A 115,343-nucleotide genomic window follows, 5' to 3' on the forward strand; every position below is an offset into this window, starting at 1 on the left:
TCCACCAGCGTTTCCACCTGTTTGAGTAATCAGTGTATTGGCACCAGGCAGGAAGTCATCATTGTTTAGAATGTTTACCGTTCCTGTAGTTCCTTCTACCACGGTTAGATTATCATCCATGGTAGTTGGTACAAGTGGATTCGGATCAGTAGTATCAGGGTTTCCATCATTATCATCGTCGGTATCTGTTACATCTGGTGTTCCATCATCATCTGTATCAGTTTGTACAGTTATATTCACTGTAGCCTGTTCACACACATCATCAGAAGTTGTCGTTGGGCTATCACCGTTTACATCATTACATACTGTATATACGACAGTTACTGTAGTTCCTTCTTCACCAGGAGCAGGTGTATATTCCATTGTTCCAGTTAGTGGATCGAAAGTTACTGTTCCACCAGCGTTTCCACCTGTTTGAGTAATCAGTGTATTGGCACCAGGCAGGAAGTCATCATTGTTTAGAATGTTTACCGTTCCTGTAGTTCCTTCTACCACGGTTAGATTATCATTTTCTGTATTAGCGCCTAATGGATTCGGGTCTGTAGTATCTGGATTTCCGTCATTATCATCATCCGTATCACAAGCATCGGCTATATTATCAGAATCATTATCAGGTCCATTATTTACATAATCAGTATCTGGGGTTGTATATCCATCTGCTCCTCCAGTTACTAAACCTGTAGAACTAAATCCTGTACCTTCTAATTCTCCTGGTCTAGTACCACTTGGAGTAAAACCAGCCTCTATTACATCATTACAATTATCTCCATCCGCATCAATATCTAAATGATTAGCAATACCGTCTCCATCAATATCATAAATATCAGGTATTCCATTATTATTGGCATCGGTATAATTTGTGGTTGAACCGTCACCTCCATTTCCATTGTCAATGGTATCTGCAAAATTAATAACACCATCACCATCTTCATCACCGAAAGGGTCATTACCTAGATGCTCAACGGTATCCAAAATACCATCATTATCATCATCATCATCATCAATATCTAAAGTACCATCCCCATCTGAATCTAGTGTGTCTCTAAAATCAACATCTCCTCCTGAAAATACATTACCATCCGCATCTGGTAAAGAAGAAGGTGTATTTATTGTACCATTCGCATCAGAATAATCTCCTGAAGTATCAATGACGTTATCTAATCCGTCTCTATCTGTGTCAATTCCTGTTAGTGTTATCCCAGCTTCAAAAGTATCACTGAAACCATCGTTATCACTATCATTATCTAAATAATCTGGCACGGTATCGGATAATGCTAATGTACTATCACTATTTTCAAGAGTTGTAAAACCGCCTCCATAGTTATCCGGTACACCATTTCCATCTACTGTGTTACTTGGTGCAATATATCCAGTAGTAGATTGGGCTTCTACATTATCGGGAATACCATCATTATCACTATCTAAATCTAAATGGTTCGGAATACTATCGCCATCAGTATCATATACATCTGGAATTCCATCACTATTGACATCTGTATAATTTGTTGTTGATCCATCTCCTGCTGGAATGCCAGGTTGTCCCGCATTATCTTCAACATCTTGAAAATTTGGTAACCCATCTCCATCTGCATCTCCATCTGGACTATTTCCGTTAGCTTCGTCTACATCTAAGATACCATCGTTATCATCATCATCATCCAGAGAATCATCAAAGGAATCACCGTCTGTGTCCGCAGGGCAAATATCATATATAAAAGGAGGAGATAGAGTGAATTCAGAAAAATTAAAATCAATATTTTTAACAAAACCACTATTTCCTGTTAATAGAAGATTAAATATTCCAGTATCCTTAATTTCAAACATCACTGATCCAGCAGATCCATTTATTGTACCAGATGCTAATATGCCTGATGGTGTTGGAGTAATATTAACATCAGGGTCTCCTGTTACAAACCTAAAATTTGAATCACAAGTATATTCTACAGCTTCATTATTAGGCCCATCCAGATCATTAAAGGTTAACCTATAATCGTCTTGCACTGTATTTAAAGAACTATCTAAAAATTCAAATGTTGTGACAGCACTACCAGTGGTATTATTGGACCATCTTATATTATCTGGAGCCAAAAATGACCAGCTTCCAGCAGCACCACTAACACGGGTTGTTCTAACAAAAGCGATAGCTGGATTATCAGTAGAATTAGCAGAAAAAAGGACTACATCTGTTCCTGCACCACTAGAAATACCTGTTACAGAAACTCCACTAAAGTTTTGAGACCATCCTTTGATGGAAAACAGGAGTAGAACCAAAATAAGTTTAAAAATAGATAAGCAAATGTTTTTTTGGGGGAAGGAGTAGTTTTTTTCCATATTTTACATTTTAATAGTTTTATAGTGTAATCTATTCAACTCTATAATTAACGAATCTAAATTTTTTATAAATTTTTAAGAATTTAGAAATGTGAATATAAAAAAGAATATCGATAAAAAGCAATTATCTTCGATAAAACACGTTAATTACTGTTAAAACGTAAAAAAAAGACTGTTTTGACATTTTTTAATAATTAAAAAAGGTATACATATAAATGTACAAAAGTTATTAGCTAGTGATGCTCGTTTCTTACAATAAATGACGTGTTTACATCATTATAAATTAGGATAAAAAGTTTAGAATCTAGTTTTATCTAAAAAAGTCAAATAAAGGAAAATAAGATTATATAAAAGGAAACTATTTCCCAATACAATATTTAACTATCCTTATGTCTATTGACGTTAAGGCATTTGGGCAACAAATAGGGTACAAAAAATACATAAAAAGAATAAATAAAGAGTAAACATCAATAAATTGAGCTACTAATATAGCACAAAAAAAACCGCTCGATTAGAGCGGTTTCCAAATAAAAACACCAAGCATTAATTAGCTGTACCAGAGCCTAAATAAATACTGTTTGATACTTGACTACCATCAGCAGTAATAAACGCCATAAATAGCTCTACCGTATCTCCTGCATAAGTTGTTGGGATTGAAACAATTTGAGAACCTACTGTTCTGTCTGCTCCATCAAGTAAAGAAATAGATTCCTTTTTTGAGGGATTGTAAACCAACAACATCGCTTTATCAGTTGCATTTGCGTTACCTTCGGCAGAGTTATCATCCCACCCAAAAGTTACTTCTCCAGCAGTTGCTAAATCAGTCGTCGGGTTTAACGCACCAGATAAACCCCCGCGACTTACTAAAGCGTTTGGATAGTCAACAACAAAGTTAGGTTCTGTACCTGTAATCGCATTATTCAACACATACGACATTGCAGCATTAAATTCTGTTTTCTTAACTGCTAATCCTTTATACCCTAACTTAATAAAAGGCTTTACAGCCTGTAAAAATTCTAAAGTGGCAGTAAACTTTGTTCTTTGGTTTACTTGACCAACAGTTCTTGGATTGGCTACACTTGAGGGTTTAATTCTAATGTAATCAATTCCTTTCCAGCTTCCACCGATAACGTTTCCAACCTTACCTGAAAGCCCTCCTAAAATACCTTGGGAAATTTTACCCATAACATAAATAATTTAAATGAAACTTATTTTTCTTCGGACTTGATACGGACTTAACACGAAGTTGTACCTTCCGACTGAATATATGGCAAGTTTTATGCTATTCGTTAGATATGGATTTTGTTGCTTTAGATTGCTTCTTTTTGCATTTTAGAAAATAAACTTTGAATGTATGATACTTTCAAATCTGCCATTTTTGAAATGACTTTTTGAAGTTCGGCTTCTTTTTTACTAATCGCTGACACTATATTAATATGCTTTTGCAATTGAAATTCATTATTTATTAATGATATAAAACTATTTTTTAGAGTATTTCTGCAATCATCTATTGAAATAAACGGAATTACACTTCCTTTTAAATGGTAAGCGTAAAAACCGCCTATTTGTAACATCATAGATAAGTGAAAAAGTGTGTGTTTTACCTCTTCTGTTGTAGTAGTGACAACGAAACAGTTAGCACAGGATTTTAAGAGTGTTTTTCCGCTGTTTAGCCCTTTGTTTAGTATAAAAAAATGAGGGTTTGAGTAAGCTTTTCCGACTTGGTGTGTTTTTAGTTCAAAAGTTGACATAGCTATCCAATTTAAAATTGCTTCGCTACGCTTCGCGCCATTTTTTTTTTGAAAAGAAAAAAGATAGCCATAGTTGTTGTGGCGTGGGTTAGGCTGTCAAGGTTTTTGGATAAAAGTTTTTTTATTGAATGACTAAATCAAAAGAAAAAGGGTTTTGAAAAAAGTTTTATTCAAAACCCGTAGGGCTTGACCTTTATAGCCTTGTGCGGTTGGCAGAGGTAGCCACATATATTTGCCATCTTTTTTATTTTAAATTTTCAAATTAGTTAAACTTGATTGAAAATGCCTTTAACTTTTCTGGGGAATTAACACTTAAAAAAATAGGTTTTAGTACCGTACTGAGCGTTGGGTGAAGCGTTTGTATGGGTAGCATTTTAAATAGTTGTTTGATAAAACAGCATTTAAACAAGCTACTTATACAGGACTTTTAGACAATAGCTTTTTGTTTTTTTGAGGCACGAGAAAAAGCAATATGCTATGGCGTAGCACTACACTTTATAAACCTATTTTTTTATAACCGCTGACTTGGGTTGTGGGGAAAAGTGGACTTTAATATTTGTTAACGAAATGAAACAAACAAAGACTTGAGGTAAGGAATACTTGGACTTAACGATGGTTTTGTGCAGCTTGAATGAGATAACGAATATTATTATCAATTAACAGAAACCTTAAAATGTTTAAATGTTTAATGTTAGTTCAAAATGTGGTTAAATGTTCGGAATTGCGCGTTGGAATTGCGGATATTTTACATAATACCAGTTATAGCTACGAAAATATAAGAATGCTGCGATAGCAAACCCTTGAAAGGATTTTTGCTACTATAACTTGTATTATGTAACATAGCTTGGGTGAGTTTAGGGTTTTATGATATAATAATAACAGAATAGCTTATTGCAGTTTGGTTTGATTTTATGAAAACCAAAGCTGTAATATGCTATTACCTTAAAGACAAAAAAACGCTAAACTTGTTAGGTGAGCGGAACAACACAAAAGACAGAGGATTTTGAGGTACGAAAAAACTGGGTTTTGGGTTGTGGGGAATAAAAAAGAGCCTTCCGAAAAAGACTCTTTCATTATTGCTTAATGGTCGTGATTTGAATGGTCATCACTTTCTTCTTCACCAGATTGATTCATCATCATTTCGTGGTCGTATTTACAACAACCTGGTAAACCATCATATGCTTCTTCATCACCTGCTACTTTTTCGGTATCATATCCTGAAGCTGCGATTGCTTTATGGATTGCCATTGCATCGGTTTTTGTATCATCAAAAGACACATCAATCTTCTTTTTATCGACATCCCAATTAGCACTTGTAACACCTTCAACACCGTTAGCTGCTTTTTCGATAGTGTTTTTACACATTCCGCAATTTCCTCTTACACCAAAAGACAGGTCTGTCATTGCCATATCTTTTGACATTTCAGTAGTTGTGGTTTCTGTTTCTTTTTTGGTTTCGTTTTTACAACTTGTTAAACCTAATGCTGCTATTACAGCTACACTTAAAATTACTTTTTTACTCACGTCGATTACATTTTTGTTTTTGTGTTCGTGATTTTTCTTTGAAAAATTCATTGTTTAAAATTTAATTGTTATTACTTGATTTATTATTCTATTACTTGTTTTACTTCACCACAGGTTAGCATTGCTTCGCCAAAGTATGGATTGATTACTTTTTCTTCTTTGCTTAACCAATAAGCACCATTATTGTTATCTGCCATTGGACAAAATTCTACATAGACCTTTTCATTGATACCAAATAGTTGTACAGCATTGATTAGATGTGATGATAAATGTTTAAAATGGTCTCTTTGTGATTTTATATCGGACGTTTCAGAAATTGAAGTTGCAGAAGATTTTATTTCGCCTTCTAATGACATCCAATGGTTATGCGCCTTATTATCTGACAACAATTTCATATCTACTTTGTTCAATTTATTTAATAAAGTTGTTGCGTTTGCTGAAGTACTTATTGAATCTTCTTTTACTAAAGCATCTTTTAAATTGATATACGCATTGTAAACACTATTTAACTGTTGTTGAAATTTCTCTGATACTTCCAAACGCTCATTCATATTAGTGTGGTCACTTTCTTTGTTAGATGCATTGTTATCCATACCTAAATGACCTTCGTGTCCAGTCATTACTTTACCACCATCTTTATTCATCATAGACTTTTTGCCTTGTAATTGTGCTGCTGCATCAACCGTAAATGTTCCGTTAGTCACTATTTCATTTCCAACAAATAAACCTTCTACAACTTCATATTCATTACCAATTTGATTGCCTAATTTAATTTCACGCATTTCAAAAATAGGTTGGTCTGGATTTGTTTTAAGGTACACCACAGAACGTTCACCTGTCCATAATACAGAAGATGCAGGAATTGATATTACTTCATCATTTTTAGCTGTACTGCCTTCAATATTTGCGGTTACAAACATTCCTGGTTTAAATACATCGTCCTTATTGCTTAAAACAACACGTAAGGTTACAGTTCTTGTTTTCGTGTTTAAAACTGGGTCAATGAAATCAACTTTACCTTTAAACTCTTTATTAGGATAAGCATTGGTTGTTATCATCACTTCCTGTCCTTTTTTAAAGCGGTCAATCTGATTTTCATACACATCAAAGTTTCCCCAAACTGTGTTGAGATTGGCAATTTTTAATAAGGGTTGTCCTTGTTTGATGTAATCGCCTTGCTCTACCAATTTTTCTGTAACAGTACCCGAAACGGTTGCATAAACAGGAAAGTTTTCTTTTACTTTTCCTGTTTCTTCAATCTGGTTGATTTGATTTTCAGAGAGTTTCCATAATTTCAATTTATTACGGACTGCTTTGTATAAAGCAGGTTGAGATTCTTTTAAAGAAGCTGCTGTGATTAATTCTTGTTGTGCTGCATAGAGTTCTGGCGAATAAATGGTTGCCAATAATTGACCTTTACGAACTTCTTCGCCTGTAAAACTCACATTCAAACGTTCAATTCTTCCAGCGAAATAACTTACCTGTACTGCATTGGCTTCTTCGTTTTCGGCAATTTTTCCTGAAAGTTTTATGATTCCATTTTCTACTAAACCATTACCAACCACCGTGGTTTGAATGTTTGCTAAAGCCATAGCATTAGTGGTTAATTTAAACTGATCTGCTGTTAAACCATCTGCTCCACTTTCGGCAGGAATTAAGTCCATCCCACAAATAGGACAATCGCCTGGTTCAGGCTGCATAATTTGTGGATGCATAGAGCAAGTCCACATTTGATTGGTTTGTTCAACTTCATTGTGATTATGGTCTGCTTCTTCTTTTGATGAACCACCGAAAAGCAACCAACCCAATAATAGACCAACTGCTAATAATCCTAAATAGATTAATATTTTATTTGTTTTCATTTTCTAATCGTTTTATCATTGCTTTCATTTCTTCTATTTCCTTGCGTTGTGCTTCAATAATATCTTCTGCCAGTTTTTTTACTTCTGGGTCTTTTATATCTGCTCTTTCACTTGTTAAAATAGCGATAGAATGATGCGGTATCATTGCTTTCATCCAAAGGACATCACCAATTATTGGTGATTGTGCTCTTACTAACCCCAAAGCCCCTATAAACAGAATAAAACTACCTGCAAGAATTGCTATGTTTTTCTTTCTATCATTATACATTTTTCGCATAAAAAACCACATTATTACTGCCATTGTTGAAATCCCTAAACACGTCATATAGAATCGTGTTAGACTAAACCATACGTGGTCTATGGAATAGGTGTTTAAATACATTGTGATGTACATTGCTACAAATGAGCAAGCCAACATTATAAAGAAGGTTTTGTAATTTCCTTTGTTTGAGTGTTCTTTTGAATTTTCCATATTTTTTTATTTTATAGTTAAACTTTTTACTTACTTAATTTTAATATCCTGAATGCACCTTGTATCACCAATCCAAATACAATGATTCCTATAATTAAATCTGGAATACCAGAATGCAGCCAATTGACTAAAACGCCTGCTGTAATTACGCCAAGATTTATTATAATATCGTTAGAGGTAAAAATCATACTGGCACGCATATGTGCTTCTTGACTTTTAGATTTTTGTAAGAGGTACAAGCAAATGCCATTTGCAATCAAAGCAAATACTGAAACTATAATCATTGTTGAAAATACAGGTAAAGCTTCATAGCCTAAAAATCTACGTATTACCTCAACGATTCCGATAATTGCAAGTGTTATCTGAAAATAGCCTGCATATTTTGCAATCCGTTTCTTTTTTAAAACTGTACCACCAACCGCTATTAAACTCAATCCGTAAACAAATGAATCTGCCAACATATCTAAACTATCAGCAACTAATCCCATTGATTTTGAAATAAGTCCTGTACTCATTTCGATAATAAAAAATGCAAAATTGATGATTAGAACTGTCCACAACAGTTTGGATTGACTCCTTGTAGATTCAGTAATAATTGTGTCTGTATCTTCTGAACTGATTAAACTTTCATTTAATTTTAATTCATTTAAGGCATTACCAATTTCATTTACATTTGAATTATGATATAGTGTTAAGATTCTTTCTTCTAAATTAAAATCAAGTTGTTTGATACCATCTATATCAGATAGCTTCATCTTAATTAGATTTTCTTCAGAAGGACAATCCATTTTTGATATTTTGAAAACTGTTTTCTGCATATAATTAAATGTTTTTTGTTCTTAATCGTAATGCGTTACCTATTACCGAAACCGAACTAAAACTCATTGCTAAAGCTGCTATCATTGGCGAGAGTAGTATTCCGAAGAATGGAAACAACACACCTGCTGCAATAGGCACACCTAAAGTGTTGTAGATAAGTGCAAAAAATAGGTTTTGCTTAATGTTCTTCATTACAGCATTACTTAAATTTTTTGCTTTTACAATACCGTGTAAATCGCCTTTTACGAGTGTTATCATAGCACTTTCTATCGCTACGTCTGTTCCAGTTCCCATAGCAATACCGACATCACTTTTAGCCAATGCTGGTGCATCGTTAATACCATCACCTGCCATAGCAACTACTTTTCCGTTTTCTTGTAATTTTTCTACTTCTTTGAGTTTGTCCTCTGGTAACATACTGGCTTTAAAATCTGCAAGATTTAGTTCTGATGCTACTGCTTGTGCTGTATCGTGATTATCACCTGTAAGCATTATAACATCAATCCCTTTATCTTGAAGTGCTTTAATGGCTTTAGCACTTGTTTCTTTTATCTTATCGCCTATAACTACATATCCAACGACGGTTTCATCTATTGACAAATAAGAAACTGTTTTACCCTGTTTTTGGTAAGATTTAGCTTCGTCTTTCATTGTCGATGTAACATCTGCTTTAGCATATTCCATCATTTTAGGATTACCTAATGTTACTTTTTTATCTTTTATTGTCGCTTCAACACCTTTTCCTGTGACTGCACTAAAATCTTCGGACTTTAAAATTTCTGTGTTGTGTTCTTTGCCATATTTAACTGTCGCTTCTGCCAAAGGATGTTCGCTATTGGTATTTAATGAAACGATGTATTGTAACACTTCTTTTTCGCTTAAAGCAGCATTAAAAGCTCCAACGGTTTCAACTGTTGGTTTTCCTTCGGTAATTGTTCCTGTCTTGTCAACGATAAGCGTATTTACCTTATCCATTTTTTCAAGAGCTTCAGCATTTTTAATCAATACACCATTTTGAGCACCTTTACCCACACCAACCATTACAGACATTGGTGTTGCTAAACCTAAAGCACAAGGACAAGCAATGATTAGTACTGCAATTGCATTGACAAACGCATACACATAAACTGGTTCTGGTCCCCAAATAGACCATACAATAAATGTGATAATAGAAATAAGAACTACAACTGGCACAAAATAGCCTGAAACTTTATCTGCTAAATTTTGAATAGGTGCACGACTTCTACTGGCATCATTAACCATATGAATGATTTGTGATAATAAAGTGTCACTTCCTACCTTTTCTGCTTTCATTAAAAAGGATTGATTCCCATTAATGGTTCCGCTACTTACTTTATCTTCTTGAGATTTGTTTACAGGAATGGGTTCACCTGTAATCATAGATTCGTCAATGGTTGTTTCACCTTCGGTTATCATACCATCTACAGGAATTTTATCTCCTGGTTTTACTTTTAGAATATCATTAAGTTCTATCTCGTCAATACTGACTTCAACTTCTTCACCATCTACTATTTTTATGGCCTTATTAGGTGCTAATTTCAACAGTTCTTTTACTGCCGAATTGGTTTTACTATGGGCACGAGCTTCTAACAACTGACCTAAAAGCACTAACGTTAAAATCACAGTTGCTGCTTCAAAATAGACGTGAACTGCGCCTGATTCAGTTTTAAATTGTTCAGGAAATACATCTGGAAACAACATCCCAAATACACTAAATAACCAAGCCACACCTGCACCAATCCCAATAAGTGTAAACATATTGAGATTCCACGTTTTTATGCTTCTATAAGCACGCTCAAAGAACATCCACGTAGCGTAAAAGACAACTGGAATGGATAAAACAAACTGAATCCAGTTCCAATATTTCTGTTCCATTATATCGTACAACGGATTGTTATTGAGCATTTCGCTCATAGCCATTAAGAAAATGGGCAAGGTAAATGCTGTGGCAATCCAAAATTTCTTTAATAGCTTTTTATACGTTTTTTCTTCTGCTGAACTATCTGCTTCCATTGGGACTAAATCCATCCCACAAATAGGACACGAACCTGCTTCTTCTTTTACAATTTCTGGATGCATCGGACACGTCCATTGTTCCTTTGAAGTTGCTGATAGATTTTGTTCTTCCACCAAATCCATTCCGCAAACAGGACAATCGCCTGGTTTATCATAAGTTTTATCGCCTTCGCAATGCATAGGACAATAAAATGTGCCTGTGCCTTTCCCTTTTTGTTGCTTTTCCTTTTTACCTTTGGTATGATGATGATGATGTTCACCTTGATTATGGATAGTGTATCTATCACTATCTTTTTTTAAGGCTTCTTGAAATGTTTCTATAGGTATGTGTGATTCCATTTCTATGGTAGCTTCTGCCTTTTCTAAATCGACTGTTGCTTTTGAAACGCCTTCTACTTTAGAAAGTGTTTCCTCAACGTGACTGCGACAACCGTTGCAGGTCATTCCGTGTATGTGATATGTGTGTTTCATTGAATTTATTTTTTCTTTTCTTTAAAGAAAAATGAACTAATCCATTCTACTTATATCAGAATTTTAATTTAAACTATCTTTAATTTGTTTCATATAACCAATTATAAGTTCTTTTTCACCTGTCGATAAAAGGGCATTTTTGTGAATTAGCGTATAAGACCAAAGGGGCATTTCGCCATTTTCAATTTGATTGATGATGGATTTTAGTTTACTGTTTTTTCTTCTATTTGAATAATCATCCCATTCATTAAAATTTAATTCTGCCTTGCCTTCTTTGATATGGTCTTCAAGAAACCAGGCTACCGGTTGCACCTTATTGTACCAAGGATATATTGTATTGTTACTGTGGCAATCATAGCAAGAGACTTGTAATTTGTTCTTGATATCATTTGGGACATCATTTACCAACATAAAGTCGGTTTTTGGAACAACTTCACTTTGGTTGCGCGTTGTGGGGATAAATTGAATCCCCACAAACGCCACCAACAACACTATTGCTATGATTTTTAAAATCTTCATTTAGTTAATTTCCTTTTGGACTTTTCCACAGTTCAACATCTTGCTTCCATAATAGGGATTCTTAATATCCTTGCTCATACTTAACCAAGCTGAACCACCATCGTACATTGGACAAAATTGCTCATATAGTTTTACTTGTGTTCCTGTAATAGCTACCATATCAGTAATATCCTTACTTAAAACTTTAAAGTGCTCACGTTGATGTGCTATTGGACTTTCTGAAATATGTTCTGCGTGTTCCGTAGCATCTTCGATAATGTCCTTTAATTCTGATTGCTGGGCATCTGTAAATTTTGAAATGTCAAGCTTTCTTAATGACGTTGCGAGGGTTGCACCCAATTCTTTAGCTTTGGCATTATCATCTACCACTAAGGCATCCTTTAAATTGAAATAGTCATTTAATATTGTTTGAGAATTTGTATCTCCATTCATTGCCATTTTCTTTTTCTTACCATCGTGATGACCATCGCTATTGTCGTGATTCATTTCTGTATTATGACCTTCATCGTTGTTATGTTCTTTTTTTGCGTCTTTACAAGACATTGTTGTTAGGCTTATAAAAGCCATTACCATAATTGTTGTTACTAATTTTACTTTTTTCATTTTGACTTACTTTTAAGATTAATATTTGTTTATATAAAATTGTTATTTATTATTAAAATCGAACTAATAGTCCGCCACCCCAACCATATCGGTTATTATAATTCCCTTGAATTGAAAAATTTCGAGATAAGATGTATGATGCTCCAATTAACCATTGCGTTTCACCTTCATAAGATTTGTTGTTTTCTAACTCATTAACCCATCCAAAATCTGCTCTGTATTCGTATTCTCCTTCGAGAAAAATTCTAGGAAAAATCAATAGTTCTCTGTCTAAACGTATTCTTGGGCGCAGTTGATGGTCCATACTCACATCGACATTAAATCTGTAAGGCGTGAAATATTTAACTCCAACCAATCCCACAGTATTGAATGTATCATAAGAATCTGGTGTTGAAGTTTCAGTATTTACGCCTGCATATACGCGTACCCAATCATTGAGATATCTGTTATAATTTACTTCTATCTCGGCATTTTGGTTATAATCAAACTCGGCACGTAGTGCAAATTCGTTACGGATGCTGCTTGACATCAATAAAAGTTCATTAAAGTTTGAACCTCCACGAAGCATTCCCCACGAATAGTAATGGTCTGTCTCGTCAATTAGGTTTTGTACTGGATAAGGTTTCATCCTTTCATCTCGTGGTGTATCATAGCTAAATACTCTTGCCATACCACCCATCATATGATATAACACGTGACAATGAAAGAACCAATCACCATATTCTTCGTTATAAAATTCGATGACCACTTTTTGCATAGGTGGTACATTGACGGTATGTTTTAATGGGGAACGTTCGCCATTTTCATTGATGACCCTAAAGTAATGTCCGTGTAAGTGCATTGGATGATGCATCATTGTTAGGTTATTCAAAGTAATTCTAGTAACCTCTCCACCTTTAATTTTAATTTTGTCTGTTTCCGAAAGTGGTATGCCATTCAAACTCCAAACATAACGTTGCATATTACCTGTTAGATTAAGTAAAAGGTCGGTTACAGGTATGTCTGCCTTATAAGTCGTGTTTTCTTTTGCCTTTAAAAAATCATAATTGAAATAGGTTTTACGTGTGTCATAATTAAATGAAGTGGTGTCCTTTTGCATTGTAGACATCATATGATTCATTGGCGTCGCATCCTTTTTCATTTCCATATTCATATCATTATCCATCTTCATCTGTCCGTCTTTCATATCCATCTTCATCTTCATTCCATATGTCTGCATCAAAAACTCTGGTGTTTTTTTCTTGTGATTGCCCACCATTGCAGGTGCACCCATCTTCATATCCATTTTTGCCATTTGCTTCATCATAGCTACTTTATCTGGTCTGTCTATAACTGTTGCTGGATACAGTTTTCCGCTACCTAAACGAATGGACATATTACCAGAACCATCTTGTGCTGTTGCGGTAATTTCCAATGTGCCTTCTGGAATGGTTACAATCACATCATAGGTTTCGGCAATTACAAAAAGAAATCGGTTTTTATATTTTGGTGTTACATCCACACCATCACTCGCTACAATCATCGGGTTACCACCACCAAAATCCATCCAATAATAAGATGAAGCAGATGCATTAATAAAACGTAGTCGTACTTTTTCACCTGTTTTAAACTCTGGATATTCTGCAACTTTTTTACCATTGGCTAAAAACGCAGGATAGTAGATATCTGCAATATCTGCACCTTCCATTCTATCGCGCCAAAATTTGAATTGTGCGCCTAATGCATCTTCTTTTATAACTCTGCTTAATGGTACCGCTGTTCCTTTTTTAACCTGATACCACTCATTTCCTCGTTTAAGGTTTCGCAGTACATTTATTGGTTTTTCATTTGTCCAATCGGAAAGGACTACGACTAAATCCTTATCATAGTCCAAGGTCTTTTCTTTAGGATGAATGACTATTGAGCCATAAACTCCTTTTTGCTCTTGCAACATCGTGTGGGAATGATACCAATATGTGCCAGATTGGTTTATAGGTATTCTATATTGAAATGTAGTGTTTGGTTTTATAGGTGGCGTAGTTAAATAAGGTACACCATCATAAAAATTAGGAAGTATTAAACCGTGCCAATGTACAGAGGTTTCTTCATCCATTTTATTAGTTACGTTAATAATAGCGAGGTCACCTTCATTAAATTCTAATGTAGGACCTGGAATTCCACCATTAATTGTCATTCCTTTGGCGGTTACACCTGAAAGAGTTATTTCATTTTCTTCTATAGTAAGGTTATACTCTTGTATGTTTCGGCCTTCTTCTTTTCTATCTTCACCATTTGTACCAACTTGGGCAAATGCCATTGAAGTTAGAAACAAGAGAAATATTGTGTTAAATGTTTTCATTGTTTACTGAATTAAATAATTAATGATTGTACTTTGCACATAGTAGGTCTTCACAGATTCTATTTGGTTCATTTGAAACTTTAGCTGCAACTCTTGAATATCTAAAACATCATTAAAATCTATCGTTCCTGTTTCGTAGCTTTTGATTAAAATATCTTCTGCATCTTTAGCTTGCTTTAAGTTTTTTGTTTGAGTAGCATAACTTATTCTTGCAGAAATGCGTTCGTTATTTGCTTTGTCTAAAAGCGTTTCCAATGCATTTAAACGTTCCTGTTTTTGAGCAGTAATTTCCTGCTGTTGCAAATCATTTTGTTTGGTTTGGGATTTATATTTCTTATTGAAAATTGGGATAGATACCGAAACCATTGGCATTACAATATCCTTTCCGTTATCGCTGAAATCCATATTTGGTCTTTCAGCAACATTGATGTAATCTAATCCGAAACCAATCATTGGACTACTTTCTTTTTGATTCAATAATTCTGATTGCTCTATGGATTGATAGAGTTTATCATATTTTAGTAATTCAGGATGTACCGATAGATTTTCAGTATTGATTTCAAAATCTTCAATCGGAATTGTTAAGCTATCTACCACAGTAACTACAACATCATTTTTCCTATTCAAAAGGTTATTAAAATTAGTTTGTTCTGCTAAAAATTGTTGTTGCAACACATCTTTGAGTTGTTGCATTTCGTTTTGACGCATTTGTAAACGCAATACATCAACCGCTGATGCTTTACCAACCTCAACAGAAGTCAAAGCCATTGTTTCATATGTTTCTAACAGATTGATATTCTCTGTTAATACCTTTTGTTTTGCTTTATTAGCATATAGTCTATAATAAGATTGTGAAACTGAAGACATTAATTTTCGCTTCGCAATTACAATATCTTCATACTTAACATCTGCTAACGAACTAACGTAATTTTCTCTTGCCGAAATATTACCAAACCACGGTAACATTTGTTTTGCAGACACCTTAAAGCGTTGAGCACCTGTTCGAGTTTCTGGTTCACTTACAAAATAACCAACTCCAAATTCGGTATTAGGAATGGTGTTGACCTCGTTTACCTTTTCGGAAGCTCTTTTGTATTGTAACTCAAACTTTTGAATTTCTGGATTGTTTGTTAAGGCTTCATCGATAAGTATTTCTAATTGTTGAGCGTTCGCAAAAAGACTCAAGAAACAAGAGCCAAGAGCCAAGACGATTTTTATTTGTATTGATTTATATTTCATTTTGATGTTCTTTTAAGTTGAACTTCTGCTTTCCAGCTATACAATACTGGTACAACAAACAAAGTGATTAAGGCTATAAGCATTCCACCAAAACTTGGTATTGCCATAGGTATCATAATATCACTACCTCTTCCTGTAGATGTTAATACTGGTAATAATGCCAATATGGTAGTAGCAGTTGTCATTAAACAAGGTCTAATACGTTTTTCTCCTGCTTCTACTACTGATGCTCTGATTTCTTTTTTATTTTCTGGTGTATTTCTATCAAATGTTTGTGTTAAATAAGTTGCCATTACAACTCCATCATCGGTTGCGATACCAAATAGTGCAATAAACCCAACCCAAACCGCTACACTTAAATTAATGGGGTGCATTTGAAATAAATCGCGCAGATTTTCACCAAAGACATTGAAGTTTAAGAACCAATCTTGACCATAGAGCCATATCATTACAAAACCACCAGCAAAAGCAACTGCAATACCTGTGAATACCATTAGTGATGTCCCTACTGAACGAAATTGGAAATACAGAATTAAGAAAATGATTGCCAACGCTAAAGGCACAACAACCGACAAGGTTTTTTCTGCTCTTAATTGGTTTTCATACGTTCCCGTAAATTGGTAGTTGATACCTTTTGGGACTACCAATTCGCCACTATCTATCTTTTCTTGAATTAAGGTTTGTGCATTTTCTACCACATTGACTTCTGCAAAACCATCCATTTTATCAAATAACACATAGCCAACTAAAAAAGTGTCTTCACTTTTAATTACTTGTGGACCTTGTTCATATTTTATAGTCGCTAATTCACTTAAAGGAATAGGGCTTCCTTTTTCAACAGGCACATAGATTTGTTTTAAATCGGTTGGATTTGCTCTTAATTCTCTTGGGTAACGAACTCTAACACCATAACGCTCACGACCTTCTACTGTCTGTGTTAATACCATACCACCAACAGCCACTTTCAAAACATTTTGAACTTCCTCAATGGTTACGCCATAACGAGCAATTTTCTCTCTATCAATATCAATTAACAAATAGGGTTTACCTACAATACGGTCTGCAAAAACAGCTTCATCTTTTACACCTTCAGCTTGTTTTAAAATATCTTCTAATCGCATTCCAAACGCTTCAATCTGCTTTAAATCTTGCCCTTTTATTTTAATACCCATTGGTGCTCGCATTCCTGTTTGCAACATTACCAATCGGGTTTCAATAGGTTGTAGCTTTGGTGCAGACGTTACGCCTGGTAATTTGGTCACTTTTACAATTTCGTTCCAAATATCATCTGGTGATTGTATTTCAGGTCTCCAATTTCGATAGAACTCGCCATTATTGTCTGGAATGAGTTGAGACCTTTCGACTGTGCTCAAGGTGACATTTTCTGTATTATTTGGATTTGCGATAAATCGACCATCTTTTAATTCAAACAAGCCATCATTATTCACTTTGTAGCGTTGACGTTCTCGGTTTTCATTCAGCATATATTCTGACTTATACTGAATAACATTTTCATACATTGATAGTGGTGCTGGGTCTAATGCAGATTCTGTACGACCTGCTTTTCCAACTACAGTTTCGATTTCAGGAATACTGGCAACTGCCATATCTAACTGCTGTAAAACACGCTTATTTTCTTCTACACCAGAATGTGGCATAGAAGTAGGCATCAATAAAAAAGAACCTTCATTTAACGATGGCATAAATTCTTTGCCTGTGTTTTTCATAATGAAAAAACCAGCAATGACAATTGCAGTTGGAATTGAAAGAAATAGTAATTTATTATCTAAACACCATCTTAAAATTCGAGTATAATACCTGATAAACAATGAGAAAACACCCAATAAGCCAAAGCAAATGACACCAACAAAGATGAGGTTCCAGAAGATACTTTTATCAACTCCTAAAGGTCTCCAATATTCCGCTAACAGAAATACTATTGCAGTTGTACATATTATGATATTAATTAAGTTGGATTGTTTTTCTGTTATTTTATTTTGAGTACTTAACAATGCTGTGATACCAAAAGCTATCAATATTAATCCTAACCAATAACCATAGATTATTGCTATTATCCCTAATACTATTAAAACGCCATTTAAAGCATATTTAAAATGCGTTTTTATGCTTTTCTTTCTGAATAAAAACGCTGCAAAAGGTGGAATTAAAAACAATGCTACAATTATTGAAGCTGTTAATGCAAAGGTTTTTGTGAATGCTAATGGTCTGAACAATTTACCTTCAGCGCCAATCATTGTAAATACAGGAATGAAACTTATAATTGTAGTCATTACTGCGGTTACGATTGCACCAGAAACTTCGGCTGTTGCGTTGTAAACTACTGTATTAATGGATTGTGTTCCATCATCTTCATCTAAATGCCGAATGATATTTTCTGATAGTATAACACCAACATCGACCATTGTTCCGATAGCAATTGCAATACCAGATAATGCGACAATATTAGCATCGACGCCAAAGAGTTTCATCGCAATAAATACCATTAAGACTGCAACTGGTAATAATCCTGAAATCAAGACAGAAGCTCGAAGATTAAACACCATAATGATTATAACCAAAATGGTAATCAATATTTCAAGAGTTAAGGCTTCATTGAGTGTACCTAAAGTTTCTTGTATCAATTCTGTTCTGTCATAAAAAGGCACTATGGTAACTTGTGATGTTCTTCCATCTGCCAAAACTTTTGAAGGTAATCCTGCACTTAATTCATTAATTTTTTCCTTTACGTTATTAATGACTTCCATTGGGTTTGCTCCATAACGAGCCACCACAACAGCACCAACAACTTCAGCACCTTCTTTATCCAATAAACCTCGTCTTGTTGCTGGACCTAATGAAACTTTTCCAATGTCTTTAATTTTTATTGAAGTGAAATTTTCAGAATCAACTACAGCATTTTCAATATCTGCAATGGATTTTACATACCCCAAACCACGAACTAAATATTCAGCTTGGTTAATTTCCAAGGTTTGTGCGCCAATATCCTTATTACTTTCTTTTACAGCTTTAACAATATGATGTAACCCAATGTTATATTGACGCATTAGTTCTGGGTTTACATCCACTTGGTACTCTTGAACATAACCACCAATTGATGCAACTTCAGAAACACCGCTTGCAGAGGACAAGGCATATTTAACATAGTAATCTTGAATACTACGTAATTCGTGTAAATCCCAACCACCTGTTACATTACCGTTCTCATCACGACCTTCAAGTGTGTACCAAAATATTTGTCCTAATCCTGTGGCATCTGGACCTAACGCTGGATTAACACCTTCGGGTAATAAACCACTTGGTAAGGAATTAAGTTTTTCGAGAATACGACTTCTGCTCCAGTAAAATTCTATATCCTCTTCAAAAATGATATAGATGCTTGAAAACCCAAACATAGAGGAACTACGAATGGTTTTCACTCCAGGAATACCCAATAATGATGTGGTTAATGGATAGGTTATTTGGTCTTCTATATCTTGTGGGGAACGACCATCCCACTTGGTAAATACGATTTGTTGATTTTCACCTATATCGGGAATAGCATCTACTGCTACAGGGTTACTTGGCAAAAATCCTGTATCCCAATTAAAAGGTGCATTAACAGTTCCCCATCCAATAAAAAGGACAAGTAGTAAAACTGCAACGAGTTTGTTTTCTATTAAAAATTTGATGCTTTTATTTAGCATATGATTGATTTTAAACAATTAGACAATAGTGTTGTAAAAACACCGAATACAGTAAATTATCCTTACGACATTGCAGTCATAGGATAAAAGAGTCTATTGTTTAAAAATCAAATTAAGTATGTCTCGTCAATCTTGTAGAGTTGCCTTATGACGAGTGGTGGTTTGTATTCTTCGTAGGTAGATACATTACTGTCTAAACCTTCAAAAAGGTTAATGTAAGTATAAACAAATGAAGCGATGAATACTTGTTGCTCAAACGTGATTTTGTCAACTTGCAATTGTAATTCGTCTTGACCTTCAATTGCTAATTGTTTATCATCACAACAATTTTTCTTGGTAATAGAACATTCTTCGGTTGAAGGCTTTTCCATTTCCATTCCGCAACCTTTGGCTTTTTGAAAGATAGCAGATTCTACTAAAGTATCTCCACAATAATGCATATTCACAGTAAATGACATTGTAGAGAATAACACTACAAAAGTCATTGCTAAAGACATTATTTTATGGAAAATCTGCTTCATATTGATTGCGAAGTTACGAAATTTTAACAACTATTGATTTTGTTTAACAGAAGTTTAATTGATTAATCTGCTTAATCCCATTTCATTTTCTGCAATCGAACTGCATTTAAAATTGCTAATAATGCTACTCCTACATCTGCAAAAACAGCTTCCCACATTGTGGCTAAACCACCTGCTCCTAATATCAAGACAATAACTTTAACTCCAAACGCTAAAATGATATTCTGCCAAACTACTTTGCGTGTAGAACGACTAATTTTAATGGCTCTCACTACTTTTGATGGTTGGTCTGTTTGAATAATGACATCTGCTGTTTCAATAGCTACATCACTACCCAAACCACCCATTGCAATTCCAACGTTACTTGCTGCTAAAACAGGCGCATCGTTTATACCATCCCCTATAAATGCTACTTTATTTTCAGGATTCTTTTTTAATATTTCAACTTCGTTTAACTTATCTTCTGGAAGTAAATCACCTTTTGCATTTTCGATGTTCAACTCTTTAGCGACTTGTTGAGTAATGGAATCTTTGTCACCGGAAAGCATCATAATATTTTTGATACCAACTTTTTGTAATTTGACAATTGTTTCTTTGGCATCTTCTTTTAATTCGTCTGCTATTACCACATAACCAGCAAACTTGTTATCTATTGCAACTAATACAATAGATTCTACAATATTTTCCGTTTCCGCTGGGACTTCTATATTATTAGCAATCATTAATGCTTTATTACCTACTAAAACTGTTTTACTATTTACAATTCCTTTTAATCCTTTACCTGCAATTTCAGAAACGTCTTGAGCTTCAAAATCTTCTCCTTCTGATTTATACTCTAAAATTGCTTTAGCAATTGGATGCGTGGATTGTTCTTCCATCGCCATTAAATATTGCATAAATTCGGTTTCTTTCCAATCAATTGCTTTTACTTCTTTGATTTTAAAAACACCTTTAGTTACGGTTCCTGTTTTGTCCATTACCAAAGTATTTATCTTGGTCATTGCATCTAAAAATGAAGCACCTTTAAATAATATTCCATTTTTTGAAGCTGCTCCCAATCCACCGAAATATCCTAATGGAATTGAAATCACTAACGCACAAGGACAAGATATTACCAAGAATATTAATGCTCTGTATAACCAATCTCTAAATATATAATCATCTACAAAAAAGTAAGGTATAAAAGTAACACCAATAGCCAAGAACACTACAATTGGTGTGTAGATACGAGCAAACTGTCTAATGAATAATTCTGTTTTAGACTTACGAGCTGTAGCATTTTGAACCAAGTCTAATATTCTCGCAATAGAACTATCTTCAAACTTGTTGGTTACCTCAACTTCAATAACACTTTCTAAATTGATACTACCTGCGTAAACCTTTGCTTCTTTCTGAATGGAATCTGGTTTGCTTTCGCCTGTTAATGCTGCGGTGTTTAGAGATGCTTTTTCGGATAATAAAACACCATCCAATGGAATTTTTTCACCTACTCGAATTTGAATTTTTTCTCCAATGTTTACATCTTTTGGCGACACACTTTTATAATCTCCCTCACGAAATACATTGGCTTCTTTAGGTCTAACATCTAATAATGCTTTTATATTTCCTTTTGCACGATTTACAGCAGCACTTTGAAATAATTCGCCTACTGCATAAAATAGCATTACTGCAACACCTTCGGGATATTCACCAATAACAAATGCACCAATGGTTGCTATAGACATTAAAAAGAACTCTGTAAAAACATCACCTTTTTTAATACTATTCCAACCCTCTTTCACAACAGGAAGGCCTACAGGTAAATATGCAATACCATACCAAGCAATACGAATCCAATCCTTAAAGAAGGAAACATCAAAATAATCTAAACCTATACCAATGATAAGCATTGTAAAACTTATGATTGCAGGTACATAGGTTTTGAATGCACTACCATTACCGTGATTATGACCATCATCGTGAGAATGTTGTTCTTCTGAATTTGGTTTTAAATCTCTTAAATTGACTTTCTTTTTTTTCATTTAGTTTTGTTTTAGCAACAACTTTTGTTTTGTTGAATTGGTGGACAAGGAACTGTACCATAAGAACAATACACACAACAATCACCCTCGTTTGGTTTTAGAACCGTTTTACAATGCTCACACTCGTAAAAGAATTGACAAGCGTTAGTTGGCATATCTTCCACTTTTTTATGACCGCAGTTAGGGCAAGTGATTTCCGATTTTAATATGGTTTGCATCAATTTTCTTTTTTATCAGTTACTTTATAACCTGTAGCATTAATTGCTTTCTCAATCTCCAATTCATTGGTTTTAGTTTCGTCAAACTCAATGATTGAGTTACCATTTTCGTATGATGTTTTTGAGTTTACAATTCCGTTAAGTTTATTTACTTCGTGGTTTACGTGAGCTTCACAACTGGCACAGGTCATACCACTTATTTTATACTCTGTTGTTTTGATATTTGAGTTATTAACTATTATGATTTGTTTTTCGGTTTTTGGATATAACATACTTGAGTAGTATGGGAAAGCCAACATCACAATTGCAAATGCTGTTACCACTCCTAAAAAGGTTTTTGAATGCATAAATTTTGGTTTTTCATCCGTTTCACATTCGCCGCAGTCTATTTCTTTTTCTGGCTTGAATTTTTGATACCAAGCAAAGAGAAGAACTACTATTGTTAGCCCAATTAAGTAAGGTCTAAATGGTTCTATCCAAGAAAAAGTTGAAGCTACACCGCTTGTTCCTGCTATTAAAGCCAAAACAGGTGTTATACAACATAATGAAGCTGTAATTGCTGTAAGCAAACTTGTTATCGCTAATTTACTTTTCATAATTACTTAATTCTTTGATTACAAAAATGCAATTAAAAAGCGTGCAATGGAAGTGCATTTATTATCCACTACACTTATCACATATACCTTTTACAACCAAGTTTACATTTTCTGAAACAAATCCATCAGGCACTTTAATTTGTGGAATTTTATGTTCTGTTAAGCAAATGGTTTCATTACAATTATTACAATGGAAATGTAAGTGCAAATCGGTTTTTATATCACAATTACATCCCTTTTCGCATAAAGCATATTTTGTAATCCCTGTACCATCGTCAATTTGATGCACAATATCCTTTTCTTCAAAGGTTTTAATAGTTCTGTACAAGGTAGTTCTATCTGCTTTTTCAAAAGCATTTTCAATATCACTTAATGTTACCGCTATCTCTTTTTCTGCAAGAAACTTATAAATTAACATACGCATTGCTGTAACACGAATATTTTTTGACTCTAATACTTGTTCTATTGTTTCCATAATTAATCGTGGTCTTCCGCTTCTCCTTTTTTCATTTCTGCCATAAGATAATAAGCATTGTTATAAGCGAATTTTGTGTTTTCATCTATTTCTTCAGTAAATTTAATTGCTACCCATTTGCCATCTTTTTCTCCAACAATCACTTCAACAGGTTTAAAGCTCCAATCATCATTTTCTTTTTCTCCTGAAAATATATAATGTTTATCTCCTTCTTTAAAAATGGCACTTTCCGGTAATGCTTTAGTTTGGGTATTATTTACTTGAATTTTACCTTGAATATACATCCCAGGAATTAAATTACCTTTTTTGTTTTCTATTTCTGCGTGAACGTGAACTGCTTTCGGGCTGTCTTCAAACGTTTTACTCACGGAATAGATTTCTGCGGTAAGTTCTGTATCTGGTATAGATTGTACCGTAAAGTTTACTCTTTGACCCTTCTGTACTTTATGGACATCTTTTTCAAAGACCATAAAATCTGCGTGAGCGTGATGCGTATTTACTACCTCAAACAACTCTGTTTGTGGCTCTACATATTGTCCTGTTTTTACTTCAACTTTTTGTACGAAACCCTCTATTGGACTTCGCAATGCTATGCGCTGTGAAATTGTGCCATTACGAACAGAAGTTGTATTGACGTTCAATATTCTTAATTGTGCTTGCAGACCATTTACTATTGCTTTTGAAGCATCATATTCTGCTTCTGCCTTTTGAAAATTAGCACCAGAGCCAACGCCTGCTTCATACAGCTTTTGTTGACGTTCATAATTCTTTTTTAGAAAATTACTATTGCTATAAGCGTTTAAATAATCCGTTTGTAATTTTATAATATTTGGGTGCGATAGATAAGCCACTACTTGACCTTTATTAACCTTATCACCTTCAATCACTTCAATTGAAACGACATTTGCACCAACAACAGTAGTAATAGCTGCTTCGTTTTGTGGTGGTACTTCTAACGTTCCGTTTGCTTCTACATAGCCGCTCATATTACGTAATGCCAACGTATCTATTTTCATTTTTAAAGCATCGAATTGCTGTTGTGATAGCATTACTTCTTCGCTTTCATTATGTTCTTCATTAACTTCTGTTTTTTCTTCCTCATCGTGGGAATGGCCATCATTCTCGTTATGATTTTCTTTATTTCCGCAAGCTGAAACAAAAATGGTTAACACCATTACGGTAAGAATTTTATATATTTTATTTTTCATTGTCTTATTGATTAAAATATTGTAATTGAAATGTGCTTTCTAAATAGTTTACTAATGCAGTCTGTGCTTCAAGTTCCGATTGAATTGCTTCTTTTATCAACTGCGTAAATGCAGTATAATCAATTTCGCCTTCTCTATATGCCAGTAATGCACCTGTTTTTTGCTCTTTTGTTAATGGTAAAACTTGGTCTTTGTAAAACTCCCAAGACGTTTTCCATTTGAAATAATTTTCTTTAGCCTGAACAAACCTTGATTGTACTTCCTGTTTTTTGAACGCTACGTTGGTTTCTGCTATTTCTTTATCAATTCTGGCACTTCTAACTTGTGCTTTGTTAGAACCTGATAAAAACGGAATTGAAATTCCTGCTTGATAGGTGTAAAATCCTGAATTGCCATTGACACGCTGTAAGCCACCTTGAAGATTGAACTTCGGTAAATTATCTGCCTTTGCAGCTTTATATTTGGCTTCTGCTTCATCTACAATGTTCTGCGACATACTGTACAATGGATGATTTTCAATACTGAACGTTTCCATATCATTCTCCATCACTACGTCAAACTCATCTGAAACTGTAAAAACTTCTTCTGATACCAACCACAAATTGAATTGTTGTAAGGCAATAAGATAATTACTATAGGCTTGCGCTTTTTTATTCTGAATTTGAAACGCTTGATTTTTTGCTGCTGAATATTCTAATTTAGAAATGGCTTCGACTTCATAATTTAAAGCTACTGCTTGTTCAAATTTGGAATAAATGGAATCCAGTTCTTTATACAAGTTATAGTTCCGTTTCATTTGATAGCATTTAGACCACGCTTTTTTTACTTCCAATTCCAGTTCCAATTCGGAAAGTTGAAAGGCTTTTTGTGCTAACTGAATGCGTTGTTCTTGTAACTTCCTTTTTGAACCAATACCAAACACATCAATATTAGATTGACCAATACCTATGGTTGTATAAATACCATTGCCACTATTAACTTCTTCTCCACCTGTAAAAATTTGAGTCGTTCCGAAATCATAGGCAGTCGCTTTTAATTGTTCTTGTTTTGTAATTTCCAACTGCTTTTGCTTCAATAATGGATAATTACTTTTTGCGAGTTTAACAGCTTCCTGTAATGAAATTTCGGGAATTGTATCATTCAACTCTTGTGCATTACTTTGTGGTGAAAAGCCAAATAGTAATAATACAACTGCTGTTGCTGTTACTAACTTTTTATTTGGCTTAAACGTAAAAGATTTGTTTTCTACCCAATGATATAAAATTGGTAAAACAAATAAGGTAAGCAAAGTTGAAGTTAATAATCCACCAATAACTACAGTTGCCAAAGGACGCTGTACTTCTGCACCAGCTGATGATGAAATAGCCATTGGTAGAAAGCCTAATACATCTGTAAAAGCAGTTAGCATAATAGGTCTGATTCTTCGTTTAGTACCTTCAACTATTCTATCCTCTAAATTGGTTACACCTTCTTCTTTTAATTCGTTGAGTCCGCTTATCATTACCAATCCATTTAATACCGCAACACCAAACAACACAATAAAACCAACACCTGCCGAAATACTAAATGGCATATCACGCAACCATAAGGCTACTACACCACCAATAGTTGCCATTGGGATGGCTATATAAATCATTAAGGTTTGAGGTAGTGATTTTAATGCAAAGTATATTAGTATAAATATGAGTAATAAGGCGATAGGAACAACGGTTTGTAATCGGTTGCTGGCACGTTCCAGATTTTCAAATGCACCACCATAGCGAATAAAATAACCCGATGGTAGTTCCAATTGTGCATCTAATTTTGATTTTATTTCAGTTACCAACGATTTTACATCTCGACCTCTGACATTGATACCTACATAGGTTCTTCTGTTGGTATTGTCTCTACTTATTTGCATTGGTCCTGCTTTGTAACTTACATCAGCTACTTCGCGAAGTGGAATCTGTGCACCAGAAGGTAAGTTGATAAACAAATTTTGCACATCTGTTATGTCTTTACGATTATGAGAACTTAACCTAACCACCAAATCAAATCGCTTTTCTCCTTCAAATATAGTACCTGCTACTCCTCCTGCAAAAGCTGATTGCACAATTTGATTTAACGTGTTTATTTGAAGTCCGTATTGTGCCAATTTATTTCTATTGTAAGTAATGGTCATTTGTGGCAATCCTTTCGTAGCTTCTGCTCGCATATCACCTATACCTTCAGTACCTGCAATAATTTTTGATATTTCCTCTGCTTTTTGAGCGAGGATGTTTATATCTTCGCCATAAAGTTTAACAGCAATATCTTCTCTAATACCTTCAAGCAACTCGTTAAAACGCATTTCAATAGGTTGGGTAAACTCATAATTAACGCCAGGAATAATTTCGACTGCCTCTTTTATTTCTTCAATGAGTTCATCTTTTGAAGACACTGTTGTCCATTCGCTTTTAGGTTTTAGGATTACAAAAATATCCGCAAAATCCATCGGCATTGGGTCTGTAGGCACTTCGGCAACACCAATACGACTAACAATTTTTTCTACTTCTGGAAATTTTGCTTTTACTATTTGCTCTATTTTAGTGGTAGTTTCAATGGTTTCAGTAAGGGAACTACCTGGTTTTAAAATAGCGTGAAATGCAATATCACCTTCATCGAGTTGCGGGATAAATTCACCACCCATTCTTGAAAACATAAAAACGGTTATCCCAAACAACACAACTGCAATACCAATTACCCATTTACCTATTCGCAAGGCTCTAACCAATATAGGTTGATATTTGTCTTCAACCCAATGTACAAATCTATCTCCATAAGATTTTTTATCATTTTTTGGTGCTCTTAACACTAAAGCAGACATCATTGGCACATAGGTTAAACACAGTACCATTGCACCAATCATAGCAAAAATAAAGGTCAATGCCATTGGTTTAAACATCTTTCCTTCAATACCTTGTAAGGCTAAAATGGGTAGAAAAACGATAAGGATAATCAACTGACCGAAAAACGCAGCGTTCATCATCTTTTTTGAAGCATTAGACGCCACTTTATCTCGCTCTTTGGATGTAAGCTGTTTCTTTTTTAGTACTTGTGATGCAATGAGAAATACTGTACTTTCTACAATAATTACAGCGCCATCAACTATAATACCGAAATCTATTGCTCCCAAACTCATTAAGTTTACCCAAACATCGAACACGTTCATTAAAATAAAAGCGAATAATAAGGATAATGGTATTGTTGAAGCAACGATTAAACCACCTCGCCAATTACCCAATAAGAAGATAAGCACAAAAATAACTATCAATGCACCTTCAATAAGATTTGTGGTTACAGTAGAAGTTGTTTCTCCAATTAATTTACTTCGGTCTAATAAGGGTTCAATAATTACACCTTCAGGTAATGACTTTTCAATTTGAGTCATTCGCTCTTTTACATTGGCAATAACATCATTGGAATTTGCACCTTTTAGCATCATCACCAATCCACCTACAACTTCACCTTCACCATCTTGGGTTAATGCACCGTAACGTATGGCAGAACCGAATTGCACAGTTGCAATATCATTAATAGTTACAGGAATATTATTAACGGTTTTTACCGTAATTTTTTTAATGTCTTCTAAACTCCGTACCAAGCCTTCTCCACGAATAAAATTAGCCTGATGGTTCTTTTCAATATATGCACCACCTGTATTTTGATTATTGGCTTCAAGTGCATTAAAGACATCTGTAATGGTCAATCCAATTGCGTTTAAATCGTTTGGGTCAACCGCGACTTCGTATTGTTTAATTTTACCGCCTATGGCGTTAACCTCAACCACACCTTCTACCATTGCCATTTGACGTTGTACAATCCAATCCTGCATTGAGCGTAAATCTGCAATGTCGTATTTGTCTTTATACTCTGGTGCTACTTTTAAGGTGTATTGATAAATTTCCCCTAATCCTGTGGAAATAGGTCCCATAGTAGGTTCTCCAAAACCAGCTGGAATTTGTTCTTTGACTTCGTTTAGTTTTTCGGCTACTAATTGACGAGGTAGATAGGTTCCCATATCATCGTCGAATACGATGGTAACAACCGATAAGCCAAAACGAGAGATTGACCTAATTTCCTTTACATCAGGCAGGTTGCTCATTGCAACTTCCACAGGGTAGGTTACAAATTGTTCAATATCTTCTGTACCTAAATTAGGTGCTTGTGTAATAACCTGTACTTGGTTATTGGTAATGTCTGGAACAGCATCGATTGGCACTTTGGTCATACTCCAAATACCTGCTCCAATTATGGTAAGCGTAAGCAAAACAATAATGAATTTGTTATTGATTGAAAAATCAATGATTTTATTAATCATAGTAAAATTTTAATTCAGTTAAACATATCATTTTGCGCTTCGCGCAAAATAAAAGCGAAGCAATGCTTTTGTTAAAAAGCATTGCGTAAGGATATAGCTATCCTTTAAAAAACTGAATTATACTTTAGGTGGCTGGAAAAGTGATTCCAAATATCTGGAAGTGAAGTTTACTTTATGTAAATTATATTGTTTTTTCTTTTCAAACTTTAGTCGATTGGTTAAAGCCAAATTATTGTTAGCTATAATTAACACTAAAGGGTGACAACATTGATTATGGGAATGGACTGGTGTATTCTCCTTATCTGGGTTATGATGATGCTCTCCATTTTTAGAATCGCCGTCAATGTAGTCTTCAACTACATAATCAAGGAAAGAGTCTCCATAAATTTTATGGTCTTGATAATGGGTAATTACATTTGAAATTTCTTTAATTGGACCACAAAAGTCCATATCTATGCTTATCCCTTGAAAAAAGAATAAAATAGACATTGATATGGAAACAAATATTTTCATATAATTTATACAAATATACAAATTATTGAATGCAATGGTGTTGCAAATAAATTGATTGGTAAATTACAAAAACCATAGAGCATCTTTAGCATCGTCTGGAACACCATTATTAAATCGTGGTGCTATTTGTGCTACCATTTCTGGGTATTTTATGGTAATAGGTACATTTTGTTGTCGAAGTGATTTCCAATACAATCTGCTAAATTGATATACCTGTGTTAATAACTCTAAAACCACGTCTGCATCTTCAAAAGCATCTTCATCTGGACTGCTTATTTTTATCTTTATTGGAAATGGATAACCGTCTGTATCAGAATAAAAACGGTCGTTTGGATAGCGTGCATTATTGAAAAGTAAAAATTTATTTAAACCTATACGAATGTATGTACCACTTACGGGCATTAATTTATCTCCCCAATTTACATCGTAAGCAATCATGTCTTCTGCTTCGGTTTTATTGATATTCAAAATATATAAAGGCACTCCTAATTTTAGTTTGTTCATCCCATCAATAATTGGTTTTAGTTCTTCATAGCTCATTTCTTTATAAAAATGAATGACTACTTTATCTGCTTGACTTACGGACGTAAAATCTCTAATTGCCTTTAATATGCTGCCTGCTAATAGTTCTGTTTCGTTTTGGTTGAAGTATTCAAAATTTCTGAATAATCCATTATTTTGAAAACTAAAAGCACTTGCTATATACCTTCTGTTTTCGCCTTGATTGGTAAATGCTCCTACACCTATAACCAATTCTTTCTTATCGGTTACTGCCAGCTTCCAAGGTGCTCCGCCTAATTTGGCGTGAATAGCTAATGCCATATTTTGTAATGAAAACTGAAAATTGTATTGGTCTTGGATGTTTACAATCATTTTTTCGTAATCCACTACTTGGGTTACAATGCCTTCATTTAAAAACAATTCTTTAATGTGGATGTAAATTTCCCTATCGTCTGGATGTGGTGTAAATTTATCGAAAGGACTGATGTAAAATGCTGCATACTTTATATTGTCGTGGTCAAACGTTAAACTTTCGAGTTTTTGAACGATTTCTGGAATTGGGTCGTTTTCATTTGTGAATTCAATAAAGTGTTCTTTTGAAGCTGTAGCCTTGATATTTACATAGGCTTCCAATCCTTTATAATAGTTTTTTGCGGTATTTACACCTTCTTTTAGATTTTGATAGAAAGACAACACAGAATCTTTATGTGAGGTATGGCAAATGAAAAAAATCTTGATATTTTGATTGTTTGGCCGTCTGTAAGGATTTAGGATATTCATTGCCTTTTTAGGCACAAGATGGGTTTTCTTATTACCATATTGGTCTTTACCAAACTCTAATAAACCCAAGTTAGGATTTATATGGTTTATTCGGTTACCAGGAACATCTATAAAAGCATCTTCCTTAAAAGGAAATAAGGCTTTAAATTCTTCTGTAAACAAATATTTTTCTGCAAATTTGGAAATAAGTGCTATATACTTTTGGTATTTGTTGGCTGGTCTTACTGGTTCTTCAATAGGTATATCTAATGCTCGTGCTAATGGTAAACTAAAAATTGGGAATGCTTGGTCAAACTGAATAGCATTGTAAAATTCTTGTTTTTCCTCTGTGTCGAGGTCCATTTGGTAATTGAACGTTTTTTGACCATATACACAACGCCTTATTAACTCTGAATCCTCTATATCCTTAACCGACGTTGTAAGGACTTTTGATGTGCCATCATACGATACAATAAGTTCTGGTAAGTCGGTTAATTTTGCAAATTGTATTTTAAATGAAAACTTGTAATATAAATTATAATGTTCTGTATTCCCTTTAAGAGAAGGCATCCACACTTGCACATCACCAACAAAGTTTTTTACAACTACATAGTCTTTTGCTTTAAAATAGTTTCTTAATTGGTGTTTAAGGTATTGCTTATATATTCTTAATTCTCTACCATCTACTAAATTGAGTTTAATACTTGATGCATCTGGTACTTCTGTTGTAAATGTTGTAAATATTTGGTCTGTGTTAGATAAGTCTGCATCTGGAAACACCTCTTTAATCTGCCTTGAAAATTTAGATTTATGTATAGGATGACTACCTTCAATATCTTCTAAAGTTAAATAAATGGTAGGCGCACTATTAGGCCATTTAAAGTTAAGTATGTTCGTTTTGAGGTGTTCTTGCATTGGTATTATAATTTTCTACATAAAATGTTCTTATATATTAAAGTTTAGCGTCAATTTTTGCTTTTATTTCTTTAAGCTCATTTATACTATCATTATCAGGACTGAAATAATTATTAAATTGTTTTTCAATATCACCTGCGTATTGTAAACTATAAACCTCAACATCCCAAATTTTCTTTCTTATTGTAGAAGCTAATTCTATTATATCGCGACTTCCTAAATCATCATAACCTACATCTCTTCTAATATCCATTGCATTTTTAATAAATGGTAATAAAAGATTATCTGAAATATGTCTAAAATCTGGGACTTCACCAGCATCTTGGATTTCCTGTAAATAACCATAATGTGCCGGATTATACTCGTTAATTAGACTTGACCAAGGATGTGATAAATAATCTTGTGGACCAAATTTTATTCTATAATCATCTACCAATCTTGCGTTAGCGTTTAGTAGTTCCATCATATCAGCAGCAATTTGTTTTTGTTTTGACACCTTATCTTCAATATGAAACGTATATTTTTTCTTTAAATCTTTAAACGCTTCATTGTAAAAATCTGATATTTCATAAAGGTTAACGAATTGCTTTTGCCAATCTTCTGCATCTTCACTAAAAAATGCTTGAAAAACCTTGAAATTAGATAAAATATCCATTTCGATAACTCTTTCAAAATTCTTATTAGTATTGAAATACATCGTATTCATTGCTGAAGGTTTATCTTTTTCTGACTTATAAAAAACCGCCATTCTTTCACCGTGCTTAACAATGTCCTTTTCTAAAGTTTTCAGATAATTAGTTAATAATAACAAGCGGTCTTTTAAATCTTGCTGTTTATCGTTAGCAGCATCTTGCCTTTCTATAATTATTTGCTCTCTCTGTTCATAAACTTGATAAAGCACAAAAAGAATTGACAGGAAAGCTAATATTCCACCAATTAATGAGCCATAGGCAGATATTATATGGTCTCTTGTATTGAAATCTACATCAAAGAGTTTCCAATTATCTGTTTCATATATAGCTTGAAAAGTAAGAAATACAATTAATGCTAACGTTAACCAAAACACCCATTTGATTATTTTTTTATAGCGAGATAGCGATTCCATAATAACTACTTTTTAGGTTTGCTATCTTTTGGTTTAAGCGAATTAGATGGTTTAGTGGTAGTTCTTCCTAAATCAATTTTGACATTTTTCGATTTACTTGAATTTTTCTGTTTTGCCATAGCGTCTATTTTTTAGGTTTTGAGTCTTTTGGTTTTAAAAAAGTAGGTGGCTTTGTAGTTGTTCTACCAGCTCCTACATTATCCCATATTGTATTAGGGTTTGATTTTGGTAAATTTTTGTCCTTGTCTTTCATAATTATTTCTTTTTAGGCTTATTGCTTAATTGAGATGTTGGTAATGGTGTCGTTCTGCCTTTTTGATTCTGCCGATTTTGTGCAGGATTTTGTTTTGTATTCGTCTTGGGTTTCTGTTGTGATGTGATTTTTTTTGCCATTGTATGCGTTTATTGATGTATATATTAATATGCAGAATAGACCTATAGCCAAAGTGTAAATTGAAGCTAAATTTAATCTGTTCATTTTTTTATTTCTCGAATTTATGCCACTAACTATCTCATCATATTCTTTTTCATCATCAATATCTTGAACTGCTTTAGTATTATTTTTACTTGCTATATAGTGCGATAATAAATTGATAAATAATGTTGTAGTTAACAGAAACCAACCAATAGAAATAATCCAAATACAAATAGCGTTTTCTAAAGGACTTATTTTGTCTATAAATGTAATAGTAAGACCTAAAGCGCCAGACGCAATTATTGTAATGTATTTCTCGAAATGGTCATCACTTTTACTCTTCTCTAACAGTAATGATAGTCGATAGTCATCCCAAGCCTTTATTTGTTTTTTAGTTTTTTTCAAAATGTTACATCTATGTTCAGTAAACTTAATTCATCAATCTTACTAATTTTTTCTTCAGCTATTTTGAGGATTTCCGTACGCTCTTTTTCATTTTTTAGCATTAGTACAATTTGTTCCGACATCCATAGCTTAATTAATTCGTTCTCGTCTTCTTTTAATGTTTTGGCAAATGCGACTACTTGTTCGCGTCTTGCCATACGATTTCCTCGTTCTATTTTACTTAAATAAGCAACGTCCATATTTAGGTTTGCAGCCATTTCTCTTAATAGCAAATTGCGTTTTTCACGCAATGAGCGTATATACTCTCCAAACTCCATAATAGAATTATTTAGACTTGTCAAATTTTGTCTAATTTAAGAAAAGGAAAGAAAGAAGTAAGAAAAAGATATTAACAGTTATCAACAAGGTAATGAGGAAGTTAAGGATTTAAGGAAGCCCTATCAATTTTATCCTTAAATCCTCAAAATCCTTAACTATGTCTTTGCAGGATTTGAATAGTTGTTGTGCGCTTCTCTATGTATTAAACCTGCTTCTACAAATTTGGTAATATAGCCTTCTGCGGTTTTATGTGGGATGCTCTGTTTTGCGGCTAAATCTAAATAATCTTGCCTGATAAATTGCTTTGGTAAACTTTCTAAAAAGCGTTCTTTTCTATTTAAACGTTTTGTTACTTTTTTCTCTATTGGTAAGCCGTTAAATACTTTACTACTGTGTTTTACTAAAATTGAAATTATGGTTAATGCGTTTTCAAAATCTACATCCTCACATTCTTTAGTTGCATTTACATCACCATCTTCCATAATTCGGAATGCTGTGAATAGCATCATTATCCTAAACGCAATTAAGCCTAATCGCCTTATTGTTGCGATGTACTCTTCAGGTTGTAGGTTGATGTATTTGGTCTGTAAGGATTCAAAAAAGGTATTGAATTGCTGTTGTTGAGTTGTGGTTAATCGTATTTCAATCTCTGGATTGTTTTTTAGCGTTTTGTACAATTCTAAAAACTCACTACCTAATTGGTTATAGTAATCATCTAAACCTACTTTATTGCTATTTTGAAACACGTTTTTCCAAGTTGGTTTTATATTCATATAGTAAAACATAAAACGACTAAACAAACCATTTTCTGCGTTGGGTATTAAGGTTGCCACTTGTTTAGGTGTGCCTGATAATACTGTTGACAAACACGGTTTCTCAATATCTACATATTCTCTATCTGTTCTGCGATAATAGCTTATAGTTTCGTGATGAAAGGCTTTACGAAAACCATCGGAATAATTACCATAATCGCTTTTAAAGGCTTGTGCTAACGTATCGCCTTCGGTTTCAAAAATTAACCCTCTGCCTTTATTATCAGAAATTAATTGATATACGCCTGTTACACTATTGTTGGCAGGAATAAACAGCATTCTTTCTGGTGGTTTACTTGGTTTTTCCAAGTTTTCATCTTTACCCTTGTTCATATTATAAGTTGCCATTTCTGTATTAAATTGTTGCTTTAGAACTTTGGCTTGCTCACGTTTTAACTTGTGAACAGGTTCTACCAAATTTTTAATTTGATTAAGCCTGCCTTTACCTGCAGATGCAGGTGCAGTTACAAAAAGATATAAATTAGCAAACACCTTACGTTGGTCGTAGATACCAAAGAGTTTAGGAAAGCAGGCACTAAAAGCCGTTAAAGCTCCTAACAACAAAATGTCCTTTTCCTCTTGACTGCTCGCTGGATTTACAACTTGTTGTAAAAACTGCGGTAAGGTATTAAATACCTCATCCGGTATTGTTGGCATTGCTTGGTTGGGTGTATCAACAATAGTTGCAACGTTTGTTGCAACTTCGTTGTTGTACTGTTGTTTGGTCGGTTTGATACCTGATTGATGTGCGTTATGGTAAAAGGTAGCAATAGTAATTCCGTGTCCTTTTGCATTTAAGCATTTGTTGAATTGTTCATCACATTCTTTTGAATCATAGCCCGCATAGTTTTTGCTTATTCGGTGGAAATAATCTCTTCCTGTTTCTCCATATTCTTCAGCTAAAGCAAAACCTAAATCTCTCCAAGTTGCATAGTTTCCTGTTATGTCCAAACCTGATTGCTCGATTGCTGAAATGTAGGATTCAATGTCGTTATCAGCAACAGCAACAACATTAGTTGTTGCCGTGTTGCTTTTTGGTTGAGGTTGCTCTTTAGGAACTTCTAACCAATCTTTTGGGTTAAATATTTTTGTCATAATGCTTGATGTCTTTTATGTAGAAAGGCTGTTGGGTCATATGGTAAAAAACACGCTCTGGAAACGTCTTTACCTGACTGGTCAACCTCAATGTTATAATTGTGTTTAATGTAATTTGCTACTGCTGTGAAATATTCTGAATGTGATACTTCTGAAACATCTATTCTAATAATCCATTTTAAACCATCACCAGATGGTGATATGAATAGCATTTCGGTTTCAAAATATTCATCATTTAAGAGTTGTGTTCTTAACTCTTGTAAATTCTCTAAATGGTCAAAATCAATCGTTAATAGATTAGAATGCTTTAGCAAATTGTTATCACTTCGTTTTTCAAATGTTCCTGAAAGTGTTACGTAATCAAAGCGATTTGCTTTGAATTTACGTGCTTCTTTTACATTGGTAATTGCTCTTAATTCTTCAGTAATCCTTTTGTATTTATCACTTGTGATTAATGCAAATATTTGATGCAGTCGCAATGTTTCCGCAGGAAATACATTACGAACAGGTGCTTTGAAAAAGCTACAGTAAGCATACCAGGTATCGTCTGGTTCGTTTAACCATTCTAACTCGTCATTTTCTTTGATTTCTAAATTCAGATGTACTGCTTCATTTATTTTCTGCAATAAATCAGCTTCATCAATAGTTTTAAAATGATATTTGGCAAATTCAAATACATCACCGTTAAAGGTTTTTAGTTCGGTATCTCTATGGGTTGCAATCACTCCATCAATATGAATCCGTAAAGTTTCTTTTCCACCATTAAATGGGTTACGAGTTATCCCGCAGTCCCTTCCTTTTACGGAAAGGACTGTTGTATCAGGATAATACTGTCTTAACACATAGGCATAAATCTTTAAGCCATAATGTGTTTTGTCTAAAATTGCTTCTCTACTTATTTCCATCTTGCTTGAAATTATGGTTGTAGTAGTTATCTTGAAGCAATTGCTCTATGTCAGCAACTCTATAGTAAAATTTACCTTTTACTTTGCTGTAAGGCAAAGTGCCATTGGTTCTTAAAGTTTGCAACGTACGCTTACTAATATGTAAAGTCTGCAATACATCTTGATTGTCTATCCACGTATCCTTTAATACTTCTGCTCTCGATTGTCGCAACAATTCGATACGTGCTTTTAAGTCCTTGATATCTTGCGAGAGTGCCAAGATTAAATCGATTATTTCAGTCATAACTTCACCGCTCCTTTCTTAATTAGGTAATCGGCAGCTTGCTGTTCGATTTCATCTTGTGAATCAACACGGTTACTTAATAACCATTCTTCTAATTCGACTCTGTTAAAATAAATTTTCTTTCCATTCGGTTTATAATGTGGAATGGTTCCTGTACTTGTAAGTTTGTATAAATGGGATTGTGATAATTCCAAAAACTTACACGCTTCGTTGAAGCTCAATACGTTTTTTACAATAATGTTTCTGTCTAAAACGTGCTGTTCAATAATTTTGAGACGTTCTAATATTTCGTCCATAACTAATAAAATTTTAGTTTATAGTAAATGGACATCTGGCCAAATGTCATTCTTGGTTTTCAAGAACAGGACAAAGGTTCAAAATTGGCTTCTCGATTTTAGTAAGAGTGTAAAACAAGGGTAAGACAACAGTAAGGTTTCTTACTATTCTTACTGTTTTTTATTGCAGTTGTTGGATAATTTTATCTATTTCTTCCTTTTCTTTTGGGTTATGAACTTTGTTTTTGTGAAGATTATTAGCCTTTAATAGCGTACCTGTTTTGGTAACAAATTTTCCAGAACGTTCTATTGCCGTAGGATTGAAATAAATAAAAAATGGTTTAAGTTTTGTTACAAGGTAACTAAACTGTGTCGTCTCGCATTGAAGATAAATTTGCGATTCTGTATTTGTGAAATCTTTTGCTAATAAGAGTTCGTGCAACTGTTCTACAGTTGTACGGTTATCTAACAAATCTATTTTTAGATTTACCAGTTTGAGCACAGTTAGCAAAGTTGAAGTGTCATTACTTTTATATCCGAAAGAAGTCTTTGGTTTTGCTTTCGTTTTTGATGTTTTTTTGGTAGCAACTTTTTTAGTGGTGCTCTTTTCTATCACATTAACATCAAAAGTTTCATCATTAAAGTATTTTTCTGCAATTTCTGAAATAGAAAATGTTGTGTTTTCTGAAAACTGACCGTATTGCTCTTGTAGTTCAGCATACAATCTTATAGCAGACACTTTTAAGTAGTTTATGATATAATTATCATCATTATTTAAATCTGCTGTTATTCCTCTCTTATTGATATAAGTTGCAATGTCATTTAAGTACTTATCAAATTTATTAAGTAGAATAGTATAGCTATATTTATTTTCCGGTGTAGTTGCATTTACGGGAAATTCTTTTGAAAATGATGCTACTGTATTTTCTGTTTCAATAAAGATTAGCTTTTGGTAGTATTCTTTTTTCGCATTTAAAGGCTTTTTAAAGTTTACTTTAAAAACTGCATTATTGGCTTTTGGATTCAATTTAAAATCAGACAGTAGGTATTTAAAATCCTTTTTTTGTCTATTATCTCTATGTAAGCCATTGGTTATAGAAACCAAACTTGAAAATACACTTCCTTTCATTATAAATCCAGTTGAATACGGTTAGCAGCTTCTTTCTTTTTATCGTCAATTACTTTAGCATATATCTGTGTAGTGCGTAACTCTTTATGACCTAATAATTTTGATACTGTATATATGTCTGTACCCAATGTTAATTGTAAGGTAGCGTAGGTATGGCGCGCGCAATGGAAGGTTATATTTTTAGTAATACCTGCTTTCATCATCCATTGTTGTAGCTTTAAGTTAGACCAGGCACTATAATGTAAGCCATCAAACACTTTATCATCTGGATTACCTTTTTCTCCTAATAGATTTCTTGCTTGGTCTGATATTGGTAAGGTTTCTACACCTTTAGTTTTCTTTTGTCTAAATCGGATATAATATCCCATTTCTTTAGAGTGCTGGATTTCTGACCATATTAGTTTTTCAATATCTGACCAACGTAATCCGGTTAAAGCTGAAAAAATAAAAGCATTTTTTAAAATAGGTAGTTCACATTCTGTATTAACTGCCTTTTGTAATTCATCAAGCGTTAAAAATTCTCGTTGAGGTTCGCCTTGTTTAAAGTATTCAACACCATTTGCAGGATTTACTTTTAATATACCATCCTTTACAGCCTGTTTTAATGCTGCTGAAAATTTCCCGAAATATGAATATTTTGAATTTTGAGACAATTGCTTACCTGCTCTACCTATTGCATCTTTATCTAAATACTCTTTGAAACGCTCAACAAATGATTTGTCTATATCTTGAAAACTAACATCAGTTGGACAAAACTTTTTTAAATGTTTTAGCATACTATTCCAATTACCATAATTGCCAGAGCTTGTATTTTTCTTTTCTGCTAAAGCTGTGATGTAAGTAATAAAACTGCCTTTTAGCTTTTCAATATCTTGAAAACCATAAATACCATTTTGAATTTCTATTTGTCGCTGTGCACATATAGTTTCAGCCAATTGTTTGGTTTTCTTATTAACTTCTCTTTCAGTTTTGGTTTTAGGATTAGGTGTAAGGTATAAGCGTAAGTATTCTGTTTTACGTTTGCCTTTATGATAGTAATCTAAATACAGACTTATTTTGTAGTTCTTCTTGCGTTGTCTTAATGTTACTTTCATAATGGAATTAATTAAAGAGGTTTTCTATTTGCCATCTTGCCACAATACGCTTTCTACCAAAAGGAACTACTTTTAAACGTCCTTGTTGAATCATTCTTTGAATGGTCCATCTACTCACGCCAATAAGTTGTGAGGCTTCTGTTACGCTTAAAAAATCTTTGTTATTTACAGCATTAGGATTGTGAACTTCAACAACTTGTTTTTGCTGTTGCATATCTTTAGTAAGAGTAGCTTGGATTTTTTCTTGACGTTTGCGTGCCTTATAGGCTCTTTTTGCACAAGTATCGCCACAGTATTTAGTAACTGTTGTACGTGCTGTGAAGGCATTACCGCAATGCTTACAAGTTTTAGGAATGAATAAATTACTGCTCATAAATGGTGCTTTATGTAGCGTAATGGTGCAACGTGGTGCGTTATGGTGCATCATTTCGCCTTTATTTTGCCAACAGATTTGGGCAACAAATCCATATTTAAGGCAACAGATATACAACAAATTTAATCAAAAAAGAGTAAATAAGCAACAAATAAAAGAAGATAAAACACTATAAAATCAACAATAACAAGGGATTAACAAATAAAAGAAAGTAAGTTACTTCCCGATACAGAAATTAGCAAAAATGTTTCCTAGCAAATCATCAGAGGTGATTTCTCCAGTAATTTCTCCAAAATGATATAAAGCCTGGCGAATGTCGATAGCCATTAGATCTCCAGAAAGTCCAGTATCCAATCCATATTGTACTTTTTGTATTTCCTCTAATGCTTTTAATAAAGCATCATAATGTCGGGTATTCGTGACTATTGTTTCATTATTGCGTAGAGCTCCTGTATTTACAAAATCTAATAATTGGTTTTGTAATTCTTCAACTCCTGTCCCAGATTTTGCAGATAATAATTGTAAAGTAACACCTTCTACTTGTGATAGTTCATTGGTTAATACTTCAAGAGATTTGGTATCAACTTTATCAATTTTATTCGCAACTATAATTAGTGGTTTTTGAGGGTATTTATTCTTAATTTTTTCAATTTCAACAATAAAAGTTTTACCCGAAACCAGAAATTTATCCGCTTCTAGTAAATAGATCACTACCTGTGCTTGTTCTATTTTTTCAAAGGTTTTTTGGATACCAATACTTTCTACAACATCTTCTGTTTCTCTAATTCCTGCTGTATCGATAAAACGAAAGCTAACTCCTCCGATGTTAATTTCATCTTCGATAGTATCTCTTGTAGTACCTGCAATATCAGATACAATAGCTCTTTCTTCATTTAGCAATGCGTTCAATAAGGTAGACTTACCTACATTAGGTTCTCCAACGATTGCTGTTGGGATTCCATTTTTGATCACATTTCCGACAGCAAATGAATCTATCAGTCGTTTTAGGACATTGGTAATTCTAGATATCAAATCCTTAAACTGACTACGATCAGCGAACTCTACATCTTCTTCCGAAAAATCTAATTCAAGCTCTATAAGAGAGGCAAAATTCATCAATTCTTCACGAAGTTTTTTGATTTCATTAGAAAATCCACCTCGCATTTGTTGCATGGCAATTTGGTGCGAAGCTTCTGAATCAGAAGCGATAAGATCCGCCACGGCTTCTGCTTGCGAAAGATCTAATTTTCCATTTAAAAAAGAACGTAAAGTAAACTCACCAGCATCAGCCATTCTACATCCACTACGTAATAATAATTGAATGATTTCTTGTTGGATGTAAGTAGATCCATGACATGAAATTTCTACCGTAGGTTCTCCAGTGTATGAATTAGTGTCTTTAAATAGTGATACTAATACTTCATCCAAAACACGACCATTGTCTACGATATGACCTAAATGAATCGTATGGGTTTTTTGAGCAGCCAAATCTTTTCCTTTAATAGATTTAAATAAAGGGTTACAGATTTTTATGGCGTCTTTTCCCGAGATTCTAATTACAGAGATGGCACCTGCTCCCGATGGTGTAGCTAATGCCACAATAGTATCTTGTGTAATCATACATTTCAAAATCAAAATACAAAAATAGACATATTATCACGGTAGCATTCTATTTTTAAGTTGAAACTTTTTTGCAGAGAGGATTTAGTTCCTTACATTTAAGGCTTAGGGGTTGAAATTTTTATAATTTCAGTAAAAAATAAAAGGAAATAATATGGAATGCAGCTTAAGGTCTAACTAACCGAAAGCGAGAGATTTAGTAACTAAATTTAATTTCTATATACTAAACTTTTATTTTTATGAATTTTCACAGCACAAACTCAATTAGCAGAAGCAAGCTGCTAATCAAACACAAATTATCTACTGTCATATGCGCAGTAATTATGCTAATTCCTTTTGTCAATTTTGCACAAACGCAGAATTTAGCTAGACATGAAACACCATATAATCTGACTCTAAAATCAGACGACATCTCAGGTAAAAGTGGATCTAATACAATAACAGAAAATGTTTCGGAAAAGGGAGCAACTTGGCTTCGTTTATTCTTTAAGGATGTAAATCTTGGTAAGAATAGTACCATAACTATCACCTCAAAATTAGACGGCGCTACCCAAGTGTTAAACTCACAAACAATTAAGGATTGGAAAAATTCAAGTGCATATTTTAATGGTGACGAAGTAACGGTAACTTTAACAATTGCACCTAATGATGCTACAGCTAATATCAACATTTATGAGTTAAGTGTTGGGGAATTGGATCCGACTGTTAAATCTCAATGTGGATCCGCAGATGATCGTATCGACTCTACTGATGATGCGATTGGAAGAATTGTACCTATCGGTTGTACTGGATGGATCATCACCAATGGGAAATTTGTAACTGCTGGGCATTGTTTAACCAGTAGATCTGAAATTATCGAATTTAATGTACCTAAATCTAATCCTGATAGAACGATAGTACATCCTGGACCTGAGGATCAATATCCAATAGGTAATTTTGTTTCTCCATATATTAATAGTCCTAGTCAAGCTAATGACTGGGGTGTTTTTGAAGCAAGTGCCAATTCTCAGACTGGTTTAACACCTTTACAAGCACAAGGAAAATCGTTCAATGTAGTACAGGATGCTCCTGGAAACACAATTAGAATTACTGGATTTGGTACCGATACAGGAATCGATAACCAAACACAGCAAACACATTCAGGACCATTAGCTAGTGTAACTAATACATTCGTACGTTATAGAGCAGATACTACTGGAGGTAACTCTGGGAGTCCAATCATAGATGAAGCCACTGGTAATGCAGTTGGAGTTCATGCCTATGGAGGTTGTACAAGCTCTGGAGGTTCTAACTCTGGAGAAAGAGCAACCATTCCTGCTTTTTGGGATGCTATGGGACTAGGAACACCTCCGCCACCACCAAATGAAGATTGTACAGGAGATATTTCTTCATTCCCATATTCAGAAAGTTTTGAAGGATCGATAGGAGCGTGGTCACAATCTTCAAGTGATGATATTAACTGGACAGTAAACTCTGGAGGAACACCTTCTAACGGAACTGGACCGAGTGGAGCAGTTGACGGTTCTTCATATATATATGTAGAAGCTTCAGGAAATGGAACAGGATATCCATCTAAACAAGCAATTCTTAATTCTCCTTGTTTAGATTTTAATGGAGTTTCTTCTCCAACACTAAGCTTTCAGTATCATATGGTTGGTAATGCTGTAGGATCATTAAATTTAGAAGCAAGAACAAATAATTCAGGTAACTGGACTAGTGTATTCAGTAGATCTGGTTCACAAGGATCTAACTGGAATGAAGCTAGTATTGATCTTTCTGCTTATGCAGGAAATTCTAGTGTACAGTTACGATTAAATGTAGTTACAGGAACTAGCTGGCAAGGAGATATTACTATTGATGATTTAAGTATCACAAATGGTTCAACTCCACCGCCTCCAACATGTGATGCAATCGACTTTAATGATTTTACAATCACAGGTTTCTCAAATCAAGATGCAGCTGGAAATTACTCAATTACCAATGGAGGAGCATCAATATCTATGCAAAATAATACTTGGAAATATATTGCATTGAATTATACCGTAACTGCTAACACCGTTATTGAATTTGATTTTAGCAGTTCAAGTCAGGGAGAAATTCATGGAATAGGATTCGAGGATGATAATGCATTAACATCTAGTCGATATTTTAAAGTTCATGGAACCCAGAATTATGGAGTGACTAACTTTGATAATTATTCTGGAGGAACAACTACATATACGATACCTGTAGGAAACTTCTATACAGGTACAATGGATAGATTAGTATTTATTAACGATAATGATGCTGGTAGTGGTAACACATCAGTATTTTCTAACGTTAAGATTTACGAAGGATCTTGTGGTCAATCGGCTAGTGCAGAAAGTTTAGTTGCAGAATTAGCATCTACAGAGGCAATCTTAGGTGATGAACCAGAAGGAATTTTTGCAGATGTTCGCATTTCACCAAACCCTGCAACGAATAACTTCTCTATACATCTAGATTCTTATGTTAAAGATGCAAAAGCGACTATATTCTCTATTTTGGGTCGTAGACAAGCAGTTATCGAATTAAAATCAGGAGTTAATAACATTTCTGCCAAAAACTTCTCAATGTCGCAAGGTATTTATTTGATAAGAATAGAAAGTGACGGAGAATCAACCACACAAAAACTAATCATCAATCAATAAAAAGATATAGAATTAAATTTAGTTATATATAAAGGAAGCATCCCAATTAGGGATGCTTTTTTTGTGATCACAAATATGTAACATTTTTAAAGTTTTTGCGTCATATAAGTAAAGAGTGCTAATTTTATTAGCAATCAAAACTATCATCAACCGAAAAACATAAATAATCATGAGACAAGACAAATCATTATTAGTAATTACCCATTTATCACAGTTATTAGACTTAGTAACTGGATTTGGAGGGTTTATAGTTCCTTTAATACTTTGGTTAACCCAAAGAGAGCAGGTATTGGCAATGGATAATCATGGAAAATCCATTATGAATTTTCAAATAAGTATGTTTATCTATGCGATTGTGTGTATTCCATTAATATTACTATTTGGACTAGGAATACTTGGTTTGATATTAATAGGAATTCTATGTGTCGTATTTCCAATTATCAATGCTATAAAAGCAAGCAATGGAGAAGAACCTTCATATCCATTATCGATGGAGATTATAAAATAAACTAAACAAAAAGGAGTGCTGTAAATACAACACTCCTTTTATTACTTTTAATGTTTTGCTAACTATTTAGCTATCACTTCCGTAAACACTTACACCGTGTTCGTGAACATCTAATCCATCAATTTCTTCTTTTTCAGAAACACGAAGTCCAATCGTTTTCTTCAATATAATTAATACGATAAAACTTGTTACTACAGCCCATCCTATGTATGCTAATGTACCGATAGTTTGACTTGCTAAAAGTCCAGCTCCACCACCGTAGAATAAACCACCTTCTTTTGCAAATAAACCGATCAATACAGTTCCTAAGAAACCACAAGTTCCATGAACTGAAATTGCTCCCACTGGATCATCTATCTTAAGTACTTTATCAAGTAATTCGATAGAGAACACAACAGCGATACCACATATTAAACCGATCCACAGTGCACCGAATTGACTTACTGCACCACATCCTGCTGTAATACCAACTAATCCTGCTAATGCTCCATTTAATGTCATTGAAACATCTGGTTTTCCATATTTGATCCAAGTAAGGAACAAAGCAGCAACAGCACCAACGGCAGCGGCTATATTTGTATTAATAAGAACACTACCAGCAGCAATAGTATCATCACCACCCCATGCTAATTGTGATCCACCGTTAAATCCGAACCATCCTAACCAAAGGATAAGAACCCCAAGAGCACCAAATAACATATTGTGTCCAGGAATCACGTTTACTTTTCCATTTTCATATTTACCAATACGTGGTCCAACCAATTTTGCAGCTACTAATGCAGCACCACCACCAACAGCATGCACTACAGAAGATCCTGCAAAGTCAACAAAGTTTGGAAGTCCCATACTTTTCTCTAATGTGTTTAACCAAGCACTGTCGTCAAAAGGCCAATACCAGCTACCCGAAATTGGATAAATGATTGCTGTAAGCACAAAAGAAAATATTAAATACGTTGAAAATTTAGTACGTCCAGCGATTGCTCCCGAAACAATAGTTGCAGCAGTTGCGCAGAATACCGTTTGGAAAAATAGATTATACCAATCGTCAGCATGAAAAAATGCATATCCTTGATCTGCAGAACTCCATCTGAAAAAACCACCAGCAATTACTTTGTCTCCATACATAATTGCATAACCGATTGCCCAGAACATTATAGAACCGATAGAAAGGTCCATAATATTTTTCATAACGATATTTACAGCATTTTTACTTCTGGTAAAACCTACTTCTACCAAGGTAAATCCTGCCTGCATAAAGAAAACTAGGATCGCAGAAAGCGTGATCCATAAAGCACCCATGTCCCCGTTGATTCCTTCCACGGCCGCTTTTACTGCTTCTTGTACGTCTGGTTGTTGTATATAACTCATAAAATTTAGTTTTAGTTGATCTTTGTTGTATTAAGATTATGATAAGGTAATCCCCCCTTTTTCTGATGTACGAATTCTATAGGCTTCTTTTATATCTGAAACAAATATTTTTCCATCACCAACTTCACCTGTTTTAGCAGCTTCTAAAATAGCAGCAATAGCTACTTCTTCGAAGTCATCGTTTACAACGATCGATAAATAACGTCTTTGGATATCAGTAGTACTGTAAGAGATACCACGGTATACACTCCCTTTTTTCTCATTACCTACACCCGTTACATCCCAATAAGAAAAGAACGTAATGCCTTTTTCGTGAAGTGCTTCTTTAACCACACGATATTTTGATCTTCTGATGATTGCTTCTATTTTCTTCATAAAGACTAAAAAGTTAAAATTAATGTTAAATCTCTGTCAAAAATATGTGAATTACTTTTTAGCCTCAAAATTTATAAGGGTATTCATGTTATTTTTATCATTTTAAAATATTTACCCCCTAAAAAATTAGGGGTATGTATTTTTTCAAGAAATAACTGAGGATTTCGCAGTGAAAGATTGATGTTTTTTTACGAAAACGTTTTCATTTATTTTTTTTAGCCTAAAATGCTGTAATACCTACGATTAATAAAGGTTTTTTGAAGAAAATCTCGTTATTAAATTCGTAATTTCAAGTCTTTATTTTAGGATTATATTAGTTAAATAGTCCTTTTTTTATCGAGCTCAAAAAAACGATGTTCCATACGCGGTTTTTCTTTTCCCTTCCTTAAGGTTTTGTTAATTTCAACAACTTGAAACACTATTTAGATCGGAAATAACATGAAGAAACAAGGAATGTATCTGCCAGAATTCGAACACGACGCGTGTGGTGCTGGATTTATCTGTAGCTTAGAAGGTAAAAAGTCTAATGACATTATACATAAAGCACTAGAGATTCTGGAAAAATTAGAACATCGTGGAGCGGTAAGCTCAGATGGAAAAACAGGAGATGGAGCAGGAATACTAATAGATATACCACATGATTTCTTTTTAGAAAATTGTGAGTTTGATTTACCCGAAGCAGGAGAATATGCTGTAAGTAATGTGTTCTTACCTAAAAAAGAAAACCAGAGACAATATTGTATAGATACTTTCGAAAGAAATATCGAAAATCAAGGGTTGGTATTATTAGGATGGAGAGATGTTCCTGTGGACACGGTACATTTAGGAGAAATAGCTGCTACTACAGAGCCTTTTATCAAACAAATATTTATTGGTAAGAATTCTAAGGATCAAAGTTATTTCGATTTTAACCTTAAATTATTCACGGCTAGAAAAATAACAGAACACGAAATTTACAGTTCTAAGTTATCTGAGAATAAATTCTTTTACTTACCAAGTTTGTCTACAAAGACTTTAATTTTTAAAGGTCTTTTAATGCCAGAGGATATCAAATTGTATTATACAGATTTGATGGATCCAAAGGTAGTAACAAGGCTTGCTTTGGTGCATCAACGTTTTTCTACCAATACATTTCCTACTTGGGATTTGGCACAACCTTTCCGCTATATGTGTCATAATGGCGAAATTAATACACTTAGAGGTAATGTAACAAGAATGCGATCTAGAGAAGAATTATTAGCTAGTGATTGGTTTGGAGATGATATAAAAAAGATTTTACCGGTAGTATTAAAAGGTAAATCCGATTCTGCATCTATGGACATGGTTGTAGAGTTATTATTAATGACAGGTAGATCTTTACCAGAGGTAATGATGATGATGGTACCTGAAGCTTGGGAAAAGAATCCAGAAATGTCAGAAGCGAAGAAGGCGTTTTATGAATACAATTCTTGTGCGATGGAACCTTGGGATGGTCCAGCTTCTATACCTTTTACAGATGGAAATTATATTGGAGCTGTACTGGATAGAAATGGATTAAGACCCTCTAGATATACCGTAACCAAGAATGGATATGTAATCATGTCTTCCGAGACGGGAGTTGTTGATATTGCACCAGAAAATATAGAATTTCATGGTCGCCTAGAACCTGGGAAAATGTTCTTGGTAAATATGGACGAAGGAAGAATTGTAAATGACGAGGAAATTAAGGAAGAAATAGCAGCCAAACATCCGTATAGAAAGTGGATAGATAGCAGTTTAGTGCATTTAAAAGATATACCTTATAATGATTGTCCTTTATTCTTAGGAGAAGAAACAATTGCTAAACGAAAAGAAGTATTTGGATATACTCAAGAGGATATCGATACGATTATCGTACCTATGAGTCAGTTAGCAAAGGAACCTATAGGTTCTATGGGATCAGATACCCCAATCGCGGTGCTTTCACAAAGGTCGCAACTGATTTACAATTATTTCAAGCAATTGTTTGCGCAGGTAACGAATCCGCCGTTAGATGGAATTCGTGAAGAATTAATCACTGATATCAGTCTTACCTTAGGGGCAGATCATAATATTTTTGATATTAATGAAAAGCACTGTAACAAATTAAAAATTCAGAATCCGGTTATATCTAAAGAGGATCTTGATAAAATTAAGACGTATACAGATAAAGGTTTTAAAGCTACTTCTGTATCCATGTTATACAACATTAATCGTGGACTTAATGGGTTAGAAGATGCTTTAGATACCATGTTAGATAAAGTTTCTGAAGCAATTGACGACGGAAGTAATATAATCATTCTTTCTGATAGAAATATCAGTAAACATAGAGCGCCAATACCGGCATTGTTAGCTTGTTCTTTTGTGAATAGCGGATTACAAAAACTAGGAAAACGTTCTCAGGTTAGTATCATTATAGAATCTGCAGAACCAAGAGAAGTACATCATTTTGCTTTACTATTTGGATATGGCGCAAGTGCTATTAATCCTTATATGGTAAATGAGATTATCAAAGAACAAATAGAAGATAATAATATTACCGCTTTAGAAGCAGAAGCAGCTATAAATAATTACAATAAAGCTGTTGGGAAAGGAGTATTAAAGGTAATGAACAAAATAGGTATTTCTACATTGAATTCTTACCGTAGTTCTCAGTTATTTGAATGTATTGGAATCAATACCCAAGTGGTAGATAAGTATTTCCCAAATACTGCTACCCGTATACAAGGAATTGGATTATACGAAATAGAAAAAGAAATAGCGAAACGTCATAAAAGAGCATATATAGAAAGAGAAGTAGATGCTTCTTTAGATCTTGAAATAGGAGGGCAGTATAGATGGAGGCGTAATGGAGAGAAACATCAGTTTAATCCATTGTCTGTTGCTAAACTGCAAAAATCGGTAAGAGATAATGATCCTAAGACCTATAAAGAATATGCTGAATTAATCAACGAGCAATCCAAAGATCTTATGACTATTAGAGGATTATTGGAATTCTCTAATTATGATCCTATTCCTTTGGATGAGGTAGAACCGTGGACAGAAATCGTAAAACGTTTCAAAACTGGAGCGATGTCGTACGGATCGATTAGTAAAGAAGCTCATGAGAACCTGGCGGTAGCAATGAATCGTATTGGAGGAAAAAGTAATTCGGGAGAAGGAGGAGAAAATCCATTGCGTTTTTATAAAGATGTAAATGGTGATTGGAAGAATAGTGCTATTAAGCAAGTTGCTTCGGGTAGATTTGGAGTTTCGTCTAACTATCTTACCAATGCTGCTGAGATTCAAATAAAAATGGCTCAGGGAGCAAAACCAGGAGAAGGAGGACAATTACCAGGACCTAAAGTAAATCCTGAGATTGCAAAAACACGTAATTCTACACCGTACGTAGGATTGATTTCGCCACCACCACATCACGATATCTATTCTATAGAAGATTTATCACAGTTAATCTATGACCTAAAATCTGCGAATAGAGATGCACGAATTAATGTGAAATTAGTATCAGAAGTAGGAGTTGGTACTGTTGCCGCAGGTGTAGCTAAAGCAAAAGCGGACGTAATTCTTATATCTGGATTCGATGGAGGAACAGGAGCATCACCATTAACTTCTCTAAAACACGCTGGTTTGCCTTGGGAGCTGGGAATCGCAGAAGCGCAGCAGACTTTGGTAGGAAATAACCTAAGAAGTCGTATTGTATTAGAATGTGATGGTCAGTTAAAAACAGGAAGAGATGTAGCGGTTGCTTGTTTATTAGGAGCGGAAGAATTTGGATTTGCAACAGCACCGTTAGTAGCTTCTGGTTGTATAATGATGAGAGTTTGTCACTTGAATACCTGTCCAGTTGGAATTGCTACTCAGAATCCTGAATTGCGTAAGAAATTCAAAGGAAAACCTGAGCATGTGGTAAATTATATGTACTTCGTAGCTCAAGAGCTAAGAGAAATCATGGCAAAGCTTGGTTTTAGAACTATCGATGAAATGGTAGGACAAGTACATAAATTAGATCGTAAAAAAGCAATTGAGCATTACAAGACTGCAGGAGTAGATCTTTCTCCGATATTACATCAGGTAGAAGCGCCAGAAGGTGTTGGTATTTACAATTCTGAAATGCAAGATCATGGTTTAGGAAGATCTATTGATTTCGAAATTATCGAGCAGGCTCACCAGGCACTATTTAGAAAAGAAAAAACCACCTTGGATTTTGATATTACTAATACAGATAGAGCAGTAGGAGCGATTCTAAGTAATGAGATTTCTAAGATATATGGAGCGCAAGGTCTTCCAGATAGCACATTGAAATTAAACTTTACTGGAGCAGCAGGACAAAGCTTCGGAGCATTTGCTACCAAAGGTCTTACCATGGTGGTTAATGGTAATACTAATGATTATTTAGGTAAAGGATTATCTGGAGCTAAATTAATTATTAAAGTACCAGACGAAGCGACATTAATTCCTGAAAATAATGTGATTACGGGTAATGTAACTTTATATGGAGCTACAGATGGAGAAGTGTATATCAATGGTAAAGCAGGTGAGCGATTCTGTGTTCGTAATTCTGGTGCCAAAGCAGTAGTGGAAGGTATTGGAGATCATGGATGTGAATATATGACTGGTGGTGTTGCCGTAATTCTTGGAGAGGTTGGTAGAAACTTCGGAGCTGGAATGTCTGGTGGAATAGCATATATCTATGATGACAAGAAAACATTTGAAGCACATTGCAATAAAGAAGCTTTAAACCTAGATCCTGTAGTGATTCCTGAGGATGTTAAAGAGTTAAAAGATTTAATAGAGTCACATTATAATGCCACGTTAAGTCCATTAGCTCAGAGAATTCTTGAAAACTGGGAAAGTGAATTACCAAAGTTCATCAAAATATTCCCAGAAGAATATAAGCAAGCATTAAAACGATTAGAAGAAGAAAAATTAGCACAAGCATAAACGATAATAAAGATGGGAAAGACAACTGGATTTTTAGAATTTGAAAGAGAGACGGAACAGTATGAACCTGTTAAAGATCGTATAAAAGGATATAAAGAGTTTACCGTTCCTATGACGGAAAGTAAACTTAAAGACCAAGGAGCAAGATGTATGGATTGCGGAATTCCATTTTGCCATAGCGGATGCCCGTTAGGAAATCTAATACCTGATTTTAATGATGCGGTGTATCGTGGGAAATGGGAGAAAGCAACACGCATTTTACACTCCACAAATAATTTTCCCGAGTTTACAGGGAGATTATGTCCGGCACCTTGCGAAGAAGCTTGTGTTTTAGGGATTAACGAAGATCCCGTAACCATAGAAAATATTGAAAAAAATATTGTTGAGGAAGCTTTTAAAAATGGATGGATTAAAGCTAATCCTCCCAAAGAAAGAACAGGTAAAACAGTAGCGGTTATTGGATCAGGTCCTGCTGGATTAGCAACAGCACAGCAATTAAACCGTGCGGGTCATTTGGTGACTGTTTTTGAGAGAGACGAGAAGGTAGGAGGGTTACTTCGATATGGAATTCCGGATTTTAAGATGGAAAAAAATGTAATCGATCGTCGAATTGAAGTGTTAGAAGAAGAAGGAATTATTTTTAAAACAAATACCTTTATCGGAAAAGATGTAAAGGCGGATGCATTAAAAGAAGATTTTGATGCAGTTGTATTATGTACAGGAGCAACGGTTCGAAGAAATTTACCGGTAAAAGGTTCTGATCTAAAAGGTGTTGTGCAAGCAATGGACTTTTTACCACAAAACAATCGAAGAGTCGATGGTATTAAGGATTTGGGAGAAGAAATTTTAGCGACAGGAAAAGATGTTATCGTTATCGGTGGTGGAGATACAGGATCTGATTGTATAGGAACTTCTGTACGTCATGGAGCTACTTCTGTTACTAATTTTGAAATCATGGGTAAAGGTACTACAGCCAGACCTGCTAATCAGCCTTGGCCGTTTTGGCCAATGAGATTGCGTACAAGTTCTTCTCACGAAGAAGGAGTAGAACGTAACTGGAGCATTTCTACAAAAGAATTTTTAGGAGATGAAAATGGAAATTTGAAAGGATTAATAACATCGCAGGTAGAATGGATCAAAGAAAATGGACGTTTTACACTAAAAGAAATTCCAAATACCGAAAAAGAATGGAAGTGTGAGCTAGCATTACTAGCGCTTGGATTTACAGGTTCAGAACCAACTATCGCAGAGCAGTTAGGTATTGATATGGATGCTCGAACAAATATCCAGGCTTCAGAAGATAATTATGCTACCAATGTAAAAGGAGTTTTTGCAGCCGGAGATACAAGAAGAGGTCAGTCTCTAATTGTATGGGCTATTGCCGAAGGAAGACAAGCAGCATATCATGTAGATACATATTTAATGGGAAGCTCTAATCTACCACTAAAAGGAGAAGGAGACTTACCAAGAATTTAGTTTTTTAGAATCTAATATTCAATATTAGTGTTAATTAAAGGCTGCTAGTGAGCGTATGTGCTAGCAGCCTTTTTTTGTATGTTATTTTTTGAGAATTTTATTGTGTACGATCTTCTGCATTATTTTAGATCTATAATTTCTGCCTAATGGAATATGATTAGATGCAATAGTAATCCCCTCCGCTTCTATAGAATCAATTTTATGGATACAAACGATATAAGATTTATGAACCTGCAGAAAAATATCAGAATCTAATTGTTTAGCAACTTCCTTTAAAGGAATTAGAGAGAGATATTTTTTTCCATCAGCCGTATGAAATGCTACGTAATTTTGCATGGATTTTATAAAGAGAATATCATCAAAATATAACTTTTTATAACTGTTGTCACATTTTATAAAAACATAATCTGATGTAGTAGTATCGCTGGTAGATATAGTTTCAGTGTTATTGTTATTGAGCAAGAGATATTGCTCCTTTACCTTACAAACCGCTTTAAAAAAACGAGTAAAAGTAATTGGTTTTAATAGGTAATCCATTACGTCTAAATCAAAGCCTTCTAAAGCATAATTAGGAAATGCGGTCGTAATGATGACCATCGGTTTTGATTTCATGGATTTCAGAAATTCGATTCCATTCATTCTAGGCATTTGGATATCTAGAAATAAAAGATCTGCTTCGTGAGCATTCTTAATTTTAGTCATTTCTAATGGATTCGAACAGCTACCATGTAATACTAAAAAATCTACTTCTGCTATATAATTAGAAATACACTCTCTTGCTAAAGGTTCGTCATCAATTACAATACATTTTAAAACCATACTTTATTTTTTAAGATTGTAATGAGGTAATTGGATTGATTATCGGTTCCGAAGAAATAGAGAGCGATTGTAACAATAATTGAAGCTCTATCGTAAATATATTATTGGTTTTTTGAATATCAAGATGATATTGGTTTTTGTATACTAAATCCAATCGTCTTCTAACATTTTTCAAACCAATTCCGCTATTTTTCATAAGATCCTCAGCATTATAATTATCATAATTATTAATGCTATTTTTTATTCTAAAGAGTATTTTCTCCTCGTAACAATGAAGCTCAATTTCAATCCAGTTTTTTTGATCTTCTCCAAGAGAAACATGTTTAAAAGCATTTTCTACAAAAGGCATTAGAATAAAGGGAGCAATTGAGATATTACCATATGCTTGATCTTTAATAGTAGTGGTAACTTTAACAGTATTGTCTAGTCTTAACTTTCCAAGGTTAATAAAATTTTTTAAGTAATTAATTTCCTTTTCTAATGGGATCTTAGATTCATTGCACTCATAGAGTTGATATCTCATGAGATCAGAAAAATTGGCTAAGGATTCAGAAGCCATGTCAGGGTTTTTATGGATCAAAACAAAGATGGAGTTGATAGTATTAAATAAGAAGTGAGGATTAAATTGAGATTTTAGAAATTTAAGTTCAGTTTCAATTTTTTCCTTTTCCAATAATTGTTGTCGCTGTTGCGACTTTATCCAGTTTTTTGTGAGTTTTATGCTCATTGCTAAGGTCATACTAGCCAGTGTAGAGGATATAGGTCCAGACCTTAGAAGTTTTGAAAAACTTTGATTGTCAAATAGCTCCGCAACAGTTGAATTTGCCACGTATGCTGTTACATAATAACCAGAAGTAAGAATAAATACAGTAACCAATATCGTTGCACCGAAAAAAAGAAGATAGGTAAGGTATTTTCTTTTCTCTAGGAATTTAGGAATGAGGTAATATAAATTGAAGTATACTGCTGCTGCCTGAAAAACAAAATAGAACAGAAATTTTACATTATATGGTGGAAAGAAAATATTATACGCAGCTTCTTTTGCACTTCCTATTCCAATAGCCCACCACATATAATGATATGCAAACCAAAATAAAAGATGGTACGCTTTATAACGATATAAAACGTTCAGAATTTTAGAGTTCTTAAAGGTATCCAAAGATATAACAGACATACATGTATTACTTACAACTCATTAAAATAAGAAAATAGTTGCTAACCCTACTGCTCTTAATTGATTTATTGATCAACAGCTCTAAATTATTGACGAACGCAAAAAAACTCATCTTTTTTAATCTCCTTTTTTACAGACTCCTAAAATTCGTCGAACATCAATACTTCAGTTCGTTTGATCAATTTAGTGTGTTAACAAGTTAGTATTCAGGGTATTTTAGCATAAATCACAAAACAAAACCATTATGAGACTTGTCCAAACATTCTTAAGTTTCTTGTTTTTTACTACTATTTGTTCTCAAGAAATACGGGCTAATACTACTCTGATAGATGAAGTAAGTATAGAAAAACAGCTTAGTGAGTTTATTAGAGATTACAATCAGGGAATGCAATCATCTGATGCAGAAATCATCGTGAAACATTATGATAAAGAAATGTATTTAATGCCTGCATTTCAGAAAACACTACTCGGAAAAGACAATGCATTTTTATATCACAAAGCTTTCTTCGATCGATTTGATATTCTGGCATATGAAAGAGAAAATTTCGAAACCTTGGATTTAGGATCGCAACTCTGTGTGCTGGGCGTATTTAAGATGAAGGTTCGATTAAAAAATGAAACTCAAGTAGTGGAGTTAAATGGAAAGTATATGGATATATGGAAAAAAGGGCAAACAGATATTACTTTGATTTCTGAAATATGGAATTATAATCATCATACAGATCTTACCGAACAGCTAAAGTTTAACGATGTTCCGGGAACAGTACTTGCTTATCAAGGACACTTGCCTATTAATGATAACATCCGATTTGAAATAGCTTCTATTAACCATTTTACAGAAGAGTTTATAGCGCATCGGGATCATACCTTATGGAAACAATTATATGCAAAAGATGCAATCGCATTGTTTAGTTATAAACCAGTTTTTAAAGATAAAAACACCTTAGATCAATTTATAAAAGATCATGTAGCGGAGCTTCCAATTTTCGAAAAACTAGATATAAGGAATAATTATATCAATGATCTTGGAGAATATGTGGTGAACTATGCAAGTCATATTGCAAATTGGAGGAACAACGAATATTCTGGAATTAGTACAGGCAAAGGAATAAAAATTTGGAGAAGAGCACCAAATGGAACACTAAAAATAGTAAGGCAGATATCTACTTACGATTACAACTATTAATTTGAAAATCATTCTCTTATGCAATATTTCAAAATAGCTTTACTTCCTTTTCTGATGATTTTTGTGATGAATGATTCTTCTGCACAATACAAGATCAAGGGAAACATAGTAGAAGACGTTATACCATCAAAGGTTTTAAAAAAGAATAAAATTGGATTAAACGTTACAAGAAAAATCAAAACTTACCTTCCGCCGGGTTATTCATCATCAAAAAAAACATATCCAGTAGTTTATTATTTACATAGCCTTTTTGAAAATATAGATCGTGTAGTTTCTGATCAAAAAACTCCAGAAATTATCGATAAAAGTATCATGTCTAACGCATCAAAGGAGTTTATTTTCGTAGTAGCGGACTTTAGTTCTCCAACGGTAGGAAGCCTCTATGAGAACTCGGAAACTAGTGGTTTGTGGTTAGACTTCATTAGCAAAGAACTAGTTCCTTTCATAGATCAAAAATATAGAACTATTTCTGATAAAAATAGTAGAGCTGTGATTGGACATTTTATGGGTGGTAGAGGAGCGCTTAAAGTTGCTATGGAATATCCCGAAATGTTTAGTGTTGTATATGCATTACATCCTGTGGCTACTGGTTCTGGATACCTTCCTAGGGTTTCTTTGGGTGTAGATTGGGAAAAAATACATCAGGCTAAATCATTTGAAGAAGTGGGAGAAGATATAAGAACCAAAATTTTCACTAGTGTATGTCAGGCGTTTCTTCCAAACATCAATCGTGCTCCTTTGTATTGTAATTTTTTGTTCGAAAAAGATGAGAATGGACAACTAAAACTGCATCCAAATAATGTAAGAAAAGAACAAAAAGAGTTTCATTTAGATGAACGATTAGATGATTATGCAGAAAATCTTCGAAGTCTTAAAGCAATTGCTTTTGATTGGGCAAGATTTGATCAGACGCAGGATCATGTGATTTCTAATCGAAGATTTAGTAAAAAATTGATGGATCTTAATGTGGATCACGAAGGTGTGGAGTTTGTAGGCGATCCATGGAATAAATATTGGGGCGATGACGGCCGCATAGCGACTAGAGTTTTACCTTTTTTAAATAAATATTTATCGTTTTAATATTAAATCTAACAAAGCATGATGATAAGACGGATTCTTATATGGTTGGTTATTCCAATAACTTTTTTACAGTGTACATGTTTGGATAAAACTCCTGAGTTTTCTCTAGAAGAAGATCAAAAATCAGTACAGGAAATTTTAAAAATTTTGGATGATCATAGTATTTCCACAGAAGATAAAATGATGGTATGGGTTGATGATTTGATTCACATGGCTCCAAATCATCCATTGATTTCTGATAAACCTACACTTGTGACTCATATAGAAAAAGAAAGGGAGTATGGTTTTGCAGATATGAAACATGAAATAACAGAGATGCATTCGTATACTGAGGTGGTAGTGATGCATGGAAGAGTAACCGGAACTTTTTACCCTGCAAACAAAGGAAAACCTAATGCTTTTAGTACTAAGAATATGTTTGTTTTTAGAAGAATGAAAGATAATTCGTTAAAAATTTGGAAAGTGATATTCAATATGACTTTGTAGACAAAATTAAAAGGGAAGTATGGTTATATGTAAAATATCCATAAGAATACTCATAAAAATAAGTAGTAATGAAAAGATATATTGTACTCATATTTAGTATAACAACACTAATTGCCTGTGAAAACAAGGAAAATAAAAGGACGGTAGTAATAGAAAAACCAGTAACTGTAGAAAATATGTTAGCCAAATATAATCAGATGATTATAAAAGCTGGAAAAACAAATTCTTTTGAGATCATACAAGAACTATATGATTCTGAGTCTTTACTGATGACAGATTATAACCCTTTGATTGTAAGCGATACAAACATCAAAATTTATTACGATACTATATTTAATAGAAGAAGTATAAAGGAATACAATCGAAAGACGTTAGATATTTTAGAGTTTCCTAAAAGAATTATCGAGATAGGATTGTTTACTAAAGTATTTGAAGATGCTGAAAAAGTAGAAGGTAAGTATTTGAATGTGTGGAAGTATGATGGCGAAGGAAAATTAAAATTAAGAGCAGAGGCTTTTGGATATTTGAAAGGTATAGAAGATCCTACCAAATTCTTGGTTCCTGAAGCTAGTACTACATCCCTTGATCCAATTAAAGAGCCAAGAGAATTGGCTGCTTATAGTGCTTTGGGGAAAAGTAATGTGAGAGCTCGAATTCCGGAAAGAACTGCAGATTCTTATACAGATGATGCTATCTATTTACCATTTGCGGATACCATAAAATCCGGAAAGTCTGTTTTGATTGAACATTATAAGGGATATTACAAGCATCCTGCAACCATAGATTCGCTAGAAGTAATGACCTATGCTTATGATATCGTAGAGGATGGTTATATTAAATATGGTGGATTTTATGTGGATTGGTCTGTTCCAGGGTATTCTGGAAATAGTACCGGAACAGGGATTTCTTACTGGCGTAGAGAAAAGGATCATTCTCTTAGGATACATAGGCAAATAGGCTTACATATTCATAAATAAAGGACTATTTCATTATTTACAAAGAGATGATAAAAACGAAAAATGCTGTTAATTGAAATAATTAACAGCATTTTCAATGATTGATGAATGTATATGTGATTGGCTAGTTTGAAATATTGATTACTTAAAAATAAATCTTAATACGGATTGCTTGCTCTAATGAAATATCATTATCCTGATCTTTTAAAGATTTTACAAACTCCGGAGTCACACCATGAATTTTTAGACTTCTCGCTTGATCAGCAGAAATATTGCTATATCCAAGGTCTTCAAACGGCTTTACAAACTCAGGAGTAACATTATGAATTTTAAAAGATATAATATCGTCTAAAGGAAGATTACCGAATCTTGTCTTTTTAAAGTCTTTGATAAATTGTGGTGATACGTTATGTATTTTAAGAGACATAAGATCATCTATAGAAAGATTATTATATCCCATTTTTGCATATTCCGATGCATAATCTGAAGATACATTATGAATCTTAAGAGATTTGGCATCATCCAAAGATATATTCTTGTAACCAGCTTTTTTAAAGGTGTTAATAAACTCTGGAGTTACATTATGAATCTTTAATCCAACTACTTCATCTAAAGGAATATTTTTATATCCTGCATCATTATATCTTTTAATAAAATCTGGAGTCACATTATGAATTTTTAAAGAGATGATATCATCTACAGATACATCATCATAACCAAGTGCTTTGAACTGTTTGATAAAATCATTTGGAGTCGTCTGCTGACTCTTTTGATATCCTTTACCAGAGCTATTTGTTGAACTCGATTGGCTATATTGTTGTGCAGCGTTTGTTAATTGTGGCGTCACATTATGAATTTTCAACTTCACTGCTTCTTTCAAAGAAATATTCTTTTGTCCAGCTTTTTTATAAGATTCAACCAAACTTGGAGTTACATTATGAATCTTTAAATTCTTTGCTTCTTTTAAAGTAATATTTGGATATCCCATTTTTTGGAAACTTTGTATAAAAGCAGGAGTAACATTATGTATTTTAAGGTTCTGAGCTTCTTTTAATGTAATGCTTTTGAAACCAGCATTTTTATATGCCTGAACATATTCTGGAGTTACGTTATGGATCTTAAGGTTTTGTGCTTGTTTTGCAGAAATATCAGTATAACCTTCTTTTTTGAAGTCAGCAATAAAATCTGGAGATACATTATGAATCTTTAATTTCATATAATCTTCTAAAGACATCTTTTTATATCCATTATCTGAGTAAGACTTGATAAACTCTGGTGATAGGTTATGGATTTTAGCCTTAGTAATTTTCTTTAATGATGTCTGTTGACCGTTTACTTTGTTTATGAATTTTATATACGCGAGATCAACATCAAAAAGGTTCAACTTACTCACTTCATTCATTGTATAGTCATTGTAGCCAAGGTTGGCTAATCCTTTGCGGTACATCTTTAATTTATCAAGAGAAAGCCCTTTATGAATAATGTCTTCAAAATCATCCTGATCTAAAGAAAGATTTTCTTGTTTTAAATATGCTAAATAAGTTTCATCAAAATCAGTAAGGAAACAATGAACAAGTTCTTCATTATCAGCCGAAAATCCATAATCTCTTAATGCTTTACTGAAATTGGTATTCGGAGTGAAGGTATATCTTCCATCTCCAAGCCCATTTTCAAATTCTCCTGTAAATAACATAGTTCCTGCATCTCTGGTAATTTCAAAATTTTGTTTGTTTCCAGCTGGAAAACCTGCAAAGAATGAAGGGTCATAACATCTAGTAATTGACCAGTAACTTCTTTTTAATGGTTCTGCATTTCGATACATAATACATAATTTTCCTCCTCCAAGCTCAGCATCCCAAGAGCCTCTGGTGTAATCGTTCTTAAATTTTGATTCTTCAAAATGTTCTTCAGATGGAGTTTCTAATTCATCAGAATAGAAAGCATCGTTTTCTGCTGTTGTTGGATTCATGTGAACCGGATTAAAAGATAATACGGTTAGTGCCAGTAATGGAATAATGATTAGGTATTTCCATCCTGATTTTGCTGTCGATTTTTTAGAATTCATCATAATTATTCGTTTTTTGAGAAATGATTGATTGTAACTTGTTGCCAAACCTGTTGGCATATCTGGGGTTGAAACTTTTAGTAAATTCATTTGATATACCTCTTTATCTTCACCTTTTTTTAGCATACCATCATCGGTAAGATATTCCAGGTTGTTATCAATAGCCTTGCGGTATAACCATGCGAATGGATTAAACCATTGTATGGTAACTAATAATTCTACTAATAACATATCCAAACTATGAGCACCAGCTATATGCATTTGCTCATGTTTTAATATTTGTAAATAGGTATCTGGATCGTATTGATTGGGATTTATAAATATTCTGTTCCAAAAAGAGTAAGGAGCATGATTAGTATCTGTTTCTACAATTTTGTAGGCATCCACTTCGATACTTGGATATTTTATCATTCTAAAGATGAGTACTGCAAGTTGTATTAAGAAATTTATGCCAAATGCCATGACACCTAATACATAGATATAAAGTAAAATTGATTTCCAATCTAGAGCAATGATGGATGGCGAAATAGTTTCTGTAATACTTTCTGAAGTTGAAGTTACAGGAGCCGAATCAGAGAATGGTATTGTATTTTCAATCGGAGTACTATTATTCTCTGAGATTGCTGTTTGTTGGATTTCGGAATTAACCGAAGGCTGAAAAATTGTAGTCTTAAATGAAATGTTTTCTGGTACAGAAATAAATGGTAAACAAAAAGAAACAAGAACTAAACTAACCAAAACCCATCTATTTAGATGATAAAAAGTTTCTTTAGAAAGAAATAACTGATATATGATATAGGATAAACCTATAAGAGCAGCACTATAGATAATATAAGCCATTACTTGTTGTTTTTGATGAGTTTGATGATTTCTTCTAATTCTTCGGTATTGATCTTTTCTTCTTTGGCAAAGAATTTAACTAAGGCTAGAGGTGAATTATCAAAGTAATTATTTACAACCTCACCTAAAACATCTTTTTGGTAATCATTTTTAGAGATCAATGGATAGTATTGAAAACTATTGCCAAAAGCTTTATGGCTAATAAAACCCTTTTCTTCCAGAATCTTTACAATTGTAGCAGTAGTATTATAATGGGGCTTAGGATCTGGTAATTCTTCTATAATTTCTTTGATAAAAGCTTTTTCCAGTTTCCACAAACTCTGCATGATCTGTTCTTCTCTTTTGGCTAACTTTTGCATGATTTCTTAATTTGATAATACAAACATACTCCTAATAAATTAGTTAAGCAACTAATTTATTAGGAGTAAAACTAACTTATTAGGAGTTATGAAGCTAAAGCCCTTTTATTACTAGTGTTTTGAAATGATGTTAAAAAAAAGTAAAAGTGTTTTTTAGAAAGGGAGATTGCTTAAATCTACGTTACCACCAGATAAGATCATTCCTATTTTTTGATCTTGAAAGCGTTCTTTTTCTCTTAATAAAGCGGCAAGTGGAACCGCACAAGAAGGTTCTATAATGATTTTCATTCGTTCCCATATCAAACGCATGGCACTAACAATTTCCTCTTCATCCACACGAATAATTTCAGAAACATATTGCTGAATGATAGGGAAGGTAAGGTCTCCTAATGGCATTTTAAGTCCATCTGCAGCGGTATCAGTGGTTTCATTAATTTCTAAAGTTCCACTTTGTAATGCACGATACGCATCGTCTACTTCAAAGGGTTCTCCACCAATTACGGTGCAATTAGTACCAAAGTAATGAGCAGCTAAAGAAGTCCCAGCAATGAGTCCACCACCGCCAACAGGCGCGAAGATGTGAGTGAGATCCGGATGGTCTTCTAATAACTCCAACGCAGCAGTTCCCTGTCCTAATATTACATTGTGATCATTATAAGGGTGTAAAAATGTAGCTCCTTTTTCGAGTTGTATCCTTTTAGCAGTTTCTTCTCTATCTTTATGCGTAGGAGGACATTCTATAATATGACCTCCATAATCTATAACAGCATCCTTTTTAACTTGTGGAGCATTAGAGGGCATTACAATATATGCGGTAATACCTAAGCTTTGGGCAGCAAGAGATAAAGCTTGCGCATAATTTCCAGAAGAATGCGTAACAACACCCTTTGCTTTTTGTTCGTCTGAGAGTTGCAGAATAGCATGTGTAGCACCTCGCATTTTAAAGGCTCCCATTCGCTGAAAATTTTCGCACTTAAAATAAATTTCAGCTCCAGCAATATTATTTATAAGCCTAGAAGTTAATATTGGAGTTCTATGGATATAAGAAGAGATTTTAGCTGCCGTATCGCTAAGACTTTGTGCATTCATAATTATAGTAAGATTAGCCTTGGACGAAGATACTAATTTACCAATCTATATGTATGATGGCTAGTTAGAAACCATGAAAATAAAGACTTAATAATATGGTATGTTACATCTACGTACTCTCTTTTTTGATCTCTTCTAAAAGGCGTTTGTTACTTTCTAAGCATTTTTTTCCACTCTCTAAAACAATGTAGTAGGCACCATTCATACTGGATACAATATTTTTTAACAAAGGATCTTCTAAAAAGTCAAGATTCCCACTTCTTATTTTGGTATAATCCATCTTATGAATGAAAAAATCTGCTAAATACTTTTCGTTAATCTTTTCTATTCTTTGATAATCTTGTAAGATATTTTTATGTGATGAATAATGCTCTTCTATACTTTTACGCAAATCAAAATTATCAATCAACTTCATATCACCAGAATTGACCAATGTTCGGTAAGTAGTATTTTGAGGAGTGAAATTAATTAGTCTTGCTAATACAAAAACCTTTCTGCTTATAGAATCTCTTTTCGTTATCTCAGGATTTCTAAAAAAAGCTTGTATCTGTAAAGTAGTCTTAATTTTAGAATTGAACTTTGTTTCATTCTCTTCCAATAGTGCTATTTCACGTTCAATATCAATTGCAAGATTATCTAAATATTGCTTTTTAAGATCTGTATTGGATCGGTTTTCTTTTATATTGTTTAAAGAAAAGGCAATAGTGATTCCAATAATCACAATGATGATTTCTCCGATAGCATATTTCCAATTAATACGTTTCATTCTGCCATTTTATCTTTTCTAAGATATGAAAAATGAAATGATTCAGAAAAATAAAAGAAGATTTGGATTTTTAAATAGAGTCTTCATAAGCTTCTTGCATCCAACTGATTAACTCTTGGTCTATTTGCTCTACGGATTGTAATTGTACTCGATGCGTGCACATAGTTCCGAATGGTCCAGAATCCAGTAATCTATCTGTAGTTGATTTCTCTTTAAGTTTGAAACCTAAATCAATTCTTGTTTTAGTAGCTGGTTTAATTAGTAGAAACTGTCTTTTTCTGATAATGCTAACGCTAGTTTTTTTAGGAGTTTTGGTAACATCTGTACCAAAGGAATCTACTACAGAAACTAGTTTCTCATAGATTGGAATTAACTGTTCCTTTCCTTTATATTGGTTCGCTACTAAATCTTCAGTAGTTTCATTTCCTTCCTTTGATAAAGTTACGATGGTATTAGCAAAACCATGAGTTACTCCATGTTCTTGTTTTAAAAACTTCACTGCTTCTCCATGTTTAGCAAATGATTTGTCTTTTAGAATAGACTTCCATTCTTCCAATGATTTGCCTGTTTTTTCAGGCATATTATTAATCATAGTTTGTAATGCTTGATTCATGGTTGGTATGTATTTAAAAAAGAGAAATTTAAATTATAAGTACACATTAGAAATTAGCTGTTCCACCGTTGGATGGTCATTTCCGCCAGCAGGCTCGATAGTAATATTTAAGGATGCTGCATTTTCAATATATTTCATGGTGATCATTTCCTGATCTTGGGCGATTACGCCCATATCAATCATTTCTCCATCCACATCTGCCCACATCTGATATGTTTTGCTATTATCTAATTTAGAAAGTCCTTGTGGATTAAGAATTACTTCTTTATTCTGATGATTTACATATGCTACGGCAGAAGAAGTAGGAGATTTTTCATTTCCTTTAAGTACCAATTGGACCACTTTTGGATTGTTAATTGCTCGATACCATTTATCGGTTTCCTTTAGATTATCTTCTACGGTTACCAGTCTGTCTTGTAGATTAGTAGTTTCTTTTTGCAAAGTCACAATAGTAGCTTCCGTATTTTTCCACTGATTATATAACCACCCTGAAGTACATAGAAATAGTGCTGCAAGGCTTGCAGCAATAGCAAAGCGGTAAGAGATTTTTTTCTTTTGTTGAATAGGAATCACACCTTCTTCAGAAACTGTATCACTATTTTTTATAGAATTTAGAAGATTAGATTTGATATGAGTAGGAGGTGAGATGGCATTTTCAAAAGCCATTTGTTCCATGTCATCTTCCATTTTACGGAAGTACGCTTGTAATTCCGAATCTTCTTTCAGTATTTGAGCTACTTCTCTGGAGTCTTTTTCAGAAAGTTCTCCTAGTAAATATTGTTCTAGTACTCCTGTATCTTTTATTGTATTCCTATCCATCATCTCATCATTTCAATAATAATCCATACGATTCCAAGTTCCTCTTTATAAGATTCTCTTAGTTTTTTCAATGCCTGTTTGATATACGATTTAAATGTTCCCAAAGGCACGTCCATCTCTTCATGCGCTTCTCTATGTGTAAGCCCATTAAAGTATACAAGTTCTAAAGCTTTTTGATGATGAGGTTCCAATCTCTTTAAGGAGCCTTCTAGTTGTGTGATATCTTTTCCTGCTTCAGAAGTACTTCTTTCTTTATATACACTTAAATCTTCCGTTTGGATGAGGAGAGCATCTTTTTTTCTTAAAGAATTTAACGTTATGTTCCTTGCTATTCTATAGGACCAGGTAAAAAACTTCCCTTTCTCAGGGTCATAAGTGTTAGATTTTTGCCAAATTTTCATAAAAGTTTCTTGTAATAGATCCTGTGCTAAACCCTCGTCTTTGCACATTCGTAAAATGACACCATAAATCGCTCCAGAATAGAGATCATAGACCCTAGACAAAGCCTGGGTATCCTGATTCTGTAACTTTTTTATGAGTTCTAAATCGTCTTTCATTTATTATTGGCTTCTTCAAATTTAAAAAAAATCTCATCCAAACTCATCCAAACGAAATAATCTTGTGTATATGATAATGAAAAACGCGTTTAAAAATGTTTAATTATTAAAAAATAAAATCATGAAAAAACTAATTTTTATTGCATCAACATTGTTCTTATTCGTAGTATCTCAATCTGTATTTGCACAATCAAAAAAAGATATTGTGGATGTTGCAGCATCAGTCAAAGACTTTTCGACATTAGTAACTGCTGTAAAAGCTGCAGATTTGGTCGGAGCGTTAAAAGGAGATGGACCATTTACAGTATTTGCACCAACAAATGATGCATTTGCTAAAATTGATTCAAAAACACTTAATTCTTTATTAAAACCTGAGAATAAGGGAAAATTAACTTCTATTCTTACTTACCATGTAGTATCTGGAAAAATTGATGCTGCTGCTGTGGTAAAAGCACTTAAAGGAGGTGGAGGTAAAGCTGAGTTAAAGACACTTAGTGGTGCTACCTTAAAAGTTATCAAAAAGGACGGAAAGATTTGGTTAAAAGATCAAAACGGGAATTATAGTCCAATTGTAAAAACTGATGTGATGGCTTCCAATGGAGTGATTCATGTGATTGGTGATGTTGTAATGCCTAAGTAGTAGCTTTATACATCAGTAATAAGCGCTGTATTGGATACAGCGCTTATTTTTTTTCAATAAAATTGATAGGATGAAAAGTGTGTTTTTAATATGGATACTTTGTTTATAACCAAAGTTTACTAAAACTCCATGAGTTCTCCATCCTGCGGGATATATGTCTTGTCTATTAGTCCTTTTTTGGATAATTCAGAAGTTAGTTCTTCTCTAGTAATTGGACAATGGTTAACGGCTTCTAAATGGTTAGCAATTACTTTATCTGGAGCATTTTTTACAAATTTGACAATATCTTCCATAGTCATTAATAAAGGTCGAAAGAGATCCAATTGCGCTCTACCACTTGCTACTACACTAATATCTGGTTTGTATTGTTTAAGTACTTTATCAACAGCTTGGGTATAAATAGTATCTGAACTTAAATAGATTGTTTTTTCATTCGGAAGTTGTATGTAATAACCCATAACATTTCCCATAGGTTTTGCTACGAATCCATACCCATGTCTGGCTGGAATTCCTTCTATAGTTCCTCCTAAAAAGTCTGAAGATTTCCAATAGTTAACAACTTGTGAGACGTTTAGTCCACGTTTAAGTAGTATTTTTTCATCTTTAACACTGCAGATTATCGGGATGTTTTTCGATTTTAGAAATTGTTCTGCCGCTTTATCCAAGTGATCAGGATGTAAATGTGTTAGCAAACAATGTGTTGTTTTATGTGCTATTTCCATTGCGTTCTCGGGTAGATCTAGAATAGGATTTCGTTTGGGTTTATATCTAAAGAACGTAAAAGACGGTCCTGCGGTTCCTTTTTTACCCAACATTGGGTCTATTAAAATAACTTTATCCTTAGTCTCAATTACCATTGTAGCATTCCTGAGATGATGTATTTTCATGACTTCATATTTTAAAAAGATAAAATTAAAGTGCTAATTATTTGATTTCATTGATTTGAATCAAGAAATTCGTTTTCGGATTCTACTTAATGTTTCAGGAGTAATGTTTAAGTAAGAAGCAATGTGGTATTGAGGAATGGTTTGTAACCAATTTGGTTTGTAAATTAGTAATTCATTATACAATTCTTCCGATGATTTGGTTATTCTATTATATTCAAAAAGTTCTTTTTGTTTTAGTATTTTTTGAAAAGACAGATCAATAAATGATTTTCCACATTCGTATTTTTGCAGCAGTTGTCTAAATGGAATTTTATCAATTACCAATAACTCAATATCAGTCAACGTCTCCTGATTTTTTTTGGTTTTAGTATCATGAATAAAAGACGATAAATCGGTAATAAATTGTGGTTTGGTATAAAAATTAATGTTCGTTTCCCGGTTACTAGATGAATAGTATTCTCTTATCACACCATTATTCAAAAAACGAAGTTGTCTTTCTTCTTTATGTTCGGTGAGAATTTGTGTGTTCTTTTTTATTTTTTTGATACTAAATAAATCCAACAGTTCCCTTAATCCATGTTTGTTTAATGGATATTCCGTTTCAAAAAATGATGATATTTTAGATGTATCAAGATGCATAGCTGTATTTTACTTATACTTAAACCAAAGTATTTCGGATGCTGTTTAATTATTATATCAACTGTATATGTTTTATTTCCGTAATCAAAACTTTTAGAATATAATAGAGATTACTACTGTATAAGATATAAATAAAAAATCAACGTTATTATACAAAAGAAATAGCCCATTCCAATAAAGATCATAGGGAAATAGGTTTTCCAAAATTTATTATTAATGATTATTTCATAGGTGTCATTCTTTTTTAAATAGATAATATCCATATTTTTTTTAGAACTTTTAAAACTGGTACCATAATCAAGTTCTTGGATTTTTTCTATTCCATTGGTGTCATAAAATTTCACAATCGGATAGTACATTGTACTGGTGTATCCATCAGAATCTTTACTTCTTTTTTCTACAAAATCAATGATTGTTGCTTTTGTTTTAACCCCATTACTTTCAATTCTAATATTTTTATTTCGGAAATAATATCCGATATAAATGAAAACACCTCCTACGATAAAGAAGATAGCTATAACCAGAAGATTTTCCATTTTATAAAGTTTTATATTATGTTTTTTAATTTTCTATTGTAAACATATAAATATAGTTTTTACTTTTTAGTTAATTCTCAAAAACAAATAACGGTTTAAGTAACTACTTAAACCGTTATTCTCATGAAAAGGAACCAATCCTTAATTATATGTTTTACTTAATTTGGCCCAATTTTTATCTGCCGTACTTTTCAATTTATTATGATTGTTTTCTGCCAACCAAAGCTGTTTAGCATCTAACTCTACATTGTTGAGAAACAAGAAGTACTTACCATCTTTTACAATAAACTTTGTAGGGTCTACTCTAAATTTAGCACCTGCATAGGTTCCAAAGGCGCAGAAACCTCCATATGCTGGTAAATATTTAGAAGGATTTTTATCGAATTGCTTTTTCTGATCTGCAGATGTGAAATAATATATTACCTTTTGATGTTCAGATTTGAATTGTTTATTCCCTCGCTGTGCTAATCCTAAGTCCAAATAGGAAACTGGACTGTATCCTTGTAAAGCGATATTACTATTGTCTATATTATTAGCCTTTTTATCTTGAGCAGTTACTATAGAAGTTGCTAAAAAAGCGATTAAAACGATTGATAATTTGATAAGTTTCATAATTTTTTTGTTTAAATATTAATGTTTTGTGTTTTTACTTATGCTGCGTTAAAGTATTCTTCTCTAATTACTTTTCCGTCGTTGTTCCAAACTCTTCGAATGATTTCATGCCAGTAGATTTTACTACCATCTTTCATGTCAAAATCAAAAGTAAATTCAGACGCAGATACATTACCATCCACGATCGTATAATGATGTTCTATTCCGTTAACATTGGCAATTGATCCCGCAAAGCCTTCCATTTTTTCGATCATTGCTGGTTTGCCTGTTGTTCCTCCATTGCCATAATCAGAAGTGATAGCATCAGGTGCGAAAAATTCTTTTACTGCTTCTACGATTGCACCTTTTAATACAATTGCATCCATTTTTTGTACTTGTTCTTTAATATTCATCTTTTTGTTTATTTAAATGATTAATACACTGCAAAGATGAAGCAGATTTCAAGTAAAAATGTTACCAAAAAAGGACTACGAATTGTACTTTTTAGATTTAAAGTCTGAAGGAGTAATTCCTGAGTAGTGTTTAAAGAATCGAGTGAAGTGGTTAGGTTCTTCAAAACCTAAAGTGTGAGAAACAGCGGTAATAGATTCGTCTTCGAGCAACATAAACTTAGCAGTATTCACAAGCTCTAATCGAATTAATTGACCTATAGTGATATTCATTTTGGATTTTACTTTGTTTGAAAGCGCCTTAATAGAAAGGTTCATTTTATCGGCATAAAATTCTAATGATCTTTCGGTAGTATGATATTTTTGAAGAAGTTCTAAAATATCCTGAGTAAATACATCCCGTCTTTCAAAATCGAAATTTTCTCGAAATTGCTTTGGAGTTTGTCCGGTAGATTTTTTAAATACTCTGTTGAAATAGGCATCATCTTTAAAACCCAGATCATAAGAAATCTCCTGAATATTTTTATCCGTAAAAGCGATTTGTTTCTGGCTTTCTTGCAATCGTTTAGAACTTATTAAGTTCTTAATAGATAATCCTACTTTATTTTTTACCAAAGCTTGCGCATTATAACCATTCTCATTGATAAGACCTACTAAATCTTTTCCAGTAAGATTATTTGCGTATTCCAGGTCTATTACATCTTTTATATCAAAAATAATTTGATATTCTTCTTTATTAGCTTTAAAAGGATTCTGCCAATACCATTGTTTAGAGGATATATCAATAATGTTTGAAGAGTTATCCGCTAAAGCAGATTCGGATAAAAAACTATTGCATTCATCACATTCTATCAAATCTATATACCCTAGGGATATAAGATGTTTAAATAATACCCTGACATCATTATTATAAAATTTTTGATCATTAGAAAATTCGATTTTTCGAACTTCAAATGTATCTGATAAGAATTTGATGTATTGTCCTTTCTCTAAAAAGATTGCTTTTTCTTGCCAGTCAAAGTAATTCTTAAAATCAACTTGAATACTACCATTACCTGATAAAATATGGAATAACGTATGCCGTTCTATAAAGTATACCTTGTTAATTTCTGGTGAGAATTTTTCGACTTTGTGCATAAGAGTGGAGGAGTAGTATCTTCTTAAGATAGAAGTATTTTTAGAGTAGGTATTATCTTTTTACTAATAAATACTTAGACGTTTATGATCCTATTAATTACATTACTAAAGAATAAGATTACGCTGTTCTAAGGATTTTTTCCATTTTTTTCCCTCTGGCTAACTCTTCTATAAGTTTATCCATGTACCTAGCTTGTTTAGTTAAAGGAGTGTCGATTTCTTCTATTCTATAGCCACAGATGACTCCTTTGATTAGATGAGCGTTTGGATGTAAGGTTGCTTTCGCAAAAAATGTTTCAATAGTAGCCTTTTCATCGATTAATTCTTTTAGCTTTTTTTCATCAAAACCCGTTAACCATTCTATCACTTGATGTAGTTCTTCTTTTGTTCTTCCTTTTTTTTCTACTTTATTCAGATAATGAGGATATATAGAAGCAAATACTATTTTTGCAACTCGAGCATCGTGTTCTGGTGTTGTTGCCATAATGTTATCTCTTTAAGTATCCTTGGATATTTTTCCTTTTAAATTGATACAAAGTTCTGGTAAAATATACAAAAAGTTATATAAAATTACTTATCGTATGATTTCTGTAGGTAGTTTTTCTTCTATAATCTTACCGTTTTCTTCATAAACGTAATAAGAAAAGGATTTAGAGTCCAGAGAAACACTATTCTTTATTTTTCCATTGATGAACAGAATTCCAGATCTATCATCACAGGCATATCCATTGGTTAGTTTTTTGTCTAGTATATTTTTATGATAAAGCGGTTTTCTTGATTTTTCGGAATGATAATGAGGGCAGTGACTATAATTTAGAAAGCCTAGTCCTTTTACAATAGTAAGTTCTTTTGGTCTGGAATCGGTGGTCCCTGCTTTAAACCAGCATAATGAACCTGCACTACCTCCAGCCATTACAATTCCTTTTTCATATGCTTTTTGTAAAGCTTTATCGATTTTTTGGGCTTTCCAGATAGCAAGCATATTTAGTGTGTTTCCTCCACCTACAATAATTGCATCCATTTCTAGTAGTATCTCCTGAAAAGTTTGTTTTTGGGTAGAAGAATTGATCCATACAGTCATTACTTTGGGTTCAATATCTAAATCAGAACACAGTTCATACCAATAATTTATATATCGTTGATTATCTGCGGTAGCTGTAGGTAAAAAGCATATTTTAGGCTTTTCCTTATTTGTTAGATTAGCAGTATATTTTATAAATTCTTTCGTTATTTGACCACCATAAACAAATGCTTTTTTATCGGTTTGCGAGTAAGTTACTGTGGTAATGAGAATAAATAAAAAGAATAAAATTTTCTTCATGTACTTTGTGTTTTCAATAATTACTTATGTCTAATTTATATAAGATTGGAGAATACTTTATTTAAGAATTTGAGAGATATAAACAATTCCAAAAATCCATCCTGTATACAAAGCAGTATAGCCTATAGCATATAACATCGAATTTCCCAAATCTTCAATAGTATCTTTTGACTTGGCGAATACCAATTTAAGTGCCCTAAAGAAAATCCAATAGAGCATGGCCAATATAATAAAAATGGATACCCAAAAAACTGCTTCTAATAAAACCAGAAGAATAAGGAAAAGGATCGTCATGACGATCCATAATACGATCGATAGAAGAATTCCTGCACCAAGTTCATCATCTAGATCTAAATCAATACTCGGTAAATCGGGTATTGTCCCAGAATCAGGTATAATATCTCCAGTTTTAAAACTTTTGAATTTAGGAAAATCATCTTTTAAAATCACCCCTTTATAAAGTCCATAAGACATAAAAATGAATAGCGCAGTTGCAATGATGGATAAGGAAATATAAAAATTTGAGGTTAAACTTCTATTATAGTTTATTCCAGTAAAGTAAACTGTTAGGATTGTAATTACGATTACAATTAGAGAAACTGTAAAGACTGATTTTCCATTAAGGTACGTCTGTTTTGCTTTCAAGATGGCATGTTGTTATTATTGTGTGTTTTTAAAATTATCTTCAAAATATTTAACCCATTTACCGTCGACCAGTTTTTCTCCGTATTCGCGAAAACCACCTTCTTCGGTTCTACCGAAAATAAATCTATTAGTTTCGCTGCTATTTACGATCAACTTTCTGTCTTTATATATTGCGGGATATTTTCTTACGCCTCGCTTCGAAAAAGGATAATAATAATATGTGTTATCCTTTTCATCATAATAAATTATAGTATGTAATTGTAGAAACTCACTATTTAATTTGATTACCAAAATGCTTTTTTCAAGATCATAGGAAATATGTTGATAAGCTGATCCTTGTTTGGTAACTTTTCCATTTTCATAAATGGTACTGGTGCCTATCCATTCTCCAATCATAAAGTCTAATAACTCCATTTGCTGCGCGTTAGAGGATTGACTAAAAGCTAGATTGAAGAAAAAAATAAAAGCTATATAGCTATAAAACTTGTGGAAGCTTAAGGAAGTGTTTTTGTATTTCATGTAATGTGCAAATGAGAATTGATTATTCAGTTTTTTGTGTTTTATACAGAACTAATGAAAATGAATTACTAGTAGCAATATACATTAATCAGAATAATACAGCTAGGTATTCCGAACGGTATTTAATCTTGTTCCTACTGATTGGTTTTAGCATAGATATCAACACTAATCGGTTTACCATTTTTGATTTCAAAATCAGGAACGGTTTTCTCAAGTTTAAAGTCAAGCTTAGCCATTGCTCTTTTGCATTTTTTATTATTAGATTCTACAAATCCTTCTATTCGTTTTAGGAGTAAGTGCTTAAATCCATAATTACAAATCAATGGCAGAACTTCTTTCATAATACCATTACCCCAAAAATCAGGAAGTAACCAAAGTCCAATTTCTGCTGTGTTGGTTTTATCATCTATATCGTTTAATCCACCTGCTCCATAAAATATTTTGGTATTAACATCACAAATTGCCCACCATAGCTGTTTTTTATCCGCAAACCAAGTCATTTGCTCTTTTGTGGCTTCTAAACTGTTATAGCTAACTCCATAATATTGAGTGATTTTTGGATTAGAAAGGCCATTGTAAATGTTTTCCAGATCAGAATCAATTATTTTGCGTAGCAGAAGTCTATCTGTTAGGATGGTTGGAAGTTTGTTCTCTGGCATTTACTCTTTTTTTAATAATGTTGGTTGAATTATCTTTAATCTTGCATCGCATTATGGATGAAAGGCTATTCATTTTTTTAGAAATGCTACCATTTTTTCATTCACAATTTTTGCTTGATCAACAGATAAAAAGTGTCCAGCGTTTTGGATCACTTCACCTTTTCCTTTGGGGAGTAAATTAGCAATTTCAACTGTTCTTTCTTTATTAATTACATCATTATCGCCAATTAATACTAAAACAGGCATTTGTAAGGATTTTAATTCATCATTAGAAAAAGGCGTCATACTCAATAAAAACTTGTTGTTAGATTCTTTTTCCAAACCTATTTTATATTGTCGTATATAAGCTTCGCTAATATTACCAACATCGTTAGACATACTTTCTAAAGTTTGTTCAACTTGTTTTTCTTTTGAAGAAAATAAAGCAACGACGTTTTTAAGCAATTCTGCGCTCGGTTTAATCCATGTAAAAGTCTGAGCGGGACTTAACAATAGTAAACTTTTTATTTTATTTTGGTTTTTTAATGCCATGGTAACAGCAAACCAGCCGCCTCTGGAAGCACCTATTAAATGATAGCTATCTAATTCTAAAACAAATAATACTTCCTCATACCAATCAGTTACTTTTTCGACATCTTCAATTTCATTATATAGATACGATTTTCCAGGTTCTAAAATAAAATCTATTGCGAATACCTGATGATTCTTACTAAGTGACTCTATGTTGGGATACCACATTGTTGAGCTGGCATTCATTCCATGAAGTAATACTACAGCTTCTGCATTTTTAGGGCCACTTACGATGATATGAGCAATGCCATAAGTGGTAGTGATGTATAACTCTTCATAAGGTACATCCCATAATTGTAATGTTTTGTCATAAGCTTCATAGTAAGTTGCATCTAAAGCAGATGCTTCTGTAATGTATTGTGGCACTTTTTTGTATTTGTCGTATTTGTTTGTGCAATTAGCAAATAACACTAATAAAATAAACAATAAAAATAATCTCATAGTCAATATTTTACATATTTTTAGAAAGCATACCTTTTGGAGCTACTAATATACTAGCATTCGAAAGTTTTTATTTGCTATTACTCTGGTGCAAAATTGAGTCTAACGAAGTTTTCAAACATCTCATTTTCAAGATTCATTTCCACAAACTCAATCTGATAATGGTATGATTAACAGAAAATTAAAATCGTATTTATTAAATTTTTACATAACTAAAAATAGTTGTAGTACGTTCAATTTCCTTTTCTTTTAATCAAACTTTCGGATGCTAATGATACTACTGCAATGTTTCTTTTCCACCTTTGTTTTCTGAATAAAAATAAACTATAGATGCTCTAGGTTTATTTTGTATTCTTCACCAAAATAAAAAATCTTACATTCTTTTACAAAAAGTTAAAATATTAAATCAGAACCATAAACATCAAAATATATCTGTATTTATAGGTGTCAACGGGTTTTTGATTTTTAATTTTTTCATACTGAATTATTATTTTTTTGTGCTTTTTTGATTATTACGGTCTTATAATCGATACTTAATTATAAAAAAGCACAAAAAAACATATTATGAATATTAGTTTACGAAAACAAACGCTAAAAGATGGTCGACAACTATGATTAATTACCAAACATTCAGGTTGTATAGAATGGATGTGATTTGCTAAAATATGATAAGTAAATTCTTCAAAGTTCAGACTTTTTCCCCAACCAGAGCCCCAGCCATCGATTACTATGCTGTTAATTTTGCCATAGTTCATGAGTAGTCTGGTTAATTATTCTTTTGTAAACGCAATATTCTCTTGATCAATCCTTATTATGTATCCATTTTTATTTTTTTGAGACATAATAATAAATTCCATAAGTAGCACAAACAAAGTACGATAAAACTATCTCCAATTATACTGTATATGGTGTTTGTGTAATTCATAAGCATAGCTAGAAAAAAGTATGATTTTTTTATGATTCGATTTTAAGTCAAGTTATCCTGATGAGTGTACTAAACATTATATAAGTCAGACGATGATGATTACTAAAGCATTTAAAAGTTTAAGAACTCAGGTCTATTAAAAGAATAATTGTAACGTTCCTTGCTGAGGTATTTCATCCCATTGCTTACAAAGCTGATCAAAGTCTATTTTCATTTTTTCAATTTGAGATAACTTCATATGAGGAATACTAATTCCATCCATATTTCGAGCTTCCCATTCTGTTAATTGGATAAATTGATCAGTATTAGAAGCTCCAGAACCAATAGCTTGTAGATTTCTTGCCATGATTTCAGACAACCAAGTTTCTGCTTCTAAGGTTTTAATGATTTCTTTATCAGAAAGCTGTTCTATTGTCATTCCGGATTTTATTTTCCCATAAAATCCATGTTGTAGATCAAATTCCTTTTCTACAACATAATGCGCAAGATCATGGTTGGGAATATCAGGTCCCAAATTTATACTTGTCCAGGTTCCATCATTTCTTTTGCACGTAAGGGTATTTCTATTCTTACCCTTTGTAATCAGTATTTCCATGTTTTTTTGTCGACTGAGGAAAATGTAATTTGTATAATTCACTCGATATTTTGTGTCTAAAAGTCTCCTGTTTTTTCAAGAAGTAGAGCTACACCTTCATTCGAAGAAGAGGCTTTTCCAAATAACCATCCTTTACAAAACTCCTTTTCAGTGTACTTTATTTTTCCCCGAGCAGGATCTGAAACCCAAATAGCGTCTTTATTTACTTTATAAACAACAATAAAGTGATTATTGTTCCAATGAATAATTGCAGGTAAAGGAACTTCGTTTGCTAATTGATCAAATGAAATTTTTACAGCTAAATTTTTTAAACCAATACTTTGAGCTGCTTCGCTTAATCCAAGCAATGTTGTCCCATTATTTTGCATACCTGACAGTTTTTCTAATTCCTTTAAATCGATATCTTTTCCAAAATATTGACTAACCATTTTTAAACAAACCGGTCCACATTGTTTGGGTGTTTCCTGAAGTATAATAGGAAAATCTTGACTAGATACTTTGGTGTTACAGCTTATAAGAGTTGTAATCAGTAGTAGAAGTATGAATGACTTAATTTTCATCGCTTAACTTGTTAATATGCACTATTTCTATAGGTATCAAAACCTTATAAAATGTTACCCTATTTATCCATGTTTTTCTTAAAACATAGAATTAATTGTTTTAGGATAGATTATGTTGTTTAATAATCTCTAAAGTTTCGTTTACAAAATCTGTTTTTCCAAGTACATATGAACCTCTATCATTTTTATATTTGGCAGCCAGTTCGATTTTTAAGTTTTCATAGGCTTTTGCTCTATCAGGATTTGTATTTAGATAATCTCTAAAGTCGATTTGTTGCCACATGATGTTATCCTTCGGACACATATGAATATGAAAAATTTGCTCATTTGCTCCCTCTAAATTATAACCTTTTCCAAAGGATGAATACGCTTCGATATTCTCTCTAGCAGGAACTACAAAATGTGAATAACCTAGTTGCGTAAATTGGTTGATAAGGTCTTCATTAAATAGTAATTCTTTAGGGATTTCTATCATCAAATCGATATAAGGTTTAGATTTTATGCTGGGTATCGATGAACTTCCGAAATGTTCTATGCGTAAAATCTTTTCACTTCCAACAGTATTTAGAATCCTTTCTTTTTCATCTTGATACAGAGATTTCCAATTGGGATTATGATCCACTAGTTCAATAGGAAAAAGAGTGTTCCATTCATCTTTGGTTAAATCATATAAGGTCTTTTTCATCTGAGAAGTTTTTGAAAGATTAACGATGTAATTAGGAGCCGCAATATACTAGGAAGAGAAAGAAAATGGCATTTTCTTTTTTACTTTTTTTGCGAGATAAAACTTATTTTTTTCTAATCTATTTGTTTTAAAAGTTGTTCGAGTATTTCATCTTTTTCATCTAATAAATAATCCTTTACATAAATATCTGGAATAACCCCTGTATTATTATCGAGACCACTGACACGTTGTATTTTCCCTTTAGCGATGTCCACACTGATTCCTGTTTCCGGTAATTGGTAGTTAAAAATGGAAGCATAAAGATTCGGATACTCTGCAGTTTCTTCCCCTACAATTTTCCCAAAATCATAATCTTGTATCTGGGCTGCCGTTACTGTAGATTGCGAATAGGATTGGCGATTTACCAATACGTAAACATTGCCATGGAAACGTTTACTCTTGGGTTGTGGTTGATAAAACCCAAAGTCATATTCATAAATTTTACCATCTTCATGTAGTAAGGTAGATTTCCAATAGGATGTGGTAGTATCCTTGGTTTTTCTCACATGTTCTTTTAATAAAGCACTGGTCTTAAGCTGAAATTTAGAACACCATTTAAAAGGTTTGTTAGCAATATATGATACCAAGTAGTCACTAAAAGAATCATCACCGCCAGGATTATTTCTCAAATCAATGATGAGGTTTTTATTTTTTTTGGATTTTATTTCGGTAAAAGCACTATCAACAAACTTACGATATTGATCCTCATCTCCTCCAAATTCACCAGGTCTAAGATAAGCTGTGGACCTAGATAAAAATTTAATATTTCTATCGCGTTTTATGATATCATCACGTTTTGTCTCATAATCTTCCATGGCTTTTATAGAAGCTAACTTATAAGTAGAAACTCTATCGTTTCTTGATATTTCAACTTCAAACACTTTTTGTTCTCCAAAAGCTAACCAATAGAATCTTGGAAGCGTTAGAAATTCTAATTGAGCATTTTTAAAGTATATCCTTTCTGCAGCGATATGTGGATATATTGTTTCCAAAATTTTCTGAATCGGCTGATTATTAATGCTTATAAGTTGATCTCCAATCTTTATGTCTGATTTTTTTGACCAGTTTTTTCTTACCAAGACTTTACCTTTTTCAATGGCTACTTCTAATGGAAATATGGTACCTCCTGTTTGAGCATAATTGATGTATGACTGAACAGGAAAAGAAATTCTAGTGTGTCCATTGTTTAATAATGCTGGTAGTTGTTGTAATAAACGAGTAGCTTCTAATAGGCTTAAAGAATCCCTCGTAATCTTACTTTTAATTTTATGATACGCTTTTTCAAAAGCTTCTTCAGTAATCGTATGATAACAATTGTACTGAGTTGTAATTAGTGAATTCTTAAGATAATCAAGATCGTTTAGGACTTGTTTTTTTGAAAATTTAGCTTGCCCAAAAGTCAAACAAGTGTTTAGGATGATAAAGACAAGAGTAGTTATAAATTTCATGGATATAAATAATTTGAGGGAGCAATATTATAGAAATAAACAACTTCAATCGTCCTAATGCTTCTATTAGGACTTGTTTTTCGTGTTTTTAAGATACTGACTTGGTGTCATTTGTGTGAATTTTTTAAAAACATGGTTAAAAGTTGACTTCGAATTAAATCCACATTCAAATGCATGTCCCAGTAATGATAATTTATTTTGCCCTGGTGACTGTAGACGATTTTTGAATTCTTTTACACGATATAAATTGATCAAATCGTAAAAATTGTGATTGCAATTTTGATTAATTTTTGCAGATAACTGTTTAGGTTTTATAGCTAGCAAATCGGCTAAAGAATTAAGATTAAGATCTGGATTAAGATAAGGTTTTTCATGTTGCATCAAATGATTAAGTTTTGAGAGAAAAACTTCATCTTTTTCTAAAGGTGTTTTTGGAGGTTTCTTATCAATTGGTTGTACCCGAATAATATTGCGCTCTTTTTGAACATATCCTTTAAACCCTATCCAACAAGTTATCGCTGCTAATACGGCAAAATTAGGTAGGAAGTAATATTCTCGTAGACTTTTATCAAAAGCAAACCGATCGACTTCTGTAATTATTCTATACAGGATATGGTAACTGGCATAAATGATAATAGGTGCTTGTAACCATTTTAGGGATAGATGTTCAATTTTAGAATAGTAATCTTTGAGACGTTTTTGGTATTTGATCAATATTCCTAATGATATAAAACTATATAACAAGATCGAAATCACTCCCAACCATTGTTGTGTTAGATAAACATACGAATAGGAGGGAAGTTCTTCTAAGTAAAGTCCATTGGATCCAATCCTGTAGATTGAGGTTCTATAGAAAATGAACTCTAATAGCAAAGGAAGAAAATGTAGGTAGTGTATTTTTTTAAATTGAAATTTGGGATCACTGATACATAATGTATAAAAATAAAGAGAGGGACCAATACCATAGAGCATTTCCATTTGAATATATCGAAATACGTATAGCAATTCATAGTCTTTTAATACATTCACTACTACAATATTAATAACCATTAGCGCATAAAAGAATACTAATAGAGATAAGAAAATGTTTGCTAACCGTTTTGGTTTTTTAAAAGCAATCAATCCACTTAGTATCATTGCCTGTAGCGCCAATACGCAGATAATAGTAAATAAAATAGGGTTAGAGGTAACCATCTAAAGTATTTGTTTTTCTATTTGCTAAAATATATTATTAATTTATTACTCTAGTTTTGGAAGCGATTGTATAATGTTAATGTTTACTCCTGATTATAAAACCAGCCAGGGATTTACTAAACTATGTGCAAACCATGTAGTAAATAGAGTTATGAAAATTCCAATATAAGAAGCCTTTATATTACTGATTAGAATTTCACCTTTTTGAATATCATAAGATTTTCTTACCATATTTTTTCCATTCATAATTAAAATAAATAGTGATATTAAAATGGAAATGGTTGAAAACAGCAATATTTCTTTAGTGTTATATATCCCTTTTCCTATGGTTGAATATGTCAAATTTGTGACTAGGAAATAAAAATAAGATGTCATAAAAATCCAACCAATTTTTTTATTGATAAAACATCCAATAAGAGGAATAAGTAAAATATAAGAGGCTCTAAAGTAACCTCTATTTGTTATCAATATAAAAAAATCGGATATAGTATAGTCATCCTCGTAGTTAATATTTAATTCAAATATGATTTCTTGATAATCCCTGATAGTGGCAAAAGCAAAAAGAAATATGATCAACCCTTTAATAATAATAATCGTATAGTTCGTTTTTTTTGCATTAAGAAGCTTTCTCATAATTTATAACACCTTTTTAATATAGGTTTCTTAATATAAAGGAATGTTACACTATTTTGGAGATTTTTATTGTTATGAAGATTACTTCTCTTTGTTATATAGCTCAATCGCTTTTAGGTATTTTATTCCTGTGGATTTTGTTTGCGGATACAGAAAGCCACTTAGCTCTTTATGATGTTTATCAATCCATTGTACCAGCGAATCTCTGTTTTTTACAAACTTATCTATATTAAAGACTTCATATTCCATTCGATTCACTTTTACTATTCTGTTTTGATCAAACTGTAAAGTTTCTACCCAAACTACAGGTTCTTGGGTAAGAAAAAAGATTCTTTTATCGGTTTTGGAAACTTTTGCGATAACGATATCTTTTTCTTCTCTAATTTGAAGGATATTGTAGGTTGGATCAAAAACAGATTCCCATGCTAACCAAGTTTTATATCCTTGGCGAGAAAAACGTTCTTCATAGTTATCTTTATTTTCTCTAATCACAATACTATCTCCGACTAGCGAAATCATCTTAGTACTATCAGATTGATCTAATGCTTTATAATATTGTGAGGCAATTTCGAGCTTAGTAAACGTTTTATTCTTTTCGTTTCCAGAAGTTTTACAGGATACGCATACTGTTATAAATAATAAAAATGACGTTATTAGTTTGTTCATTTTTAGAGACTTTGACATTTACTATAGGTATACTGAAAGGAAAAAATGTTACGTTATTTTAATTTTTTCCTTTTAAATTAGAATAAAAAATCATTTTATTGATCACAAAATTGGTGTAAAACCCTACACTAGAAATGCAGGGTAGTTTATTAAAACCTTTTGTTTCTATAATCAGATATTTACAGTTATCGTATTTTATTTTACTATAATTTTCTGGATTTCTGTTCCAATTTCAGTAATTATTTTAATAAAATAGAAACCTGAAGATTCAATGTTAATATTAGCTGTTAAATTATTAATTGTCAAATCAGAAATTAATTTCCCAGTATTGTCATACACCATTACTTTATTTACAATTACTTGTGATGAGATGTTAACTTTTCGGTTAGTAGTAGGATTAGGGTAAACTGATAGAACAGATTTTAAGTCAAAATTAGTATTAGACAAGGTAAGATCATTTTTGAACCAAAAGACACCGACTGGATTTGAGATTATAATGTCTTTTCTTCCATCTTCATCAACATCAACAATTTTAACATCGTAATTACCAGTAGTTTCTGAATTAACTATTTGAGTTGGACCAAAGGTTCCATTACCCATGTTTTCCCACCAGATAAGATCACTAGACGCAAATGCCGTTGTAGCAACAATATCGTTATCACCATCATTATCGATATCTCCAATGTCCATATGAGCGATTTGTGAATATTCTGTTTCTGAAATAACTTGAAATGGTTCAAAAGTTCCATCATTATTTCCAGAATGCCATGTTAAAACTCCTTGAATATCAGAAACTACAATATCAAAAAAGTCATCATTATCAATTTTACCTGAATCAACAAAGTTTGAAGCAATTGACATTTCAATACTTATTGGAGAAGCAAAAGTACCATCTCCATTGTTTGCTAAAAATGAATTTCCCCTAGTATTGACTAAGTCTTTATAGATATCATCATTAAAAAAGTTTGCGGTCATGCCTCTGGAGGTATTATCAATAATCAAAACTTTAGATCCAAAAGTTGCATTACCAAGGTTTGGATAATAGTAAGTACTTCCGCTATCGCTAATAATAATATCATCAAAGCCATTATTATCAGCATCAAAAGTTAAGATTTCATCCGATCCAAACCCTACAGAATCAATAATATTAGCTTCTCCAAATGTGCTATTTTGATTATTTTGATACCAAATAAGTTTATTCTGAAATGATTTTGCAACTACGGCTATGACATCTAGAAAGCCATCATTGTTAATATCAAGTACGGTAATGTCATCACCCGATGTTCCGGTATCATCAAGGTTACTATCTATGCTTACTTTTGAGCTGAAAGTTCCATTACCATCGTTAAACCAACATGCTACTTCTGGAGTTTCATCAATTGTTAATGCAACTAAATCAATATGATTATCATTATTTAGGTCTGCTATTTCAATACCTCGGGTAGAACCAAAAGTATTATCTATAGTAAATTTAGAGAAGTTTTGCGATAAAGCTAGATTAAAAATAAATAGACTTATTATAAGTATTCTTATGTTCATATTTTGCGATTAGATTATTAATTATATCAATAAGTGTCATTTAACAAGAATATGTTACTATAACTTTTCTAACTATTTTTATTTATAAATTGAATCTATCTTAATATTGCTACTATACTAGATAAAATATATGAACATTCTAAATGAATATTATGAAGCGAAAATCATATATACAGATTTTCATTATACTTTATTTTCTCTAATCCGATCCATTCGTGTTCAATATTCTTCATTAAAAGTGCATTGTCCAATTTCACAGAGCCCTTTGGGAAGATATTTTCATCTTCGAAAAAACTAGATTGAACTTTTTTAACTTCTAAAAGAGAAACTTTCCAGTTGTATGCTTTTAATTCTAATCCGTCAAAATCATCCTTGTCTGGGGAATAACCAACGGCACCATTCTCGAAAAAATCTGAGACACAATTTAAATCATCAAATATACTTTCTTCATTCCATTTTTGAGTCTCGCAAGCTTCAATGGATAACGTAGTGTCATCATCACTAATAAAAGAAACATTGTAATTCCCATCGGTTTCACGAACTTTAAATTCAGCAAGATGGTGTACTCCTGGAAAAATAGTTCCTCCTGCTAGTGAGTTTAGCTTAGAAGAAGTATCTCTTCTGGGAATATAAACTCCTTCGCACAGTTTTCCATTTTCATGCCATTCTACAGCAATCCTGTGCGCACCATTTTCAGAGGAGATTCCGATTTGTTTTGGTAATCCCTTTGGTCTAATTTCTTTTAATCGAATTAAGCAAATTCCGGCAATACCTTTTCCATTTACTAATTTTGGTTTAAAAGGCTTTGGTAAATAGTCTTCCAAAACCTCTTTGTCTACCTGATAATTAATTAGAATTCGTCTGTCGATTATTCCTTTTATTTTTGGTATTTTCATTTGCTCTGGTTTATGTTATTGTAAATTCAATTGCCATGAAACTCCAAATTGGTCTTCGACAAATCCAAATTTTTGACTAAAACCGTAATTATTTAAAGGCATCATAACTTTTCCATTTTCAGATAGTTTTGCAAATAAACGCTGAAGTTCTTCTTCGTTTTTGCATTCTATATAGTTAGATACTGCTGGTGTAAAGCCCCATTCATGTATGGCTGGACTATCACTGCACATAAACAAAGCGCCATTTAGATTAAATTTGGCATGCATTATTGTTCCTTCTTTTCCTGGTCCTTCTTTTCCCCAGCGCTTGGTACTTATAATTTTAGAATTGTCAAACAGTGCTACATAAAAGTTCATCGCCTGTTCTGCATTTGCATCTTGAAAGGTTAGAAATGTTGCAATTTGATCATTTTCAAGATCTTGCTTTTTATGGAATATATTTCTTAAACTGTCAAGTTTGCTTTTTAAATGAACCAACTCTGCATTTTTTTCATCTTCTTTTTTTACCTCTTTACAGCTGTATGTTATTAGCAGTAGTAGTATAAGTGGAATAACTCTGGTCATAGTTGATGTTTTTTAGATTTTACAGAAATTATTAATGTAATGAGAAAATATAACCTATGTAAAGATACAACAAAGACAGAATGGATATTCGATATGATTTAACTTATAAATGAGGTTGAGACCATAGCTTAGGTATTATTATATATCATCTGGATACACCTGATCAAAATCAATTTTGGTAATATTTAGTTCGGATATTTTTTTATTAAAATCTAAGAGGTTTAGCGGTCCTAGAACATCGCTTTTTTCTCTTATGTCTATAATATAATAATTGGTCTTTGATGTATCGATTTGATATCCTTTTTCAAATCCGTTAGTTGGGTGTTGTTTGGCAATGATAAATTCTGAATTATGTCCTACAGCAAAGACATATTCTGGAATTAAAACAGAACTTACAGTAGTACTATATCGTTCACAAATAGCACGTTTATTTGGAATGTCAACCCATTGCACTTCATATTTTCCGATAATCTTATCTGAATCACTGTCGAACAAATAGCAAGAATTCAAGGTTAAAATTCCAAGTATCAGTATGAGTTTAGTAATATTCCGCATATGGTTTGATCAAATCTAATTTATTATTTCTAATATATAAAGTATTATTTTCTGAAGGTATAAATAGGCTTAAGAATCTTAAATACGAATTCTATTAGAATTAATGTTACCCCGTTTTCTAGTTTTATTCTACACCTTTTACTTCTACTAAAATTGTATCAGCCGTAATCTTTTGTCCAATAGGAAAGGTATATTCTAATTTTCCATGTAAGTAACTTTCGAATTCAAATGTTAGCTTTTTACTTTCGATGATTCCAATAATATCTCCTGGTTTCACGATTTCACCTGTTGTAAAGTTCATTTTTTTTAAGATCCATTCTTGTTGATCTTTAGCTAATTCTACAGGAAACTTAATTTTTACAGATTCGCCTGGCTTTAAACTAATGTCATTTGATGATGCTTTTGTTTTTAAACTGGTATTGTCTAACCCCAATTTATCCATCTGTTTAAGTAGCCATTTTCTCATGTATTGATTTTAAGTTTTAATTTTATTTATCCTTTGATTTCTTTTCTTGAGTTGCCCACATGATGACGTCGCGAAAATCAATTTTAGCTTGTTTGGTAAGTTCTATGACTTCATCTATATTACCTTGTGCCAAATATAGAATAGCTATTTTTGTATTTTTTAAGTTGTATTCCGATTCGGCCATAACATGTTTTAATTCAATAGATGAAAGTTCTTTTATTACAAATTCTCTGAAATCTACTGCAAAGTCTTTATCTATTATATCTAGTATTTCCTTATCCATTTTATTTGTGATATTATCAAATCATGCTTTTAAAACCCATCATCAGGATATTTCAAAAATTCGATATCATTTAAACAATTAAATAATTGACTTGCTATATTGGTCAATCGCTCATTTATTTTAAGAAATATATAATCATTTTCACCAACCATCTCAAGAAATTCGTCATTTTTAAATATAAATTTTACATCTTCAAATTCATATTCAGAATTTTTACCTTTATAATATCCAGCAGAATGGAGTACACAGTTTCTTAGTTTTCCACAAAAGCCAATGAATTTCAGATCTTCTGAATAGTTCTCTCCATAACAGTGATCTCTTCTGTTAGAAAGAAACTTAAATTTTCTTAATAAAGGAATAAAAGAACTTTTAACTAGTTGATTAATGATCTCTTCTTTTTTATGGGACTCTTCTATAAGTTTAATAAGTCTAGTATTTAAATCGGTTACTATTGCTTTTGTAATTTCATCGGTTTTTAAATTCTCAAAACATAAATCTATAGTTACTTCAAAATTGGTAAAGGAATCAACAAATAGTTTACGATTAAGGTCATTATGAAATCCATTTGACAATAATGGGATGTCAGCGACTTCATAGACTTTTAAAATATGGGGCTTTAAGTCCATGATTTCAGCATCAAATTTGATATGGCCATTTTTTATTTCGGTACTAATTTCAAAAAATACTTTCCCTAAATAAAACTCATTAATGATAGAATAAAGATTTTCGAAGTACGCTATTCTTATATCATTCTCTGGATAATCTAATACATAAATTTCGTTTTTTATTAAATCCAGTACATTTTTTAGTTTATCAATATTCTTCATTCCGATTTACTATTGTCTAACATTTAATATATGTATCTCAGTCAAAGAAATTGTTACCTTAAAATTCAAAGAAATCTTTATAAATTTAGTTACGGAGTAGTTTTTTTTAAAGTATTCGGATAGAGCTAAAATAAGTCCAAGCAATAAAAAGAAATTGTAACGGAACTCTAAACCATAGATAAGAAAGGCCATTTCCACCAAATGTTCCCTTTTGATAATCTATTTGATGAACCGCTGCATAAATATTCATGGGTAGCATTACTAATAGAAAAAGAATCAGAGTCCATCCACTAATTGTTTTAGAATAGGGGACAAGTAATCCAATTGCTAAAAGAATTTCAAGAAATCCTGTCATATAAACAAGATTTGTTTTGAAAGGAATAAATTGTGGAATCATCATAGCCATTCCCTTGGTGAAAACGAAATGTCCAATTGCGGTAAAACACAACATTATTGACATTGCTATCCTTGCCGATAATGTAAGGTCATATGTCGTGGTAGCGATTTTAACAGTGAAAACAGCAATGATAAAAGTGGATAAAAGTACTATTAAGGGTTTCATATCGTCTTGATTTTAATTCATTTACAAAGTTTGTGAATGAATTTAAAATAGACAATGAACCTAAGTTAAGTAATTCGTTTACGTATTCGGCTTAAGGCTTGGGGTGTAACACCAATATAAGAAGCGATGTATTTTAGTGGAATCTGTTTTAATAATTCAGGACGTTCCGAGAATAAGTCCAAATAACGTTCTTCAGCTGTTTTACTTAACAGGGAAACTTCTCTTTTCGACTTTATTAAAAACATATTTTCGGCCATTCTTCGTCCGATAAAATTTCCACTTTCAGTTTTCTTATAAACTTCTTGAAGATCTTTATAAGATATTCTCCATAAAGTCGTTTTTGTTAGTGTTTCTATTTGATAGAGTGAAGGAGTTTGCGTAATGAAAGAATCGTATGCTGTCACGAATTCGTTTTCAAATAGAAAACCAAATGTTAAATCGGTTTCTTCTAGAGGGATATAAAACCTCACTATTCCTTCGGAAATAAAAGATAAATAGTTTTCAATCATACCCACCTTTATGAGATCTGATTTTTTCTTTACTGTTTTTTTTTGCAGTTTTGAAGAAAAAAAGTCCCAATCAGCATGATTCATTGGATAAATATGATCAATGAATTTTTTTATTTCTTCCATGCTGTGGATATTATTAGAAGTGAATTTTTAAGAGCTACTAAGGTAATAAATCCGTAAGGAATTCTGTTTGCTAATTAGGATGGAGTGATTTTTGTTTCTATTTTACTTTTGCACCAAGAGATAATAATGTATTCTATTCATTGTTGGAGCTAGTTAATTTTTATTGTAATATTTTTTAATATTTCTTGTGATATATCCGTTGGAATAATTTTCTATTCTTTTTGTAGCTGGAAAATATCCAATTAAGTCATGAGTCTCTTTTTTCCAAAATCCATTTTTGTTAAACTTATACTTAAATTTATTGTAGGTAACTCTTAAATTAGCCCAATCTTTTGCTTTTTGTTTTAGATGATTGTATGAGTTTTTAGATAAATAATCTTTTAATGAGATCATTGGTTTTTTCTTGTCAATTGGATTTAAAATTATTCCAGCAATCTGATCCTTTGTATTGTAAACCATGATCTCGACCAAATTTAAGTTATAAAAATATTTAGCGACTTCATATCCCATTTGTCTTCTTTTATTGTCGAAAGTTTCTAATCTGATAGGATTTCCTAAAGAGTCATTTTTTATTATAATATCATTGATCAATTTTTTTCTGGATTGAGGTATTTTATTGATGTTAAATAACCACTGTTATCATAATGGTATGAAAAATAGTTAATCATTTTTCCAAAATTTGTTTCTTTTATATCAGTACGGAATTTTTGTAATGAGTCTGTGTATTCCCAGAATATCGAAAAATTAGGAATTGATTTTAAACGAGGTACTTTTGATATTAGTTTACCATTTCTATCATAGGTAAAAATTGTTTGTTTTTTGCCAGAAAAAGTTTCGTAAACTTCTTTGATTGGTCTTTCGGAATCGAAATCAAGTGTGTTTTTATCTAAAAGACCTATAATTGTTTGCGAATTACAATTTAATCCAATTACAAGAGCGATGTTTATGAATATTGTTTTAGTCAGCCTCACTTATCTGATTTTGTTTTTTATCAATCTTAATATTTATTGTATATATGGTATCGCGGTAGGGCGTAAAATGTTACCTTACTTTTCAATCTTTCTAGGCATTGATTGCTAACCTTTTCATTCTGCAAGTAATTTTCAATAATAAATACAAACTATTAGATTGATCACTTTGCAGCTTTAGTAGGTGTACAATATTGAGCTTAGTTTTGTTATTCAATTTTAGTTAGTAAGAATTCTCCTAATCCAAGTTTTAAAATTAGTTCACTTTTAGTTGATTTTAAAATTTTGAATTTCTGTGGTTCGCCTTCCTTACCAGATATGGTTATAGAATTAGAGTTTGAATCAAAATTCCAAGTTCCATCTGTTTGTTCTCCCATCATAGTAGTGTCAAATTTTCCATCAGGTTTAAAATTAATTTTCCACTTTCCTATAACTTCAGCTTCTAAGAATACTAATCCAGCTTCATCTATCCCTTTGTTTAATGGTTTTGTAAAAACCCAATTACCAACAATTAAGTTAGATTTTTGAGCACATAAATTAATAGTTATAAATATGAATGATAATAATATGATTGTTTTTTTATGCATTTGTTTCTTTAATTATTATTTATTAACTGATATAGCATACATTGTTGCTTTTTGGAGTAATGATACTATTATACTTTAGTCACAGTATTTAACTTTCTCTTTAATTATGCTCTCATATTGATTTTTTAGTTCAATATCATTTTTTAGAAACACAGCCTTATTCGCAGATTCTTTTGCTTTTTTACAATTTAATATACCATTTGTATAAATATAGGTCAAATGAAGATTTGCGTAAGCTTTCCAATAATCAGATTCACATTTTAGCAACATACTTTTTAGAGTTTGTTCAGCACTTTCAAAATGAGATGATAAAATAAAAGTTCGTGATTTATTTATATGGCTTGGCCAATATTCAAATTCTTGTTTTATGCCATCATTAAAATAATTTAGAGCTTCTTGATAATTGTTTTTAGACAAAGCCATCGTTCCAAGTTCATTTAATACAATTGAATTTTTTTCTTGTTTTAATGATTTATAAAAATAAACTTTGGCGGAATCTAAATCTTGTTGCTTAAGTAATTTAACCCCTTTGTTGTAGAATTCAATCGCTTTTTTATTTCTAATCTTGTGATTTATGTGTTTTGAATGATCATGATTTTCAAGAAAATTGTTCGAGTTGTCAGATTTACAAGAAACGAGAAGAGTTAAAGAAAATAATAAAAATAAATTTCTCATTTTAATTTTAGTTTAGATAATAACTAACGTTTTAGATACATTCCGTAACAGGATAAAATGTTACCCTGTTTTCAACAAAAAAACTTCTTTTTTCTAATTTTTCGAAATAAAATTATTCCATTTGGTCAGGAATATTGCACCTTTTGATTGATCGTGTTGTTGTTACGAACGCATATTTATAGTTTTAAAAACAATTTTTACTTTAATTTTATTGACTCGATTATTCGCTTCCTAAATTCAGTGTTTTTGTTAAACTCGTCTTTATTATTCATAAATTGAATTGTGTAGATATTCTCTTTATATACAAAGACATAGTTTTCTATTATCTTTTTTTCTTCGCTCTGTTTTATAAAATATTTATAATTTAAAACATCAAGTTCATTAATTTTTATTATTCCTTCACTAATTAATTTTCCTTTACTAGCTTTTAAAGCGCCATCCTTAATTCCTTCAAAAAGTTTTTCTAGTTTCTTCCCGCTAACGTTTTTTAACCCTTTCTTTTTAGACTTTAAATAAACAATAGTTTCATTTTCAAATGTTCCTTTTACGAATTTACCGTTAGCAATTTCTCCTTCTTCTGAATTGTCAATAACGTTTAGGGTTAAATTTTCATCAAAATCATATTCAAATAATTCTTGGGCTAAACTGTTTAAACTTGTAAATAGTAAAAGAATGTAGATAGTCTTTCTCATTTTTATTAATATTTGTTGTGAAATGTTTTATTATGTAGCCTATTTCCAATGATATAGAATGTGAGTTATAATTATATCATTCTATATTCGGAAATCGGTTAGATTTGGGCTTAATCGGTATAATACTTTTTTGTATATAGTTCTTTTACTTGTAGAGTATTTTGTATTTCGTCAAGATCCAGATTTGAACCGATTCTTTTTTTAAAGTATTTACTTTTTTACTTCATATGATAGCTCAAATTAAAGATGTTTTAATACCATCTATTTTTGTGTGATAAAATGTTAGTTTGAGTGTTTTTTAACTAAATCAATAATTAATGTTTTTAATTCTTCAATAGTTTCTTTTTTTTCGTGACTAAAAAAGAAAATTAGCTGTTTTTTCTTTTTTTTAAATATAGAATTATAAACATAAAGCCCTTTTTCGTTCGGATTCATATAAACATGATAAGAATTACCTTTTCTTCCACTAAAACTAACTTCACCTTTTTTCTTAAATTTAAGTTTTTTTGTTGAGATTTTATTGATTGGGAAGGTTTGTTTACCTGTGCCAGATACAACTAAATCATTTCCGGATATGGAAAAAGTGTATTTCGTTTTTCCAATACTGGAGGACAAAATATTATTAATTTTTTCAATTTGTTTTTTTTCAGAATAATCTTTTTGTGCAGATATGCTCAAAGAACTTATTAAGAATATGAATAGTAGGATGATTTTCTTTTTCATAATGATTTTGAATTAAGATACTTAACGTTTTTTGTGTAGTATGTTTGCTTCCTGAAGGGAGCATATGTGATATGTAAATTGTTGCGTGTTATTGTTTTTTGGATAAATTTTGCACCCATGTTTTATAGTCAACATTATAAGTTAAGCACATGTTTTGATGGAAGAAATCAATTGCAGCATCAGTTCCTTCACTTATATATATATTCTTCAGATTGCGTTGAAACTCCGCTGCTCGTTTGAAATATTCTTTGTTATACCATGGTCTCAAAGGAACTTCTATTCGAGGAATCATACCCATATAATTTCGAAATTTATTCATGCATTGATATATTCCTTCGTTTTTGTTATTTCCAGTTAGAATATTTAAAGCCACATTTACAAGCCAATCATTATAAGGTGAATTAAAATCTATATTTTGTAATTGCTTAGTCATATATTCCTCAGGATATGGTGTAATACAACTGATCCAAGCTGCCCATACAACACCTCTCCATCCAAACTTGATGAAATCCTCAAAGAGTTTCTCATCTATAGCACTTACCGACTTAAAACAAAAATAAAAGAACTCTAGATGCTCACATTTAACATAGTGATATTGTGTAATAAACTCTGAGTGATAATCAATCAATGCCAACTCATCTCTCAGCCACCTTTCGGAACTTTTTTTTTGTCCGATTTTTAAGTAGTAAGGAAAAATCAAAAACTCACGAAAATCTATATAGTTGTATTCTTTAAACATCTTATTTAGTTTAGCTTTTTAGAAATGATAAACTGTTTTAGTGTGTGATTTCGTTATGGGTTTAATTACTAAATTTAGCAAATAAATCATAGATAGAAGATTCACAAGTACTTTCTTATGTAGGCTTTAACTAACAACGAATTCTACAAATGATTGTATATAGTTTTATTCTTGATAAGCTCCTGATGAATAAGTTAATTCATAGCTGTGAGTATAGATTTCAAATACAATTCCAAATGGGTCTTCTACATAAACCATTTTATACGGTTTTTCATTTGGATAATATGATCTTATTGGCATTCTTTGCTTTCCACCAGCATCGACGATTTTTCTAGTCAGATTTTCGATATCTGGGTCTTGGACACAAAAATGGAATAATCCTGTGTTGAACGGATTAAACTCAGGTGCTTCTTTAACTCCGTTAGGAAAACAAAAAAGTTCAATTCCAATTCCATCTGAAGTTGACATATGTGCTATTTCGAATTCTTCCCAATTTTCTCCAAAAACATCTATACACATTTGTCCAATTGCTGTATCTCGTTCTTTTTTTACTACGGATGGTTTCATAATTAAGTACCATCCCATAATTTCTTCATAAAAGTTTACGGCTTTATGAATATCAGGGACTGTAATTCCAATATGTGAAAATGATTTTGGGTATTTTATTTCTTTCATATTCCTTTTTATTTTAAAAAATTATACACAAATGCCTCGACTATGAGTAGTTTTGGATCTTAATTACTATGATTATATAAATCTTGTAGTTTTGTTTTTATTCAGTTTTATCCTTTACAACCGTCGTTTTTGATAAATAATCGTGAATTCCATTTTTTACAAATAGAAACGAAATCCTATCGAATGGTATGAATCGGCAAAAAGTCCGAGCAATGATATCGCTATCGGTTGGTTTTTCTCCGTTAATTTTCACAACTTTTGTTTTTGTGACGAATTTTCCAATTGTTTTTTGGAATTTGATTTCCATTATAGCATAGTAAGCGATAAATGTTCCAAAAATCAAAATGTATCCAATTAATGAAATTATTCCTTGGTTAGTTGGTTGAATAAAAAATCCTATCACGGAACTTATCATAAATGCTAAAACTAACCATACGATAAAGTCAATTAAAAAGTTCACAAATCGAATCCCCGAACCAACAACATTTGAATTAACTTTTTCTTTTTGTTCCTTTTCAGCAAAAGCTTTTTCTCTGATTTGTTCAAAATCTGAGGTGTCAATATTCCGCTTTTTTACTTCCAATTCGGCTGCTTCGACTGCGAGAGGCTGATATTTACCTATTTCAACCGTCAGTATTTTTATTAACTCTTCGTTAGTCCGTTGGGACATAACTTCTTTAAATTCGTTCTCCATTCAGTTTATTAATGTTAACGTTTAATTTATGTGTATTAGCAGGACAAAATGTTACCCTACTTTTAACAAAAACTGCTTATTGGTTGCTAACTTTTACATTTTACGAGCATTGCGCTTATCAAAATACAATAACTAATCGATTGAACACTTATCAGAAATGATCGCATAAATAGTTTTTTAATTGTTTTTTATTCTGAGTAGCATAAAACTAATCTTAAGGATGTAGCTGAATAATATTGAAATAAAACCAGCAAAACAGATAGACAAAATAAAACTCAGTAATTCAAATGTGTTTTCATTTATATAAACTTGTATGAAATTAAAAAAATCTTTAGTAATTAGGAATGATAAAAAACCGGTACTAAGGGCTTTGATTTTATCTTTTTGAGTTTGAATAAGAACAATCCAGGTAAATATTAATACAAAAAAGGATGTCGTTGTTTTTGTAATTTCCAATATATAAAGCTCCTTAAAAGTTAGATATTGAATACCTATAAATATTCCTGTTGAAAGTATTGTTATTAATAAAGATAAAAAATAGAGGTTATTGTTATTTATAAATTTTAATACCAAATAAATAACCAACAGAAAAACTATAGGTTCTACAAGTTTAAGATATAAATTAAGTTCCATAACTTGATATATATTGTCAGTATCAGATATGTCTCCTTTTTTTATGAAGTTTATAACTTTTGAATATAGGAAAAAGCTTGCTGAACTAAGACTAGTGAATCCAATTAGTAGTGAGGTTAATAATTTATAATTACTGATATAAATATTTCTGAATTTCATATATTTTAGTTAGCAATATTTATAATATTCTTTATAGTTGCGTTTAATAAATTATTCTCAACTCCATGAAATCGGTCAAAAGAAATATTTTGAAAGAAAATTGTAAATGAAAGGAATTGAATGTTTTTCATATTTATTAATGATATCAAAATTGAAACTTCTTAATTATTGCTACAGTCTCTACTATCAGTAGTTGCAGGGATTAGCACTTAACTTGGCAAGCACCTACCAACTGAAAAACTGCAAGGATTTTAGAAAGTAGGAGAGCACATACAATTACTTTTAGCCGTAGTTATGTATTCGTTTATTTTAATATATCAATTATCACATTTCCTCTTTTTCGCCCATTATCAACATATTCGTGAGCCTTTACTATTTCATCAAGAGTAAAGGATTTGTCTATAAATGGTTTTAGTTTTCCTTTTTCAGCCATATCTTTTATTAATCTAAGATGTTCATTTTTTTCTTTTGTTAGCATTTTAACTGAAACGAAAACACCTCCAGTTTTAAGCACCTTTTTTGCCTTTGATTTTGTCGTTTTTCCAACAGCATCAAAAATAATATCGAACCTCTCATTTCTCTGGGAATAATCCTCTTTTTTATAATCTATTAGACTTGAGGCACCTAAAGATTTTACCATTTCGAAATTCGAAGCACTACATACACCTATTACATAAGAACCTTTTTGATTTGCAATTTGTACGGCATAGCTTCCAACACTTCCAGAAGCTCCATAAATTAAAACGTTTTGTCCGTTTTTCAAACTAGCTTTCTCTAAAAGGTAAATTGCAGTCATTGCTCCAATTGGTAACGCTGCAGCTTCATGGTAACTCAAATTTTCTGGTTTTAAACCAATCACACCATTTTTCCATTTTTGAGGCAAGCATATATATTCTGCATATGAACCTGAATTTAGCATTGTTGTAGTTCCAAATACACTGTCACCAACATTAAATTCAGTTACGTTTTTCCCAATTTCTTCAACGATTCCAGCCAATTCATGGCCTAAAATTCTTTTCTTTGGTTTGAACAGTCCAAAAATTAATCTAGCAGGCAGCCAAAACAAAGGTGGAAAATCAGAACTTCGAAGCCTAACATCTCCCGAAGTAACAGTAGCTGAATGTATTTTTACTAGAATCTCATTATCCTTAGGTTTAGGTTTATCGATGTCTGTTAGTTTGAGAACCTCTGGTGGACCATATTTTTCATAAACTACTGCTTTCATATTAATTTTAGTTTTTTTTAAATGACACAAAACGTTAAACGTAAAATACGTTTCACTACATTTTTACATAGTTTTATTGGCAGTTATTTTCTTATTTATTTCAGATTTCACTCTTTTATTAATCCATTTTTTTTCGTCATCAGATAATTCTTCCAATAGATTTTTATTGTTTTCATTAAAGTCAACTAATGTATCAAGAAAGAATTCATTTTTGATATCAATAATTCGTTGTTCATTAGTGAAATCCAAAGCACCTATTTTAGAAATAGCACTCTCTAACCTATTTACAGTTATGTAGTTTCTTAGTTCATTTAATATGAATGATAAGTCTTCAGTTTTAGATGATATATTTGGAATGTATGTCCATTTTTCTGCTTGATGAAATTTTTTTTCTTCATCAAATTCCTTATTCTTTAGTTTGATTATTGGTCTAAATGGTATACTCTTATTATCTATTTGATTAAAAGGTTTTATTACAACACCTTCAATTAGATTTTCTTTTAATTCTGGAAGATTCAATTGCTTTGGAATTGCAGAATTAATTCTGGTATCAAAATTTAATGCTTCTCCAAATTTTCCAACCAATAAAGGTTTTGCGTAAAATATCTCATACTTTTCAAAGAATGAAACTGATGATTCATAATCAAGATAATATTTAGAATTTAAACTATTAACTTCAATTGCAATATCAAATGCACAGAAGTTTATGGTTGGTGAATAATAAACTCCTGTTTGGATAGCTTGAACGTTTGAGTCAGGCTCAATATCGGGATGAGGGTATTTACCACCAAATAATTCTCCATAAATAATGTACTTACTACCTTTTATTAGAGTACTTAAATCTTCAAATAATTGCAGAAGATTATCTTCTAATTTATTAACAATAAGCTGAAAACCAAAAAAGTCATCATTCCAAGAGAGGTAATCCTTTCTTTTTGCATATTTCAAAGTGCTTTGATCATAGATGAAACTGAAATTTGCTCCATGCACTTTTTCAGTAACAACCCAACTCAATTTCTCTAATTTAGAAAAATCGCTTTCATTTAATCCAAGTTTTTTTAAACTATTTGGCATCTTCTCATAACCCGAGAAATCACTCATAACTTTTGTTTTTAACTTCTGCTAATGGTTAATAAATGTCGTAGCAGTGCAAAATGTTACCCTGTTTTCAACAAAAACTGCGCATTGGTTATTAACTTTTCTATTTTGCAAGCATTATACATTCAGAAATATACACAAACCAATCGATTGATTACTTTGCTGCTATGACTCATATATCTTGTTGTGTACTGGCGCTCTTAGGTAAATATTATTATGCGTCCAAAGTACTTCTTCTTTAGGGGTAACTTCACCATATTTACTTTTAACAAATCTACTTGAAATCACTTTTGGTTTTTCGTAGGGAACGCTAACATCAGAGTAGGGGCCTACCGTTCCGATCATCCACCCACATTTGGCTGCATAAGAAGGTTCATAAACTTTAAACTTATATGTGTGATAATAAAGTTGGGTTCCATTATCGTCAATATTAACCTTTTCAATATATTCTATTTCGTCAGGAACTTTTTCCAAATCTCCTGGAAAATCTAACCAATTAACTAAATTAGTTTCAGCACCCTTTTCTATGGTGTTAAACTCTTTTGGAAACAAATCAATTCTATTATATTCCTTAAGAAGTTGATACGTTATTTCTCTAGTCTTAATATCAAATGCATATTTCGTTAATAATTTCGGTTCAGGGATTTCTCCTTTAGCTATTTTTTTAAATAAGGGTTTTATGATATCAAATTTAACTTTGTCTTTCGGTAAATTTGAAATCCTGTAAAAGTTAAAAGCATTTTTATAAATAACAAAACCAACAAGAGTCAGTATTATTATTCCAAAAATTAGTTGAAAGTTTTCCATTTATAATTTTATATGCACTTGTGCAATGTTTAATATAAAACGCGTTTTTAATGCATCTTTACATAGTGTTAGCGATTTTATTTCCATATTTGATACCACTTTTTATCACTTTTTAATGGAATTTTATTTAGATCATTTTTTCTAATCCAATTTAAATCAATTTTAAACTCTGCAAGCCTTTGTTTCAAATTTGATAATATATAATCTTTTTCAACAGGAAAACGATCTGCAATTTTTTTATAATGAATAAGTAATTTCTCATTTTTTATTCCTGAAAGAGCTTGTAATGATGAATGAATAACCTTATTAGAATCATCATTTAGTCCAATAATGAAAGTCTCCAGATAATCTTTTTTGTTACTCAACTGACCGAGAGAATATACTACTGTTGATCTAATATCTTTATCAGTATTTTTAATAAACCCTTTGATAAGATAACCATAATCAAAATTACATTCTTGAAGTAAATATGTACAAAATCGAAACGTTTCAGGATTAGTAATTTGGTTAATGTGGCTGGTAATATATTCTTTCCAATTCGCACTATTTGCTTTATCGTACCAAAAAATGTATTGGAATACTGTTAAGAGATCATCTTTACCTTGTTTAGTTAAATATTCTTTCCAAGTTTTATGTTTGTGTTTTACTAATATTTGAAGTAATAGCTTAGAGTTTTCTTTAGAAGTATTGAGATAAAGTTTATCAATTGAGTCAAGAGTAAAAGAATTTAATGTTCTCTTTTTTAGCAGACCGTTGAGCGCATCTTCCTTGGCAATATCACTAGATCCATTTTTATATGCTTCTAGTAGTTTTTCTTCGGATCCTCCCATTGTATACCCAAACCATGAAGGAGATTCAATCAACAAATCCTTAGAAATAACTTCGTCTAACCATCTTTCATACCAATCAAGAAAATTGTCCTCAAAAGTAAAATGTGGTTTTTGAAGATCTTGATCTATATTTACTACTTTTCCTTTGTGTGTACCATTAAGAATGATACCATGCAAATACGAACATCCTTGGGAACCAATTGGTAAAATACCACCGAATATTTTACCTAGTTCTTTTTCATATTCACTATCTGAAATATTATCAATCTCTATTTTTTCAATTACTTTCGACCAATAATCATTTGTCATTTTAGGGTGAAGTATTGACTCATTTTTAATATACTTTTCTGTATTTTTATAAACAAGTTCATCGACACCATCTCCCAATGGATATATTCCATAAAACGGTCCAGCTCCTGAATTAGCATATGATTTTCCTCCGTTTCCGATTTGCAATACAAATGATTTATAGCAATCAGGAAGGTTAATCGAATACTTTCTTTCAAAAGTATTTACTTCCTCAATACTAACGGGTTTATGTATATTGTATTTATGGCTACTTGCGCCAAAAGCTTTAAGGCCTTTGTCCACCTTTGCCGCTTCTAACAGCTTAGATTTTATACGTTCAATTTGAATGGAGTAGTCTTTCATTTCTAATATCTGCTAACGGCATTACTAAACGCAGTTACAACGCATAGGGGCAATTGACGCTTTAGCTTTTGTCGGCTTCCGTTTTGTTTTGTAATTCTAATTCAAATTCGCTAATCAGTTCCTTTATTTCATCTTCATCATACTTCCTCGAAAAATGAACAGGAATGGGATCTTTAATCTCACTCTCTTTCATGATTCTGCCAGACATGGTCGAATAGCTATGATAGTTTAATCTCGCTTGTTCTTTATCTTCTGCTTTATAAAAGCTTTCTATAAACACTTGTCTACACCTATAAAAATGATGTTTTATCTTTTTATGGTTTTCTTCATTTGCTGCATGATCCATAATTATTCCTAGCGAATCTCCTTGTTGAACATGTAGTAAATGAAATAAATCTTCGGATTTATAGTCTTTATCTCCTATCGAAATAATCAAATCCCTTTCATCTTTTTCAAAAGCCTCTTTCAATTCTCTCACCCATTTACCTCCTCTAAATCCACTAGATTCAATATCTATTTTTATAGCATCTTCCCCTTGAAATTTATAGGCTAATGTAGGTATTTTATGATCTAATAATATAGAGCTTACTTTAAACGATTTATCTTCATATATTACCATTCCTTCGGTCTCTTTAATTTTCACCAAATCCCATATTGGAGGTTCTATTTCATAGATTATTATCCTTCCTTCTAAAACATATTCTCTTATCTCATAGGTTATTGCACCTTTCTCAATAAGATTCCAGGTATAACTTTTTATTCTTGATTGAACTTGATTCGCTATTCCCTTTGGACCACATATGATAATTCTTCTTTGAATTCCTATTTGATGCCTTAAAACTGAATCAAAATTCACAAAATGATCTATATGCGTATGACTTATAAATATAGCTTTACAATTTTGTAATTCTTTTACGGTCAAATTGCTCGCATCTCCACACTCACATAAATAATTCCATGGATGATTATCCAATCGCAATAATATTGAGATATCTTCTCCTATTTTACTTTTTACTTCTGCTTGAAACATGGCTCTATCTTTCTAATTGATAAATTTATAAAGATTACCATTGTATAAAGTCTCTTTGAATCAGAAAGTCCCTTTTTCTTTTAATGGAAGCTAACGTTCCTTCTGTATTACGTATGTCAGCTGAAGGTGGGATATGCATTATATAAAATGTTATGCTTTTTTTAATAATTTTCAATTTTCCAATTTAGGTCAATTTCTTCTAAATCCACATCAGGGTATTGAAATTCGGATTTTATAGTTTCCAAGTCAATTTCTCTTTTTTGAGGATCTATTATTAACCATAAAGTTTCGTCAATTTTATTAAGATTTTCGTTTATAGTTTTCTTTAATTCGCTTTGAAGATACTTACTATATATCAATCCTACAGCAAAACCTTCGTCCATTCCTCCCCATGGATAAGCAACTTTAAATATTTCTTGTCTAAAGTTCATTAGGTCATTAAACATCCATCCAATATGAATTGGTCTATTCATTCTATTTTCGGGTGGATTTTTATATAACTCTTTTATTTTGTCTAAAGCACGTATAATTAATTCTTTATTTACATCATATTCTCGATCATTTAGAAATTCTCCTTGCTCAAAATATTGTATATCAGATAATTTGTTTAAATGCTGTGAACGATTTAATTCTTCTTTTCTTCCTGATAGGAAGTATTTCATCTGCACCAAAGGATTCACATGTTTTTTAGAAAGACCAAAAGCATCTAACAATGAGTTTAGTTGCTGTCGTCTAATAATACTGGGCTTTTCATTTAATCTGTCCGAGTTTGACCACAAATATTTATAATCAAGGTATTTATAAAGTAAATCTTTTCCTGTCATTTTTAATTAAGCATAACGTTTTATATATGTGTCTTGGCAGGGCAAAAAGATACCTTATTTTCAACTAAAACTGCGCATTGCTTGCTAACTTTACTCTTTGCAAGCATTTAACCTTATCAAAAATACAATAACCTTTCGATTCATCGCCTAGCTGTTATGATCACATATATCGTGTTAGCAAATGTGTTTTTATTCCGTTAAAATTTTTTTCGTATTCTTTTGAAGCCGTCTTCCGAACATAGCAATTACACCAAAGATAATTAAGGGTATAATTATGTCATTAACTTGGATCGTTCCAGATTCAAAAATCATTAAAATAGACATAATAACAAGGAAAATAAATACTGATACATATAACCAATAGAGTCTATAGTTTAAAGTCAATTTTGTTTTTGTTCCTTCTTCTATTTCAATAATTGTTTTTGGCCAATACAAAACTGTTTTTGAATGAAGTTTTATCTTATTACCTTGGATAGATCCACTAAACTTTTTTCCATCTTCTATATGTTTTTCGAATTTTTTAAACCATTTAATTAGATTGATCTCTAATTTAGGTTCAGTTGATAATTCTCTTTCGATTAGCCTTTTTATATAATCTCCAGAATAATCCGAATATATTATTTCTTTCCGTTTAATCATATGTTTACTAACGTTCTGTGTATGGCTTGTTGTGGAATTTTCCGAAGGAAACATTCCGATGAATCACTAAAGTAGCAAATCTGCAATGAATTCCGTTTAAGGAATTCAGCCGCAATTAGCTATACACCTTGTTATCATACGTTTTTATTTTTCTTTTTTAATCTTTACAACTATTGTTTTTGCAACGATATCACCAACTCTCTGATTTTTTTCAGAGTTCTGTATGGTTAGAATTCCAACTAGTCCAAAAAAGAACATATCGATCGGATCAAACAAATGTCTTAGCGCGGATTGTCCAAATGACAAATTTTTGGAAATTCCATATATTGAAATCGGTTTTAATCCTACTATTGAATTCCCAATAGTAGCTCCAAACAATTGCTCAAGTCCGATTGTCATCAATCCCCAAAACAATATAGGTATCAACGCTGGTAATCCATTCACAGAATAACCACCATCTGGATCTGGTTCCCCGTAAGTATAAACATAAGCAAAGAAAAATATGTAAATAATCAAATAGTCAATAAATCCAGCTAAAATCCTACTTCCAATATTAGACTCCGTTTTGGTATTTGTTTGGTTTGTCATTTAATTTTTTTAATGTATGGTAACGGTAAGTATAACAATCGTGGTCTGCCGAAGGAGACTATAATTTGTTATACAGTGTTAGCATTTTTACTTTTTCAATTTTCTCATCGATTTGGATAACTCTTTCATTCCAATATATTTGGGCATTCCGAGCATCATATTTAGGTTTCTTTTTTGAACCCGTTTTCATTTCTTTAGGGATACTATAGAGATAAGTTGCATTTTGATTTTCATCCTTACTTTGTCCTCCGTTAATATCACTCAGTAGACTTCGTTTAAATGTTTTTCTGTAATTAAAACATTCATAATGAGATTTATATGTTGTCATTGCCTATCTACACATTGTTCAAATTTATTATTCTGATTTTCCTTTTTGATAGTATATTCCCGTTTTATTAGATTTTAAATCTTTGATGGTTATTTTTCTATCCGTAAAACCGAAATAACTTCCTTCTCGTTTTGATAATATTGCTTTCGGAGTGTTTTCCAAAAATAACGTGTCATTTCGTAAATCATATCTTTCAAAACTTATAACATCACCAATATGATATCCATTACCATATTTCCACCATCCAGACTTTATTTGTTTATCATTTAAACAAGAAGTTATGGGTAAAAGAATCAGTATGTAAATGAGTTTTTTAATCAATTTTTTATGTATTAATGCTAACGTTTAATATGTGTCGTAGCGGGGCAAAATGTTACCCTATTTTTCGGTTTTTCTGCGCATTGGTTGCTAACTTTTCCATTCTGCAAGCATTGCGCCATCATAAATATAAACAAACCGATCGATTGATTACTTTGCTGCTATGACCACATATATCGTGTTATAAGTTTTTTTTATATTCGGTCAAAAATTGTTTTCCTTTTCTTATTAGTTTTTCAGAATTTGTAAAGTCAGATTTATTCTCATAAATGAGTTTTCCATTTTTCAGGAATATTGTTTTTTTGTCATTCTCATATTCAGGATTATAGCTTTCTGCATAAACCAATTCATTTTTTTTGTAAAAGAAATTTTCCTTTAGATTAGTATTAGTAGATTGTGAATATTGTAACCAAACCAAACTTTTATCATCAGGGCAAAAATGCTGGTAATATTCAAAGCCTCCGGTTTTCTTTAAATCATCTCCATAATTTAAGGTTCCTTCGATTATGGAATTTGATAGATTTTGATCAATTCTTATATTTCCAATATAGTAGGATATTTCTTTGATATCTTCAACAAGTTCTTTGCTTGATTTACATGAAACATAGAATAAAAGTATTGCCAAAAATATGATTTTGAGTATCCTCATCAATTATCCTTGCTTGTATCGTTCCGTGTATAGTATCGTAGCATCCCGCAGGGAGCATATGCACTATACAAATTGTTAGCACTCGTTTATTTTATTGTTATCCAAAAATCACTTCTCCAATGACAAGCTCCAAATTCAACATAGTATCTTCCAATTTCTGATTTTGAAAAATCAACATAATTATTATCGTCCATCATCATATAAGATGTTGTTTTTATGGGCTTCTTAATTATTGTTGAATCTCTATAAATAGCTACACTTGATACCGTTCCACCATATGGAAAAGCCAGTTTAATATTGTCTTTACAATTGTTAGAAATGTCAATTATATGTTCTTTTCTATCTTTTATTTGGTCCGACTTTATTTGTAAAACACCATAACTGATTTTAACAGTGTTGTTATTGTACTTTTCGTTATTTGTCTTGAATTTGAACAAACTATAATCCAATTTGGATTCAATATTATAGCGCAATTTTAAGAATAACGGTTTTTTTCTCGTTAATATTATTGTGTCTGATGGTTCAATTATCTGATTTTCTGAAGTCATATGGAAATTTTGTCCACTTAATTTGAAAGAATGGATTTCAACTTTTCTTCTTGAATCAGTTTTTATTTCAATTGTTGTTTCTACCTCTCGTCCAATACAGTTCTCAACAATTCCGATCTCTTTTGGAAACCAGATCCATATGTCTTTTTTAACCACTTTAAAAGAGGTTATAATTAAAATAAGGCTGAAAAATATTAATTTTCTTTTCATTCCAATTTATTGATGTGTGCTAACGCTAAATATATGAATCAGAGCAAGGCAAGCAATCTTAAACCAATAGATTCATCTGCGCGTTTTTATTTCTTGTTTAACTTATAAAAATTTAGCGCCTTTGCAAAAAAAAATGACCATTCGATTTAGCGATAAATTGCTCTGATTTCATATATAATGTTACCAACTTTTTTATTCATTAGCATCCAAAAACTCTGCTAATTTATTCTCGTTTTTTGCTTTTATAAGGCGTTTAAGTTTTTTTGTCAGTTTAACTTTGTTTTTTGGGTTTTCTATGTATTCAGTTATTATTTTCCAAATCCCTAGCCTTGATTCAATCTCATAACTATTATTTTTCTTATTCTCCAGACAATATTTTATTTGAGAGGCCATTGAGATTATCATTAGCTCAATTTTTTCGTCAAAAAGATTTTTTAAATTTCCAGTTCCGAAACTATAGTTATCAATATTTTTCATCCAGTCATTAAGGAAAAATCCAGCTTCATACCTTAATTCTTCTTTTTCAGTTATAGGTTGTTTTAGGAGTAAGTTTGCAACGGATAAAACATCCTCTTTAGCCCCTTCCAAAGATTCTTGAGAATCAAATTTATACTCTTCAAAATTATATTTATTCAATTGAGAATAAGCTGAACTAACAGTAAAAGGTAAAATAATCAGAATTAAAATTTTTATATAATTATTCATTATTTATGGTATTTAACGAGATTTCATATTGCTGATAACGTTTAATATATGTGTCGTAGCAGAGCAAATTGTTACCCTGTTTTTTGATTTTTCTGCGCATTGGTTGCTAACTTTTACATCTTGCAAGCATTGCGCCTTACCAAAAATGCAAGAACCATTCGATTGATTACTTTGCTGCTATGAACACATATATGTTGTTAGGGACAGTAGTTTATTTTCTTTTAAATATTCCATAGTCCGTAAAGTCATCCCTGTTAATCTCTATTAGAGGTTTAAAATGATATCTTCTCAAACAAACAACGGGACTATTTTTAATTCGTTCTGTTATTTCAGCAGTTCCTTTTTTGTATTTACGTTTGTTCCCTCTTTTTATTATTAATTCTTTAATTTCTAACCTATTCAATTTTCCTATTGAGTCGGTAATCAATTTAATATTTCCTTTTTTGAAGCCAATACTTGTTTTTCCTGCTAAATTATTACCAAATTCTTTTTTCAAACCATAGAGAAATAGACTGTCCTTTGTTTCTTTGAATGTTTGAAAACTATATGTATTTAAAATACAACCTAAATCTGAATAACCATTATATTGCTCATAATGTTCTATCTCCAAACTAATATCCTTTATCTCAATATTTTCTTTTTTCAAAGGATTTAGGGAAATGCTATCATTATTAATCGCTTTTTTTAGTTTTACAGCTTTAATACGAGTTTTATTAGTAATCTCGGTAAAATATGATATTGGTATTTTTTTCGATGAGTTAACTTGAAATTTTTTTGTCGAGTCTATTATTACGATACCTGAGCTATGTGAGTCTCTTCCTCCCCAAGCGTCGTATTCATAAATCACTTTAGAAGTTCCTTCTATCTTTTGTTCGTATAGAGTAACATCCCATTCACCTAGTCCACAATTGAAACAGGTTATAGATAGTCCAAAATAAAATATTTTGATTACGTTTTTCAATTAATGCTTTTATTGTGTCTAACGTTTAATATATGTGTCGTAGCAGAGCAAAATGTTACCTCTGTGTTGAGTTTTTATGCGCAGTGATTGCTAACTTTTATCATCTGCAAGCATTACGCCTTACCAAAAAAAACAATCATTCGACTGATCACTTAACTGCTATGGTCACATATATCGTGTTATCGTGCGTTCTTTTTTCAGTCACTAATCTTAGCAAAGATGCCAAGCAAGGTGATATTACTTACGTAATTACTCCGTCAAATTTATTTTTTATTCTTGCGATCACCTTGCAATCATCGAGTAGGGGACAGACTTTACCAAATAAACCTGAACTTTTTTTCGTCAGAAGTTGATCAGCCAAAAAAGCGATTTTTTAGCACGTTACTACTCCGTAATACTCCTCAATTTTGGTTTTTCTTATCGCCTTTTCCTCGATTTAATAATAACCATCACAAAAATACTAAGGTCATTGGGTGGTTAACCGTTCGTTGCTTTCGTTCTACTTTTCAAATTCCTAAAATGCACGGATAACGTTCAGTATAAGAAACGTAGGGCAGGTGATAAGCGATACATTTCGGATTGGTACTAAGCCAAATATAAATATTTTGCTATTATCTTTTTTGTTGAAAATGCCAAATTTTATATTTGGCGACTTTACTAAAAAACACAGACCATTAGATTAGCCTAAAAGCCCTATGTTTTCTTATACATTGTTACCTGCTGGCTTTTTTATTTTATTCCGAGATATAATATTTATTCCGGTTCTGGTTAAAATTAAAATAAAGGCTAATACCGCAGAGAACCAAGCTGTATTGTATACACCAAAGTAAAAGTCTTTTATTGGTATTATTCCAGAAAATTGCGTTCCAAGAATTATGCAAACAAGGAATACTCGCACAAAAGTTTTAAATAAACTAGGTTTCGTTGTCATTTCATAAATTCCAATAATCAAAACAAATAAAAATAAACTGTCATAGGTAGTTTTATAGCTAATTAATTCCCATAGTTCTGGATTTTCAGTTTTCAATTTTTCATAGACCTAATATGATCAAAATGAGCCAATACAGATAGGCTTAGTTGAATGAGAATTATAATTACAGAAAAAAGAGGTCTGTATAATTTCATATATATTTTTATTCTATTAGTTCTTTTACTTGTTTTTCTAAGTCAGTTATACCGTTAAATTTTCGAAATTTCAAATCTTTTCCGATTGATTTTAATTCAGTTGATAAGTCTATTATTAATTCCAAAGGTTCTGCTTCAAATCCGAACATATTTTGTTCAAATTGTGTTCCGATTAAAAGTCCGTCATTTTCCATTCCTACACACCAGTTTTCCATAAATTCAGATAATGGAATTTCAATCGGTTCATATTTTTTCCATCCGTCTTTTATACAAGACTTTGCTCTCGCTTTTTCTGCCCAAAAACAAATAACTCTTATAGGTTTTCTATTTTCGTCATCGTAATGGACAGAACTTGAAGTTGCAAATCCTTTTTTATTTTTCAATTCATAAACTATTTCCGTTATGCATACCGTTTTTATGAACTTCTTATGTCGATTTTTAACTGTTATATGATTTTGAAACATAATTTTTGGGCTTGCAGGTAACGGTCTCGGCTATGAGTAGTTGCGTGGTTTAACACTTAACTTTGCAAGTACACACCAAACTGAAAATCCGCGAGGATTTTCAGATGTAGGCGAGAACAAGCAATTACTTATAGCCATTGTTGTGTATAGTGTTTTTACTCTTTTACTTCTGTGTATCCTGGTAACCCGTGTAAACATTTTATTATTTGGTTTCCTCCAGGTTCTCCAGCGTGATAATGATATCCTCTTACATCATCGAAATGTCCACCACACTCATCTAAATCTGTCGCTTTATTTCCGTTTTTGTCTGTCAATCCATAAATTCCAAATCCGTCAATTGCATAACCAATCATTGGCGGGTGAGAATCGGCTTGAGCAATTTCTTTCGTTGAGCCAGTAACTGCGTGGTAATGATAACCTCCGTGAGGATTTACGTGTCCTCCGTGGTCATCTAAAGGTGCAATTGTATGAGCTGCTAATATTGCGTGTGTTGGTGCAGGTGGGTCATAATTAACACCATTAAAAGCAAGTCCTATTCCACCTCTTCCAAAGCTTTGAGTAGTTTTTAGATATTTGGGGGTTGCAGGAATTACAAAAGTTGTTATTTGTTCTTTGAAATATTCTGGTAAACATTCCACACAATAGTTATGATATTCTTCCTCTACTTCTGGTTTTGCAGCGGCTAAACAACCTTCTTCTGTGTTGGTAACTTTAATTGTTCCATCTTCTCTGTATAATTTCCATTTATCATCGCTATAGAACTGGTCAAGGTTGGCAATAAAATGACCTGAAACATCATAGACTTTATCATCTTTAAACCAAATTCCAGCTTTTTCCATTCCGTCTTCTATATGTCTTGGACACCAAGGTCCCATTTGATGTTCGGTTGCTTGAGAATTTGTTTTGATTACATAACATAATGTTTCAATACCGTTTAATTCCACAATTTGTTCTTGAATTCCACCAATTATGTTTTCTGTTATGAAGTAATCTGTATTTACAGGGTTGACTTTAACAGTTATATCAATTTCATTTGATAAATCCGTATTTGTATTTGTTTGTCTTGGTGGTCTATTTCCTTGACTTTTTTCTGCTTTGTTAAGTTCTTCTAAAGTTAAAAAACCGTCATCGTTATTGTCAATATTATTAAAATCGTTTGCTATTGGACCCTTGACTTCATCTCTCGATAATTTTCCATCTTCATTACTGTCCATCTCCGAAATTATTTGTTCAGAAGAAGGTCTTTGTCCATTTGGTTCTTGCTGACCTTTTTTTTCTTGATTTGATTCGCAAGCCACCAAGAATGTCAAAGTTAATAGTATAAATAAAGTGTTTTTCATTTTATGATTTATTCTAATTTCTTTTAAGACTTATTTACTTCATAAACGTTTAATTCAATCGGTAATTTTGTTTAATTCTCGATGTTTCTCAACATTATACACAACGGCTTCGGCTATGATTAGTACGGGATTTAATAAGCGATTACTTTCCGATTAAGAACTTAGCCAAAACTTTTTATTTTGTTTTAATTTTTTCATTTTAAAGCCAAATCAAAAAGATTTGGCGGACTTCATAAAAATACACTAAACTTTGGATTAAACACCAAACCCGTATTAATTATAGCCATTGTTGTGTGGCGTTTTTTATTTATTTAAATAATCGAATATGATGAATGGAAGCAATGCAAATGCGAAAAACAAAATCATTGTATAAATCAAATCAGTAAATTTTCCGTGTTTATCTACTTCAGGTTCTCTATTAAAAATCACTTTATATAGTTGCCTGATAGGATATTGAACTATTAGTAGCGATAAAGGATAAATGAAACTTACACTATTTAAATCAGATATGTTTTCCTGATAATAATACCTGAATAAATAACCATAACAAAAGAAGCCAACTGCAACCAAAAGGCTTTTAATATAAAAGTCATTTATTCTCAACATTTCATAGTCCATAAAAAACCAAAGTCCGATTCCCATTCCAGTAAATAAAGTCCATTTTTCAATTATTTCAACACTATCTGTCAAATAGGGAACAAAAAAATGAATCAAGATCGCTATTGTTGAAATGTAATAAACAATTTTAAATCGTTTACTAATCTTTAATTCTGATTTATCCTCTTTAAGCTTTTTGTTATTTGCTTTTATTGAAAGAGTCAAAGGATTTTTTAAATTACTTATATCAACTGTTGAATAAAATTTGTTGTCGGTTTGTTGGGTAATTTTACCTCCAAAATCAATTTTATAATGTTTGTTATCGGTAGTTACTACATAAACGTTGTCAAATTCCTTATCATTTTTTGATATGTAAACCATAAGTTCCTTATCATTTAACCTTTTGTCTATATTTTTACCTTTAGTTAAACCTTTAATTTCCACATCGTATTCAATTCCCTCTGGATATTCGAGATAATTTACCAAATAGAAAAAATGTTCATTTTCAAGAAGATTGTCAGCTATTATTATTTGTATGTCAATCCCTTTTTCGAAAACCTTAAAGTTTAATTTTGAATGAAAATTATCAGAATATAAATTTATCCAATTCTCCAAAGCCTGTTTCACGTCATTTAGAGAGGCTCCTTTTATTTCTATAATGTTTTTCATTTACGATTTTCTCAAATGACACACAACGTTTAATATATGTGTTGTAGCAGAGTAAAATGTTACCCTATTTTATGATTTTTCTGCGCATTGGTTGCTAACTTTTACCTTTTGCAAGCATTGCGTCTTCATAAATATACAATAACCAATCGATTGATTACTTTGCTGCTATGGCACATATATCGTGTTATCGTGCGTTCTTTTTTCCGTCACTAACCTTACTAGACTAGCCAAGCAAGGTGATATTACTTGCGTAATTACTCCGTCAATTTTATTTTTCTTTCTCGCGATCACCTTGCAATCTTAGAGTAGGAGACAGACCTTACCGAATGAACCTGAACTTTTTTTCGTCAGTAGTTGGTCAGCCAAAAAAGTGATTTTTTAGCACGTTGCTACTCCGTAATCCTCCTCAATTTTGGTTTTTCAATCGCTTTTTCTTCGATTAGTCCTTAACTATCACAAAAATACTCTGGTCATTGGGTGGTTAACCGTTCGTTGCTTTCGTTCTACTTTTCAGATTCCTAAAATGCACGGATAACGTTTAATATATGTGTCGTAGCAGAGCAAAATGTTACCTTGCTTTTTGATTTTTCTGCGCATTGGTTGCTAATTTTTACTTTCTGCAAGCATTGCGCCTTACCAAATATACATTGAACTATCGATTCAACTCGAATTTGCTATGGCACATATATGTTGTTACCATATGTTTTTATCTTAAAATAGGATCAAAAAAATCAATTAAAGAACACTCCGAACTAAAGCTAAATCCATCCCCATCCTCAGGAGTCTTAACAATACAGACATATCCAAATTTTAAAAAGGTTTGTTCATTTTCAACAACAACTTTATATTTATAAGTTCCACTTTCTAAATTGGTATCATTTCCTCCCAGGAAGTTATTAAAATTACTATAGTCTTGTGTTGAGTATACAATTTCGTCATTCAAATTGAATAATGTTACAGAATTGGGTGAGTAAAGATCTATGTTTTCAATTCCGAATCTATCATAGAAACCATCACCATTAGGTGTGAACACTGGGGAAACATTTATTTCTCCATTACTTTGATCTAGATTATCAATATTTTGAGATAAGAATGGATTTTCTTTACAACATAAAAATGTCAGTAATTCAGTTTCTGGATCGTCACTTTCATTACAACTTAATAATATGATTAAGTTTAATAAAATTAAAGTAATAGTTTTAAAATTTAAATTCATAGTTTGTTCAAAATGTATGGTAACGTTTAATATATGTGTCGTAGCAGAGTAAATTGTTACCTTGATTTTCGATTTTTCTGCGCATTGGTTGCTAACTTTTCCATTCTGCAAGCATTGCGCCTTACCAAAAATACAACAACCATTGGACTGATCATTTAGCTGCTATGATCACATATATATTGTTGTAGGTAGTTTTTATTTTTTAAATTCAGCTCGCGCTTCTTTCATAGTCCTTTCAATAAAATCATCTCCATATTTTTTTTCAATTTCAAAATTCATTGATTCAGCATAACATTCTTCTAGTAAAGAAGGTTGATCATTAGCTTTAATTGTAATTTGATATTTCGTCAACATGAAATTCCAATAAAACTTCTCAAATTCAGACATTTCAACCGTTCCAAGTATATCATATTCTTTAACTCCATTTTTGAAATCAAGTTTTGCAACTTTTTTTATTGAGTCGCATCGAATAAGTAGAGGATCATTATATTCTAATTTTGGAGGAGCTCCTTTATTACTTTTGCAACTCCATATAAGCATAATCAAAATTAAAATCCGATAACTCATTTAGCCTTTACTTTTTTCAGATTTATTTGTAATTAACTACAACGGTAAATATAACAAACGTTGCTGACCAAAAGGGCAGCTATGTTTTGTTATATAGTGTTATGCAATGTTATTTATAGTATTCATATTCAAAATTTTCTGTGGTATAATATTTCACTTGGGTAAGTAATCCATTTTCATCATATGTAAATTCCGTTGTTTCTTTTTGAACGTTATTGTCAAAACGAATGAATTGGTTTACTTGCCCGTTATCTTTATAAGTATACTCGTAAGTGTAATTCCATTCCCTTCTTTTAGAATTAGAACGTATTTCCCAGCCATAGTATTTTTCTTTATAGAAATCATTAATATATTCTGTTGTAGTTTCACGATACTTTTTCCCATCTCGATACCATTCTCGTGTTTGTATTTTGCCGTTATTTTCGAAATGGTCAACTAGATTTAGGCTTCCATCAGGATAGTATTTGGTCAGTTTTTTTAATTCTCCATCTTTGTATTCTATTTTAAACTCAGAAATTTCTAGTTCGGGTTTGGCTGATTTAGCTTTGGACGAAAGGTCGAGTCCTAAGCTTTTAAATTTTTTCAAAGCCTTTTCGTCAGGTTTACCATTTCTTGTAGTATCCACTTGTTTGACTAACCTTTTATTTTTATCATATTCAAAATAAATTGTTCTTTGTTCTCCACCAACAAACGGCTCGTGTTGAAACTTGACCATTTTTCCATCTCTATTATAAAATGTTGTGGCTTTCAGTTTTTTTCCATTATACCACTTTCTAGATTTAACTTTATTGATCTTATATAGACTATCACTTTGATATGTCCATTTCTCTTGGGCAAATGTCAAAATAGGAAGAAGTACAAACCCAATTAGTAATTTTATTTTCATTTATATAATTTTCTGATGTTGCATAACGTTTAATATATGTGTCGTAGCAGGGCAAAATGTTACCTTGCTTTTCGGTTTTTCTGCGCATTGGTTGCTAACTTTAACTTTTTGCAAACATTGCGCCTTATCAAAAAAATACAATAACCATTGGATTGATCACTTAGCTGCTATGATCACATATATGTTGTTGTACAGCGTTTTTATTTAGTCTATTCCCAGATCATTTGTAAAGGAATGATGCAATTCAATTTCACTTATCGGAACTCCGGTTTTATCCTCCGTTATTCCACAAATAATTCTTTCTATTTCGTATTTACTCGAAATACGTTCGATGGGAATCAATTCATCGAAATTCATTGAAATAATCCAATCAGTAAGTTTTCGCAAAGTATTTTCTGCTACAGGTTCCGTTCGATCAAATATTTTGAAACCTAAAAAGCGAACTTCTTTGTTCAAAGTACTGTTAAAATCTAGATCAACTAAATCTGGGACTTTTAGTCCAATTCGATTCTCTAATTTAATCCAATCAGATTTTAGATCAGTTTTGTTGAGTAAATCGATCATTTTAGTATTTGGTGAAATACTTTGCTTCTCGTTACCAAACTCCTCAAAAGCACGTCTTACTCTATAGAAAATTATTTGTGATAAGCATTTCTTATTCGGTTCCAGCTTTAATCTTTGAAAGATTGCATCAGCCATTTGTTGAATAGTACCAATGTTTACATATTCGGCATCTGGAATAGTTACTCCAAATTTGTCTTCGATAGACATTACCAATTCTACAGAATCTAATCCCATCTTGTATTATTTTTTAATGCTCTACAGCTTTTTTTACTCAGATTTTAATTTATTGAACTTAATTTCTACTCTTTCGTACTCTTTTAAATACTCAACATATTTATTGTTATAGTAAGCTCTTTTACCGACCACAGGAATTGAGTCGTAATAATTGAAATTAATAGAATCTTTTTTAATAACAGCCTTTCCTTTCCATATTTTGCTTGTTGTGATTCCACTTAATTCAAATTCAAAAGTACTGTCTTTGAATACTGTCAGATGCACATGTCCGAGAGGAGCTTCCCTATTCGCATAGAGAATAATATTTTCCATATTAGGTTTTCTAAAGCAAGAAGCTATAGTTATTAAAGCTCCAATTATGATAACTAGTTTCTGAATATTCATAATGCTGTACAAACGGTTTGTGTATGAAACGTAGCGTGTAAAAAGACACTAACTTTTCGGATTAACACAGAGCCGAATTTTTATATTTTGTTTTTAATTTTTCTCTTTTTAAAAGCCAAATTAAAAATTTGGCGGACTTCATAAATATGCACAAAGCTTTCGGTTATACATTTATTAGCTATGTTTTATACACCTTGTTGGCATTTCGTTATTTTTAGTCAAAGTCATAAACAGTAACTTTTATATTTCGGTCTATTAACTTTTTCTGTATAATTTTTTCTATTGTATTCCAATCTCCTCCAGCAAGTCCACAACCAATCCTCGGCATATGAATTGAGAAATTATTTTCTTTAGAATAGTCAGCAACTTTCGATAGACACTTTTCAACGGCTTCGTATCTGATAGGGACTTGTCCTTTCAATCTTTTTATTTTGTGCTGTCCAATCATATTAGCAATTGATAACTCTGAATCTATTTCTACAAATTGAACTTCTCCTAATTCAAATTTATCCCGTGACTTATACCATTCACGATATTCCTGTTCTGGTTTTTTCCATTTTTTAGATATTGCTAAGACAAATCCTTTTCCCCAACCACCAATGTCATTACAGATATGAACAATCAACTTTTTGCCATTTCCAATTGGATTTGTTGCATCTCCTTTTATATAATTTATTGATTCCAATTCTCTTCAAATTCTTTTTTAGAGCATTCTATTCCGTCAAATTCTGATATGTCAAACTTTTGGTCGCACAATGCTCCAAATTCGTCCTCCAATTTACTTTCAGAGTATTTTAATATTTTTCCATTATCAAATATTGTAATTTGTCTATTGTAATATTCGTCTTCTCCAATTTCTATATACCATAATGAAAATCCCCAATTATCAAGTTCACCGCCAAGCGATTCATTCCATTTATATTTATAGTATTTCATTTTAATATTACAGTGTTTTTTAATGAATGCCAACGGTTAGTATAAGAGCAGTAGCGGATTTTATTGCTCCTACCTTTCAGATAGCAAGATACTTAATTAAATACAATAGCGGTTCGAGTTTGCACCCAAACCGCTATTGCTTTTATACATTGTTACCTGCTTTTATTTTTTCTTTTCGTGGTTTTGTTAAGTCTGTAGTTACAAGCCCCATTTACAACATATTCAATTTTATATTCCGATAAAAGTTGTGCAATTATTTCTCTTGTTTCTTCTTCATCTAGTCCAATGTTTTCTCCGAGGTCAATTTCATTCAACTGTCCGCTATTTTCAACAAAAGCTTTAAAATATCTGTCTTTATTTTCCATAAGTAGTTTGTTTTTTTACTGCTATCATCATATGTGGGCTGAAAGGCAAAAGGTAATTATCGTTTTCTGTGACTTTTATAAGTTCCAGTAGTGTTTTTTGCTTTTTGTCGTTCACCATATTGGCAAAGTAATCTTTGTCCAACCAAGCCATCCCTTCAACAGCATACGTATTGAGATGAGTTAAATCTTGGTTTATAAATTCGTCTATCAGTTGTTCAGGTTTATGATAATATGCCTCGGCTAAAAGCCACGGAAAATCATCTGGTGG

116 protein-coding genes and 2 pseudogenes (1 of these 118 running past the window's edge) are annotated in these 115,343 nt (G+C 32.1%); 9 read left to right on the forward strand and 109 right to left on the reverse strand.

Features of this window, described 5'->3' with window-relative positions:
- From Q1B37_RS20230 to mnmE, 34 genes and pseudogenes are all read right to left on the reverse strand, one after another.
- Nucleotides 1-2,331, reverse strand: a pseudogene (locus Q1B37_RS20230) (hypothetical protein); the annotation flags it as partial.
- 543 nt (nucleotides 2,332-2,874) lie between these two features.
- A complete protein-coding gene (locus Q1B37_RS20235; protein ID WP_054851354.1) occupies nucleotides 2,875-3,516 on the reverse strand; it encodes a DUF6266 family protein in 642 nt (213 codons plus the stop codon).
- Between the two features lie 125 nt (nucleotides 3,517-3,641).
- On the reverse strand, nucleotides 3,642-4,082 hold the full coding sequence (locus tag Q1B37_RS20240; RefSeq protein WP_106688420.1) for a hypothetical protein: 441 nt from the start codon (nucleotides 4,080-4,082) through the stop codon (nucleotides 3,642-3,644).
- A gap of 1,080 nt (nucleotides 4,083-5,162) precedes the next feature.
- The gene (locus Q1B37_RS20245) at nucleotides 5,163-5,657 is read right to left on the reverse strand and encodes a cation transporter (protein WP_106688419.1); all 495 of its coding nucleotides are present in this window, start codon (nucleotides 5,655-5,657) and stop codon (nucleotides 5,163-5,165) included.
- Between the two features lie 32 nt (nucleotides 5,658-5,689).
- The gene (locus Q1B37_RS20250; RefSeq protein ID WP_147130664.1) at nucleotides 5,690-7,468 is read right to left on the reverse strand and encodes an efflux RND transporter periplasmic adaptor subunit; all 1,779 of its coding nucleotides are present in this window, start codon (nucleotides 7,466-7,468) and stop codon (nucleotides 5,690-5,692) included.
- On the reverse strand, nucleotides 7,455-7,940 hold the full coding sequence (locus Q1B37_RS20255) for a DUF305 domain-containing protein (RefSeq protein ID WP_106678902.1): 486 nt from the start codon (nucleotides 7,938-7,940) through the stop codon (nucleotides 7,455-7,457). The genes Q1B37_RS20250 and Q1B37_RS20255 overlap by 14 nt, the downstream gene beginning before the upstream one ends.
- A 26-nt stretch (nucleotides 7,941-7,966) precedes the next feature.
- Nucleotides 7,967-8,758: a cation transporter gene (locus Q1B37_RS20260; protein ID WP_027879802.1), complete on the reverse strand. Its 792-nt coding sequence runs from the start codon at nucleotides 8,756-8,758 to the stop codon at nucleotides 7,967-7,969.
- 4 nt (nucleotides 8,759-8,762) lie between these two features.
- Nucleotides 8,763-11,267 carry a heavy metal translocating P-type ATPase gene (locus Q1B37_RS20265; protein ID WP_147130662.1) on the reverse strand — a complete coding sequence of 835 codons (2,505 nt, stop codon included), beginning with the start codon at nucleotides 11,265-11,267 and terminating at the stop codon, nucleotides 8,763-8,765.
- Between the two features lie 63 nt (nucleotides 11,268-11,330).
- Entirely contained in the window at nucleotides 11,331-11,786 is a 456-nt protein-coding gene (locus Q1B37_RS20270) for a heme-binding domain-containing protein (RefSeq protein WP_027879800.1), read from the reverse strand.
- Nucleotides 11,787-12,389: a DUF3347 domain-containing protein gene (locus Q1B37_RS20275; RefSeq protein WP_299901833.1), complete on the reverse strand. Its 603-nt coding sequence runs from the start codon at nucleotides 12,387-12,389 to the stop codon at nucleotides 11,787-11,789.
- Nucleotides 12,390-12,441: 52 nt separating this feature from the next.
- Nucleotides 12,442-14,727 (reverse strand): multicopper oxidase domain-containing protein, encoded by a 2,286-nt coding sequence (locus tag Q1B37_RS20280; protein ID WP_299901835.1) that lies wholly within the window; start codon nucleotides 14,725-14,727, stop codon nucleotides 12,442-12,444.
- Between the two features lie 3 nt (nucleotides 14,728-14,730).
- The gene (locus tag Q1B37_RS20285; protein WP_299901838.1) at nucleotides 14,731-15,966 is read right to left on the reverse strand and encodes a TolC family protein; all 1,236 of its coding nucleotides are present in this window, start codon (nucleotides 15,964-15,966) and stop codon (nucleotides 14,731-14,733) included.
- Nucleotides 15,963-19,670 carry an efflux RND transporter permease subunit gene (locus tag Q1B37_RS20290; protein ID WP_106688412.1) on the reverse strand — a complete coding sequence of 1,236 codons (3,708 nt, stop codon included), beginning with the start codon at nucleotides 19,668-19,670 and terminating at the stop codon, nucleotides 15,963-15,965. The genes Q1B37_RS20285 and Q1B37_RS20290 overlap by 4 nt, the downstream gene beginning before the upstream one ends.
- A gap of 107 nt (nucleotides 19,671-19,777) precedes the next feature.
- Complete coding sequence (locus Q1B37_RS20295; RefSeq protein ID WP_036122971.1) at nucleotides 19,778-20,191, reverse strand: hypothetical protein; 414 nt, start codon at nucleotides 20,189-20,191, stop codon at nucleotides 19,778-19,780.
- Nucleotides 20,192-20,262: 71 nt separating this feature from the next.
- The gene (locus Q1B37_RS20300; RefSeq protein WP_106688411.1) at nucleotides 20,263-22,212 is read right to left on the reverse strand and encodes a heavy metal translocating P-type ATPase; all 1,950 of its coding nucleotides are present in this window, start codon (nucleotides 22,210-22,212) and stop codon (nucleotides 20,263-20,265) included.
- An 11-nt stretch (nucleotides 22,213-22,223) separates the two neighbouring features.
- A complete protein-coding gene (locus tag Q1B37_RS20305; RefSeq protein ID WP_081653185.1) occupies nucleotides 22,224-22,430 on the reverse strand; it encodes a GDCCVxC domain-containing (seleno)protein in 207 nt (68 codons plus the stop codon).
- Nucleotides 22,430-23,026 carry a mercuric transport protein MerTP gene (merTP, locus tag Q1B37_RS20310; RefSeq protein ID WP_027879793.1) on the reverse strand — a complete coding sequence of 199 codons (597 nt, stop codon included), beginning with the start codon at nucleotides 23,024-23,026 and terminating at the stop codon, nucleotides 22,430-22,432. Before merTP ends, Q1B37_RS20305 begins: the two co-directional genes overlap by 1 nt.
- Before the next feature lie 61 nt (nucleotides 23,027-23,087).
- Entirely contained in the window at nucleotides 23,088-23,501 is a 414-nt protein-coding gene (locus Q1B37_RS20315; RefSeq protein WP_079738441.1) for a transcriptional repressor, read from the reverse strand.
- Nucleotides 23,502-23,503: 2 nt separating this feature from the next.
- Nucleotides 23,504-24,709, reverse strand: a complete 1,206-nt coding sequence (locus Q1B37_RS20320; RefSeq protein WP_027879791.1) for an efflux RND transporter periplasmic adaptor subunit — start codon at nucleotides 24,707-24,709, stop codon at nucleotides 23,504-23,506.
- A 4-nt stretch (nucleotides 24,710-24,713) separates the two neighbouring features.
- A complete protein-coding gene (locus Q1B37_RS20325) occupies nucleotides 24,714-29,048 on the reverse strand; it encodes a CusA/CzcA family heavy metal efflux RND transporter (RefSeq protein ID WP_299901849.1) in 4,335 nt (1,444 codons plus the stop codon).
- A gap of 117 nt (nucleotides 29,049-29,165) precedes the next feature.
- On the reverse strand, nucleotides 29,166-29,498 hold the full coding sequence (locus Q1B37_RS20330; protein WP_270004990.1) for a hypothetical protein: 333 nt from the start codon (nucleotides 29,496-29,498) through the stop codon (nucleotides 29,166-29,168).
- A 126-nt stretch (nucleotides 29,499-29,624) separates the two neighbouring features.
- Nucleotides 29,625-31,736, reverse strand: a complete 2,112-nt coding sequence (locus Q1B37_RS20335) for a Piwi domain-containing protein (RefSeq protein WP_106688409.1) — start codon at nucleotides 31,734-31,736, stop codon at nucleotides 29,625-29,627.
- Nucleotides 31,737-31,773: 37 nt separating this feature from the next.
- On the reverse strand, nucleotides 31,774-32,841 hold the full coding sequence (locus Q1B37_RS20340; RefSeq protein WP_106688408.1) for a hypothetical protein: 1,068 nt from the start codon (nucleotides 32,839-32,841) through the stop codon (nucleotides 31,774-31,776).
- 124 nt (nucleotides 32,842-32,965) lie between these two features.
- Nucleotides 32,966-33,094 carry a hypothetical protein gene (locus Q1B37_RS20345; protein WP_255457248.1) on the reverse strand — a complete coding sequence of 43 codons (129 nt, stop codon included), beginning with the start codon at nucleotides 33,092-33,094 and terminating at the stop codon, nucleotides 32,966-32,968.
- 18 nt (nucleotides 33,095-33,112) lie between these two features.
- Complete coding sequence (locus Q1B37_RS20350; RefSeq protein WP_106688407.1) at nucleotides 33,113-33,661, reverse strand: hypothetical protein; 549 nt, start codon at nucleotides 33,659-33,661, stop codon at nucleotides 33,113-33,115.
- Nucleotides 33,658-33,978: a helix-turn-helix transcriptional regulator gene (locus Q1B37_RS20355; protein WP_106688406.1), complete on the reverse strand. Its 321-nt coding sequence runs from the start codon at nucleotides 33,976-33,978 to the stop codon at nucleotides 33,658-33,660. Before Q1B37_RS20355 ends, Q1B37_RS20350 begins: the two co-directional genes overlap by 4 nt.
- Before the next feature lie 156 nt (nucleotides 33,979-34,134).
- Nucleotides 34,135-35,886: a DUF3987 domain-containing protein gene (locus Q1B37_RS20360; protein WP_147130650.1), complete on the reverse strand. Its 1,752-nt coding sequence runs from the start codon at nucleotides 35,884-35,886 to the stop codon at nucleotides 34,135-34,137.
- Nucleotides 35,883-36,791: a BT4734/BF3469 family protein gene (locus tag Q1B37_RS20365; protein ID WP_147130649.1), complete on the reverse strand. Its 909-nt coding sequence runs from the start codon at nucleotides 36,789-36,791 to the stop codon at nucleotides 35,883-35,885. Before Q1B37_RS20365 ends, Q1B37_RS20360 begins: the two co-directional genes overlap by 4 nt.
- Nucleotides 36,778-37,050, reverse strand: a complete 273-nt coding sequence (locus Q1B37_RS20370; RefSeq protein ID WP_223878837.1) for a helix-turn-helix domain-containing protein — start codon at nucleotides 37,048-37,050, stop codon at nucleotides 36,778-36,780. The genes Q1B37_RS20365 and Q1B37_RS20370 overlap by 14 nt, the downstream gene beginning before the upstream one ends.
- 20 nt (nucleotides 37,051-37,070) lie before the next feature.
- Nucleotides 37,071-37,370 carry a helix-turn-helix domain-containing protein gene (locus tag Q1B37_RS20375; RefSeq protein WP_036122936.1) on the reverse strand — a complete coding sequence of 100 codons (300 nt, stop codon included), beginning with the start codon at nucleotides 37,368-37,370 and terminating at the stop codon, nucleotides 37,071-37,073.
- A 160-nt stretch (nucleotides 37,371-37,530) separates the two neighbouring features.
- Nucleotides 37,531-38,478: a DUF6617 family protein gene (locus tag Q1B37_RS20380; RefSeq protein WP_105473072.1), complete on the reverse strand. Its 948-nt coding sequence runs from the start codon at nucleotides 38,476-38,478 to the stop codon at nucleotides 37,531-37,533.
- Complete coding sequence (locus tag Q1B37_RS20385; protein ID WP_106688403.1) at nucleotides 38,478-39,572, reverse strand: site-specific integrase; 1,095 nt, start codon at nucleotides 39,570-39,572, stop codon at nucleotides 38,478-38,480. Before Q1B37_RS20385 ends, Q1B37_RS20380 begins: the two co-directional genes overlap by 1 nt.
- 7 nt (nucleotides 39,573-39,579) lie before the next feature.
- Complete coding sequence (locus tag Q1B37_RS20390) at nucleotides 39,580-39,999, reverse strand: helix-turn-helix domain-containing protein (RefSeq protein WP_223878836.1); 420 nt, start codon at nucleotides 39,997-39,999, stop codon at nucleotides 39,580-39,582.
- Nucleotides 40,000-40,161: 162 nt separating this feature from the next.
- Nucleotides 40,162-41,565 (reverse strand): tRNA uridine-5-carboxymethylaminomethyl(34) synthesis GTPase MnmE, encoded by a 1,404-nt coding sequence (mnmE, locus tag Q1B37_RS20395; protein ID WP_299901885.1) that lies wholly within the window; start codon nucleotides 41,563-41,565, stop codon nucleotides 40,162-40,164.
- A gap of 239 nt (nucleotides 41,566-41,804) precedes the next feature.
- On the opposite strand from mnmE, the gene Q1B37_RS20400 reads away from it, so the two are divergent.
- Nucleotides 41,805-44,234 carry a trypsin-like peptidase domain-containing protein gene (locus Q1B37_RS20400; RefSeq protein WP_299901888.1) on the forward strand — a complete coding sequence of 810 codons (2,430 nt, stop codon included), beginning with the start codon at nucleotides 41,805-41,807 and terminating at the stop codon, nucleotides 44,232-44,234.
- Between the two features lie 169 nt (nucleotides 44,235-44,403).
- Nucleotides 44,404-44,742 carry a DUF4870 domain-containing protein gene (locus tag Q1B37_RS20405; protein ID WP_299901891.1) on the forward strand — a complete coding sequence of 113 codons (339 nt, stop codon included), beginning with the start codon at nucleotides 44,404-44,406 and terminating at the stop codon, nucleotides 44,740-44,742.
- Between the two features lie 66 nt (nucleotides 44,743-44,808).
- Here Q1B37_RS20405 and amt read toward each other — a convergent pair whose 3' ends face one another.
- On the reverse strand, nucleotides 44,809-46,110 hold the full coding sequence (gene amt / locus Q1B37_RS20410; RefSeq protein WP_299901894.1) for an ammonium transporter: 1,302 nt from the start codon (nucleotides 46,108-46,110) through the stop codon (nucleotides 44,809-44,811).
- Nucleotides 46,111-46,146: 36 nt separating this feature from the next.
- Complete coding sequence (locus Q1B37_RS20415; RefSeq protein ID WP_219010207.1) at nucleotides 46,147-46,485, reverse strand: P-II family nitrogen regulator; 339 nt, start codon at nucleotides 46,483-46,485, stop codon at nucleotides 46,147-46,149.
- 438 nt (nucleotides 46,486-46,923) lie between these two features.
- Here Q1B37_RS20415 and gltB point away from each other — a divergent pair, with 438 nt between their 5' ends.
- Together gltB and Q1B37_RS20425 are read left to right on the forward strand one after the other, a co-directional pair.
- Nucleotides 46,924-51,423, forward strand: coding sequence for a glutamate synthase large subunit (gene gltB / locus Q1B37_RS20420; protein WP_299901897.1), 4,500 nt, complete (start codon nucleotides 46,924-46,926; stop codon nucleotides 51,421-51,423).
- 12 nt (nucleotides 51,424-51,435) lie between these two features.
- Nucleotides 51,436-52,899 carry a glutamate synthase subunit beta gene (locus tag Q1B37_RS20425; RefSeq protein WP_299901899.1) on the forward strand — a complete coding sequence of 488 codons (1,464 nt, stop codon included), beginning with the start codon at nucleotides 51,436-51,438 and terminating at the stop codon, nucleotides 52,897-52,899.
- An 81-nt stretch (nucleotides 52,900-52,980) separates the two neighbouring features.
- On the opposite strand, the gene Q1B37_RS20430 is transcribed toward Q1B37_RS20425, so the two are convergent.
- Entirely contained in the window at nucleotides 52,981-53,718 is a 738-nt protein-coding gene (locus Q1B37_RS20430) for a LytTR family DNA-binding domain-containing protein (protein ID WP_299901902.1), read from the reverse strand.
- Nucleotides 53,719-53,728: 10 nt separating this feature from the next.
- A complete protein-coding gene (locus Q1B37_RS20435) occupies nucleotides 53,729-54,892 on the reverse strand; it encodes a histidine kinase (protein WP_299901905.1) in 1,164 nt (387 codons plus the stop codon).
- A gap of 244 nt (nucleotides 54,893-55,136) precedes the next feature.
- On the opposite strand from Q1B37_RS20435, the gene Q1B37_RS20440 reads away from it, so the two are divergent.
- From Q1B37_RS20440 to Q1B37_RS20455, 4 genes are all read left to right on the forward strand, one after another.
- Nucleotides 55,137-56,078, forward strand: coding sequence for a nuclear transport factor 2 family protein (locus tag Q1B37_RS20440; RefSeq protein WP_299901908.1), 942 nt, complete (start codon nucleotides 55,137-55,139; stop codon nucleotides 56,076-56,078).
- A gap of 18 nt (nucleotides 56,079-56,096) precedes the next feature.
- A complete protein-coding gene (locus tag Q1B37_RS20445) occupies nucleotides 56,097-57,158 on the forward strand; it encodes an alpha/beta hydrolase-fold protein (protein ID WP_299901911.1) in 1,062 nt (353 codons plus the stop codon).
- 18 nt (nucleotides 57,159-57,176) lie between these two features.
- Entirely contained in the window at nucleotides 57,177-57,644 is a 468-nt protein-coding gene (locus Q1B37_RS20450) for a hypothetical protein (protein WP_299901914.1), read from the forward strand.
- Between the two features lie 68 nt (nucleotides 57,645-57,712).
- Nucleotides 57,713-58,621: a hypothetical protein gene (locus Q1B37_RS20455; RefSeq protein WP_299901917.1), complete on the forward strand. Its 909-nt coding sequence runs from the start codon at nucleotides 57,713-57,715 to the stop codon at nucleotides 58,619-58,621.
- A gap of 124 nt (nucleotides 58,622-58,745) precedes the next feature.
- Here Q1B37_RS20455 and Q1B37_RS20460 read toward each other — a convergent pair whose 3' ends face one another.
- From Q1B37_RS20460 to Q1B37_RS20490, 7 genes are all read right to left on the reverse strand, one after another.
- On the reverse strand, nucleotides 58,746-61,505 hold the full coding sequence (locus Q1B37_RS20460; protein WP_299901920.1) for a M56 family metallopeptidase: 2,760 nt from the start codon (nucleotides 61,503-61,505) through the stop codon (nucleotides 58,746-58,748).
- A complete protein-coding gene (locus tag Q1B37_RS20465; protein WP_280936580.1) occupies nucleotides 61,505-61,864 on the reverse strand; it encodes a BlaI/MecI/CopY family transcriptional regulator in 360 nt (119 codons plus the stop codon). The genes Q1B37_RS20460 and Q1B37_RS20465 overlap by 1 nt, the downstream gene beginning before the upstream one ends.
- Nucleotides 61,865-62,017: 153 nt before the next feature.
- Nucleotides 62,018-62,953 (reverse strand): threonine/serine dehydratase, encoded by a 936-nt coding sequence (locus tag Q1B37_RS20470; protein WP_299901923.1) that lies wholly within the window; start codon nucleotides 62,951-62,953, stop codon nucleotides 62,018-62,020.
- Nucleotides 62,954-63,062: 109 nt separating this feature from the next.
- Nucleotides 63,063-63,719 (reverse strand): DUF6090 family protein, encoded by a 657-nt coding sequence (locus tag Q1B37_RS20475; protein ID WP_299607318.1) that lies wholly within the window; start codon nucleotides 63,717-63,719, stop codon nucleotides 63,063-63,065.
- A gap of 70 nt (nucleotides 63,720-63,789) precedes the next feature.
- Complete coding sequence (locus tag Q1B37_RS20480) at nucleotides 63,790-64,332, reverse strand: DUF4287 domain-containing protein (protein ID WP_299901926.1); 543 nt, start codon at nucleotides 64,330-64,332, stop codon at nucleotides 63,790-63,792.
- Between the two features lie 33 nt (nucleotides 64,333-64,365).
- Nucleotides 64,366-65,151: an anti-sigma factor gene (locus tag Q1B37_RS20485; RefSeq protein ID WP_299901928.1), complete on the reverse strand. Its 786-nt coding sequence runs from the start codon at nucleotides 65,149-65,151 to the stop codon at nucleotides 64,366-64,368.
- Nucleotides 65,151-65,708 carry an RNA polymerase sigma factor gene (locus Q1B37_RS20490; RefSeq protein ID WP_299901931.1) on the reverse strand — a complete coding sequence of 186 codons (558 nt, stop codon included), beginning with the start codon at nucleotides 65,706-65,708 and terminating at the stop codon, nucleotides 65,151-65,153. The genes Q1B37_RS20485 and Q1B37_RS20490 overlap by 1 nt, the downstream gene beginning before the upstream one ends.
- A 121-nt stretch (nucleotides 65,709-65,829) precedes the next feature.
- Here Q1B37_RS20490 and Q1B37_RS20495 point away from each other — a divergent pair, with 121 nt between their 5' ends.
- Nucleotides 65,830-66,348: a fasciclin domain-containing protein gene (locus Q1B37_RS20495; protein ID WP_299607313.1), complete on the forward strand. Its 519-nt coding sequence runs from the start codon at nucleotides 65,830-65,832 to the stop codon at nucleotides 66,346-66,348.
- Nucleotides 66,349-66,467: 119 nt separating this feature from the next.
- Here Q1B37_RS20495 and Q1B37_RS20500 read toward each other — a convergent pair whose 3' ends face one another.
- The 64 genes and pseudogenes from Q1B37_RS20500 to Q1B37_RS20815 all read right to left on the reverse strand — a co-directional run.
- Nucleotides 66,468-67,235: an MBL fold metallo-hydrolase gene (locus Q1B37_RS20500; protein ID WP_299901934.1), complete on the reverse strand. Its 768-nt coding sequence runs from the start codon at nucleotides 67,233-67,235 to the stop codon at nucleotides 66,468-66,470.
- Nucleotides 67,236-67,295: 60 nt separating this feature from the next.
- Entirely contained in the window at nucleotides 67,296-67,874 is a 579-nt protein-coding gene (locus Q1B37_RS20505; RefSeq protein ID WP_299901937.1) for a Crp/Fnr family transcriptional regulator, read from the reverse strand.
- Nucleotides 67,875-67,987: 113 nt separating this feature from the next.
- Entirely contained in the window at nucleotides 67,988-68,410 is a 423-nt protein-coding gene (locus Q1B37_RS20510; protein ID WP_299607310.1) for a DUF3592 domain-containing protein, read from the reverse strand.
- A gap of 141 nt (nucleotides 68,411-68,551) precedes the next feature.
- Nucleotides 68,552-69,022 carry a YHS domain-containing (seleno)protein gene (locus Q1B37_RS20515; RefSeq protein ID WP_299901940.1) on the reverse strand — a complete coding sequence of 157 codons (471 nt, stop codon included), beginning with the start codon at nucleotides 69,020-69,022 and terminating at the stop codon, nucleotides 68,552-68,554.
- Nucleotides 69,023-69,060: 38 nt separating this feature from the next.
- On the reverse strand, nucleotides 69,061-69,414 hold the full coding sequence (locus Q1B37_RS20520) for a hypothetical protein (RefSeq protein ID WP_299901943.1): 354 nt from the start codon (nucleotides 69,412-69,414) through the stop codon (nucleotides 69,061-69,063).
- 75 nt (nucleotides 69,415-69,489) lie between these two features.
- On the reverse strand, nucleotides 69,490-70,548 hold the full coding sequence (locus tag Q1B37_RS20525; RefSeq protein ID WP_299607306.1) for an AraC family transcriptional regulator: 1,059 nt from the start codon (nucleotides 70,546-70,548) through the stop codon (nucleotides 69,490-69,492).
- A gap of 118 nt (nucleotides 70,549-70,666) precedes the next feature.
- Nucleotides 70,667-71,032, reverse strand: a complete 366-nt coding sequence (locus Q1B37_RS20530; protein WP_299901946.1) for a DUF2200 domain-containing protein — start codon at nucleotides 71,030-71,032, stop codon at nucleotides 70,667-70,669.
- A 90-nt stretch (nucleotides 71,033-71,122) separates the two neighbouring features.
- Nucleotides 71,123-71,869 carry a peptidase E gene (locus Q1B37_RS20535; protein WP_299901949.1) on the reverse strand — a complete coding sequence of 249 codons (747 nt, stop codon included), beginning with the start codon at nucleotides 71,867-71,869 and terminating at the stop codon, nucleotides 71,123-71,125.
- A gap of 57 nt (nucleotides 71,870-71,926) precedes the next feature.
- On the reverse strand, nucleotides 71,927-72,514 hold the full coding sequence (locus Q1B37_RS20540) for a hypothetical protein (RefSeq protein WP_299901951.1): 588 nt from the start codon (nucleotides 72,512-72,514) through the stop codon (nucleotides 71,927-71,929).
- Nucleotides 72,515-72,529: 15 nt separating this feature from the next.
- Nucleotides 72,530-72,928 (reverse strand): hypothetical protein, encoded by a 399-nt coding sequence (locus Q1B37_RS20545; protein WP_299901954.1) that lies wholly within the window; start codon nucleotides 72,926-72,928, stop codon nucleotides 72,530-72,532.
- Nucleotides 72,929-73,167: 239 nt separating this feature from the next.
- The gene (locus Q1B37_RS20550; RefSeq protein WP_299901958.1) at nucleotides 73,168-73,692 is read right to left on the reverse strand and encodes a GNAT family protein; all 525 of its coding nucleotides are present in this window, start codon (nucleotides 73,690-73,692) and stop codon (nucleotides 73,168-73,170) included.
- A 69-nt stretch (nucleotides 73,693-73,761) separates the two neighbouring features.
- Nucleotides 73,762-74,703: an alpha/beta hydrolase gene (locus Q1B37_RS20555; RefSeq protein ID WP_299901961.1), complete on the reverse strand. Its 942-nt coding sequence runs from the start codon at nucleotides 74,701-74,703 to the stop codon at nucleotides 73,762-73,764.
- A gap of 1,061 nt (nucleotides 74,704-75,764) precedes the next feature.
- Nucleotides 75,765-76,223, reverse strand: coding sequence for a hypothetical protein (locus Q1B37_RS20560; RefSeq protein ID WP_299901964.1), 459 nt, complete (start codon nucleotides 76,221-76,223; stop codon nucleotides 75,765-75,767).
- 56 nt (nucleotides 76,224-76,279) lie between these two features.
- The gene (locus tag Q1B37_RS20565; RefSeq protein ID WP_299901967.1) at nucleotides 76,280-76,783 is read right to left on the reverse strand and encodes a cysteine peptidase family C39 domain-containing protein; all 504 of its coding nucleotides are present in this window, start codon (nucleotides 76,781-76,783) and stop codon (nucleotides 76,280-76,282) included.
- A gap of 100 nt (nucleotides 76,784-76,883) precedes the next feature.
- On the reverse strand, nucleotides 76,884-77,468 hold the full coding sequence (locus tag Q1B37_RS20570; protein WP_299607292.1) for a GrpB family protein: 585 nt from the start codon (nucleotides 77,466-77,468) through the stop codon (nucleotides 76,884-76,886).
- 113 nt (nucleotides 77,469-77,581) lie between these two features.
- Complete coding sequence (locus Q1B37_RS20575; protein ID WP_299901970.1) at nucleotides 77,582-78,955, reverse strand: S41 family peptidase; 1,374 nt, start codon at nucleotides 78,953-78,955, stop codon at nucleotides 77,582-77,584.
- 66 nt (nucleotides 78,956-79,021) lie between these two features.
- Nucleotides 79,022-80,149 (reverse strand): AraC family transcriptional regulator, encoded by a 1,128-nt coding sequence (locus Q1B37_RS20580; protein WP_299901972.1) that lies wholly within the window; start codon nucleotides 80,147-80,149, stop codon nucleotides 79,022-79,024.
- Nucleotides 80,150-80,242: 93 nt separating this feature from the next.
- Complete coding sequence (locus Q1B37_RS20585) at nucleotides 80,243-80,782, reverse strand: hypothetical protein (RefSeq protein ID WP_299901975.1); 540 nt, start codon at nucleotides 80,780-80,782, stop codon at nucleotides 80,243-80,245.
- A gap of 81 nt (nucleotides 80,783-80,863) precedes the next feature.
- The gene (locus Q1B37_RS20590; RefSeq protein WP_299901977.1) at nucleotides 80,864-81,448 is read right to left on the reverse strand and encodes a hypothetical protein; all 585 of its coding nucleotides are present in this window, start codon (nucleotides 81,446-81,448) and stop codon (nucleotides 80,864-80,866) included.
- A gap of 195 nt (nucleotides 81,449-81,643) precedes the next feature.
- Complete coding sequence (locus tag Q1B37_RS20595) at nucleotides 81,644-82,987, reverse strand: T9SS type A sorting domain-containing protein (RefSeq protein ID WP_299901980.1); 1,344 nt, start codon at nucleotides 82,985-82,987, stop codon at nucleotides 81,644-81,646.
- 164 nt (nucleotides 82,988-83,151) lie between these two features.
- Nucleotides 83,152-83,883: a DUF2071 domain-containing protein gene (locus tag Q1B37_RS20600; protein ID WP_299901983.1), complete on the reverse strand. Its 732-nt coding sequence runs from the start codon at nucleotides 83,881-83,883 to the stop codon at nucleotides 83,152-83,154.
- 15 nt (nucleotides 83,884-83,898) lie between these two features.
- Nucleotides 83,899-84,447: a VOC family protein gene (locus Q1B37_RS20605; RefSeq protein WP_299901986.1), complete on the reverse strand. Its 549-nt coding sequence runs from the start codon at nucleotides 84,445-84,447 to the stop codon at nucleotides 83,899-83,901.
- Nucleotides 84,448-84,585: 138 nt separating this feature from the next.
- On the reverse strand, nucleotides 84,586-85,002 hold the full coding sequence (locus Q1B37_RS20610) for a DUF3997 domain-containing protein (protein WP_299901989.1): 417 nt from the start codon (nucleotides 85,000-85,002) through the stop codon (nucleotides 84,586-84,588).
- 124 nt (nucleotides 85,003-85,126) lie between these two features.
- Nucleotides 85,127-85,468: a hypothetical protein gene (locus Q1B37_RS20615; protein WP_299901992.1), complete on the reverse strand. Its 342-nt coding sequence runs from the start codon at nucleotides 85,466-85,468 to the stop codon at nucleotides 85,127-85,129.
- Between the two features lie 22 nt (nucleotides 85,469-85,490).
- Nucleotides 85,491-85,751, reverse strand: coding sequence for a hypothetical protein (locus Q1B37_RS20620; protein WP_299901995.1), 261 nt, complete (start codon nucleotides 85,749-85,751; stop codon nucleotides 85,491-85,493).
- Nucleotides 85,752-85,780: 29 nt separating this feature from the next.
- Nucleotides 85,781-86,578, reverse strand: coding sequence for a hypothetical protein (locus Q1B37_RS20625; RefSeq protein WP_299901997.1), 798 nt, complete (start codon nucleotides 86,576-86,578; stop codon nucleotides 85,781-85,783).
- A 106-nt stretch (nucleotides 86,579-86,684) separates the two neighbouring features.
- The gene (locus Q1B37_RS20630; RefSeq protein ID WP_299901999.1) at nucleotides 86,685-87,140 is read right to left on the reverse strand and encodes a hypothetical protein; all 456 of its coding nucleotides are present in this window, start codon (nucleotides 87,138-87,140) and stop codon (nucleotides 86,685-86,687) included.
- A gap of 65 nt (nucleotides 87,141-87,205) precedes the next feature.
- Entirely contained in the window at nucleotides 87,206-87,772 is a 567-nt protein-coding gene (locus Q1B37_RS20635) for a Crp/Fnr family transcriptional regulator (protein WP_299607276.1), read from the reverse strand.
- A 153-nt stretch (nucleotides 87,773-87,925) separates the two neighbouring features.
- Nucleotides 87,926-88,363 (reverse strand): hypothetical protein, encoded by a 438-nt coding sequence (locus tag Q1B37_RS20640; RefSeq protein ID WP_299902002.1) that lies wholly within the window; start codon nucleotides 88,361-88,363, stop codon nucleotides 87,926-87,928.
- Entirely contained in the window at nucleotides 88,360-88,743 is a 384-nt protein-coding gene (locus Q1B37_RS20645) for a hypothetical protein (RefSeq protein WP_299902005.1), read from the reverse strand. The genes Q1B37_RS20640 and Q1B37_RS20645 overlap by 4 nt, the downstream gene beginning before the upstream one ends.
- A 206-nt stretch (nucleotides 88,744-88,949) precedes the next feature.
- Nucleotides 88,950-89,327 carry a lipocalin family protein gene (locus tag Q1B37_RS20650; RefSeq protein ID WP_299902007.1) on the reverse strand — a complete coding sequence of 126 codons (378 nt, stop codon included), beginning with the start codon at nucleotides 89,325-89,327 and terminating at the stop codon, nucleotides 88,950-88,952.
- Between the two features lie 75 nt (nucleotides 89,328-89,402).
- The gene (locus Q1B37_RS20655) at nucleotides 89,403-90,002 is read right to left on the reverse strand and encodes a hypothetical protein (protein WP_299902010.1); all 600 of its coding nucleotides are present in this window, start codon (nucleotides 90,000-90,002) and stop codon (nucleotides 89,403-89,405) included.
- Nucleotides 90,003-90,199: 197 nt separating this feature from the next.
- Entirely contained in the window at nucleotides 90,200-90,694 is a 495-nt protein-coding gene (locus tag Q1B37_RS20660) for a hypothetical protein (RefSeq protein ID WP_299902013.1), read from the reverse strand.
- A gap of 282 nt (nucleotides 90,695-90,976) precedes the next feature.
- Nucleotides 90,977-91,417: a hypothetical protein gene (locus tag Q1B37_RS20665; RefSeq protein ID WP_299607267.1), complete on the reverse strand. Its 441-nt coding sequence runs from the start codon at nucleotides 91,415-91,417 to the stop codon at nucleotides 90,977-90,979.
- Nucleotides 91,418-91,505: 88 nt separating this feature from the next.
- Nucleotides 91,506-92,156 (reverse strand): hypothetical protein, encoded by a 651-nt coding sequence (locus Q1B37_RS20670; protein WP_299902016.1) that lies wholly within the window; start codon nucleotides 92,154-92,156, stop codon nucleotides 91,506-91,508.
- 165 nt (nucleotides 92,157-92,321) lie between these two features.
- The gene (locus tag Q1B37_RS20675) at nucleotides 92,322-92,831 is read right to left on the reverse strand and encodes a lactoylglutathione lyase family protein (RefSeq protein ID WP_299902019.1); all 510 of its coding nucleotides are present in this window, start codon (nucleotides 92,829-92,831) and stop codon (nucleotides 92,322-92,324) included.
- A 97-nt stretch (nucleotides 92,832-92,928) separates the two neighbouring features.
- A complete protein-coding gene (locus Q1B37_RS20680; RefSeq protein WP_299902022.1) occupies nucleotides 92,929-93,525 on the reverse strand; it encodes an RDD family protein in 597 nt (198 codons plus the stop codon).
- A gap of 1,096 nt (nucleotides 93,526-94,621) precedes the next feature.
- On the reverse strand, nucleotides 94,622-95,542 hold the full coding sequence (locus Q1B37_RS20685) for an NAD(P)-dependent alcohol dehydrogenase (RefSeq protein ID WP_299902024.1): 921 nt from the start codon (nucleotides 95,540-95,542) through the stop codon (nucleotides 94,622-94,624).
- Nucleotides 95,543-95,605: 63 nt separating this feature from the next.
- Complete coding sequence (locus tag Q1B37_RS20690; RefSeq protein WP_299902026.1) at nucleotides 95,606-96,616, reverse strand: RNA ligase family protein; 1,011 nt, start codon at nucleotides 96,614-96,616, stop codon at nucleotides 95,606-95,608.
- A gap of 189 nt (nucleotides 96,617-96,805) precedes the next feature.
- Entirely contained in the window at nucleotides 96,806-97,447 is a 642-nt protein-coding gene (locus Q1B37_RS20695; RefSeq protein ID WP_299902029.1) for a hypothetical protein, read from the reverse strand.
- 77 nt (nucleotides 97,448-97,524) lie between these two features.
- Nucleotides 97,525-98,928 carry an SMI1/KNR4 family protein gene (locus Q1B37_RS20700; RefSeq protein WP_299902033.1) on the reverse strand — a complete coding sequence of 468 codons (1,404 nt, stop codon included), beginning with the start codon at nucleotides 98,926-98,928 and terminating at the stop codon, nucleotides 97,525-97,527.
- Between the two features lie 61 nt (nucleotides 98,929-98,989).
- The gene (locus tag Q1B37_RS20705; RefSeq protein WP_299607253.1) at nucleotides 98,990-99,958 is read right to left on the reverse strand and encodes a peptidase; all 969 of its coding nucleotides are present in this window, start codon (nucleotides 99,956-99,958) and stop codon (nucleotides 98,990-98,992) included.
- A gap of 161 nt (nucleotides 99,959-100,119) precedes the next feature.
- A complete protein-coding gene (locus Q1B37_RS20710) occupies nucleotides 100,120-100,782 on the reverse strand; it encodes a hypothetical protein (protein ID WP_299607251.1) in 663 nt (220 codons plus the stop codon).
- Between the two features lie 189 nt (nucleotides 100,783-100,971).
- On the reverse strand, nucleotides 100,972-101,421 hold the full coding sequence (locus Q1B37_RS20715; protein ID WP_299902036.1) for a hypothetical protein: 450 nt from the start codon (nucleotides 101,419-101,421) through the stop codon (nucleotides 100,972-100,974).
- 144 nt (nucleotides 101,422-101,565) lie between these two features.
- Nucleotides 101,566-102,009, reverse strand: a complete 444-nt coding sequence (locus tag Q1B37_RS20720; protein WP_299902039.1) for an RDD family protein — start codon at nucleotides 102,007-102,009, stop codon at nucleotides 101,566-101,568.
- A gap of 58 nt (nucleotides 102,010-102,067) precedes the next feature.
- Complete coding sequence (locus Q1B37_RS20725) at nucleotides 102,068-102,337, reverse strand: hypothetical protein (RefSeq protein WP_299607246.1); 270 nt, start codon at nucleotides 102,335-102,337, stop codon at nucleotides 102,068-102,070.
- Between the two features lie 27 nt (nucleotides 102,338-102,364).
- Nucleotides 102,365-102,658 (reverse strand): hypothetical protein, encoded by a 294-nt coding sequence (locus Q1B37_RS20730; RefSeq protein ID WP_299607245.1) that lies wholly within the window; start codon nucleotides 102,656-102,658, stop codon nucleotides 102,365-102,367.
- Nucleotides 102,659-102,836: 178 nt separating this feature from the next.
- Nucleotides 102,837-103,280, reverse strand: coding sequence for a hypothetical protein (locus Q1B37_RS20735; protein ID WP_299902042.1), 444 nt, complete (start codon nucleotides 103,278-103,280; stop codon nucleotides 102,837-102,839).
- Between the two features lie 110 nt (nucleotides 103,281-103,390).
- Nucleotides 103,391-104,062: a hypothetical protein gene (locus tag Q1B37_RS20740; RefSeq protein ID WP_299902045.1), complete on the reverse strand. Its 672-nt coding sequence runs from the start codon at nucleotides 104,060-104,062 to the stop codon at nucleotides 103,391-103,393.
- Nucleotides 104,063-104,254: 192 nt separating this feature from the next.
- Nucleotides 104,255-104,767: a hypothetical protein gene (locus Q1B37_RS20745; protein ID WP_299902048.1), complete on the reverse strand. Its 513-nt coding sequence runs from the start codon at nucleotides 104,765-104,767 to the stop codon at nucleotides 104,255-104,257.
- 211 nt (nucleotides 104,768-104,978) lie between these two features.
- On the reverse strand, nucleotides 104,979-105,728 hold the full coding sequence (locus tag Q1B37_RS20750; protein WP_299902051.1) for a hypothetical protein: 750 nt from the start codon (nucleotides 105,726-105,728) through the stop codon (nucleotides 104,979-104,981).
- Between the two features lie 703 nt (nucleotides 105,729-106,431).
- Nucleotides 106,432-106,755, reverse strand: a complete 324-nt coding sequence (locus tag Q1B37_RS20755) for a hypothetical protein (RefSeq protein WP_299902053.1) — start codon at nucleotides 106,753-106,755, stop codon at nucleotides 106,432-106,434.
- A gap of 106 nt (nucleotides 106,756-106,861) precedes the next feature.
- Nucleotides 106,862-107,317, reverse strand: a complete 456-nt coding sequence (locus Q1B37_RS20760; protein ID WP_299902056.1) for a DUF2750 domain-containing protein — start codon at nucleotides 107,315-107,317, stop codon at nucleotides 106,862-106,864.
- Nucleotides 107,318-107,472: 155 nt separating this feature from the next.
- Nucleotides 107,473-108,657, reverse strand: a complete 1,185-nt coding sequence (locus tag Q1B37_RS20765) for a YHYH protein (protein WP_299902059.1) — start codon at nucleotides 108,655-108,657, stop codon at nucleotides 107,473-107,475.
- 303 nt (nucleotides 108,658-108,960) lie between these two features.
- Nucleotides 108,961-109,923 carry a hypothetical protein gene (locus Q1B37_RS20770; protein WP_299902062.1) on the reverse strand — a complete coding sequence of 321 codons (963 nt, stop codon included), beginning with the start codon at nucleotides 109,921-109,923 and terminating at the stop codon, nucleotides 108,961-108,963.
- Nucleotides 109,924-110,629: 706 nt separating this feature from the next.
- Nucleotides 110,630-111,139 carry a gliding motility-associated C-terminal domain-containing protein gene (locus Q1B37_RS20775; protein ID WP_299902065.1) on the reverse strand — a complete coding sequence of 170 codons (510 nt, stop codon included), beginning with the start codon at nucleotides 111,137-111,139 and terminating at the stop codon, nucleotides 110,630-110,632.
- A gap of 195 nt (nucleotides 111,140-111,334) precedes the next feature.
- A complete protein-coding gene (locus Q1B37_RS20780) occupies nucleotides 111,335-111,706 on the reverse strand; it encodes a hypothetical protein (protein ID WP_299902068.1) in 372 nt (123 codons plus the stop codon).
- 109 nt (nucleotides 111,707-111,815) lie between these two features.
- Nucleotides 111,816-112,592: a hypothetical protein gene (locus Q1B37_RS20785; protein WP_299902071.1), complete on the reverse strand. Its 777-nt coding sequence runs from the start codon at nucleotides 112,590-112,592 to the stop codon at nucleotides 111,816-111,818.
- Nucleotides 112,593-112,796: 204 nt separating this feature from the next.
- Nucleotides 112,797-113,384: pseudogene (locus Q1B37_RS20790) on the reverse strand (phosphopantetheine-binding protein); the annotation flags it as partial.
- A gap of 39 nt (nucleotides 113,385-113,423) precedes the next feature.
- Nucleotides 113,424-113,774: a hypothetical protein gene (locus Q1B37_RS20795; RefSeq protein WP_299902076.1), complete on the reverse strand. Its 351-nt coding sequence runs from the start codon at nucleotides 113,772-113,774 to the stop codon at nucleotides 113,424-113,426.
- 214 nt (nucleotides 113,775-113,988) lie between these two features.
- Nucleotides 113,989-114,459 (reverse strand): macro domain-containing protein, encoded by a 471-nt coding sequence (locus tag Q1B37_RS20800; protein WP_299902079.1) that lies wholly within the window; start codon nucleotides 114,457-114,459, stop codon nucleotides 113,989-113,991.
- Nucleotides 114,447-114,710, reverse strand: a complete 264-nt coding sequence (locus Q1B37_RS20805) for a hypothetical protein (protein ID WP_299902081.1) — start codon at nucleotides 114,708-114,710, stop codon at nucleotides 114,447-114,449. The genes Q1B37_RS20800 and Q1B37_RS20805 overlap by 13 nt, the downstream gene beginning before the upstream one ends.
- Before the next feature lie 152 nt (nucleotides 114,711-114,862).
- Nucleotides 114,863-115,075, reverse strand: coding sequence for a hypothetical protein (locus Q1B37_RS20810; protein WP_299902084.1), 213 nt, complete (start codon nucleotides 115,073-115,075; stop codon nucleotides 114,863-114,865).
- On the reverse strand, nucleotides 115,065-115,343 hold the final stretch of the coding sequence (locus Q1B37_RS20815; protein ID WP_299902087.1) for a class I SAM-dependent methyltransferase. 561 nt of this gene lie beyond the right edge of the window; the window shows 279 of its 840 coding nt (coding positions 562-840); its start codon lies beyond the right edge, outside the window — the gene reads right to left on this strand; the stop codon is at nucleotides 115,065-115,067. The genes Q1B37_RS20810 and Q1B37_RS20815 overlap by 11 nt, the downstream gene beginning before the upstream one ends.

It is taken from the genome of uncultured Aquimarina sp. (assembly GCF_947492965.1).
Classification (GTDB): Bacteria; Bacteroidota; Bacteroidia; order Flavobacteriales; family Flavobacteriaceae; genus Aquimarina.

What these genes read in the sequence shown, in the direction of transcription:
- Q1B37_RS20635 (WP_299607276.1), bottom strand. Translation starts at nt 87,772, where the DNA reads ATGGAAGAAATAAAAAAATTCATTGATCATATTTATCCAATGAATCAT.
- Q1B37_RS20290 (WP_106688412.1), bottom strand. Translation starts at nt 19,670, where the DNA reads ATGCTAAATAAAAGCATCAAATTTTTAATAGAAAACAAACTCGTTGCA.
- Q1B37_RS20725 (WP_299607246.1), bottom strand. Translation starts at nt 102,337, where the DNA reads ATGACAACATATAAATCTCATTATGAATGTTTTAATTACAGAAAAACA.
- Q1B37_RS20315 (WP_079738441.1), bottom strand. Translation starts at nt 23,501, where the DNA reads ATGGAAACAATAGAACAAGTATTAGAGTCAAAAAATATTCGTGTTACA.
- Q1B37_RS20430 (WP_299901902.1), bottom strand. Translation starts at nt 53,718, where the DNA reads ATGGTTTTAAAATGTATTGTAATTGATGACGAACCTTTAGCAAGAGAG.
- Q1B37_RS20685 (WP_299902024.1), bottom strand. Translation starts at nt 95,542, where the DNA reads ATGAAAGCAGTAGTTTATGAAAAATATGGTCCACCAGAGGTTCTCAAA.
- Q1B37_RS20770 (WP_299902062.1), bottom strand. Translation starts at nt 109,923, where the DNA reads ATGAAAAACATTATAGAAATAAAAGGAGCCTCTCTAAATGACGTGAAA.
- Q1B37_RS20785 (WP_299902071.1), bottom strand. Translation starts at nt 112,592, where the DNA reads ATGAAAATAAAATTACTAATTGGGTTTGTACTTCTTCCTATTTTGACA.
- Q1B37_RS20325 (WP_299901849.1), bottom strand. Translation starts at nt 29,048, where the DNA reads ATGATTAATAAAATCATTGATTTTTCAATCAATAACAAATTCATTATT.
- Q1B37_RS20440 (WP_299901908.1), top strand. Translation starts at nt 55,137, where the DNA reads ATGAGACTTGTCCAAACATTCTTAAGTTTCTTGTTTTTTACTACTATT.
- Q1B37_RS20615 (WP_299901992.1), bottom strand. Translation starts at nt 85,468, where the DNA reads ATGAGAAAATGGCTACTTAAACAGATGGATAAATTGGGGTTAGACAAT.
- mnmE (WP_299901885.1), bottom strand. Translation starts at nt 41,565, where the DNA reads ATGATTACACAAGATACTATTGTGGCATTAGCTACACCATCGGGAGCA.
- Q1B37_RS20515 (WP_299901940.1), bottom strand. Translation starts at nt 69,022, where the DNA reads ATGAAACTTATCAAATTATCAATCGTTTTAATCGCTTTTTTAGCAACT.
- Q1B37_RS20270 (WP_027879800.1), bottom strand. Translation starts at nt 11,786, where the DNA reads ATGAAGATTTTAAAAATCATAGCAATAGTGTTGTTGGTGGCGTTTGTG.
- Q1B37_RS20405 (WP_299901891.1), top strand. Translation starts at nt 44,404, where the DNA reads ATGAGACAAGACAAATCATTATTAGTAATTACCCATTTATCACAGTTA.
- Q1B37_RS20245 (WP_106688419.1), bottom strand. Translation starts at nt 5,657, where the DNA reads ATGAATTTTTCAAAGAAAAATCACGAACACAAAAACAAAAATGTAATC.
- Q1B37_RS20495 (WP_299607313.1), top strand. Translation starts at nt 65,830, where the DNA reads ATGAAAAAACTAATTTTTATTGCATCAACATTGTTCTTATTCGTAGTA.
- Q1B37_RS20235 (WP_054851354.1), bottom strand. Translation starts at nt 3,516, where the DNA reads ATGGGTAAAATTTCCCAAGGTATTTTAGGAGGGCTTTCAGGTAAGGTT.
- merTP (WP_027879793.1), bottom strand. Translation starts at nt 23,026, where the DNA reads ATGAAAAGTAAATTAGCGATAACAAGTTTGCTTACAGCAATTACAGCT.
- Q1B37_RS20760 (WP_299902056.1), bottom strand. Translation starts at nt 107,317, where the DNA reads ATGTTTCAAAATCATATAACAGTTAAAAATCGACATAAGAAGTTCATA.
- Q1B37_RS20690 (WP_299902026.1), bottom strand. Translation starts at nt 96,616, where the DNA reads ATGCCAAATAGTTTAAAAAAACTTGGATTAAATGAAAGCGATTTTTCT.
- Q1B37_RS20385 (WP_106688403.1), bottom strand. Translation starts at nt 39,572, where the DNA reads ATGAAAGTAACATTAAGACAACGCAAGAAGAACTACAAAATAAGTCTG.
- Q1B37_RS20585 (WP_299901975.1), bottom strand. Translation starts at nt 80,782, where the DNA reads ATGAGAAAGCTTCTTAATGCAAAAAAAACGAACTATACGATTATTATT.
- Q1B37_RS20255 (WP_106678902.1), bottom strand. Translation starts at nt 7,940, where the DNA reads ATGGAAAATTCAAAAGAACACTCAAACAAAGGAAATTACAAAACCTTC.
- Q1B37_RS20390 (WP_223878836.1), bottom strand. Translation starts at nt 39,999, where the DNA reads ATGATGCACCATAACGCACCACGTTGCACCATTACGCTACATAAAGCA.
- Q1B37_RS20510 (WP_299607310.1), bottom strand. Translation starts at nt 68,410, where the DNA reads ATGGAAAATCTTCTGGTTATAGCTATCTTCTTTATCGTAGGAGGTGTT.
- Q1B37_RS20365 (WP_147130649.1), bottom strand. Translation starts at nt 36,791, where the DNA reads ATGGAAATAAGTAGAGAAGCAATTTTAGACAAAACACATTATGGCTTA.
- Q1B37_RS20400 (WP_299901888.1), top strand. Translation starts at nt 41,805, where the DNA reads ATGAATTTTCACAGCACAAACTCAATTAGCAGAAGCAAGCTGCTAATC.
- Q1B37_RS20565 (WP_299901967.1), bottom strand. Translation starts at nt 76,783, where the DNA reads ATGAAAATTAAGTCATTCATACTTCTACTACTGATTACAACTCTTATA.
- Q1B37_RS20720 (WP_299902039.1), bottom strand. Translation starts at nt 102,009, where the DNA reads ATGACAAACCAAACAAATACCAAAACGGAGTCTAATATTGGAAGTAGG.
- Q1B37_RS20460 (WP_299901920.1), bottom strand. Translation starts at nt 61,505, where the DNA reads ATGGCTTATATTATCTATAGTGCTGCTCTTATAGGTTTATCCTATATC.
- Q1B37_RS20465 (WP_280936580.1), bottom strand. Translation starts at nt 61,864, where the DNA reads ATGCAAAAGTTAGCCAAAAGAGAAGAACAGATCATGCAGAGTTTGTGG.
- Q1B37_RS20625 (WP_299901997.1), bottom strand. Translation starts at nt 86,578, where the DNA reads ATGAAGAATATTGATAAACTAAAAAATGTACTGGATTTAATAAAAAAC.
- Q1B37_RS20380 (WP_105473072.1), bottom strand. Translation starts at nt 38,478, where the DNA reads ATGAAAGGAAGTGTATTTTCAAGTTTGGTTTCTATAACCAATGGCTTA.
- Q1B37_RS20485 (WP_299901928.1), bottom strand. Translation starts at nt 65,151, where the DNA reads ATGGATAGGAATACAATAAAAGATACAGGAGTACTAGAACAATATTTA.
- Q1B37_RS20705 (WP_299607253.1), bottom strand. Translation starts at nt 99,958, where the DNA reads ATGTTTCAAGCAGAAGTAAAAAGTAAAATAGGAGAAGATATCTCAATA.
- Q1B37_RS20535 (WP_299901949.1), bottom strand. Translation starts at nt 71,869, where the DNA reads ATGAAGAAAATTTTATTCTTTTTATTTATTCTCATTACCACAGTAACT.
- Q1B37_RS20340 (WP_106688408.1), bottom strand. Translation starts at nt 32,841, where the DNA reads ATGGAATCGCTATCTCGCTATAAAAAAATAATCAAATGGGTGTTTTGG.
- Q1B37_RS20375 (WP_036122936.1), bottom strand. Translation starts at nt 37,370, where the DNA reads ATGGACGAAATATTAGAACGTCTCAAAATTATTGAACAGCACGTTTTA.
- Q1B37_RS20450 (WP_299901914.1), top strand. Translation starts at nt 57,177, where the DNA reads ATGATGATAAGACGGATTCTTATATGGTTGGTTATTCCAATAACTTTT.
- Q1B37_RS20490 (WP_299901931.1), bottom strand. Translation starts at nt 65,708, where the DNA reads ATGAAAGACGATTTAGAACTCATAAAAAAGTTACAGAATCAGGATACC.
- Q1B37_RS20575 (WP_299901970.1), bottom strand. Translation starts at nt 78,955, where the DNA reads ATGAAATTTATAACTACTCTTGTCTTTATCATCCTAAACACTTGTTTG.
- Q1B37_RS20455 (WP_299901917.1), top strand. Translation starts at nt 57,713, where the DNA reads ATGAAAAGATATATTGTACTCATATTTAGTATAACAACACTAATTGCC.
- Q1B37_RS20240 (WP_106688420.1), bottom strand. Translation starts at nt 4,082, where the DNA reads ATGTCAACTTTTGAACTAAAAACACACCAAGTCGGAAAAGCTTACTCA.
- Q1B37_RS20580 (WP_299901972.1), bottom strand. Translation starts at nt 80,149, where the DNA reads ATGGTTACCTCTAACCCTATTTTATTTACTATTATCTGCGTATTGGCG.
- Q1B37_RS20500 (WP_299901934.1), bottom strand. Translation starts at nt 67,235, where the DNA reads ATGAAAATACATCATCTCAGGAATGCTACAATGGTAATTGAGACTAAG.
- Q1B37_RS20335 (WP_106688409.1), bottom strand. Translation starts at nt 31,736, where the DNA reads ATGCAAGAACACCTCAAAACGAACATACTTAACTTTAAATGGCCTAAT.
- Q1B37_RS20360 (WP_147130650.1), bottom strand. Translation starts at nt 35,886, where the DNA reads ATGACAAAAATATTTAACCCAAAAGATTGGTTAGAAGTTCCTAAAGAG.
- Q1B37_RS20265 (WP_147130662.1), bottom strand. Translation starts at nt 11,267, where the DNA reads ATGAAACACACATATCACATACACGGAATGACCTGCAACGGTTGTCGC.
- Q1B37_RS20630 (WP_299901999.1), bottom strand. Translation starts at nt 87,140, where the DNA reads ATGAAACCCTTAATAGTACTTTTATCCACTTTTATCATTGCTGTTTTC.
- Q1B37_RS20530 (WP_299901946.1), bottom strand. Translation starts at nt 71,032, where the DNA reads ATGGCAACAACACCAGAACACGATGCTCGAGTTGCAAAAATAGTATTT.
- Q1B37_RS20260 (WP_027879802.1), bottom strand. Translation starts at nt 8,758, where the DNA reads ATGCAGAAAACAGTTTTCAAAATATCAAAAATGGATTGTCCTTCTGAA.
- Q1B37_RS20305 (WP_081653185.1), bottom strand. Translation starts at nt 22,430, where the DNA reads ATGCAAACCATATTAAAATCGGAAATCACTTGCCCTAACTGCGGTCAT.
- Q1B37_RS20805 (WP_299902081.1), bottom strand. Translation starts at nt 114,710, where the DNA reads ATGAAATACTATAAATATAAATGGAATGAATCGCTTGGCGGTGAACTT.
- Q1B37_RS20655 (WP_299902010.1), bottom strand. Translation starts at nt 90,002, where the DNA reads ATGAGAAATTTATTTTTATTATTTTCTTTAACTCTTCTCGTTTCTTGT.
- Q1B37_RS20620 (WP_299901995.1), bottom strand. Translation starts at nt 85,751, where the DNA reads ATGGATAAGGAAATACTAGATATAATAGATAAAGACTTTGCAGTAGAT.
- Q1B37_RS20555 (WP_299901961.1), bottom strand. Translation starts at nt 74,703, where the DNA reads ATGAGATTATTTTTATTGTTTATTTTATTAGTGTTATTTGCTAATTGC.
- Q1B37_RS20545 (WP_299901954.1), bottom strand. Translation starts at nt 72,928, where the DNA reads ATGGAGTTATTAGACTTTATGATTGGAGAATGGATAGGCACCAGTACC.
- Q1B37_RS20595 (WP_299901980.1), bottom strand. Translation starts at nt 82,987, where the DNA reads ATGAACATAAGAATACTTATAATAAGTCTATTTATTTTTAATCTAGCT.
- Q1B37_RS20550 (WP_299901958.1), bottom strand. Translation starts at nt 73,692, where the DNA reads ATGCCAGAGAACAAACTTCCAACCATCCTAACAGATAGACTTCTGCTA.
- Q1B37_RS20275 (WP_299901833.1), bottom strand. Translation starts at nt 12,389, where the DNA reads ATGAAAAAAGTAAAATTAGTAACAACAATTATGGTAATGGCTTTTATA.
- Q1B37_RS20355 (WP_106688406.1), bottom strand. Translation starts at nt 33,978, where the DNA reads ATGGAGTTTGGAGAGTATATACGCTCATTGCGTGAAAAACGCAATTTG.
- Q1B37_RS20475 (WP_299607318.1), bottom strand. Translation starts at nt 63,719, where the DNA reads ATGAAACGTATTAATTGGAAATATGCTATCGGAGAAATCATCATTGTG.
- Q1B37_RS20480 (WP_299901926.1), bottom strand. Translation starts at nt 64,332, where the DNA reads ATGAATCAAGCATTACAAACTATGATTAATAATATGCCTGAAAAAACA.
- Q1B37_RS20345 (WP_255457248.1), bottom strand. Translation starts at nt 33,094, where the DNA reads ATGAAAGACAAGGACAAAAATTTACCAAAATCAAACCCTAATACAATA.
- Q1B37_RS20745 (WP_299902048.1), bottom strand. Translation starts at nt 104,767, where the DNA reads ATGAATAATTATATAAAAATTTTAATTCTGATTATTTTACCTTTTACT.
- Q1B37_RS20660 (WP_299902013.1), bottom strand. Translation starts at nt 90,694, where the DNA reads ATGAGAAAGACTATCTACATTCTTTTACTATTTACAAGTTTAAACAGT.
- Q1B37_RS20425 (WP_299901899.1), top strand. Translation starts at nt 51,436, where the DNA reads ATGGGAAAGACAACTGGATTTTTAGAATTTGAAAGAGAGACGGAACAG.
- Q1B37_RS20795 (WP_299902076.1), bottom strand. Translation starts at nt 113,774, where the DNA reads ATGAATATTCAGAAACTAGTTATCATAATTGGAGCTTTAATAACTATA.
- Q1B37_RS20670 (WP_299902016.1), bottom strand. Translation starts at nt 92,156, where the DNA reads ATGTTTAAAGAATACAACTATATAGATTTTCGTGAGTTTTTGATTTTT.
- Q1B37_RS20415 (WP_219010207.1), bottom strand. Translation starts at nt 46,485, where the DNA reads ATGAAGAAAATAGAAGCAATCATCAGAAGATCAAAATATCGTGTGGTT.
- Q1B37_RS20715 (WP_299902036.1), bottom strand. Translation starts at nt 101,421, where the DNA reads ATGATTAAACGGAAAGAAATAATATATTCGGATTATTCTGGAGATTAT.
- Q1B37_RS20330 (WP_270004990.1), bottom strand. Translation starts at nt 29,498, where the DNA reads ATGGACTTTTGTGGTCCAATTAAAGAAATTTCAAATGTAATTACCCAT.
- Q1B37_RS20740 (WP_299902045.1), bottom strand. Translation starts at nt 104,062, where the DNA reads ATGAAAAGAAAATTAATATTTTTCAGCCTTATTTTAATTATAACCTCT.
- Q1B37_RS20470 (WP_299901923.1), bottom strand. Translation starts at nt 62,953, where the DNA reads ATGAATGCACAAAGTCTTAGCGATACGGCAGCTAAAATCTCTTCTTAT.
- Q1B37_RS20710 (WP_299607251.1), bottom strand. Translation starts at nt 100,782, where the DNA reads ATGACAGGAAAAGATTTACTTTATAAATACCTTGATTATAAATATTTG.
- Q1B37_RS20675 (WP_299902019.1), bottom strand. Translation starts at nt 92,831, where the DNA reads ATGAAAGAAATAAAATACCCAAAATCATTTTCACATATTGGAATTACA.
- Q1B37_RS20445 (WP_299901911.1), top strand. Translation starts at nt 56,097, where the DNA reads ATGCAATATTTCAAAATAGCTTTACTTCCTTTTCTGATGATTTTTGTG.
- Q1B37_RS20610 (WP_299901989.1), bottom strand. Translation starts at nt 85,002, where the DNA reads ATGCGGAATATTACTAAACTCATACTGATACTTGGAATTTTAACCTTG.
- Q1B37_RS20765 (WP_299902059.1), bottom strand. Translation starts at nt 108,657, where the DNA reads ATGAAAAACACTTTATTTATACTATTAACTTTGACATTCTTGGTGGCT.
- Q1B37_RS20295 (WP_036122971.1), bottom strand. Translation starts at nt 20,191, where the DNA reads ATGAAGCAGATTTTCCATAAAATAATGTCTTTAGCAATGACTTTTGTA.
- Q1B37_RS20700 (WP_299902033.1), bottom strand. Translation starts at nt 98,928, where the DNA reads ATGAAAGACTACTCCATTCAAATTGAACGTATAAAATCTAAGCTGTTA.
- Q1B37_RS20650 (WP_299902007.1), bottom strand. Translation starts at nt 89,327, where the DNA reads ATGCATAAAAAAACAATCATATTATTATCATTCATATTTATAACTATT.
- Q1B37_RS20300 (WP_106688411.1), bottom strand. Translation starts at nt 22,212, where the DNA reads ATGAAAAAAAAGAAAGTCAATTTAAGAGATTTAAAACCAAATTCAGAA.
- Q1B37_RS20665 (WP_299607267.1), bottom strand. Translation starts at nt 91,417, where the DNA reads ATGAAAAAGAAAATCATCCTACTATTCATATTCTTAATAAGTTCTTTG.
- Q1B37_RS20560 (WP_299901964.1), bottom strand. Translation starts at nt 76,223, where the DNA reads ATGGAAATACTGATTACAAAGGGTAAGAATAGAAATACCCTTACGTGC.
- Q1B37_RS20280 (WP_299901835.1), bottom strand. Translation starts at nt 14,727, where the DNA reads ATGAAAACATTTAACACAATATTTCTCTTGTTTCTAACTTCAATGGCA.
- Q1B37_RS20775 (WP_299902065.1), bottom strand. Translation starts at nt 111,139, where the DNA reads ATGAATTTAAATTTTAAAACTATTACTTTAATTTTATTAAACTTAATC.
- Q1B37_RS20520 (WP_299901943.1), bottom strand. Translation starts at nt 69,414, where the DNA reads ATGAATATTAAAGAACAAGTACAAAAAATGGATGCAATTGTATTAAAA.
- Q1B37_RS20320 (WP_027879791.1), bottom strand. Translation starts at nt 24,709, where the DNA reads ATGAAAAATAAAATATATAAAATTCTTACCGTAATGGTGTTAACCATT.
- Q1B37_RS20605 (WP_299901986.1), bottom strand. Translation starts at nt 84,447, where the DNA reads ATGACCAGAGTTATTCCACTTATACTACTACTGCTAATAACATACAGC.
- Q1B37_RS20810 (WP_299902084.1), bottom strand. Translation starts at nt 115,075, where the DNA reads ATGGAAAATAAAGACAGATATTTTAAAGCTTTTGTTGAAAATAGCGGA.
- gltB (WP_299901897.1), top strand. Translation starts at nt 46,924, where the DNA reads ATGAAGAAACAAGGAATGTATCTGCCAGAATTCGAACACGACGCGTGT.
- Q1B37_RS20435 (WP_299901905.1), bottom strand. Translation starts at nt 54,892, where the DNA reads ATGTCTGTTATATCTTTGGATACCTTTAAGAACTCTAAAATTCTGAAC.
- amt (WP_299901894.1), bottom strand. Translation starts at nt 46,110, where the DNA reads ATGAGTTATATACAACAACCAGACGTACAAGAAGCAGTAAAAGCGGCC.
- Q1B37_RS20680 (WP_299902022.1), bottom strand. Translation starts at nt 93,525, where the DNA reads ATGGAGAACGAATTTAAAGAAGTTATGTCCCAACGGACTAACGAAGAG.
- Q1B37_RS20285 (WP_299901838.1), bottom strand. Translation starts at nt 15,966, where the DNA reads ATGAAATATAAATCAATACAAATAAAAATCGTCTTGGCTCTTGGCTCT.
- Q1B37_RS20250 (WP_147130664.1), bottom strand. Translation starts at nt 7,468, where the DNA reads ATGAAAACAAATAAAATATTAATCTATTTAGGATTATTAGCAGTTGGT.
- Q1B37_RS20505 (WP_299901937.1), bottom strand. Translation starts at nt 67,874, where the DNA reads ATGCATCTTGATACATCTAAAATATCATCATTTTTTGAAACGGAATAT.
- Q1B37_RS20600 (WP_299901983.1), bottom strand. Translation starts at nt 83,883, where the DNA reads ATGAAAATACCAAAAATAAAAGGAATAATCGACAGACGAATTCTAATT.
- Q1B37_RS20525 (WP_299607306.1), bottom strand. Translation starts at nt 70,548, where the DNA reads ATGCACAAAGTCGAAAAATTCTCACCAGAAATTAACAAGGTATACTTT.
- Q1B37_RS20695 (WP_299902029.1), bottom strand. Translation starts at nt 97,447, where the DNA reads ATGGAAAACTTTCAACTAATTTTTGGAATAATAATACTGACTCTTGTT.
- Q1B37_RS20780 (WP_299902068.1), bottom strand. Translation starts at nt 111,706, where the DNA reads ATGAGTTATCGGATTTTAATTTTGATTATGCTTATATGGAGTTGCAAA.
- Q1B37_RS20570 (WP_299607292.1), bottom strand. Translation starts at nt 77,468, where the DNA reads ATGAAAAAGACCTTATATGATTTAACCAAAGATGAATGGAACACTCTT.
- Q1B37_RS20590 (WP_299901977.1), bottom strand. Translation starts at nt 81,448, where the DNA reads ATGAACAAACTAATAACGTCATTTTTATTATTTATAACAGTATGCGTA.